The sequence below is a fragment of the Companilactobacillus mindensis DSM 14500 genome, from assembly GCF_001434275.1.
GTDB lineage: Bacteria > Bacillota > Bacilli > Lactobacillales > Lactobacillaceae > Companilactobacillus > Companilactobacillus mindensis.
In genome coordinates this window covers 457-106,943 of record NZ_AZEZ01000092.1, presented here as the reverse complement: position 1 = coordinate 106,943, position 106,487 = coordinate 457, and the positions used below count along the sequence as shown (strand labels likewise).

Annotated in this window: 94 protein-coding genes and 1 tRNA gene; 21 read left to right on the top strand and 74 right to left on the bottom strand. The window is 38.9% G+C overall.

Annotated elements, in window-relative coordinates:
* Window positions 1-168: 168 nt before the first annotated feature.
* The gene (locus FD29_RS08825) at window positions 169-813 is read right to left on the bottom strand and encodes a deoxynucleoside kinase (RefSeq protein ID WP_057888578.1); all 645 of its coding nucleotides are present in this window, start codon (window positions 811-813) and stop codon (window positions 169-171) included.
* A 265-nt stretch (window positions 814-1,078) separates the two neighbouring features.
* Between FD29_RS08825 and FD29_RS08820 the strand changes: the two genes are divergently transcribed.
* Both FD29_RS08820 and FD29_RS11840 read left to right on the top strand, forming a co-directional pair.
* The gene (locus FD29_RS08820; RefSeq protein WP_057888573.1) at window positions 1,079-2,743 is read left to right on the top strand and encodes a SpaA isopeptide-forming pilin-related protein; all 1,665 of its coding nucleotides are present in this window, start codon (window positions 1,079-1,081) and stop codon (window positions 2,741-2,743) included.
* Complete coding sequence (locus tag FD29_RS11840; protein WP_083477827.1) at window positions 2,743-2,964, top strand: LPXTG cell wall anchor domain-containing protein; 222 nt, start codon at window positions 2,743-2,745, stop codon at window positions 2,962-2,964. Before FD29_RS08820 ends, FD29_RS11840 begins: the two co-directional genes overlap by 1 nt.
* A 105-nt stretch (window positions 2,965-3,069) precedes the next feature.
* Here FD29_RS11840 and FD29_RS08815 read toward each other — a convergent pair whose 3' ends face one another.
* From FD29_RS08815 to FD29_RS08740, 16 genes are all read right to left on the bottom strand, one after another.
* Window positions 3,070-4,278, bottom strand: a complete 1,209-nt coding sequence (locus FD29_RS08815; RefSeq protein ID WP_057888572.1) for a DUF2207 domain-containing protein — start codon at window positions 4,276-4,278, stop codon at window positions 3,070-3,072.
* Between the two features lie 18 nt (window positions 4,279-4,296).
* Window positions 4,297-4,869, bottom strand: a complete 573-nt coding sequence (locus FD29_RS11790; protein WP_057888571.1) for a DUF2207 domain-containing protein — start codon at window positions 4,867-4,869, stop codon at window positions 4,297-4,299.
* An 83-nt stretch (window positions 4,870-4,952) separates the two neighbouring features.
* On the bottom strand, window positions 4,953-6,761 hold the full coding sequence (locus FD29_RS08805) for a DUF2207 domain-containing protein (protein ID WP_057888570.1): 1,809 nt from the start codon (window positions 6,759-6,761) through the stop codon (window positions 4,953-4,955).
* Between the two features lie 36 nt (window positions 6,762-6,797).
* The gene (locus FD29_RS08800; protein WP_057888569.1) at window positions 6,798-7,760 is read right to left on the bottom strand and encodes a S66 family peptidase; all 963 of its coding nucleotides are present in this window, start codon (window positions 7,758-7,760) and stop codon (window positions 6,798-6,800) included.
* 114 nt (window positions 7,761-7,874) lie between these two features.
* Complete coding sequence (locus FD29_RS08795; protein WP_057888568.1) at window positions 7,875-9,350, bottom strand: DUF6056 family protein; 1,476 nt, start codon at window positions 9,348-9,350, stop codon at window positions 7,875-7,877.
* 75 nt (window positions 9,351-9,425) lie between these two features.
* Window positions 9,426-9,899, bottom strand: coding sequence for an SsrA-binding protein SmpB (gene smpB, locus FD29_RS08790; RefSeq protein ID WP_057888577.1), 474 nt, complete (start codon window positions 9,897-9,899; stop codon window positions 9,426-9,428).
* 2 nt (window positions 9,900-9,901) lie between these two features.
* On the bottom strand, window positions 9,902-12,241 hold the full coding sequence (gene rnr, locus FD29_RS08785; protein WP_057888567.1) for a ribonuclease R: 2,340 nt from the start codon (window positions 12,239-12,241) through the stop codon (window positions 9,902-9,904).
* A gap of 8 nt (window positions 12,242-12,249) precedes the next feature.
* Complete coding sequence (locus tag FD29_RS08780; RefSeq protein ID WP_057888566.1) at window positions 12,250-12,987, bottom strand: alpha/beta hydrolase; 738 nt, start codon at window positions 12,985-12,987, stop codon at window positions 12,250-12,252.
* Window positions 12,988-13,040: 53 nt separating this feature from the next.
* Window positions 13,041-13,280: a preprotein translocase subunit SecG gene (gene secG / locus FD29_RS08775; RefSeq protein ID WP_057888565.1), complete on the bottom strand. Its 240-nt coding sequence runs from the start codon at window positions 13,278-13,280 to the stop codon at window positions 13,041-13,043.
* A 76-nt stretch (window positions 13,281-13,356) separates the two neighbouring features.
* A complete protein-coding gene (locus FD29_RS08770) occupies window positions 13,357-14,898 on the bottom strand; it encodes a ClC family H(+)/Cl(-) exchange transporter (protein WP_057888564.1) in 1,542 nt (513 codons plus the stop codon).
* 13 nt (window positions 14,899-14,911) lie between these two features.
* Entirely contained in the window at window positions 14,912-15,970 is a 1,059-nt protein-coding gene (locus tag FD29_RS08765) for an oxidoreductase (protein ID WP_057888563.1), read from the bottom strand.
* Window positions 15,971-16,065: 95 nt separating this feature from the next.
* Entirely contained in the window at window positions 16,066-17,367 is a 1,302-nt protein-coding gene (eno, locus tag FD29_RS08760) for a phosphopyruvate hydratase (RefSeq protein WP_057888562.1), read from the bottom strand.
* An 81-nt stretch (window positions 17,368-17,448) separates the two neighbouring features.
* Window positions 17,449-18,201, bottom strand: a complete 753-nt coding sequence (gene tpiA, locus FD29_RS08755; RefSeq protein ID WP_057888561.1) for a triose-phosphate isomerase — start codon at window positions 18,199-18,201, stop codon at window positions 17,449-17,451.
* Window positions 18,202-18,230: 29 nt separating this feature from the next.
* Window positions 18,231-19,445 (bottom strand): phosphoglycerate kinase, encoded by a 1,215-nt coding sequence (locus tag FD29_RS08750; protein WP_057888560.1) that lies wholly within the window; start codon window positions 19,443-19,445, stop codon window positions 18,231-18,233.
* 120 nt (window positions 19,446-19,565) lie between these two features.
* On the bottom strand, window positions 19,566-20,594 hold the full coding sequence (gene gap / locus FD29_RS08745) for a type I glyceraldehyde-3-phosphate dehydrogenase (protein ID WP_057888559.1): 1,029 nt from the start codon (window positions 20,592-20,594) through the stop codon (window positions 19,566-19,568).
* Between the two features lie 34 nt (window positions 20,595-20,628).
* Window positions 20,629-21,675, bottom strand: a complete 1,047-nt coding sequence (locus FD29_RS08740; protein WP_057888558.1) for a sugar-binding transcriptional regulator — start codon at window positions 21,673-21,675, stop codon at window positions 20,629-20,631.
* Between the two features lie 213 nt (window positions 21,676-21,888).
* Here FD29_RS08740 and FD29_RS08735 point away from each other — a divergent pair.
* The 6 genes from FD29_RS08735 to FD29_RS08710 all read left to right on the top strand — a co-directional run bounded on the left by FD29_RS08735 (window position 21,889) and on the right by FD29_RS08710 (window position 28,269).
* A tRNA-Arg gene (locus FD29_RS08735) sits at window positions 21,889-21,960 on the top strand.
* Between the two features lie 329 nt (window positions 21,961-22,289).
* Window positions 22,290-23,414, top strand: coding sequence for an acyltransferase (locus tag FD29_RS08730; protein ID WP_057888557.1), 1,125 nt, complete (start codon window positions 22,290-22,292; stop codon window positions 23,412-23,414).
* A gap of 103 nt (window positions 23,415-23,517) precedes the next feature.
* Window positions 23,518-24,105 (top strand): ATP-dependent Clp protease proteolytic subunit, encoded by a 588-nt coding sequence (locus FD29_RS08725; protein ID WP_057888556.1) that lies wholly within the window; start codon window positions 23,518-23,520, stop codon window positions 24,103-24,105.
* A 103-nt stretch (window positions 24,106-24,208) separates the two neighbouring features.
* Entirely contained in the window at window positions 24,209-24,856 is a 648-nt protein-coding gene (locus tag FD29_RS08720; protein ID WP_057888555.1) for a DNA-3-methyladenine glycosylase family protein, read from the top strand.
* Window positions 24,857-25,036: 180 nt separating this feature from the next.
* Complete coding sequence (locus tag FD29_RS08715) at window positions 25,037-26,428, top strand: DHA2 family efflux MFS transporter permease subunit (RefSeq protein WP_057888554.1); 1,392 nt, start codon at window positions 25,037-25,039, stop codon at window positions 26,426-26,428.
* A 119-nt stretch (window positions 26,429-26,547) separates the two neighbouring features.
* On the top strand, window positions 26,548-28,269 hold the full coding sequence (locus FD29_RS08710; RefSeq protein ID WP_057888553.1) for a glycosyltransferase family protein: 1,722 nt from the start codon (window positions 26,548-26,550) through the stop codon (window positions 28,267-28,269).
* Window positions 28,270-28,323: 54 nt separating this feature from the next.
* Here the strand turns inward: FD29_RS08710 and whiA are convergent, their stop codons facing one another.
* From whiA to rapZ, 3 genes are read right to left on the bottom strand one after another with little or no spacing between them, the layout of a single operon-like run.
* A complete protein-coding gene (whiA, locus tag FD29_RS08705; RefSeq protein ID WP_057888552.1) occupies window positions 28,324-29,259 on the bottom strand; it encodes a DNA-binding protein WhiA in 936 nt (311 codons plus the stop codon).
* On the bottom strand, window positions 29,259-30,293 hold the full coding sequence (locus tag FD29_RS08700) for a gluconeogenesis factor YvcK family protein (RefSeq protein WP_057888551.1): 1,035 nt from the start codon (window positions 30,291-30,293) through the stop codon (window positions 29,259-29,261). Before FD29_RS08700 ends, whiA begins: the two co-directional genes overlap by 1 nt.
* On the bottom strand, window positions 30,280-31,197 hold the full coding sequence (rapZ, locus tag FD29_RS08695; protein ID WP_057888550.1) for an RNase adapter RapZ: 918 nt from the start codon (window positions 31,195-31,197) through the stop codon (window positions 30,280-30,282). The genes FD29_RS08700 and rapZ overlap by 14 nt, the downstream gene beginning before the upstream one ends.
* A 130-nt stretch (window positions 31,198-31,327) precedes the next feature.
* Between rapZ and FD29_RS08690 the strand changes: the two genes are divergently transcribed.
* Window positions 31,328-33,352: a cation:proton antiporter gene (locus tag FD29_RS08690; protein ID WP_057888549.1), complete on the top strand. Its 2,025-nt coding sequence runs from the start codon at window positions 31,328-31,330 to the stop codon at window positions 33,350-33,352.
* 268 nt (window positions 33,353-33,620) lie between these two features.
* Here the strand turns inward: FD29_RS08690 and uvrA are convergent, their stop codons facing one another.
* The 24 genes from uvrA to FD29_RS11430 all read right to left on the bottom strand — a co-directional run bounded on the left by uvrA (window position 33,621) and on the right by FD29_RS11430 (window position 60,812).
* Complete coding sequence (gene uvrA, locus FD29_RS08685; RefSeq protein WP_057888548.1) at window positions 33,621-36,473, bottom strand: excinuclease ABC subunit UvrA; 2,853 nt, start codon at window positions 36,471-36,473, stop codon at window positions 33,621-33,623.
* A gap of 2 nt (window positions 36,474-36,475) precedes the next feature.
* Window positions 36,476-38,485 carry an excinuclease ABC subunit UvrB gene (gene uvrB, locus FD29_RS08680; protein WP_057888547.1) on the bottom strand — a complete coding sequence of 670 codons (2,010 nt, stop codon included), beginning with the start codon at window positions 38,483-38,485 and terminating at the stop codon, window positions 36,476-36,478.
* Between the two features lie 124 nt (window positions 38,486-38,609).
* Window positions 38,610-39,854 carry an MFS transporter gene (locus FD29_RS08675; RefSeq protein ID WP_057888546.1) on the bottom strand — a complete coding sequence of 415 codons (1,245 nt, stop codon included), beginning with the start codon at window positions 39,852-39,854 and terminating at the stop codon, window positions 38,610-38,612.
* 14 nt (window positions 39,855-39,868) lie between these two features.
* Window positions 39,869-41,161, bottom strand: a complete 1,293-nt coding sequence (locus FD29_RS08670) for an alkaline phosphatase family protein (RefSeq protein WP_057888545.1) — start codon at window positions 41,159-41,161, stop codon at window positions 39,869-39,871.
* Window positions 41,162-41,286: 125 nt separating this feature from the next.
* Window positions 41,287-43,005, bottom strand: coding sequence for a phospho-sugar mutase (locus FD29_RS08665; protein ID WP_057888544.1), 1,719 nt, complete (start codon window positions 43,003-43,005; stop codon window positions 41,287-41,289).
* A 133-nt stretch (window positions 43,006-43,138) separates the two neighbouring features.
* Window positions 43,139-43,393 (bottom strand): helix-turn-helix domain-containing protein, encoded by a 255-nt coding sequence (locus tag FD29_RS08660; RefSeq protein ID WP_057888543.1) that lies wholly within the window; start codon window positions 43,391-43,393, stop codon window positions 43,139-43,141.
* 185 nt (window positions 43,394-43,578) lie between these two features.
* Window positions 43,579-44,520 (bottom strand): thioredoxin-disulfide reductase, encoded by a 942-nt coding sequence (gene trxB / locus FD29_RS08655; protein ID WP_057888542.1) that lies wholly within the window; start codon window positions 44,518-44,520, stop codon window positions 43,579-43,581.
* A 64-nt stretch (window positions 44,521-44,584) separates the two neighbouring features.
* Window positions 44,585-45,400 (bottom strand): prolipoprotein diacylglyceryl transferase, encoded by an 816-nt coding sequence (gene lgt / locus FD29_RS08650; protein WP_057888541.1) that lies wholly within the window; start codon window positions 45,398-45,400, stop codon window positions 44,585-44,587.
* The gene (gene hprK / locus FD29_RS08645) at window positions 45,400-46,359 is read right to left on the bottom strand and encodes an HPr(Ser) kinase/phosphatase (protein WP_057888540.1); all 960 of its coding nucleotides are present in this window, start codon (window positions 46,357-46,359) and stop codon (window positions 45,400-45,402) included. Before hprK ends, lgt begins: the two co-directional genes overlap by 1 nt.
* Before the next feature lie 64 nt (window positions 46,360-46,423).
* Window positions 46,424-46,792 carry a phage holin family protein gene (locus FD29_RS08640; protein WP_057888539.1) on the bottom strand — a complete coding sequence of 123 codons (369 nt, stop codon included), beginning with the start codon at window positions 46,790-46,792 and terminating at the stop codon, window positions 46,424-46,426.
* A 29-nt stretch (window positions 46,793-46,821) separates the two neighbouring features.
* On the bottom strand, window positions 46,822-47,073 hold the full coding sequence (locus FD29_RS08635; RefSeq protein WP_057888538.1) for a PspC domain-containing protein: 252 nt from the start codon (window positions 47,071-47,073) through the stop codon (window positions 46,822-46,824).
* A gap of 56 nt (window positions 47,074-47,129) precedes the next feature.
* Window positions 47,130-47,819 (bottom strand): phosphate signaling complex protein PhoU, encoded by a 690-nt coding sequence (phoU, locus tag FD29_RS08630; protein ID WP_057888537.1) that lies wholly within the window; start codon window positions 47,817-47,819, stop codon window positions 47,130-47,132.
* A 10-nt stretch (window positions 47,820-47,829) separates the two neighbouring features.
* A complete protein-coding gene (pstB, locus tag FD29_RS08625) occupies window positions 47,830-48,588 on the bottom strand; it encodes a phosphate ABC transporter ATP-binding protein PstB (protein WP_057888536.1) in 759 nt (252 codons plus the stop codon).
* Between the two features lie 11 nt (window positions 48,589-48,599).
* Window positions 48,600-49,406, bottom strand: a complete 807-nt coding sequence (gene pstB / locus FD29_RS08620) for a phosphate ABC transporter ATP-binding protein PstB (RefSeq protein ID WP_057888535.1) — start codon at window positions 49,404-49,406, stop codon at window positions 48,600-48,602.
* A gap of 4 nt (window positions 49,407-49,410) precedes the next feature.
* A complete protein-coding gene (gene pstA / locus FD29_RS08615) occupies window positions 49,411-50,298 on the bottom strand; it encodes a phosphate ABC transporter permease PstA (protein WP_083477826.1) in 888 nt (295 codons plus the stop codon).
* Window positions 50,298-51,218, bottom strand: a complete 921-nt coding sequence (gene pstC, locus FD29_RS08610; protein WP_057888534.1) for a phosphate ABC transporter permease subunit PstC — start codon at window positions 51,216-51,218, stop codon at window positions 50,298-50,300. Before pstC ends, pstA begins: the two co-directional genes overlap by 1 nt.
* A gap of 1 nt (window position 51,219) precedes the next feature.
* Window positions 51,220-52,062, bottom strand: coding sequence for a phosphate ABC transporter substrate-binding protein PstS family protein (locus tag FD29_RS08605; protein ID WP_169787460.1), 843 nt, complete (start codon window positions 52,060-52,062; stop codon window positions 51,220-51,222).
* Window positions 52,063-52,194: 132 nt separating this feature from the next.
* Complete coding sequence (locus FD29_RS08600; protein WP_057888532.1) at window positions 52,195-53,844, bottom strand: sensor histidine kinase; 1,650 nt, start codon at window positions 53,842-53,844, stop codon at window positions 52,195-52,197.
* Between the two features lie 2 nt (window positions 53,845-53,846).
* Window positions 53,847-54,512, bottom strand: coding sequence for a response regulator transcription factor (locus FD29_RS08595; RefSeq protein WP_057888531.1), 666 nt, complete (start codon window positions 54,510-54,512; stop codon window positions 53,847-53,849).
* Window positions 54,509-55,622, bottom strand: a protein-coding gene (gene prfB / locus FD29_RS08590) for a peptide chain release factor 2 (protein ID WP_147007898.1) whose coding sequence is annotated in 2 segments (ribosomal slippage) — window positions 54,509-55,549 and window positions 55,551-55,622 — 1,113 coding nt in all. Because the reading frame shifts where the segments join, the coding sequence is not laid out codon by codon here. The genes FD29_RS08595 and prfB overlap by 4 nt, the downstream gene beginning before the upstream one ends.
* A 41-nt stretch (window positions 55,623-55,663) precedes the next feature.
* Window positions 55,664-58,024, bottom strand: coding sequence for a preprotein translocase subunit SecA (gene secA, locus FD29_RS08585; protein WP_057888529.1), 2,361 nt, complete (start codon window positions 58,022-58,024; stop codon window positions 55,664-55,666).
* Window positions 58,025-58,221: 197 nt separating this feature from the next.
* The gene (gene hpf, locus FD29_RS08580; RefSeq protein ID WP_057888528.1) at window positions 58,222-58,770 is read right to left on the bottom strand and encodes a ribosome hibernation-promoting factor, HPF/YfiA family; all 549 of its coding nucleotides are present in this window, start codon (window positions 58,768-58,770) and stop codon (window positions 58,222-58,224) included.
* 96 nt (window positions 58,771-58,866) lie between these two features.
* Window positions 58,867-59,547, bottom strand: coding sequence for a ComF family protein (locus FD29_RS08575; protein ID WP_057888527.1), 681 nt, complete (start codon window positions 59,545-59,547; stop codon window positions 58,867-58,869).
* Window positions 59,544-60,812: a DEAD/DEAH box helicase family protein gene (locus FD29_RS11430; RefSeq protein WP_057888526.1), complete on the bottom strand. Its 1,269-nt coding sequence runs from the start codon at window positions 60,810-60,812 to the stop codon at window positions 59,544-59,546. Before FD29_RS11430 ends, FD29_RS08575 begins: the two co-directional genes overlap by 4 nt.
* Window positions 60,813-60,884: 72 nt before the next feature.
* On the opposite strand from FD29_RS11430, the gene FD29_RS08565 reads away from it, so the two are divergent.
* Window positions 60,885-61,523: a YigZ family protein gene (locus FD29_RS08565; RefSeq protein ID WP_057888525.1), complete on the top strand. Its 639-nt coding sequence runs from the start codon at window positions 60,885-60,887 to the stop codon at window positions 61,521-61,523.
* A 427-nt stretch (window positions 61,524-61,950) separates the two neighbouring features.
* Here the strand turns inward: FD29_RS08565 and FD29_RS08560 are convergent, their stop codons facing one another.
* From FD29_RS08560 to FD29_RS08495, 14 genes are all read right to left on the bottom strand, one after another.
* Complete coding sequence (locus FD29_RS08560) at window positions 61,951-62,724, bottom strand: helix-turn-helix transcriptional regulator (protein WP_083477824.1); 774 nt, start codon at window positions 62,722-62,724, stop codon at window positions 61,951-61,953.
* 142 nt (window positions 62,725-62,866) lie between these two features.
* Complete coding sequence (locus tag FD29_RS08555; protein WP_057888575.1) at window positions 62,867-63,952, bottom strand: glycosyltransferase family 4 protein; 1,086 nt, start codon at window positions 63,950-63,952, stop codon at window positions 62,867-62,869.
* Window positions 63,953-64,069: 117 nt separating this feature from the next.
* Complete coding sequence (gene rny, locus FD29_RS08550; protein WP_057888524.1) at window positions 64,070-65,635, bottom strand: ribonuclease Y; 1,566 nt, start codon at window positions 65,633-65,635, stop codon at window positions 64,070-64,072.
* Between the two features lie 131 nt (window positions 65,636-65,766).
* Window positions 65,767-66,885: a recombinase RecA gene (gene recA / locus FD29_RS08545; protein ID WP_057888523.1), complete on the bottom strand. Its 1,119-nt coding sequence runs from the start codon at window positions 66,883-66,885 to the stop codon at window positions 65,767-65,769.
* Between the two features lie 88 nt (window positions 66,886-66,973).
* Window positions 66,974-67,516 carry a CinA family protein gene (locus FD29_RS08540; RefSeq protein WP_057888522.1) on the bottom strand — a complete coding sequence of 181 codons (543 nt, stop codon included), beginning with the start codon at window positions 67,514-67,516 and terminating at the stop codon, window positions 66,974-66,976.
* Between the two features lie 24 nt (window positions 67,517-67,540).
* On the bottom strand, window positions 67,541-68,125 hold the full coding sequence (pgsA, locus tag FD29_RS08535) for a CDP-diacylglycerol--glycerol-3-phosphate 3-phosphatidyltransferase (protein WP_057888521.1): 585 nt from the start codon (window positions 68,123-68,125) through the stop codon (window positions 67,541-67,543).
* Between the two features lie 76 nt (window positions 68,126-68,201).
* Complete coding sequence (locus FD29_RS08530) at window positions 68,202-69,044, bottom strand: helix-turn-helix domain-containing protein (RefSeq protein ID WP_057888520.1); 843 nt, start codon at window positions 69,042-69,044, stop codon at window positions 68,202-68,204.
* A 66-nt stretch (window positions 69,045-69,110) separates the two neighbouring features.
* Complete coding sequence (gene ymfI / locus FD29_RS08525) at window positions 69,111-69,833, bottom strand: elongation factor P 5-aminopentanone reductase (RefSeq protein WP_057888519.1); 723 nt, start codon at window positions 69,831-69,833, stop codon at window positions 69,111-69,113.
* Window positions 69,834-69,836: 3 nt separating this feature from the next.
* A complete protein-coding gene (gene yfmH, locus FD29_RS08520; protein ID WP_057888518.1) occupies window positions 69,837-71,075 on the bottom strand; it encodes an EF-P 5-aminopentanol modification-associated protein YfmH in 1,239 nt (412 codons plus the stop codon).
* 1 nt (window position 71,076) lies between these two features.
* Window positions 71,077-72,351 (bottom strand): EF-P 5-aminopentanol modification-associated protein YfmF, encoded by a 1,275-nt coding sequence (gene yfmF / locus FD29_RS08515; RefSeq protein ID WP_057888517.1) that lies wholly within the window; start codon window positions 72,349-72,351, stop codon window positions 71,077-71,079.
* Window positions 72,348-74,756 (bottom strand): DNA translocase FtsK, encoded by a 2,409-nt coding sequence (locus tag FD29_RS08510; RefSeq protein ID WP_057888516.1) that lies wholly within the window; start codon window positions 74,754-74,756, stop codon window positions 72,348-72,350. Before FD29_RS08510 ends, yfmF begins: the two co-directional genes overlap by 4 nt.
* 83 nt (window positions 74,757-74,839) lie before the next feature.
* The gene (locus FD29_RS08505) at window positions 74,840-75,307 is read right to left on the bottom strand and encodes a DUF1149 family protein (protein ID WP_057888515.1); all 468 of its coding nucleotides are present in this window, start codon (window positions 75,305-75,307) and stop codon (window positions 74,840-74,842) included.
* An 11-nt stretch (window positions 75,308-75,318) separates the two neighbouring features.
* Entirely contained in the window at window positions 75,319-75,828 is a 510-nt protein-coding gene (gene trmL, locus FD29_RS08500; protein ID WP_057888514.1) for a tRNA (uridine(34)/cytosine(34)/5-carboxymethylaminomethyluridine(34)-2'-O)-methyltransferase TrmL, read from the bottom strand.
* A 186-nt stretch (window positions 75,829-76,014) separates the two neighbouring features.
* Complete coding sequence (locus FD29_RS08495; protein ID WP_057888513.1) at window positions 76,015-77,226, bottom strand: AI-2E family transporter; 1,212 nt, start codon at window positions 77,224-77,226, stop codon at window positions 76,015-76,017.
* 76 nt (window positions 77,227-77,302) lie between these two features.
* Here FD29_RS08495 and FD29_RS08490 point away from each other — a divergent pair, with 76 nt between their 5' ends.
* The 3 genes from FD29_RS08490 (at window position 77,303) to FD29_RS08480 (ending at window position 79,924) form a co-directional block, all read left to right on the top strand.
* Window positions 77,303-78,322 carry a lactonase family protein gene (locus FD29_RS08490; RefSeq protein WP_057888512.1) on the top strand — a complete coding sequence of 340 codons (1,020 nt, stop codon included), beginning with the start codon at window positions 77,303-77,305 and terminating at the stop codon, window positions 78,320-78,322.
* Between the two features lie 34 nt (window positions 78,323-78,356).
* Complete coding sequence (locus FD29_RS08485; protein ID WP_057888511.1) at window positions 78,357-79,193, top strand: undecaprenyl-diphosphate phosphatase; 837 nt, start codon at window positions 78,357-78,359, stop codon at window positions 79,191-79,193.
* Window positions 79,194-79,279: 86 nt separating this feature from the next.
* Window positions 79,280-79,924 carry a copper homeostasis protein CutC gene (locus FD29_RS08480; protein WP_057888510.1) on the top strand — a complete coding sequence of 215 codons (645 nt, stop codon included), beginning with the start codon at window positions 79,280-79,282 and terminating at the stop codon, window positions 79,922-79,924.
* An 84-nt stretch (window positions 79,925-80,008) separates the two neighbouring features.
* Here FD29_RS08480 and mgtE read toward each other — a convergent pair whose 3' ends face one another.
* The 4 genes from mgtE to yjbM are packed head-to-tail and all read right to left on the bottom strand — an operon-like array spanning window position 80,009 to window position 83,747.
* The gene (gene mgtE / locus FD29_RS08475) at window positions 80,009-81,382 is read right to left on the bottom strand and encodes a magnesium transporter (protein ID WP_057888509.1); all 1,374 of its coding nucleotides are present in this window, start codon (window positions 81,380-81,382) and stop codon (window positions 80,009-80,011) included.
* Window positions 81,375-82,295 carry an RluA family pseudouridine synthase gene (locus tag FD29_RS08470; protein ID WP_057888508.1) on the bottom strand — a complete coding sequence of 307 codons (921 nt, stop codon included), beginning with the start codon at window positions 82,293-82,295 and terminating at the stop codon, window positions 81,375-81,377. The genes mgtE and FD29_RS08470 overlap by 8 nt, the downstream gene beginning before the upstream one ends.
* Entirely contained in the window at window positions 82,282-83,094 is an 813-nt protein-coding gene (locus tag FD29_RS08465; protein ID WP_057888507.1) for an NAD kinase, read from the bottom strand. The genes FD29_RS08470 and FD29_RS08465 overlap by 14 nt, the downstream gene beginning before the upstream one ends.
* Complete coding sequence (yjbM, locus tag FD29_RS08460) at window positions 83,094-83,747, bottom strand: GTP diphosphokinase (protein WP_057888506.1); 654 nt, start codon at window positions 83,745-83,747, stop codon at window positions 83,094-83,096. Before yjbM ends, FD29_RS08465 begins: the two co-directional genes overlap by 1 nt.
* A 147-nt stretch (window positions 83,748-83,894) precedes the next feature.
* Here yjbM and FD29_RS08455 point away from each other — a divergent pair, with 147 nt between their 5' ends.
* On the top strand, window positions 83,895-84,542 hold the full coding sequence (locus FD29_RS08455) for a DsbA family protein (RefSeq protein ID WP_057888505.1): 648 nt from the start codon (window positions 83,895-83,897) through the stop codon (window positions 84,540-84,542).
* A gap of 28 nt (window positions 84,543-84,570) precedes the next feature.
* On the opposite strand, the gene FD29_RS08450 is transcribed toward FD29_RS08455, so the two are convergent.
* From FD29_RS08450 to FD29_RS08430, 5 genes are all read right to left on the bottom strand, one after another.
* On the bottom strand, window positions 84,571-85,449 hold the full coding sequence (locus tag FD29_RS08450) for a competence protein CoiA (RefSeq protein WP_057888504.1): 879 nt from the start codon (window positions 85,447-85,449) through the stop codon (window positions 84,571-84,573).
* Window positions 85,450-85,506: 57 nt separating this feature from the next.
* Window positions 85,507-86,184: an adaptor protein MecA gene (locus FD29_RS08445; protein ID WP_057888503.1), complete on the bottom strand. Its 678-nt coding sequence runs from the start codon at window positions 86,182-86,184 to the stop codon at window positions 85,507-85,509.
* Between the two features lie 129 nt (window positions 86,185-86,313).
* A complete protein-coding gene (locus tag FD29_RS08440) occupies window positions 86,314-88,947 on the bottom strand; it encodes a BspA family leucine-rich repeat surface protein (RefSeq protein WP_057888502.1) in 2,634 nt (877 codons plus the stop codon).
* A 245-nt stretch (window positions 88,948-89,192) separates the two neighbouring features.
* Window positions 89,193-89,591: a transcriptional regulator SpxA gene (gene spxA / locus FD29_RS08435; protein WP_057888501.1), complete on the bottom strand. Its 399-nt coding sequence runs from the start codon at window positions 89,589-89,591 to the stop codon at window positions 89,193-89,195.
* A gap of 258 nt (window positions 89,592-89,849) precedes the next feature.
* Complete coding sequence (locus tag FD29_RS08430; protein ID WP_057888500.1) at window positions 89,850-90,575, bottom strand: MBL fold metallo-hydrolase; 726 nt, start codon at window positions 90,573-90,575, stop codon at window positions 89,850-89,852.
* 44 nt (window positions 90,576-90,619) lie between these two features.
* Here FD29_RS08430 and FD29_RS08425 point away from each other — a divergent pair, with 44 nt between their 5' ends.
* Entirely contained in the window at window positions 90,620-91,072 is a 453-nt protein-coding gene (locus tag FD29_RS08425) for a hypothetical protein (protein ID WP_057888499.1), read from the top strand.
* Here FD29_RS08425 and FD29_RS08420 read toward each other — a convergent pair.
* Together FD29_RS08420 and FD29_RS08415 are read right to left on the bottom strand one after the other, a co-directional pair.
* Entirely contained in the window at window positions 91,062-93,062 is a 2,001-nt protein-coding gene (locus tag FD29_RS08420; protein ID WP_057888498.1) for an ABC transporter permease, read from the bottom strand. The genes FD29_RS08425 and FD29_RS08420 overlap by 11 nt on opposite strands.
* Window positions 93,043-93,813: an ABC transporter ATP-binding protein gene (locus tag FD29_RS08415; protein WP_083477823.1), complete on the bottom strand. Its 771-nt coding sequence runs from the start codon at window positions 93,811-93,813 to the stop codon at window positions 93,043-93,045. The genes FD29_RS08420 and FD29_RS08415 overlap by 20 nt, the downstream gene beginning before the upstream one ends.
* Window positions 93,814-93,891: 78 nt before the next feature.
* On the opposite strand from FD29_RS08415, the gene FD29_RS08410 reads away from it, so the two are divergent.
* Entirely contained in the window at window positions 93,892-94,566 is a 675-nt protein-coding gene (locus FD29_RS08410; RefSeq protein ID WP_057888496.1) for a response regulator transcription factor, read from the top strand.
* A gap of 11 nt (window positions 94,567-94,577) precedes the next feature.
* A complete protein-coding gene (locus FD29_RS08405) occupies window positions 94,578-95,570 on the top strand; it encodes a sensor histidine kinase (RefSeq protein ID WP_057888495.1) in 993 nt (330 codons plus the stop codon).
* 60 nt (window positions 95,571-95,630) lie between these two features.
* Here the strand turns inward: FD29_RS08405 and relB are convergent, their stop codons facing one another.
* The 3 genes from relB to FD29_RS08390 form a co-directional block, all read right to left on the bottom strand.
* The gene (relB, locus tag FD29_RS08400) at window positions 95,631-95,861 is read right to left on the bottom strand and encodes a type II toxin-antitoxin system RelB family antitoxin (RefSeq protein ID WP_057888494.1); all 231 of its coding nucleotides are present in this window, start codon (window positions 95,859-95,861) and stop codon (window positions 95,631-95,633) included.
* A gap of 351 nt (window positions 95,862-96,212) precedes the next feature.
* Window positions 96,213-98,255 (bottom strand): heavy metal translocating P-type ATPase, encoded by a 2,043-nt coding sequence (locus tag FD29_RS08395; protein ID WP_057888493.1) that lies wholly within the window; start codon window positions 98,253-98,255, stop codon window positions 96,213-96,215.
* Window positions 98,252-98,674: a CopY/TcrY family copper transport repressor gene (locus FD29_RS08390; protein WP_057888492.1), complete on the bottom strand. Its 423-nt coding sequence runs from the start codon at window positions 98,672-98,674 to the stop codon at window positions 98,252-98,254. Before FD29_RS08390 ends, FD29_RS08395 begins: the two co-directional genes overlap by 4 nt.
* 165 nt (window positions 98,675-98,839) lie before the next feature.
* Between FD29_RS08390 and FD29_RS08385 the strand changes: the two genes are divergently transcribed.
* Together FD29_RS08385 and FD29_RS08380 are read left to right on the top strand one after the other, a co-directional pair.
* The gene (locus FD29_RS08385; RefSeq protein WP_057888491.1) at window positions 98,840-99,232 is read left to right on the top strand and encodes a hypothetical protein; all 393 of its coding nucleotides are present in this window, start codon (window positions 98,840-98,842) and stop codon (window positions 99,230-99,232) included.
* Window positions 99,233-99,271: 39 nt separating this feature from the next.
* Window positions 99,272-99,889, top strand: a complete 618-nt coding sequence (locus tag FD29_RS08380; RefSeq protein ID WP_057888490.1) for a hypothetical protein — start codon at window positions 99,272-99,274, stop codon at window positions 99,887-99,889.
* Window positions 99,890-100,104: 215 nt separating this feature from the next.
* Here FD29_RS08380 and nrdJ read toward each other — a convergent pair whose 3' ends face one another.
* Complete coding sequence (nrdJ, locus tag FD29_RS08375) at window positions 100,105-102,345, bottom strand: ribonucleoside-triphosphate reductase, adenosylcobalamin-dependent (protein ID WP_057888489.1); 2,241 nt, start codon at window positions 102,343-102,345, stop codon at window positions 100,105-100,107.
* A gap of 449 nt (window positions 102,346-102,794) precedes the next feature.
* Window positions 102,795-103,091 (bottom strand): hypothetical protein, encoded by a 297-nt coding sequence (locus FD29_RS08370; protein WP_057888488.1) that lies wholly within the window; start codon window positions 103,089-103,091, stop codon window positions 102,795-102,797.
* A 392-nt stretch (window positions 103,092-103,483) separates the two neighbouring features.
* Between FD29_RS08370 and FD29_RS08365 the strand changes: the two genes are divergently transcribed.
* Complete coding sequence (locus FD29_RS08365; RefSeq protein WP_235804289.1) at window positions 103,484-104,854, top strand: glycosyltransferase family 39 protein; 1,371 nt, start codon at window positions 103,484-103,486, stop codon at window positions 104,852-104,854.
* 211 nt (window positions 104,855-105,065) lie between these two features.
* Complete coding sequence (locus FD29_RS08360) at window positions 105,066-106,007, top strand: peptidoglycan recognition protein family protein (protein ID WP_083477822.1); 942 nt, start codon at window positions 105,066-105,068, stop codon at window positions 106,005-106,007.
* Window positions 106,008-106,487: the final 480 nt, after the last annotated feature.

Here is a 106,487-nt window from a genome sequence, read left to right as displayed (position 1 = left end):
CTCACAGTGGACTTTCGCCACCAAGTTAGCGCCCATGCCGGGCGCACTACAAAAAATAGGTCATCCGGCTGATTTTGGGATGGCCTATTAGTATATCTAAATAATTGTATATAACCAAAGTTGAAAAAGTACCCATATCGAATCAGAGGGTATTTTTATAAATGGGTTTTATTTAAGTGTTCCACGAGCACGTAATTGTTCGTCGATCAAATCCAAAACTTTTTGACGATCTTCTGGATTTTCAACAAAGTCATACTTGTCGCCATCGATCTTCATCTTAGGACTGTAATCATAGTCATCATACCAACCATCGTAACGAGCCAATAATTGTTGGTAGTATTCTGGAAGTGATGGATCTTGTTCTGGTTGTTCGTATGAACGGCCACGTTTTTCGATTCGGTGAAGCATAGTATCGTATGAAATATCCAAGTGAACCAATAGGTCTGGAGCTTTTTTAGCAGCGGCATATGGTAATTCTTGCATCATATTTGCTAATAATTCATCGTAAACCTTAACTTCTTGGGGAGTAGCTCTACCCATATCAGCATTCATGTGGAAGAATAATGAATCTTCATAGATTGAACGGTCCAAAACGTTGTTATCTTGTACCATAGCTTTCTTAATTGATTCAAAACGTTTGTTCAAGAAGTAGATTTGTAGCAAGAAAGCATACTTCTTAGGATCCTTATAAAATAGTGGCAATACGGGGTTATTATCAACCTGTTCATAGAAAGCTTCTGTCCCTAGGTGTTCTGATAAAATTGTTGCCAATGAACTTTTACCGGCTCCGATTGCGCCGCTCAATACGATCATCATTATTCTCCTCCAATATATATATGTGCTTTTAATTCTTTTCATGTGCGAAAAAACAACATTAATTATGATATCACTTCTACCATATATATGGTAGAAAATTCCCAATTTTCACAAGATATAGTATTCACAAAGCCGTGAAACTTCCTATTAATAGGCTTTCTTTCAAAAAATAAATTTATTCTAAATTAGTGGCCGACCCCTTTTTTCTCTATTTCAATAATCTTATAATTATATTTGTATCAAATATACAGGGGGTCCAGAAATGGGGAAAAAATTACGCAAATTTCTAACTGCCTTTGTAGCTGCTCTTGGCTTGGTCATTTTAATCTGTTCAAGTCAATTCACTTCTGCAAAAGCGGCGACGAACTACACGACAGATGATTTGTTGTGTGGAATGTCAATTGCACAAAAGAATTACGGTACGGGTTCTAATATCAATTTGACGCTCGATTGGAATACCGAAAATTTAGCTAATGACTTGCAAAATGGCGATACTTGGACAATCCAATTGCCTGAGATCTTAAAAGTCACTAAACCCGGCACTTCTATTCCACTAACCGACAAGGATACCGGTGAAACAATTGGTACAGCTGTTGTCAATGCTGACAACACTATAACGGTTACTTTTACTAATGTTGATGGCAAAACAGATTACAGTGGTCAATTACAAATCGGTAATGCTATCGGAGTCGGTAAGGGCTATATTATCGGCGACAACGATGTTCAAATCGGTAACCAAAACGATAATATGACGATTGTTAATCCTGAGTTAGACTTCTCTAAAAAAGGTGTCCTTGGCGAGGATGAAAATGGCGACGCTATTATTACTTGGTCAGTTCTTTTGAACCGAAACAGCGTCAATATGGCTAACTTAGTTGCCAATGAAACAATCAACCCTGACCAAACATTCATCCCTGACTCAATCAATGTTTATACAGCTCGCTGGTCCGAATCGCGACCAGGTATTTACTATAAACAAGATCCAGTCACTGGCTACACAGTTACACCTAACGAAGAAGACATTACTGATCACTTCTCGATCACCGACTTTCCTAAGGATGATCAATTCTATGTGGTCACTTTCCAAACACGGATCAATGATCAAGACAATGTCAACAGCAACTCGGTTTACAAAAACAACGCTACGTTCAACTGGGGAAATGGTGGAACCGGCAACAACAGTTCCTCAAATGACGACAAAGCTTCAGCTAGTGTCAGACCTGGTTCCAACTCTGGTAGCGGTAGTGGTAATAACATCACCGGCTCTGTCATCTTGACTAAGAAAAATACTGGCGATGAAAATATGTTTATTGAAGGAGCAACTTACAACTTATACAAAGCCGGTTCTACTACTCCTATCAACGACCAACCGCTAGTAACTGACGAAAATGGTATTGCTAATGTATATAACTTGCCAGTCGGTAAATACTCAATGAAGGAAGTAAAAGCTCCTAATGATGAATATTTGCTTTCAGACAAGATCTACGACTTTGAGATCACCAACGACAAATTAGCCATCATGATCCCAGTCGATAACTACAAGTCCGAAGTCTTAGACGACAGTTTCTTAGTTGAATTGCAAAAATTCGACAGTTCTAATATGACCAAAGTAGTGCCTAATGCTGAATATACGCTTTATGATGCTAATGGTACCGAGATCGAAACTAACGTTACTGACGAAAATGGTATGATCAGTATCGAAGGTTTGAAACCTGGCAAATACTACTTTAAAGAAACTAAAGCTCCTAATGGTTACGAATTAAATAACGAACCAATCGAATTTACGATCACCGATTCCGATGCCTCCGTCAATTACATTAAAACTTCCGAAACAACGGTAATGAAGGCAATACTTCCGAACCTGGCGATAACAACAATGGCAACGAAGGCAACACTTCTGAACCTGGCGACAATAACGGTGGCGTAATTGTTGATCCAGAAAATCCTGGCTCAAATAACAATAACAACAACACTACTGGTGGTGTAATTACTAACCCAACTAATACTAACAATACAAGTAATTCCAACAATGGTAATAACAGTACCAACACACTTCCACAAACCGGCGAAAAATCTGGTTTAGTTGCAAGTCTACTTGGCCTAGTATTACTTTCCAGCGTACTTTACATCAAACGTCGCAACGCTTAATCATTCAAATATATTAAAAGGTCATCCAAAAATTGGATGACCTTTTTTATATAACCTTTAAAAATCTCAAGTTCGACAATATAAAACAAAATAAATATTTTCGATTTAAAATGCTCCACCGCCAGAACCGCCACCAAAGCCACCAGACGATCCGCCACTGAAACCGCCCGATCCACCAGAAGTACTGCTGACTGCTCCACCGGCACTGATTGCTCCAACAAAGGCTGTTTGAAACCCTGCCGGACTCGTCCCTAAGAAACTAGCCGATCCCATATAGTATGGCAAAAATTCTGACTGTTTGATCGCTTCTTTACCAAAATTAACTTTCAGCGCCTTGATGACTTTATCCGAAACGCCAAAAGCAACTGCATATGGTAAAAATTGTTCCCAGAGAATTATATCGCCCACTTGAGCCAGCTTGATGTCGTCAATATCTTGCAACATGCTCTTGAAAGCTTTGATGCGATTGATTTCTTCTGCACCCTCATCAGTGTAGAGAACGATTTTTCTCTTGGCTATGAAGTAAAAACTCCAGATCAAGAGTCCCAGCATCAATGCGACAATACCTGTCAGTAAAATACTTTTGCCAAATATCACTGAAATGACAAACATAATTGCCAAAATAATATCCGTCGCAACTGCCGAAAACTTAAAATCATCGACGATACTAATATTATGTAGATCTAAATATTTGGCTCGGTTTTTGGCTGCAGCCTTTGACCAATCTGTAAAATGACGATTGACCTTCCGCCGTGTGTACATTGAAGTTGCTGCCTGCTTGATCTGTTTGACGGTGACTTTTTGACCATCCCCAATTTCTTCAATCAAATATTTAAAGAATTTATTCGTCGGTGGCACCAAAGCGGTGATCAAATAAGTTCTACCAGACGATTCGATTTTCATGCGACGTTTGTTGACCTCATAAAGTAGATCTGCCGTCAGCGACAAGCCATCAGCCTTAGTTAAACGATCCAAAAGTACCTTTGTAAAACTAGGCACAAATTTAGGTTCTTCAAATAAATGATACAGCGGTGTCGGTACAATATGCTGATTGATATTGTCCTTTCTAATCGCCACAATTCTAAATAAATGGATCACGCTAACCACCAAAAAGCCGACAGCCATCAAAACTCGATAAATATACTCTTTATTTCGTCGCTTGATATTAGCCTCAATTGCCAACTGTTTTTCAGCTGCCAAAATTTTACTCTTCATTTTTTTATTAACTACGTTTTGATTATTTGGCGTTACCGAGATTGGAAAGATGATATGACTCTCCACTGCTGTGTTAGCGGGATTATGTTTCAAGGTCATAATAACTCGACCATTCTTTCAATCGACTTTTGTATATCCCGTTGAAAAACCATGCGACCAAGCTTGTAATTGTGACACGTTATTTTTTGGCAACTGAACTGTCAGTTTGACGTTATTCAATTCCTTTTCCCAACCATTGCCAATGATCTTCCAATTCATTTCAGCCGTGTCCAAATAATTAGTGATGGCACCGTCGAGCCGATATTTATAAATAAAAGTTGCCGTTTCGTTTTGGACCGCATGATAAACTTTGATATCCATTCGATCATTGGTCTCATTAACTTTAAACGTATTGTCTTGTTCAGTCGTATTGTTTGTTAATGGTGTAGTTTTCTGACCAGTTTTGACCCAAACTTGTGGAGTCTCTGCACCCTTGATGCCTTTAAGATCTTGATTATAGTAAACCCCATGGGATTTTCCGTGGAAATGATATTCGATCTGCTGCGTCAAATCGATATCACCATTTTTTTGAATCTGTGCATTGACGTGATATTTTTCAATTTGAAAGCTTTTGGCTTGAACCGTTGTGGTTGTCTGAAAAGCCAAAAATATCCCTAGAAAAACAAATAACGCACCCCATAATTTTCTCATGCATACCCCCAAGATAATTTTTGCAATATGCCTATTTTACCATACAAAAAAAGCCATCCAGATTTCCTAGATGACCTATCTGTCTAAAATACTCCACCACCGGAGCCGCCGCCAAAACCACCTGACGAACCGCCCGAAAAGCCTCCGGAACCACCGGAAATGCTTGACGACCCACCAGCACTCAAAGCACCGATGAATGAAGTTTGGAATCCACCCTTAGTGGTATTAAAGAAACTATTGGCACCAATAAAGTAAGGAATGATAAAACTATCATTCAACTGCTCAGGTGTGAAATTGACCCGCAAAGCTTTGATGACTTTATCAGAGATACCAAAAACCATCGCGTAAGGAATGAATTTCTCCCACAAAATAATGTCGCCAACTTCAGCTAATTTGATATCGTCAATATCTTCCAACATTCTTCTAAAGGCTCTGATCTGATTAACTTCTTGTTCGCCCAAATCAGTATATGGCGTTACTCTTTTGCTAATCAAATACCAGATGACCCAAGCTAAAATTGCCACAGTGATCCAAATAATTGCTACCAACAATAAGCTTTTCGCAAAGAGCATCGTGATCACGATCATAATAAACGAAATAACATCAGTCGTAATTGCCGCTACTTTAAATTTGAAAACAATGGCCATATTGCTAAGGTCCAAATACCTTTCACGTCCACTAGCAGCTGATTCGGCCCAGTCGTCAAAATGATCATTCAAATTATCTTCATCACTATAATCAGCTGCCTGTGAGGCCCTTCTAATTTCCTTCAAGCTAACTGTTTGACCGTCACCTATGTCATTGATCAAATATTGGAAAAATGGATTTGTCGGTGGCGTTAAGGCCGTAATTTCATATGACGAACCGATCCAATCAATTTTCATATGTCTTTGACCAACTTCATTCATCAAATCGGCCATCAATGACTGACTGTCAGCTTTATCCAGCCGTTCCAAGATCACCTTCGTAAAACTAGGTAAAAACTTTGGTTCATCGAAGACGTGATAAAGTGGCGTGGGAATTTTGTGCTTCTGTCCAGAGTTTCGTTGAAACTCTCTAAAACGAATCAAATACAAAATTGCAATGACCAAACCACCAAGCACCATCAGTGATAAATAGATCCAGTCTTGATGTTGCCGCTGTCTGTTAGCTGCCAAAACTTTTTGTTTCTCAGCTTGCATAATTCGAGTTTTAGCATTCTTTTGGACGACATTTGGATTAGTTGCTGTAACTGATGTTGGAAAAATCAGATGACTCTCCACTGCCGTATTAGCCGGTACCCTTCTAACTGTCAAAATTACCCGACCATTTTTACGATCGACTTTTGTGTGGCCTTGCATAGGACCATGAGTCCAAGCCTTTAATTGGGGAACCTTCTTCTGTGGCAAACTAATAGTCAATTTGACATTGTTTAAATCATTATCCCAACCATTACCGATAATCTGCCAATTCATTTCGGCCGTATCTCGATAATTAGTAATGGCCCCGAGCAAGCGATATTTATAGATAAAGGTTTGGTTATCGTCTTCATCGATATTGTGATAAACCTTGAGACTGAATTTTTTTTTCGTCTTAGTGACTTTGAAGGTATTATTTTCCCCCGATTGACTCTGTTTCAAGTTCAGTTTCCGATAGCCCTCATCAACGCTGACCTCTGGCTGAGTCGCACCCTTAATACCAGTTAAATCCTGATTATAATAAACTCCATGTAAATCGGTATTAAATTGATAATTTACTCGTTGAGTCAATTCAATATCGCCATTCTTTTGAATCTGCGCCTCAACTTGATAATTTTGAACTTGCGCTTTATCCGCTGCTTTAACTATCGTCGGCGTTTGAAAGATCAGTAAGATCAAAAAAAATATTCCGAGTATACTCCAAAATTTTTTCATCCCGCACCCCTGTAAGCACTTTCTAGCCTTATTTTATCACATTCGAGACTGTGAAAAACTCACGCGCATAGACTTGGCATCCAAAGCTGCCAAAGGGCCAAGTGGCGTCGTTATCATTGGCACCGTATGAGCTGAATCGTAGTCATAAATGATCGGTACTTTTAAATCTCCCAAGACTTCCAAGAGAATATCGATTGGTTGCCGGTTTGTACCCAAATCATCAAAGAGAGCATGTTTACCTAAAATAATCCCCTTAACTTTATTAAAGGTTCCCAGGTTTTTGAGCATGGCAAAGTTCTTTTCGACGATAGCGGCATCTTTTTCAGCATCCTCAATCAGTAACAAATTTTCCTTAGTAAAAGTTGGAAAATATTTGGAGCCAATAATTCCTGACATCGTATCCAAGTTTCCACCCAATATTTTTCCCGACAAAACCGGCGTATCCGTATAATGCCATTGGTTGGGTACCATTTTCTTAGCATGTTCAAATTTCTGCCAATTAATTGACTCATCAGTCCAAGTTGTTGGTGCCGTTATAGTTACGTCTTTTTGTTTGAAAACTTCTTCAAAAACTTGCCACGTATAATCGACGATCGGTGCAAATTCCCCCAACGAAGCTACCAACGCTGGTCCATAAAATACTCGACAATTAGGTGCTTGAGTCGTTACCGCCAATAAAAAAGCTGTCGTATCGGAGTAACCGACTACTACCTTAGGATGTTGGTCGAGATACTCAAAATCCAAATATTCCAAAATAGCATTAGTATTCAATCCCCCAATAGTTGCCATCAAAACATCGATTGAATCATCGTGTATCAGTTGATTGATCTCCTCGGCTCTTTGCTTAATATTGCCGGCTCGATAAAAATCACTTTGACCTGTCAAATTTCCAGCAACTAATTCCACTCCTTTAGCCAATAAGAAGTTTTTGGCACGTTGAAATCGTTGTGGCGATATTTGTGTGATCGGTGTCGAACTTGAAAAGAAACCTATTTTCATCCTGTCATCCCCTGTGTTTGTATAGATGTAATTATACGCTTTATTAAGAAGATGACGCTGGACATACAAAAAACCGATACTCTTATGCTAAGCATCGGTTTACTATCTAAGTTATTACATTCTTTCCCACCAAGTCTTAGTGAGATAATCCTTCCAATAGACGCCTGACTGTTGCAACAAAGCATCATTTGACAAGACATATTTTCTAAACGGAACGTGAGTCTTCAAACTAGTTTTGCTATCCAAAAATCTTTCATCTTGAACTCGTGCCATATTGGCCTGATAATTCATTGTCATCTTAACGCCAACGTTGATTGCACAGAGTAACAAAACAGCTGCCAAAATAACTTTGACACTTCTCCGCGTCTTGAATGCATAAAAACTCAAAGCTTTTCTAACAAAGAGGATCATTGCTAGATACAAGAAAATATAAGCTGTGAAAAATTCTCGGGAATTGATTGGCGAAACAATCAGCAAGAATGGTGAAATCAAAGCAAAGTATGAGAACATACTAAAGTAAGTCACATAGTCTGTCTTGAAACGGAAAAACGACAAAGTCGCATAGATCAAGAAGATCCAAAATAAAACGGTAATCCCCCCATCTAACAAGGCTGCTTTTGAACCAGCTAATTGCTTGAACATGAAGAACTGGTCGTAAGTTTTGGTCTGAAGCCACAAATTGATAGCTATATAGTAGACTGCAAACAAACTTGCAATTATATTAGTCAGCCACTTACGCAGTGGATTTTTAAACATCTTAGAACTCAAAAGAACAATCGTTACACAAAGCACCACATTGACGACTACATTCAAAGTATTGAACCAAAAATGCGTAACGTTGAAGTAATTCTGGATCAATGCGGGAATATCCAAACTCGTATTGCGATAAGTCGAGTGTTCCCGATAAGCTGGATGGCTGAACATAATTGCCGCCGACATAACGGCTCCGATCAAGTAGCCACTCTCATACAGAGCGATACCTTTTTTGAAGATAAAGTGCCCTACGATCATGACTGCCAATCCGATAAAAATCTGATACAACGTCAAATGCTCAACGAACAGACCGCCGACTAAACTCATCAGAAACATTGCCCCTGTCAAAAACCAATTGCTATTCTTGAGTTGTCCTTGCCAATCTTTTTGAACAACGACCAAATACAACAAAATCAAAGACAATGGTGGCACGTAATTGATAAAACCAGCATTCCAAGCCAACACCGTACTCAAATAGCCATCTTGAAAGGTGAAAACGAACAGGCTGCTCAACAACAAACTGAGCTTAGTTTTGCCGGTCAAGCGCCACATACACCAGATCAACAAGGTCCAAAAGATACCGTACATCAACATTGCTGGCAGTAAATGATGGATCGTAAAAATTTCTAAAAAATTTCCGACATAGCGGCCATTGCTGCTACCGCCGTATATTGCCTGGGGACCGTAGAAACCGTGTTGCAATAAATACTTTCCTTGGGAACCGCCCCAAAAGAAATCATCCCCTGATGGAATAACCAAAAATCTCATAATAAAGAAATAAAGAAACACAATGGCAAAGTAAATCTTGGGCCATTTGCTTTTAACATTCTGATTCATGACGTTCCTCCTATAAATAGAACGTTTATATTATATCTTATATTTTGGGCAAAAAAAAAGCGATCAATCGAAAGATTAATACGCACTCTTTAAAGCACGTTGAATCTCTCGTTCTTGATCACGCTTTTTAATTGTCTCACGCTTGTCATATTGTTTCTTACCTTCGGCAACACCGATCAATACTTTGGCAAAACCATGCTTCAAGTAAACCTTCAAAGGTACTACAGTAATACCTTTTTCCTGAATACTAGCAGTGATTTTACGAATTTCTTTTTTATGTAAGAGCAATTTACGATTACGCAATGGATCGTGGTTAAAAATGTTTCCTTGGTCGTAAATGCTGATATTCACATTTTCCAACCAAAGTTCGCCATTTCTAGCTTGCACGAAACCATCTTTAATATTCATTTTACTGGCCCGAACTGATTTGATCTCAGTTCCAGTCAAGGAAATACCCGCCTCATACGTATCTAAGATATTGTAATCATGACGAGCTTTACGATTGTTAGCTACTTCATTAGCAGCCTTTGTATGATGTTTCTTCAACAGAATCACCGTCTTTCGTATTTACCACGTCTCTTATTATTATGGCTATTCTTATTGTTTCCATGGCCATTTTTACTATCATTGTGGCGGCCATGACCACCACGTCCGCGTCCATGTTGCATTGAACGTTTCTTCTTGAATTCAGCTTCACTTTTGTCAGCTTGTTCTTGTTCTTCTGGAGTCAATACTCGTTCGAAATCGATTTGACGATGTTCAACATCAGCTCTGATCAATTTAACTTGGATCGGTTGACCAACTTTGAAAATCTTACCAGTGCCACGTCCGTGCATGGACATGCTCTTTTCGTCAAATTCATAGTAGTCATCCTTCATATTCGAAATATGGATCAAACCTTCAACCGTATTGTCCAATTGAATGAACATTCCAAAACTCGTAACTGAACTGACAACGGCATCGAAAGTATTGCCTACTTGATCAGCCATGTATTCAGTCTTCTTGAGATCGTCGACAGCACGTTCAGCGTTGATAGAAATTCTTTCGCGACTTGAAGTGTGTTGAGCGATATCATCAAGTTTGTTAGCCCATTTCTTTTGTTCATCTTCAGTAAAGCCATTTTCAGCATAACTGTGGATCATACGGTGAACAGTAAGATCAGGGTAACGTCTGATTGGTGAAGTGAAGTGTGTGTAGTATTTAGCAGCTAAACCAAAGTGACCTAGTGGTTCGTCAGAATATCTAGCTTGTTGCAAACTTCTCAACAACATGATCGTAACAACTTGTTCCTCAGGTGTACCGACAACACTTTGTAAAACATTTTGGAACATCTTAGGAGTGATTTCTTTCAAATTACCCTTAACTTGCACACCCATAGCGGCTGCAAATTCGAAGAAGTTCTTGACCTTTTCTTCATCAGGTTTTTCGTGGACACGATAAAGGAATGGCACATGTTTAACATTGTAGTGTTCGGCAACTGTTTCGTTAGCAGCCAACATGAATGATTCGATCATCTTTTCGGATGTTCCACGTTCACGAAGTTTGATGTCGATTGGCTTACCGTTTTCGTCAACGATGATTTGTGCTTCAGTTTCTTCAAAGTCGATAGCACCACGTTCATGACGCTTGTTGAAGAGAATTTCGTGAAGCTCTGCCATTTGCTTGAGCATTGGCACTACTGGAGAATATTCTTCAGTTAATTCTTCATCGCCATCCAAAATTTGGTTAACGTTGTTATAAGTCATGCGATATTTAGATTGGATCACACTAGGATAAATTTCATGTTTAATAACATTACCTTGGTGATCAATTTCCATCTCACATGTCAAAGCTAAACGGTCTTCACCAGGGTTCAATGAACAGATACCATTTGATAATCTGAATGGCAACATTGGAATAACACGATCAACTAAATAAGTACTTGTCCCACGAGCGTAAGCTTCTTGGTCTAATGGTGAACCTTCTTTAACGTAGTGAGTTACATCGGCGATGTCGACTTCAAGATGGAAGTTACCATTTGGCAACATATCTAGTCCAACGGCATCATCGAAATCCTTTGAGTCATCCCCATCGATAGTAATGACCATATTCTTAGTCAAATCATGACGACCGACACGGTCTGATTCAAGTACGTGATCAGGAATGCTTTCGGCTTCTTTCAAAACTTCACTAGGGAACTCAGGATTGATATCATTATCGACCACGATCGACATAATATCGACACCAGGGTCATTTTTGTTACCGATGATCTCTAAAGCTGTACCTTCCATACTTTGTGGATGCTTAACGTTAGGGTATTCATCGATCGATACTTGAACCATATCGCCAATTTGGGGGTGAAGTCCCTTGTCAGAAATGAAGATCATATATGAAGCAATCTTCTTTTCATGACTTTGAACATAGCCATAGTGGCCGGTCTTTTCTACTTGAGCATCACTGTAAGCGTGGAATTCACCAACGGCCTTTGTCAAAGCTCTTTCAACGATTTTAACGATCTCGCCTTCTGGCCCTTTGTCGATCCAAGGGTTAGATGGCTTAGTGATCTTCACTTCAACTGTATCGCCATTAACGGCATACATAGTATTGCTCTTGGCAATGAAAGCATCAGGGTCGACTTCATCATATCTAACGAAGCCAAAGCCCTTGTCATTACCCTTAAAGACCCCTTCAACCACTGTTTCTGGTGAGGCCATCTTAAATTCATTTTTGTTGGTCAAAGTAATTTTACTTTCACCTTCAAGAACGGCTAGGGCTTGAACAACTCGTTTAAAAGCTGAAGCTCCGTGCATTCTTAAAATATCTTCAATTTGTTCAGATTTATAGCGGCGGTCAGGACTGTTTCTAAAGACCTCCAATATATCTGCAATTAATTTATTATCTTTATCTGGCATTTCTATCCTCAATTATTTTCTAAAAAATTCAACACATCGCTCTGAAGTTGTTCATGAGCTCCGTTGATAGTTAAAACATGCCCCGCATTATATAAATGTAGCTGTGATGTTTTAACGTCCAAAGCTACCTCTTGGGCAGATTTTGGATTGACTAATTTATCACTCGTACCTTGACCAATAAAATATGGTCTTTTTATTTCAGCTAAATTCTCAGTCACACCTAATGAAGTCTTGCGAATCTCGGTCAACATCAAATCTATTTTAGAACTGACAACTCTAACTCTTTGATCGATCTCAACTTCAGTCAGGTCCTGTTGAATAGAATACACCTTTTTAGCATAAGGCAGAAAGGCATTTCTAATTCCGGAAAAATTCTGATTGTACAACGGCGAACCGAAAACTCCACCGGCAATAACGTCTGATGATTCTTCCAAGGCTTTTGTGGCAAAGATTGCTCCCAATGATAAGCCAAAAATATATATTTTGTCTTTTTGTTGAGCCTTCAAAAATTCAATTGCTTTCAGACATTGTTGCCACCAGATTTCAGGCGAGCCCGCTTGTAAAATATCCAAAGGTTCGTTAGTTCCATGTCCTGCAAACATCGGAGCATAAACTGAATAACCATGTCTTTCTAAGAACCGTCCTAACAAGCGCATGTCGTTAGCGGTCCCCGAAAAGGAATGCAACAGTAAAACTGCACTGGATCCACTATCAAAATAGAATGGTTTAGGCGTTAAAATTTTCATCTATTTTGCTCCTTATATAAAAAAACCCCCTGAGTCAACTTCAGGAGGATAATTTACTTGTGAGATGATAAGTATACTAATACGATTGAACATACGAAAAATAATACTAGCAATACGTAGGTAACCTTAACCATGAAGGCTTCAAAACCACGCTTCTTCTGGTTGCTGAATAGGTCGCCACCACCACCGGACAATGCGTTCAAAGCATCTTGTTGCTTTGTTGGTTGCATTAGTACGGCAATGATTATCAATATAGAAACGATTATCAACACAGTTTCAATAATGTTATACACCTGTAAAACCTCCGTTCATGGTGTTAAAAAAAGCTGAAATCACTCCTAAAACAATAACATAAAAGTGGTCTAATTTCTAGTCTAATCCGTTAATCATATCCTTTAACTTCTTGGAAATCTTCGCTCTCTGACCAGCATTGACCATAAAGACGATCCGGTCGCCAGCTTTGATCAAAGTATCGCCACGTGGTATCAATTGACGTTCGCCACGATAGACCGCTACCACTAAAATTTCTTTGGGAAAAGGAATGTCTCGGATATATTTTCCATCGATCGAACTTCCTTCATAAATAGGTAATTCCAACCGGTCGTTGAATTTGCTGACTCGATTTAAGAAATCACTGTTGAGATTGAGTCGTTCTTTCATAGCTTCATAAATTGGTGCCCCATTCAACATGTCGACCACGATATAAGCTACCAATGACAAAACAGCCAGTGGCATCAAATGCTTGAGTGAACCGACCATCTCCGTTACCAAGATGATAGCTGTAAACGGCGCCTTACTGATACAGGCAAAGTATCCAGCCATCGCAAAGATGATCAAGTTACTTTCAAAATACAGTGGCAACAAACCTAATTGGTTCATAAAAACCGCATAGATAGCTCCAATAATGGCTCCCAAATTCAAGATAGGTAAGAAAATTCCACCAGGAACTCCAGAACCATAGGAGATCATTGAGAACACGAATCTCAACACCAACAATCCAAGTAAGAAAGCTAAACTAGGACCATATTTCGTCAAATCGAGAATAACTTCATTTCCGCCACCGATCAACTGGGGAACCATCATTCCTAATGGCACGATCATGATCAAAGGAATGATGCCTTGAATGTATCTTGGCAACCGCGTCTTTGCATAAAACGCCGGCATCGACAAAGTTAACACTTGGTACAAACGTCCCATTAAACCTAAGATGATGCCCAAAACTACCAGATGCCAATAATATTTTATCGGCAAACTGAATCGATAAGGTACTTGCAACACTGGCTGCAAACCAAAGACATACAGTGCAATCACATTGGCTGAAACAGCACTAGCCAAAGATGTGATCCACACTAATGGCGAAAAGTTATGATAAACCTCTTCCAAAACAAACATGGCCCCAGCGATCGGTGCACTAAATGCCGCTGCCAATCCAGCTGCCGCACCACTAGCAATCAAGACCCGCTGATTGACGCCATGATCGTCATGCGTTAGATCCCCTACACCTTGACCAATAGTAGCTCCTAATTGAATCGATGGACCTTCACGTCCTAAAAACAATCCTGGTCCGATACTCAAAATACCCCCGACAAACTTGCGCCACAAGACTGACCACCATTTGATCTGCATCTCGCCACCCAATTGAGCCTCAACTTGAGGGATACCTGAACCAGAAATATTAGGTTCTTGTTTAATCAAAATGCCAACGATGATTGCGACAATGACCATCAAAGCAACTAATCCTATTGTCAAAGCCACATTCGTTCTTGCAGCAACATAAAGTCCTTGGAATAATTTCAAAGAATGGGCGATAGTCCAGCGAAACATACTGACAACTACTCCGGAGATGATTCCTACTAATATCCCTTCTAGCGTCAGTCGTAATTTATCATTGTCTTTCAGTGCTATCTTCATTCTTTTTCCCCTATTAAATTTCTAATTTTGGTACATTGTAAATTGATGGTGATGGTTGATAGAAACCGGCTTCGAGTAATTCCATATCGGTCAAGATCTCTTCATCAGTCACCAATCTCTTTTGATGGTTGACGATAGTCTGGTATACAGAATCATAGTATAGACCATAATCACCCAATGGCGTTTTGATTTGCTTTTCGATCCAATCCCCATTGGCATTCTTATACTTGGCTAAACCATAATACATCGGACTGTCTTCACCAAAACCAGCTGTTCCCGGCACGATGCCGGCTTTGAGATCATTTTCCTGTTGATCAGCACCGTACTTAATAAAAGATCCGTTCATGCCGTGGACGATAAACCGGGGATACTCTTTAGCAACATCCGTACTTACTTTGACCTTAACTTTCATCTTGGTACCATAATGTAGGTCAACATCAAAATAATTATCCACTGCATCACTGACTTCGGTATTACGAATATCGTAAACAACTTGATCCGGACGACCAAACAAAGCTACCATTCGATCCATCAAGTGAATCCCTAAACCGTAAAACTCCCCTTGTTCTTTAGTGCCTGGTTGATTGACAGTATTAGGACGGTAATAATCAATGTGCGACTCAACTTCAACGATGTCACCGAGAAATCCTTGATCGATAACTTGTTTAGCCGCTAAGTAATCTCCATCGAAACGACGATTTTGGTAAGGCATAACTAAAACATGATTGTCCTTACCTAATTGAATCAACTCTTTAGCATGATCCAACGTGTCAACGAACGGTTTTTCTACGATAACTGACTTGTGTGCCTTAATAACACTCTTAGCCAATTCAAAATGGGTTTGCGCCGGCGTACAAATAGTTACTAAATCAATTTCTGGATCGTTTAAAATGTCATTCAGATCGTTGGTGAAATTGACGCCTTTAGCTCTATATGGTGCAGCTAATTTTTCATCAACAGCTTTTCTAGTATAAATTGTTTTAACTTGGAAATCTTTTCTGATATTAAGATATGGCAAATGATAGCGATTGGCTGATTTACCAAAACCGATAAATGCAATTTTTAATGTCATGTTTAGTTTCCTCCAATAGTTGATACTATTATTGTACAAAAAAAGTGCACAAAAAAAACAGCCCGAGGGCTGTTTTATTTAATTACATGTAGTAATTATTTGTTCAAGTTGTAGAAACTGTGAACACCTTTGTATTCAGCTTGGTCGCCAAGTTGATCTTCAATTCTCATCAATTGGTTGTACTTAGCAATACGGTCTGTACGGCTCATTGAACCAGTCTTGATTTGACCTGCGTTTGTAGCAACAACAAGGTCAGCAATTGTAGTGTCTTCTGTTTCACCTGAACGGTGAGAAACAACGGCTGTGAAGCCTGCTTCTTTAGCCATTTCGATAGCTTCGAATGTTTCTGTAAGTGTACCGATTTGGTTAAGCTTGATAAGGATTGAGTTTGAAACTCCCATTTCAATACCCTTCTTCAAGTAGTCTGTGTTTGTAACGAACAAGTCATCACCAACAAGTTGTACTTTCTTACCAAGTTTAGCAGTAACTTTTTGCCAGTCTTCCCATTCATTTTCATCGATAGGATCTTCGATTGTAATAACTGGGTACTTTTCAACGATATTGTCAAGTAAGTCGATAAATTCGTCTGTTGAAAGAACAGCACCATTTTCGCCTTCACCCTTCAATTCGTACTTGTGAGTGTCTTTGTTGTAGAATTCTGATGAGGCACAGTCAAAACCAATAGCAACGTCTTCGCCAGGTTTGTAACCAGCTTTTTCGATAGCTTCAACAAGGATCTTGAATGGTGCTTCGTTGTTTTCAAGGTCAGGAGCGAAACCACCTTCATCACCAACGGCTGTGTTCAAGCCACGGCCTTCAAGAACAGCTTTTAGTGAGTGGAATGTTTCTGCACCCATACGAACAGCTTCACGCATTGACTTTGCGCCAACAGGAACTATCATGAATTCTTGGAAGTCAACGTTGTTATCAGCATGCTTACCACCATTGATAACGTTCATCATAGGTGTTGGCAATACGTGAGCGTTAGGACCACCAAGGTATTCGTACAATGGAAGACCTAATTCGTCAGCAGCAGCACGAGCAGCAGCAAGTGAAACACCAAGAATAGCGTTAGCACCTAAAGTACCCTTGTTTGGTGTACCATCAAGGTCGATCATAGCTTGGTCAATGGCACGTTGGTCAGTAACGTCCATGCCGATAACCTTTTTAGCAATCTTGTCGTTTACGTTAGCAACGGCTTTAAGAACACCTTTACCACCGAAACGTGATTTGTCGCCATCACGCAATTCAACAGCTTCGTGTTCACCAGTTGAAGCACCTGAAGGAACAAGTGCGCGGCCAAAGCCACCTAGTTCAGTATATAGTTCAACTTCAACAGTTGGGTTACCACGTGAATCAAGAACTTCACGGCCTAAAATATCAGTAATTACAGACATATTTTAAAAATCTCCTTTTCGATTTTAATACAAACTAATTTTAACCTTTTTGACGCTTAAAATAAATAACTTATATATAAATTATTTGTTGAATGTTGCTAAGGCGATAAATGATTCTGGATCCATTGATGCACCACCAACAAGTCCACCATCAATATCTTCTTTAGCCATCAATTCTTTAACGTTAGCAGGTTTTACAGAACCACCATAAAGGATACGTACTTTATCAGCAGTATCAGCATCGTACAATGAAGCAATCTTTTCACGGATTACGTGAACCATTTCTTGTGCTTGGTCAGCAGTAGCAGTCTTACCAGTACCGATAGCCCAGATTGGTTCGTAAGCGATAACTGATTTAGCTAAGTCAGCTGCAGAAATGCCTTTAACAGCATTTTCGATTTGACCTGTAACCCAGTCTTCAGCCTTGCCAGCTTCACGTTGTTCTAGTGTTTCACCACAGCAGATGATTGGTAGCATGTTGTTCTTCAAGATAGCGTGAGCTTTCTTGTTGATGTCTTCATCAGTTTCACCGAAGTATTGTCTTCTTTCTGAGTGACCAATGATTACATAGTCGATGCCCATTTCATCAAGAGCTTTAGGTGAAGTTTCACCAGTAAATGCACCAGCATCTTCAAAGTATGAGTTTTCAGCAGCAGTCTTTAAAGGTGTACCTTCGGCACCAGCAACAAGAGTTGTTAGGTCAATGGCAGGAGCACCGATAATAGTTTCTACGCCAGATTCTGGCAATTTGCCTTTGATTCCGTCTAAGAATTCTTGGGTTTCCTTAGGATTTTTGTTCATCTTCCAGTTACCCGCAATAATAGGTGTACGCATAAAGTTAATTCTCCTCTAATGAAAAATCATTATTTGTTTGAAATTGAATCGATACCAGGTAATGTCTTACCTTCTAGATATTCAAGTGAAGCACCACCACCAGTTGAGATGTGTGTTAGCTTATCAGCAATACCAAGACTCTTAGCAGCAGCAGTTGAGTCACCACCACCAACGATAGTAATAGCATCTGTCAAGTTACCCATAGCACGTCCAACTTCTAGTGTACCTTCAGCAAACTTGCTCATTTCGAATGCACCCATTGGTCCATTCCATACAACAGTCTTTGCACCCTTTAGAGTATCTTGGAACAATTTAACTGTCTTAGGTCCGATATCAAGAGCCATTTCGTCATCAGGAATATCAACACCATCAGTAGTTGTAGCTTCGGCATCATTTGAGAATTCCTTAGCAACGATGTGGTCTACAGGAAGCACGATCTTGTCGCCAGCTTTTTGAAGGAGGTCTTTAGCTAATTCAACTTTGTCAGCTTCGAATAGTGACTTACCAATCTTGTGGCCTTGAGCAGCTAAGAATGTATAAGCCATACCACCACCGATTAAGATGTGGTCTGATTTTGGAATTAAGTTTTCAATAACACCGATCTTATCTGAAACCTTTGCACCACCAAGGATTGTTACGAATGGGTGTACAGGATTGTCAACAGCGTTACCTAAGAACTTGATTTCCTTTTCCATTAAGAAACCAGCAGCAACGGGTTTGCCAGCAGCCTTCATAGCTGTTGAGATACCAACGTTTGAAGCGTGGCTTCTGTGGGCTGTACCGAAAGCATCGTTGATAAATACGTCACCAAGTGATGCCCAGTATTCGCCAAGTTTAGGATCGTTCTTGCTTTCACGTTTGCCGAAGTCGTTATCGATATCTTGGAAACGAGTGTTTTCCATCAATAGGATTTGACCGTCTTTAAGATCGTTGATAGCATCTTCAAGTTCTTTACCTTCGTTTGTAGGTACGAACTCTACAGGCATACCGCTTAATTCTTGAAGTTTAGCAGCAACTGGCTTCAATGACAAAGCTTTCTTGTCTTCATCACTCTTAATACGACCCAAGTGAGATAGCAAGATAACCTTTCCACCATGTTCTGAAACATATTTGATTGTTGGGATAGCACCAACGATACGGTTAGTATCGCCGACAACACCATCTTTAATAGGAACGTTGAAATCAACACGCATCAAGACTTTTTTGCCTTTTACGTCAACGTCAGAAACAATAAGTTTAGCCATTGTAAATAAATCCTCCAATATTTTCTAAAAAAAAAGGGGAAGGAGTTATCCTCCCTCCGCCAATTTAAATCACACTAAATTAGGTTTTATCTTAAATTAGATCCTAGATAAACTAATAAATTAGTCTAAGCTAGCAAATTTTTCAAGTGTACGAACCATTTGTGCAGTAAATCCTGATTCGTTGTCATACCAAGCAACAGTCTTTACAACTTGGGCGTCACCTGAACCAACGATTTGTGTTTGTGTTGGGTCAAAGATTGAACCGAATGATGTACCGATAACGTCTGAAGATACGATTTCATCATCGTTGTAACCGAATGAAGGGTTGTTTTCTGTATACTTCTTAACAGCAGCATTTACTTCGTCAACTGTAACTTCTTTACCAAGAGTTGCAACTAATTCTGTAACTGAACCTGTGATAACTGGTACACGTTGTGCGTGGCCATCAAGCTTACCCTTCAATGCAGGAACAACTAGACCTAGGGCCTTAGCAGCACCAGTTGAGTGAGGGATGATGTTTGCAGCAGCAGCACGTGCAGCACGAACATTACCTTTACGTTCTGGACCATCTTGAAGTTTTTGAGTAGCTGTGTAAGCGTGGATAGTTGTCATTGTACCAGCTTTGATACCGAATTCTTCGTTTACGGCATTTGCTAGAGGTGCAAGACAGTTAGTTGTACATGAACCAGCTGAAGCAATCTTAACGTCGTTTGTTAGGATGTCATCGTTAACACCATAAACAACTGTAGGCATGTCACCTGATGGAGCTGAGATCAATACACGTTTTGCACCAGCATCGATGTGAGCTTGTGCTTTGTCTTGTGATGTGTAGAAACCAGTACATTCAAGAACGATATCAACACCGTCGTTAGCAACCCATTTAAGGTCTGCAGCGTTCATTTCAGCATATACAGGGATCTTCTTACCATCAACAACGATAGCTGAATCTTCAGCAGTGATCTTGTCGATTTCGAAGTTACCATGAGCAGTATCATACTTCAATAGGTGTGCAAGCATAGCAGGTGAAGTTAAATCGTTAATTGCAACAACTTCCAAATCTGTCTTGCCAGCTGCTTGAAGTGCAGCGATACGGCGGAATGCCAAACGACCGATACGGCCAAATCCATTAATACCAACTTTTGTAGTCATACAAAAATTCCTCCTTCAGGAAATCAAAAAAATATTATTTTAAAGGGTTATCCCTTAAAATCAGCTTTGAGGCACCTTCATCAGTAATCAATGCTGTATGATGCGGTGCATTTTTCATATATGACTGAATCGCTTGAGCCTTACTTTGACCTCCAGCAATCGCAATCACATGTTTCATTTTAACAAGGTCCCGGACATGAAGTCCAATCCTAGGTACCTTATATACAAGTTTACCACTTTGGTCAAAGAAATCACCGAAAGCTTCGGAAACTGCCTCGCCTTCATCGACGATCTTTTGTTCCTCAACTGACAAGTTTCTTCGATCAGCCATAATACTTGCTGTACCGATGCTGTGAATCACAACATCACTCCTATATATTAAATCAAGAACCGATTTAATTGAAGTCTCTTTTTGCAAAGATTCGAAACTTTTTTCACTTATATCTTCAGGAAGATACAAAGCCCGGTACTGACTTTGCGTTCTTAAAGCCATCTCTGCACAGACACTGTTAGCTTGAATCGTTACTGACTCACCCACTCCACCGCGAGCTGGTAAGAAAACCAGCTGACGATTTTTGGATAAATCTGGTGAAAGATTTCTCGCTACCCGTGCCAACGTACTACCACCAGTGACAGAAATCATTGCCCGTCCTGTTGGTAATATTGAACCTAATAACTGATTGAGTCTTCTACCGAATGAATCGATCACCCGATATTGCCGATCGGCATTACCAGGTAAAATGATACAACGACTAATACCAAGTTTTTTACTCAATTTTTTCTCTAAAAGAGCTGTTCCTTGATAATCAGCTAACACATCGGTCAACTTGACCACCGTGTCGCTACCAGTTTGGGTCAATGACATCCCCGACTTAGAAGAAACAAGTAAGCCTTGCTTCTTCAATAAATCAGTTTCAGTTCTCAGACCACGTTCGGTGATATTCAGATCATCAGCTAATACTCTGCGCCCAATCGGCTCCATTAATGAGATACTCTGAAGTATTTTAAATCGCTTTTCCAGAGTTTTAATGAAGTCTGGGGCAACCAAATCCAGCAATTCTAAATCTTCATTATTAGTCATTTGATATACTCCGTGGGGCAAATACTGTCCCTGTATGTCTGTTTACGACCCATGTACTCAAAAAATAAAAGCCCGGATGACTTTTCGTCATCTCTCAAGCACAGTTATTAGTATAAACTCTCTTGTGAAAATATCAAGGGATATGTTTACAAAACGACCATTTTTTTTGATAATTTACAATAATTGTAAAGTGCGCTAAAATTGAATGATAAGGCGCTGTTAGTGTAATGGATCGCACGCAGGATTCCGGTTCCTGAAATGCGGGTTCGACTCCCGCATGGCGCATAATGTTGTTATACCAGTCTTTTTCTAGCAACGCTTGATTCACATTAAGTCAGTTTTCTACTATCAATATACTTTGAACAATATTAATTCTTTTGTATAAGCTGTTTATAGATAGTAGTTATTACCTTTATCGCTGCAAAAATACTTACACCGATCAAACTTGGTCGGTGTTTTTTTATTTCACAAACTTTCCAAACAAAATCTGGGATTTAATGATTTAATGTACGTAGATAGAATCAATCTATACCTCTAAAAGGTTCTTTTTATGTTTCACAACGGATAAATCCTATTTAAACTTAAAACCATTTAATTTTAAGAGGAGAATATGAATGAATCGAAAAAGAAATTCTGCAAGTTTTACCGATATAGGCGACTACATGAAAGTTTTCGCCTGTACTGCCGTAATGATGCAGACTGTACTCAGTTTAGTTTTATCAACCAACCCCAGTTTTAATTATCAAACTCCCATCGGAATCATTTATAATCTAGTCAAATTCACTGCCCCGGCCTTTATTTTCGGTATTCTATACACGACAACGAGGACAACTAATCAAAATACATGGGGTAATTATGGTGGATATATGCGTAAACAGTGGTCTGCGCTTTTTGTTCCCACAATTTGGTGGACGTTAGCTTACCTTTTGATTTTTCCAAATATTCAACAAGTTAAACCTTTTAATAGTATCGGTACGTTCTGTTGGAATTTCATCAATGGTAATGCCGCCCCACACCTGTGGTACAACACGATGATGCTGCAATTCATCATTCTAATGCCATTCTTCTGGGCTTTAGCTCATTGGGTCAAAGACAGCACTAAACGCGGACTTTTAGCAATCATAATCACAGTTATTTTCTTTGCTGCTTGGATTTACTTCTACGATATGCAAGTCTTCCACGGTCCCCATGAACAAAGTTGGTACCTACTCGATCGAATCTTCATTAGTTTTGTTATTTATGGCATCTTTGGTGTCTTAGCCTGGATGTTTCGTGATAAATTTGAAACTCTCATTAAAAAAGCAGTTCCATTCCTAATTGTTATTTTTCTAGCTGTCTATTATTGGACTAATCGGGAGCTTTTCAATTTTGGTTATCCCGTCAAACTGGCCAATGCTCCGTACTACAAACCTTCAATGGCGCTTTATGCATTGACCGTAATTGGTTTAGTCGCTGCTTTAGCAATTCATCATATCAATACCAATTCCAAGGTTTTACCTATTTTCCACTTTTTGGCAACCTACGCTTATCGGGCCTATCTTTCTAACGTTTTCTGGTTACAGATCATTTGGCATCTAGGTGGAATAAATTTATCTAAGATCAATCCGCTTCTAAACATTATCATTTGCTATATTTTAACTTGGGGATTATCATTTACTTCCGCATATGGATTCCATATTGCCTGGTCAAAAATCAAATCTTCTATTAATAAGACAAATTCTGAAAAATCCTTAGAATAATTATTTTTATTTATTGAGCTTAGTTTGTTGACCCGATATTAATATTATGCTAAATTAGCACTGTGCTATTAAGAGTGCTAATTAAAAACATGGAGGCATTTTAATGTTAGTTCCTACAGTTATTGAACAAAGTTCTCGTGGCGAACGTGCCTACGATATTTACTCAAGATTATTAAAAGATAGAATCATCATGGTTTCTGGTGAAGTTAACAGTCAAATGGCTAACACAGTTATGGCTGAATTACTATTCCTTGACGCCCAAGATTCAGACAAAGATATTTCAATGTACATCAACTCACCCGGTGGTTCTGTTACCGACGGATTAGCTATCATGGATACAATGAACTTCGTTAAATCTGACGTTCAAACAATCGCAACAGGTATGGCTGCATCAATGGCCAGCATCCTTTTGTCATCAGGTACAAAGGGCAAACGTTTTGCTCTACCTAATTCAACTGTCCTCATTCACCAACCATTAGGTGGTGCTCAAGGTCAACAAACTGAAATTGAAATTGCTGCCCGCGAGATCTTGAAGACAAGAGAAAGATTGAATCACATTTTGGCTGACAACTCAGGTCAAACCTTTGAAAAACTTCAAAAGGATACTGATCGTGATAACTACATGACAGCCCAAGAAGCTAAGGATTATGGTTTAATTGACGACATCATGACAAACAAAGCTGGAGACTAATCAGCTACTTTAAACTAGGACAATAGTCCTAGTTTTTTTTATGGCCAGATTGTCTAGTTCCTATGATTAGCCAGGTGTATATACTGGCGATAGGAGAAAAATCATGCTAGAAACTAAACATTTTGACGAAGAATCGCCTGAAATAAAATACTTATGTCAAAAAGATAAACATCTAGCCAAGGCTATCAAAATGATTGGTCCCCTTGACTACCAAGTCAATCGCGATGGCTACGCTTTTTTAGTCAGTCAGATCATCGGGCAAATGCTGTCCAACAAAGTAGCGGATGTCCTTACTCAGAGATTGACCAATGATTGTCAAGGGCACATCTCGATTACTTCGATTAATTCTTTAAGTGACGAAGATATTAGAGCTATCGGTATTTCCCATTCAAAGGTAAACTACATCAGAAATTTGACTGAAGCCATTGTAAAAAAAGATATCGACTTTGCCCAATATCAAACGATGAACGATGTCGATATTATTAAGGATCTGACTACCGTCAAAGGAATCGGCAATTGGTCGGCTAAAATGTATCTGCTTTTCGTCTTAGATCGGCCTGATATTTTGCCTTTTGAAGATGTGGCTTTCTTGCAAGGATACGGTTGGATCTACAAAACCACTGATTATAAGGTCGAGTTGGTCAAAAAGAAATGTAAAAAATGGCATCCCTATTCATCCTTAGCTGCTCGCTATATGTATAAAGTCTTGGACAGTGGTTTGACCAAGGAAGAATTCCATTTATTTAAATGACTAGGTTCAGACGAATTGTCTGCAAAAATAATGATAATCAATTATCATCACTTATTTTTTTAAATATTTTTTAATCAATAACGTTTGTAAGCGTTGTCTCTCAAGCACTCTGCTAGACAGCTTTTTTATATTAGACTATCCTTAAATTGTTGTTAGACTAAACAAAGAAGGGATATATTTATGAATAAGGGTGAAATTCAAAATAGCCTTGCTCGAAAATTATTCATAATCACGTTGTTGTCCGGAACCTTCACAATGTCGATCAGTCAGTCGTCGCTTTCAACTGCTTACCCAACATTGATGAAATTCTTCGGCGTCACTGCGCCAACGATTCAATGGCTGACGACCGGTTTTATGTTAATAATGTGTATTATGATGCCTATTAGTCCATGGCTATTGAACAACTTTTCGTTTAAAAAAATCTTTTTGAGCGTTGTGGCAATTTTTGCCATTGGTACTTTCGTTATTATTATTGCCCCTAACTTTCCGATGGCTATGCTAGGCCGTGGTTTGGAAGCTATCGGTGTCGGGATATTGTTCCCATCGTTTCAATCTGTTTTGATGACCATCACACCTGAGTCCAAACGTGGCGCCACTATGGGTTACGCTGGATTGGTCATGGGATCAGCTTTGGCCAGTGGTCCAATTATCTCAGGAATCGTTTTGAACTTTTTACAATGGCAAGGATTATTCGTGATTTTTCTACTGATCATGATTGTTATCTTTATCAGTGGTTTGATCAATATCAAGGATGTCATGCCTCGTCACAAAGCCAGTCTCGATCTGATCTCCACAGTTTATTTACTTGGTCTGATCGGCTTGCTATACGTCGTCAATCAAGCCGGAGCTACTAAGAGTTTTGGTACTAATCTGATAATTCTCTTAGTTATCAGTTTGATTTTGACATTTTTATTCATTCATCGTCAGCTCACCAAACAAGAACCACTACTTGATCTCAAAGTTATGAAGAATTTCAATTTTGATCTGGCCGTTCTTTTGACTGGCTTTTCTTACATATCTTTGATCGTGGTGACAATTATTTATCCACTTTACTATCAAAATATTTTACATACTTCAGTTTTGATGTCCGGTTTAGCCCTAGTTCCACCAGCCATCGTGTTGAGTATTCTCAATCCGTTGACTGGACGTTTGGCTGATCGGATCGGTTTCAAATCAACCTTGATCACTGGTATGTCGATGATCGTAGTCGGTTGGTTCTTGCTATTCGTTATTCAGGCTAAGCTCAGTATCTGGCCTATGATCTTGATTGCTACTTTGATCGAAGGCGGCAATGCGTTCGTAATGATGCCGGCAACTACACTCGGTGGCAATGCGTTACCTGAAGATTTAATTCCCCACGGCACCGCAATCATTACGACAGTTAGACAGTTACTCGGTTCACTCGGCGTCAGCTTGGCAACTTTGATTCTAGTTACTACTAATCAAAATCACCACTTGCCAGCTAACAATGGTTTGATCGGTTACCAAAGAGTCTTTGCCTTCTTCTTCGGCATGTCAATTATCGGTTTCATTTTTGCATTATTGATCAAAAACAATAAAAAAACTAATTAATTACTAACATTAAAAAAATTTAGTTCACAGCCATAATCGACCGTGAGCTATTTTTTTGTCTTAGTCAAATGAAGTATAATTAAAGCCTGGATTATTTATTTTTTATAGGAGTGTATGTTTTGAATTTTAAAAATAAACCCGCATTACGCACTATTTCAGTCGCTCTACTTTTCTTCTTGGCCTTATTCGTTTGGACTCTTTGGCAGTTTCACTTCAATTACATGATTGCTTCCAACGATACTTTCTTCCATTCTGAAAGGATTGCCGAAATTCGCTTGGCTTTTTTGAACCATTCACTGCCTAGCTGGGTCAACTTTAATTCCTTTTTTTATACTGGCCAAGCTATCAATGGCATGTATCCCGATTTCACTTTGTGGCCTTTGGTGTTAGTTACGAACTTTTTAACGCCGATCCACCAGATTATTGCTATTAAATCACTGATTTTTGGTTTGACTTTTATCGTTTCATTCTTGTCCTTAAACAAACGCTTTGACAGTCAAAATGCCATTTTAGCGGCGTCAGTTTTTACATTATCTGGTTCAGCTTTAAGAGATTTAGTCACTGAAATGCAAACGGGCTCTGCCATCGTAATGATCTTTGCCTTTCCAATTATTTTCACGCTCAAAGAAGCCGTCGAAAGCAAACAAATAAACCCACGGCTCATCATTAAAACCGCTCTATTGATGACGATCGTGATCAATTCCCACCTCCTGAGTGCCGTCGCCATTACTTTGATTGCTGGTATTTTCTTAGTCATTGAATCAATTATCAAAAAAACTTACATCCCTTGGATCAATTTGACAGTTGCAGCTCTTTTGACAGTCATTTTATGTTTACCGATAATTTATCGATTAGTGACTATTTCCAAAACTGGTTTGCTGTCACCCTTTGGTAAAGGCCATATTCTAAGCGACCCCATCTGGACTCTGTTCATAAAGTCACGTTGGAACTCCAAATCAGCTATTTCACTAGCATCGATTTTGCTGTTGGTGGCAACTTTTATCGGTATCAAAAAAGATAAACTCAAGCAGCTGTTGCCTTGGTTGTATATCGAATTGGCGTTGATACTATTTTCAACTAATATTATTCCTTGGGGATTTTTGGGACACGTTCCCATCATTAATAATTTTCAAGTTGCTAACTGGCGCTTTGCTCCATTCTTAGGCATGGTACCGATCATCTTCGTTCTAATCAATTTTAGTCAAAAAACGGCTCGCATCATAATGTTGGCAATGACTGTCATCGCTTATCCCTTCGCCTTAAAAGTTGCTTTGACCAGTCAATATCACAAAAAAGCTAATCTTCCCATCGTTACCGAAAACACTCAAAAGTTTGTCCCTCAAAATACCGATGCTAAACTGACTTCAACTGGTATCACTAGCGACAAACTGATTCGAACTTTAATTCCGGACTACTCACCTGACACGACTAAACTTCAAAAAGATAGTGGCGGTCTGAACCTTGATCCACAACTAGTTTACTTATTGGCTGATCACTTGGGTACGATCAAAGGACGTGATGTTCTTTTGCAACATACCAGTACCGTCAACAGCCTTACTTTAACTGGCGAAAATGTACCTAAAGGTAAAATCACTTTGCCAGTCTTCGGTTATTCCTCGTTAAATTATCGAATCACTCTCAATAATAAACCAGCCGACTGGTCGATAAATAACAGTTTTATCACGGTTAACTCGCCTAAAAATTTAAAAACGGCTACTTACTCGATCACTCAAATCCAACCACGTTTCTATCCTTCGATTATTTGGATGTCGTTTGTTTTATTCATCGCTTTACTAGGAATTTTGATTACTCCAACAGTTAAGAAAATTTGGGCAAAATAAAAAAGTTTGAGAAATTAATTTTCTCAAGCTTTTTTGATTGGTTTGTTCCGTTTTCTAGACTTTCGCTGTTTCAGCCAGTTCATTCAATTTTCTTAAACGGTGATTGATACCTGATTTAGAAATTGGACCACTAGGGACCATATCTCCTAGTTCCTTCAATGAAACTTCAGGGTTCTCTAATCGTAAAACAGCGATCTCTTGTAATTTATCTGGCAACGAATCCAAACCTACAGTCGCTTGCAGATGCTTGATATTTTCGATCTGGCGTTCTGCGGCAGCTACTGTCTTGTTGATATTAGCATTTTCACAGTTGACCAAACGGTTAACTGAGTTTCGCATATCGCGGACGATCCGGATATCTTCAAACTGCAACATTGAATTAGTTGCACCGATCAACTGCAAGAAATCAGCAATTTTTTCTGCTTCTTTCAAATAGACGATATAACCATTGCGACGCTTGGTTGTTCTGGCGTTTAAATGAAAATAATTCATCATTTGGGCAATACCTTCATTATGATCTTCGTATAATGAGTAGATCTCCAAATGGTATCTGGAAGTCTCAGGGTTATTGACACTACCAGTTGCTAAAAAAGCTCCTCTTAAATACGAGCGCATCCGTTGATCTTCATTGAGAACTTCTTCAGGTACATCAGTGTTGATCGATAGACCTGATTCATCCAAAATATCCAAATCAGTTAAAACTTCATTCGTATGACGTTTTAAACGAACTAGATATTGATTATTCTTCTTCAATTTCATCTTCTTACGCACGAGTAATTCTGATTCCATACCATACTTTTGCTTTATCAAAGAAAAAATTCTTCTGGCAATTGCAGCGTTCTCAGTCTGTGCGGTTAAGACAAAGTGATGATTTTGTAAACTTAATGAGCCATTCATCCGCATCAAAGCTGACAATTCAACTCGAGCGTGCTCTGGATGAACGACTAATTTTGTGAGTTCTTGTTTAACCTCACTTGCATAAGAAACCACTAACGTCTCACCTCATTTTTTCTATTTCCCGATTGCAAAGACAGATTCAAAATCTCATTTGCAACCTTTTTACCATCATGGTAAGCTCCGTTATCGTGCAATGATAAGAAGTCATCTTGGATAACTTTGCAGCCCATTTCTCTTAAACCTTTAAAGTCGGTTTTAACTTGATTGACATATTCGTCGTATTTCTTCTTATCGACATAGCCATCCGGAATTTTACGCGTGTTGACTAGGACTGTATCAATATAGTTGCCACCTAAGTGACGGTTCAGAACTCGAACGTGATCCGCATCCGTAAAGCCTTCTGTTTCACCGATCTGAGTCATAATATTACAAATATAAACCACTTCAGCTGAAGTCTGTCTAAGAGCTTCACCGATATCGCTGACCATTAAATTAGGCAAGATACTGGTGAATAAACTACCAGGGCCCAAAACAACTACGTCAGCCTGCATAATTGAAGCAATAACGGAAATCACTGACTTAGGTTCCTTTTCAGGTTCATCCGAATTAGTGACCCAAACTCGTTTGACATGTTTACCTGAGTGGGTAATTTCGTGTTCCCCAGCTAATTTGGTCCCATCAGTAAATTCAGCGTGCAAAGTCAACTTAGTATTGCTAGCTGGATAAACGTGGCCATCAACGTGCATCATCTTAGAAAGCACTTGAACGGCATCAAAAATATTAGGTGACATTTCCGTCAAAGCCGCAATGATCAAATTACCGATCGCATGACCGGAGAAGAAATCATCGTTAGTTTTGAATCGATATTGAAACACATCCAAATCAACTTGTGGCAAGTCAGATAGTGAAGCCAAAACGTTTCTGATATCCCCAGGAGGGACAACGTTGATATAATCACGAATGATACCTGATGATCCCCCATCATCGGCAACCGTTACAATAGCCGTAATATTGGCATCCATGTTTCTTAAACTATTTAATACAACTGGTAAACCAGTACCCCCACCTATAACAACAACTCTTGGGCGACGTCCTTTGACGACCCGAACTATTCTATTTGTTGCCATGTTCGATTACCTTCTTTTGAGATTTTTCCATGTCACGATGAGTAATGTCTACGTAATAGTCCAACTTTTTCAAGTCAGTCCCTAAACGCTGGGCAATTGCCACTGAACGGTGTTGACCACCAGTACAGCCGATAGCAATTGTTAAACTTGTCTTACCTTCTTTTTCATATCCAGGAATAATACTCTTCAATAAATCGTACAGTTTTTTATAAAAGTCTTGAGTTTCGGTATCGTCCATTACATAATCGTAAACAGGCTTATCGACCCCAGTCTTTGTCTTTAATTCTTTAACATAGAAAGGATTTCTTAAAAATCTGACATCCATAACAATATCAGCATCAATTGGCAAACCATACTTAAAGCCAAATGACATCACTTCAATGTGAAAGGTTGGTACTTCCGAGCTCTCTTGGAAATTAGCAAAAATTTCTTCACGGAGTTGGCGTGGCGTCAAATCAGTCGTATCGATCTCAACTGATGCTCGACCTTTGATTTCATTGAGAAGTTCTCGTTCTTTATGAATTCCGTCCAACAGACGGCCTTCCATAGCTAGCGGATGGCTGCGACGAGTTTCCTTGTAGCGGGAAACCAACTCAGCATCGGAAGCATTCAAGAAGAGAATCTTCATGTCAACTTTTTGGTGTTTCTCTTGTTCATCTTCGTCCATTTTAGAGAGCATTGAGAAAATCTCATCGTAAAATGACCGCGATCTAATATCTACAACTAAAGCTACCTTGTTGATTTTGCCAGATTCATGAACCAACTCCCAAAATTTTGGAAGCAAGTTTGGTGGCATGTTATCAATACAGAAATATCCTAAATCTTCAAACGACTGCATGGCAACAGTTTTACCTGCACCACTCATTCCGGTAACGATAACTAAACTAAGCATATCTTCTGCCATATTGCACCTCACATTCGGATATAAGCATAACACAACGACCCGGGCGTGTCACTTTACGTGAATGATTGCTAGACATATTTTTTAGAGTGTTTTTGCGATAAAATTAAACTAATCAAGGGGGGGACCTTTTATGGACACCGTATTCTTAGTGCTCTTATTGATTGCGGCAGTCGTAGCTGCCAATGTCATCTCATGGGAGTTCAAAAAAATTCCCGTAGCGTTCATTCAAATCGCTGTCGGGCTAATCTTTTCATTCTTTCCGATCTACAAACATTTCGAACTAGAACCAGAAATTTTTCTACTGGTCATTATTTCCGTTCTGATGTTCAATGATGGTCAAAATACCAGCCTATCTCGTTTGACCCATCAGTTCGGAACGACCTTTTCACTGGCCGTGGAACTGGCTATCATTTCAATCTTAATTGTTGGTTTCGTAACGCATCTGATCATCCCTAGCATGCCGTTAGCCTTGGCCTTTGCGTTAGGAGCCATCATTACGCCAACGGACGCAGTTGCCGTCAGTTCGATAACCAACAATATGTTAGTACCCACTAACGTCATGGGTACGCTGGAAAACGAATCCTTATTCAACGATGCTTCCGGTATTGTAGCTTTAAACTTGGCTATTGCTGCTGCAATTACCGGAAAATTTTCACTGTTGAACGGTATCGGCAACTTCTTTTATGTCTTCTTTGGTGGAATCATTTTGGGTGCCATTTTAGGAGCCTTTATCGTGGCGATCCGTTTGCGTTTGATCAATATGCACGTTGATGCCCCTTCAGTTATCGTACCTTTTACCTTATTGACACCTTTTGCCGTCTACTTAATCGCTGAAGCTGTCGGCGTCTCCGGTATCTTGGCTGTCGTTGTCACTGGTTTGATCCACGGTATTCAACAAAACCGGTTACGTTTGACCAGTTCACGGTTACAGATCGTTATGACCAGTACTTGGTCAATTTTTTCCAGTATTCTAAATGGTATCGTCTTTGTCCTTTTGGGACTATCATTGCCAAGCGTTATTATCAACTTGCGCAAGCATGACGCCAGTTCCGTCTATATTCTCGTCGGCGTCGGTATCTTGCTCTACATTATTATGACGGTCATGCGCTACTTCTGGACTAATTGGGACTTTGCTAGAATTCGAGCTTGGGATAAACATGAAAAACATGCCAACAGTATCGTTATGGCTTACAGTGGCGTTCATAGAACAATCACCTTAGCAATGGCCTTCTCATTGCCACTAACTTTAAATGGTCAGCCGTTCCCATACCGAAATGACATTATCTTTATAGCGACCGTAGTTATTTTGACCAGTTTATTAGTGCCAACTTTGATCTTGCCATTATTGTTGCCACAACAAGTTTCCAAATACAGTGAAGCCGAATTGGCCGATGCTAAAACTAAAATGGTCGACAACGCCATCGTCTCACTGCAAACCCGTCACGGTGACTCTATTAGTATCAGTCAAGTCGTTAATATTTTGGACGGTCAAAGAACCGTTGAAGGTCACATCGATAAGTCAAAACTAACGATTGTTTTTGACAACTGTTTTGAACTTGAACAACAGACTATTGAAGATATGCTACGCAACAAGGAGATCTCCAGTCTCAACGCTGACCTTTACATGCGGGTCGCTAAGCGAACTATCTTGCAATATCAGCAGAGTAATTTTCAAAGATTAAATCTCTTCTTAAAGTTCAATCTCGTCGACCGTTTATCCCTGTCTTCCAAAGCTCGCAAGCGTCGCAAATTATTCCACAATATGAAACATCATCAACACGTCAATCGAGCTGAAATGATCGAACGCAACCGTAAATTATGGCAACAAATGGCTGTGGTTGAAAAAAAGCCTTACGAAAAAATCGTTAGCTATCTCAATCAAAGTTTGGTGAATGATTCTTCCAGCCACCGAGAAATAAATATTGCCCGCAAAGCTTATGACGAAAGACACCGCCGCCTAACAGCTAACTTTGCTAGTCACGAAGAATTTGAACAAAATCAAAACGAATTATTGATTGAAGCCTTTCAACAAGAAAATACTTATATTCAAACTAAAGTCAGTTCTAAAGAATTTACTCCAGAACTCGGGGGTGCCTTATATGAACAAATTTCTACCGATCAGTTAGTTTATCTACAATCCATTAATGAAGAATAATTATTTAAAGCAGCTGTCCTAATTGGGCAGCTGCTTTTTTTCTAAAAAAGGTCTTTGATTCAAAAATTGATTATTCACTGCCGTCTTCCATGAAATCCCGGTAGATTCTAATGATTCAACATTTTATTTAAAACAATACTAAAAAGGTCATCCAGTTTTGGATGGCCTATTAGAATATCTAAATAATTGTGTGTAACCAAAGTTGAAAAAGAACTAAAAATTTGAATCAAAAGTCTTTTTGAATTAATGTTCAAAAATTAAATAGATCTTATTTTTCAGCATCTTTCGTACGTTTAGTATCACGTTCTAAAACTGGTTTCAAATATTGACCAGTGTAACTCTTCTTGATTTTACTGATGTCTTCAGGGGTACCAGTACCAACGATCGTACCGCCACCTTCGCCACCTTCTGGACCAAGGTCGATCAACCAATCAGCTGATTTGACCACATCCAAATTGTGTTCGATAACAAGGACCGTATTGCCCTCATCGACTAAGCGTTGCAATACTTCCAAAAGCCGTTTGATATCATCCGTATGCAAACCAGTTGTAGGTTCATCTAGGATGTAGAAGTTCTTGCCGTTAGACTTCTTATAAAGTTCTGAGGCTAGCTTCATCCGTTGCGCTTCACCACCAGATAATTGTGTAGCGGATTGACCCAACGAAACGTACCCTAGACCAACGTCAACGATCGTTTGTAACTTCCGTTTGATCTTAGGAATGTTGCTAAAGAATTCAAGGGCCTCTTTAACTTTCATATCAAGCACTTGGGCAATGTTCTTACCCTTATAAGTTACTTCCAAAGTCTCGGAATTGTAACGCGTACCATGACAAACTTCACACGGAACGTAAACGTCGGGCAAGAAATTCATCTCAATTTTGATGATCCCGTCACCACGACAATTTTCACAGCGACCGCCTTTAACGTTGAAGGAGAATCTGCCCTTCTTGTAGCCACGCAATTTAGCCTCATTCGTCTGCGCAAATAAATCCCGTACGTCATCAAAAACTCCAGTATATGTAGCTGGATTACTTCTGGGCGTCCGTCCGATTGGACTTTGATCAATGGCAATCATTTTTTCAAGGTTCTCGTAGCCAGTAATTTTCTTGTATTTACCAGGCTTTTCTGAATTGTGATTCATCTTCTGAGCTAAAGCTCGCTTCAAGATCATATTGACCAAAGTTGATTTACCAGAACCAGAAACCCCAGTTACAACAATGAATTCGCCTAAAGGAAACTTCACGTTCAACTTTTTGAGATTATTTTCAGCTGCGCCGTAAACTTCAACGAATTCTCCATTGCCTGGACGGCGTTTGAGTGGCACTGGTACAAATTTCTTACCGGATAAATATTGACCCGTCAATGACTTGGGATTCTTTTCAACTTCTTCAGGCGTCCCTGCAGCCACGATCTGACCACCTGCTTCACCAGCACCCGGACCAACATCGATCAAATAGTCAGCCGCACGCATAGTATCTTCATCGTGCTCAACTACGATCAACGTATTGCCTAGGTCACGCATCTTCTTCAAGGAACTGATCAAGCGATCATTATCACGCTGATGCAAACCGATCGATGGCTCATCAAGAATGTACATCACCCCCGACAAATTAGAACCGATCTGCGTAGCCAAACGAATTCGTTGTGCTTCGCCACCAGAGAGCGTTCCCGCTGATCTAGATAGTGACAAGTATTCCAAACCAACATTGATCAAGAAACTCAAGCGATCCTTGACCTCTTTCAAAATCGGTTTAGCAATCACCGTATCTTGTTCGCCAAAAGTAACTTGCTTGAAGAATGGAAGTTCATCTTTGATCGACATGTCAGATACTTCAGCGATATCATGGCCACTGATTTTCACAGCCAAGGCTTGACGATTCAAGCGTTTACCGTGACAAACTGGACATTTCAATTCAGTCATATATTTACGCATGACTTCCCGAGTAAAGTCACTGTTAGTTTCCTTGTAGCGGCGATTGATGTTAGGAATGACACCTTCAAATGGCACATCAACATCACGCACGCCACCAAAATCATTCTCATAGTGGAAGTGGAAATTCTTGCCATCAGAACCGTTCAGAATAATCTCTTGATCCTTAGCTGGCAATTTCTCAAATGGTGTATTCATGTCGATGCCAAATTCTTTACAAGCTTGCGCCAACATCTCCGGATAATACTGTGAACTGATAGGGTTCCAAGGTTGGATAGCTCCTTGGGCCAAAGTTTTACTTGGATCAGGAATAACCAGATCCATATCGACTTCTAGCTTGACGCCCAAACCATCACAGTTCTCACAGGCACCAAAGGGTGCATTGAATGAGAACAAACGAGGTTCTAGTTCGCCAACAGTGAAGCCACAGAGCGGACAAGCATTCTTTTCAGAGAAAACCATCATGTCAGATCCAATGACGTCAACGTTCATATAGCCATCCGACAAGCGCAAAGCCGCTTCAACTGAATCGAACAAACGTGACTTGATATGGTCGTTGATCACGATACGGTCAACGACAACATCGATATCATGTTTTTTATTCTTATCCAATTCAATATCTTCACTGATATCACGAGTTTCGCCATCAACTCTGATTCTGACGTAACCTTGTTTCTTGATTTGATTCAAGGCTTTTTTGTGTTGGCCACGTTTAGCTCTGATGACAGGTGACAAAATTTGTAATTTTGTACCATCTTCCAAGGCCAAAATAGCATCAACCATTTGTTGCGCTGATTGGCTAGTGATCTTGGTTCCGTCATTAGGACAAATTGAAGTCCCAACACGTGCCCATAACAGACGCAAATAGTCATTGATCTCCGTAACGGTTCCGACAGTTGAACGTGGGTTCTTGGAAGTCGTCTTTTGGTCGATCGAGATGGCTGGACTCAATCCATCGATCGAATCGACATCTGGCTTATCCATCTGCCCTAAAAATTGTCGAGCGTACGAAGATAGACTTTCAACGTAACGTCTTTGGCCTTCAGCATACAGCGTATCAAAAGCTAATGAACTCTTACCAGAGCCTGACAGACCAGTCATGACGACTAATTTGTCACGTGGTATCGTTACATCAATATTTTTTAAATTATGTGCCCGCGCACCATGAATAACAATCTTATCATTTAACATATTTATTTCATTTCCGCCTTTAATTCCAAAATCGTATCACGCAGATTGGCTGCAGCTTCGAAGTCTAACTTCTTAGCAGCTGATTCCATCTGTTCATTCAGATTGGCAAGTAACTCTTCACGTTCTTTCTTGCTCATATCCTTAAAGTCGATATCGTCGTCGATCTTTTCAGTCTCAGATGAGGTGTTGTCGACCTTCTGGAACATAGAAATGGCATCTCGAATCGGTTTAACGATCGTCTTTGGTGTCACGCCGTGTTCCTCATTGAATTTTTCTTGTAGCTTACGTCGACGTGCAGTCGCATCTATTGCGCCCCGCATTGAATCAGTAATCTCGTCGGCATACATGATAACTTTACCATGTTCATTCCGAGATGCACGTCCAATGATCTGTACGAGTGAACGTTCTGAACGCAAAAAGCCTTCCTTGTCAGCATCCAAAATTGCAATCAGTGAAACTTCTGGCACATCGATACCTTCACGTAGCAAATTGATACCGATCAAGACGTCGAATTTGCCCAAACGTAAGTCACGAATGATCTTCGTTCTTTCCAAAGTTTTAATATCACTGTGCAAATAACGTACCTTAATACCTAAATCTTTGAAATAATCGGTCAGATCTTCGGCCATCTTCTTAGTCAAAGTCGTTACGAAGACACGCTCGTGCTTTTCAACTCGGTCGTTGATCTCAGCTACTAAGTCGTCGATCTGTCCCATAATTGGACGGACTTCGATCTTTGGATCCAATAAACCAGTAGGACGGATGATCTGTTCGGCCAAGTGATCCGTGCGGTTCATTTCGTAAGGACCCGGCGTAGCTGAAACATAAAGGATCCGATTGACGTGTTTTTCAAACTCATCCAACTTCAAAGGACGGTTGTCCAATGCACTAGGTAAACGAAAACCATAATCGACCAATTGCTGCTTTCTAGCACGATCTCCATTATACATACCTCGAATCTGTGGCATTGTTACGTGAGATTCATCGATCATAATGTTGAAATCTTTGGGGAAGAAATCAAGCAAGGTAAATGGTGGTTCCCCTTCAGCTCTTCCTTCCATGTGACGTGAATAGTTCTCGATACCTGAGGTGTAGCCCATTTCACGCATCATTTCAATATCGTATTCGGTCCGTTGCTTGATTCGTTGTGCTTCTAGCAACTTACCTTCTTTAGTAAATTTATCGATTTGCACATCCATTTCATTTTTGATGCGGTCCAAAGCTTGTTCCATCTTGGAATCGCTGATCATAAAGTGAGTGGCTGGGAAAATGCCAATGTGGTCCATCGCACCCTTAACCTCACCAGTCAAAGCATCCATTTCGATAATTCGATCGATCTCATCACCGAAAAATTCAACTCGGATAGCATTGTCGTCACGTGAAGCTGGGAAAATATCCACAACATCCCCACGAACTCTAAAACGACCACGTTGGAAATCGATGTCGTTTCTTTCGAATTGATTGTCGACTAATTCTTCCAATAATTTGTCACGAGCAATCGTTTGGCCGACCCGCAAAGAAATTATACTGTCAGCGTATTCTCTTGGATCACCTAAACCGAAGATACATGACACTGAAGCTACGACGATCACATCATTACGCTCCAAAAGTGAGCTGGTTGCCGAGTGACGCAATTTATCGATTTCATCATTGATACTGGAATCTTTTTCGATATAAGTATCACTAGAAGGCACATAGGCTTCTGGTTGGTAATAATCATAATAACTGACAAAATACTCCACGGCATTATTAGGGAAAAATTCTTTGAATTCACCGTAAAGTTGACCAGCTAAAGTCTTATTGTGAGAAATAATCAACGTTGGTTTGTTGAGATTCTTGATGACATTAGCCATGGTGAATGTTTTACCAGTACCAGTTGCCCCTTCGAGCACGACTTCCTTGTCGCCAGCTTGAAAATCTTTAGTTATTTTATCGATGGCTTGGGCTTGATCTCCAGCAGGAGAATATTTTGAAACTAGATCAAATTTATTATCATTTACTCTATCTATCACGGACTCATTTACCCCCTCATGAGCTAAAAAATACACCTAACTCTTGCATGAATTAGATGTAATCTTTGTTAGTCTGATTTCGCTGTTTCAATAATAACATAGCGAACATATTTTCGCCATCTATTTACTTATCAGTTGTTAAGCGTGGCAACATTAAGAAAATCACCAAACCAATCAAGAACAAAATACTCAATGATGCGGCCCCAATCGTTGATTTACCAGTCATTTGTGTCACTATTCCTACTAAGACTGGACCCATTACAGCGGAAAATTTACCTAAAATATTATAAAATCCGAAGAATTCACTACCAGATTTTTTAGGGATCAATTTACCAAAGTAAGACCGACTCAAGGCTTGAATTCCACCTTGGCTAGTTCCAACCAATACGGCTAAGATCCAGAAATCCGTTGTGGTGTGTAGTTTCAAAGCATAAAGACAAATACCAAAGTAAAGTACGATGGCTAATAAAATACCCTTGCGAGTTGAAATTTGATTGGCAATCCAACCGTACAAAATGGAAAATGGAAAAGCTACTAATTGAACAACTAATAAAACTAGCATCAAAGTCGTAGTAGTAATTCCCATGTCCATACCGATCGAAGTCGCCATCGTAAAGATCGTATCGACCCCATCGATGTAAAAGAAGTACGCTACTAAAAACCAAGCGGCCACTTTATATTGGCGCAAGTGCGTAATAGTTTCCCAAACTCGCTTGAAACTGGACGTGACTGGGTGAGGATTTTCTGGCAACGAATAAACTTGTTTAACATTTTTCAAAAGTGGAATAAAGAAGATGATCCACCAAATTGCTGCCAACAAGAAACTCCAACGAGCCACGCCATAGCTCGACAACAATCCAAAGCCACTAGTCAACTGTAAGACTAAGAACAAAATAAAAGCGATGACGCCACCTAAATATCCGTACGCATAGCCGTTAGACGACAAAGCATCCATTTGCGCATTGTCAGCCACATCGGTCAGAAAACTGTCATAAAATAAATTTCCCGCCGAATAGCCGATGATCGATAGTATATAAACGCCCAGTAACAGTTGCCATTGATTTGACGGCACGATGGCTAATCCAAACGTCATAATGATACCTAAAAAAGAAAAGAAACTTAACAAGCGTTTCTTATGGTGCGGATAATCCGCTAAAGCACCCAATACTGGCGCCAAAATTGAAACTATTAAAGTCCCAAAACTATTGGCATAACCCCAAAAAGCCGTGGCATTAGCTTGTGTGACCCCAGAGTTTTGCGCTACTGATTTGAAGTAGACTGGCAAAACGGCTGTGGTAACAATGATGCCATAGCCTGAGTTGGCCCAATCGTAAAAGATCCAACTCCATTGTTTTTTATTAAATCTCATAAATTCCCTCTATTCTAATCGCGAAATACATCCTCGAGCACAGTTCCAGCCAATGGTTCAGGGAACTTTAAGCCTAATAATTTAGCGAAAGTTGGTGCCTCATCAACTAAATTAGCTTGATCGATAGTTTGATTCTCTTTGACCATTGGGCCATTGAAAATTAGCGTAGTTTTGTAGCCTGGCTTATCAGGGGCGTAACCGTGGACGCCTTGATAGCGATCAGCATCCCCCATCATCTCCGGCATGACCTTTTCAACAACTTGCGCACGTTCGCTTTCGTCAGTGAAATAATACCCCGCCTTAGCTTCTACCATCAGCGTACATTCGGGGTCTGCACCACGGGCGATAGCTTCTTGTTGCGAATAGATGCGTTCGATTCCTTCGACTCCACTCAACAAATCTCGCAAACGTTCCAATTGATCAAAGTTTCTCGTATAAATGTACGTGCAGCCGTCACAAGTCTTAGCCATCACGCGCCAATCATTTTTGAATGTCTGGTCCGGTCTAGGCGTTACCCAACCACGTTTGGCAAACAAAGTATTCAGATGGATCATCTTATCGACGTTGATCTGATAATGATCGCCTAAGATCACAAAATTAGTATCTTCAAAAGTACCTGCTGCTTTAGTAGCCGCAATTACTTTTGCCACATGGTTATCAAGTCGATGCAAAGCCTCCATGGCCTCATCGGAACGTACGCCATAACGGTGACGCATACTGTCCATATCTACTAAGTGCAACAACGTTAAATTAGGCTTCTTATTCTTGATCGTATCGACTGCGCAAGTGGTAATAAATTCGTCCAACTGTGGTTGATGAATTCCATTGCGTAATTTGCCGTACTTTTGGTTCATTTCCAAAATAAACAGTGGTGAACTAGCTTTCAAGGATACTAAAACTTGATTAGTCCAAATCCTGTTAGGAAAAATCTCCGCCAAATTATAGTTGATTTTGCTTCCGGCTGTGACTGGCCACAAAAAAGCTGCCGTCTTCAAGTTTTGTTTACGTGCTAAATCATATAATGTCGGTACTTTAACATCTTTTTGATACCAGAACCAATCTGGCGACCGGCGTTGCGTTTGAATTTTGGTATTATTCACAATTCCGTGAACATTGGGATATTGTCCCGTAATAATCGTGGTATGCGATGGATAGGTCAAAGTCGGATAAATTCCCTTAACTTCTTTGACCCAAGTTCCACCATTGACCAATTTATTTAAAGTTGGCAATTCGGATCGATGCTCGTTGATATCTCTAAATCCTAAAGAATCAAGCGAAATAATAACTAAATGTTGATTTGTAGACAATATGTTCTCCCCTTTTCACAAACTACATGAAAATATTATATCGCAGTTGTGAAAGGCTTGTAACGTACAAAAAAAGGATAGAAACAAATTTGAACTTTTGTTTCTATCCTTTAGTCTTTAAATTTTTATTCCCAGCCTTCGACTTCTTTACTGAAATCGGCTAATTTTTGAGCGGCACCAGCTTCGGTATCGCTCTTAACACCAATGTAGAATTTCATCTTTGGTTCTGTACCAGAAGGTCTAGCAGCGACCCAAGTGTCATCAGCTAAGACGTACTTCAAAACGTTAGCTTTTGGCAAGCCAGTTTCTTTAGTACCGTCCGCAGTAACATCAGTATCGTTTAAATAATCGATTGTTTCAACGACTTTAACGCCATTGATCTGTTCGATTCCTTCTGTACGTAGTGTCTTCATGATCTTAGCCATCTTATCCTTACCTGAGATTCCGGCAAAAGTCTTTGAGACAGTCTTTTCACGATAATAGCCAAATTCTGAATAAAGATCTTCTAAGGCATCGTAAATAGTTTTATTCTTTGATTCATAATAAGCAGCGGCTTCAGCAAGCAACAAGGTCGATTGCATAGCATCCTTATCACGAACAAATGGCTTTACAAGATAACCATAACTTTCTTCGAATCCGAAGAGGAATTCGTTGCTACCTGTTTCTTCAAATTGTTCGATCTTTTCAGCAATATACTTGAATCCTGTTAAAACATCGAACATCTTAATATCATATTTGTTAGCAATCGCCGTAGCCAATTCAGAAGAAACGATCGACTTAACGACTGCACCGTTAGCTGGCAAAGTATTCAAGTTCTTTTTGGCTTGCAACAAGTAATTCAAAAGAACTGAAGCAATTTGATTACCAGTCATTAATTTATACGAGCCATCTGGTTGTCTAACCGCAGCCCCTAATCTATCAGCATCAGGATCAGTTGCAATCAAGATGTTGGCACCGATCTTTTGACCACGCTTAATTGCAAGGTCAAAGGTTTGGGCAAATTCAGGGTTAGGGAAAGGCGTTGTAGCAAATTCGGGATCTAAGATGGCTTGTTCAGTTACCATGTCAAAATTCTTGAATCCTAATTTTTGGAAGATTCTTGGAGCAATCATCTTCCCGGTACCATGTAATGGCGAATAAACGAATTTCATCGTATCGCCGATATCGTGGATCAACTTAGGATTAACGATAACTGTCTCTAGATTTTTCATGTAATCTAAATCGACGTCTTCACCGATTAATGTCAATAATTTTTGTTCGCGTAACTTCATTACTGACATGACTTTAATACTGAAGAGGTCGCTAGCCTTTCTAGCAAAGCTAGTAATATTGTCTGATTCCTTAGGTGGCATTTGTCCACCATCGGGACCATAGATTTTGAAACCATTGTATTGTTTAGGATTATGACTAGCTGTAATCATGATTCCGGCATACGTGTGCAGGCTTCTTACAGCAAAAGATAATTCTGGCGTTGGTCTCAAACTGTCGAATACATAACTGTGAATTCCGTGAACACCTAGAACTTTAGCTGATTCATAGGCAAAGTCTTGTGAATAGTAACGTGAGTCGTAACTTATCGCTACACCTTGCTCTTTGACCTTGTCGTCCAAAGTATCCATAAATGAAGCCAAACCTTCAGTAGCTTGACGAACAGTATATATATTCATCCGATTGATACCAGGTCCAATCAACCCACGCATACCAGCTGTACCAAACTCCATAGGTTCATAAAATGCTTCTTCGGCTACTTTATCATCCTGTTTCATTTCGTCCAGTTGTTCTTTCATATCTGGATCTAAATCTTTATAGTCGAGCCATTGTTGCATGTTATCTTGCCAAGACATTAACGTTGTCCTCCTAATTTGTAAGTACTTACAGTCATTATATCAATCCTTCAGTACTATTAAAATTTGATTTACACAACTTTAACAATAAATCTTTAAAATATACTTAAAATTGTGCGCTCAAATTTTCAAATTAGTGGAATTCGCTACTAATAATGCGGTTGATATCCGTATCATAGTATCTTGCTAGAGCAATCAAAGTATCGATATCAGGCATTCTGATACCTGTTTCATAGTGAGATAAAGTTGTGACGTCGATATTAAGATTTTGAGCAACTTCTTTTTGAGTTACATTCTTTTCTCTTCTGAGTAATTTCAAATTCTTGGCAATGTTAAAACCTGATTCGTGCATTAATCTATTCAAGTTTTTGTCTACTACTTCACGCATAAAAATCACTTCCTGTCTTTTTATTTAATTATATGTTTAAACATGTACGAAGTGGAATCAATTTTAGATAATTTAATTTTCAATATTTAAACAATTACTATTAAATTAAGACATGAAAAAAGGACCATGAAAATGGATAATTTACCCACTTTCATAATCCTCAAGTTAAATTTTATTAATTATGTTTATTTAGCAGCAACTTTGTCATCAGAAAGTTCTTGGATGTAATTGTATGCTTGTTGACCGGCAATACCACCCTCACCAACAGCTGTAGCAATTTGACGCAAGTCTTTCTTTCTAACATCACCAACCGCAAAGATTCCGGGAACTTTAGTTTCCATGTGGTCGTTGGTATCGATCCAACCGTCTTCATCAAGTACGCCTAAGCCCTTGAATGAAGCAGTCATTGGTTTGATACCAACATAGATGAAGGCCCCTTTAGAAGGAACAACGTGTTCTTCGCCAGTCTTCTTATCTACATATTTAACGCCCGCAACTTTGTCATCTTCACTCATGATCTCTTTAACATCAGCGTTCCAGACGAACTTGATCTTGTCATTCTTGAAAGCACGATCTTGTAAAATCTTTTGAGCACGTAGTTGATCACGACGGTGAATAATAGTTACCGATTTAGCTAATTGTGTTAAATAAATACCTTCTTCAACGGCAGAATCGCCACCACCAATAACGGCAACGTCCATTCCTTTAAAGAATGCTCCATCACAGACAGCACAGTAAGAAACCCCACGGCCTGATAATTCTTCCTCACCAGGTACGCCAATCTTCTTATATTGTGAACCAGTCGCAATGATCAAAGCTTTAGTTTCGTAGTCGCCATCATCAGTATGGATGATTTTAACATTTCCCTTATCCTCCACTGATTCAACGGCACCATAGCCAAAGTCAGCTCCAAATTGAGTTGATGATTTATACATCTTCTCACTCAAGTCTGGTCCCAAGATTGAATCAAATCCGGGATAATTCTCGATTGCGGCGGTGTTATTCATTTGTCCACCATAGATACCACGATCAAGGATCATTACTGATAAGTTAGCTCTTGAAGCATACAAAGCTGCGGTTAAGCCACCAGGTCCCGCTCCAATAACTACTACATCATATGTTTTCATCGTCGATTACCTCCTATTACTCAACAAATATTACCATTTATTTTCAACTTAGCAATTAAATTGCTCACAATTCATTATACCAAGGTTCTTTTAAATTCCGTCGACGATAAATGAACAAACCAATCGCAACGACGAATAAGACCAACGATAACACTTGTGAAACTCTAATACCAGGCATGATGTACAAACTATCCGTCCGCATCCCTTCAACAAAGAATCTGACTGCTGGATACCAGATCAGATAAGTCAAGAATACTTCGCCTCGTTTAAAGAGATGGGTCTTATTACGTAAAACTAAAATTAAAATCAAGCCGATCAAATTACCAACTGATTCATATAAGAATGTTGGTTGCCGATAAGCTCCGTTGATGTACATCTGTTCGATGATAAAATGTGGCAAATGTAGTGACTGCAAGAAGTCTAAACTAGTTTTAGCTCCAAAAGCCTCTTGGTTCATAAAATTGCCCCAGCGACCGACGATCTGACCTAACAGAACTGAAGGTGCAGCAATATCTAGCATCAACCAAGGAGAAATCTTACGTTTGTGACACAAGACCAGCAAAACGACAAAAGCGGCAATCAACCCACCATAAATAGCGATCCCACCATGCCAGATCTTGATGATCTCACCCGGATTAGCTAGATAGAATGGTAATTCAAAGATCACGTAGTAAAGTCTCGCTCCAACTAAGGCAATCGGCACGCCGTATAAAACTAAATCCAAAATATTGTCTGGATCCATGTGTCTTCTTTTGGCCTCACGCATCGCCATAACGACCCCAACTAAGGCACCCATTGCAATAATAATACCGTACCAGTGGATCTCTAATCCAAACAAATTAAACGCTATTGGATTCAATGCTAATAAATCAAAACTCATTACTTGCCCTCTTTATCGTCGTTAGTTTTTGTCTCATTTTCCTTGATCAATTCGCCTAGATTTTCTTCAAACTTCTTTGTGGCGTCATAACCCATATTTTTAGCCCGATAATTCATCGCTGCAACTTCAATGATAATAGAAATATTACGACCAACTTTAACTGGCACTGTAATTTGAGGAACATCCACATCGAAGAAGGTTCTTTTATCTTCCAAAGTTCCGATTCGATCGTAGTTCTTATCAGCAGACCAATTTTCCAAATTAATGATCAATTGGATCTCACTGTTTGAACGCACGGCTCCAGCACCAAAGAGATTCATTACGTCAATAATACCGATACCACGAATTTCCAACAAGTGATTCAAGATCTTAGGTGCTTCACCGACGATAGTCTTTTCATCACGTTGATAGACATCCACACGATCGTCCGCAATCAAACGGTGACCACGCTTAACAAGTTCCAAAGCTGTTTCACTTTTACCAATTCCAGAGTGACCAGTCAAAAGGATTCCAATACCATAGACATCCACCAAGACACCGTGGATCGACTCTCTAGGAGCGAGCTTTTCGTCCAAATACTCAGTAATCATACTTGAGAGACGTGTCGTTGGCAATTCCGAACCGATTACAGGCACATTGTGTTCACTGGCGGCCTTGAGCAATTCTTTACTAGGCTGAATGTTGCGAGAAATAAGCAGTGCTGGGGTATCTTCTCGACATAATTCCAACATGACCTTGTAACGGTTGTTAGCAGTCATTGAACGTGAATATGCTGATTCAGTCTGTCCAAATAATTGAATTCGTTCACTTGGGTAATAATCAAAATAGCCTGTCAATTCGATTCCTGGACGTGAGATATCACTCGTTGTAACTTTCTTGTCGCCTAAGAGATCTTCACCGTTATAAACTTTTAATTCATTATCTTTTACCATTTGTGATACAGTAACAAAATTTGTCATAACCAACCCTCTAATTCTATTTTTATAACAATTTTATCATTAATGAGACAAAAAAAACGCGTTCTTAAACGCGTCTTTGAAAATTATCCATTGTATAGTTGTCGATGATCGAGTTGCAGATTGCCAAAATGACGGCAACTAACAGTGCTGCACCAAAACTACTAAAACCAAAATACTTTGATCCAACCAATGTTGAAGTTAATTCCAAGGTAATTGCATTTATTACGAAGGAGAACAGACCAAAGGTAATAAAAGTAATCGGTAGTGAAATGATATGCAATATTGGCTTGATGGTCCAATTCAAGATCACCAAAACGAAACTAGCTAAAATAGCTGTCACTAGACTATCAATATAGAACATACCAGATGGTAAAACTCGCGCTATCGCTAAAAACAATAACGTTTGTACAACCAATTTGATTAATAACTTCATTTTATACCCTCATTTAACTCTCTTTTGAATCAGTAATATTTCTTTGATCCTCTAGGAAGATGACGCTTTTTCCTAAAATCAGTCTCTTGAATATTACGTTTCTCAGGAAATGAGAACACGCAAATTATATAAACTAAGATCGTCAAAAAGTATGTCAATGGCGTTAAAAAGATAAACGCCAAGCGGATCCAAGTCGAGTCAATCCCAAAGTACTCACCTAATCCTCCGCAAACACCTGCAAGTAGACGATCAGTACTAGATCTAGTAATTTTATTTTTCATAAAATTTCACCTCAACTTGTTCAAAAAAATATACTACACATTAACAGATTTATCAATTATGACTTAGGATAATTCTCGTCTGCAATATGCTTCTGATTCAGTTCTACCACATGTCCGGTATTCAAGTAAACAACCCATTCACAAATATTGGTTGCATAATCGCCGGCACGTTCCAAATAACTGTCGACCAACATGTACGATGTACCGCTCAAGACGTTTTCGGAAGTTTTTTCCATATCTTCGATACATGACTTATTGATCTTTTCACTGATGTAGTGCACTTTAACATCGCGGCTCGCTACTTCTTCAGCCATCTTACTGTCTCGTTTGAGATAAGCTTCCAAAGAATCTTCAACGATACTTGTAGTCATATCACCCATTTCGGCAATTAATTTTTCGATTTCGGGGATTCTTGTTTCTCCTTTTAATCTAATTGTCTCTTGCGCAATACTGACCGCGTGATCGCCCATTCTTTCCAAATCAGAACTTGCTTTCAAAACTGTTACGATCATTCTAAGATCGGAAGTCACTGGTTGTTGCAAAGCAATCATTTCAAATGATTCTTTTTCCAAATCGACTTCACGCTTGTTGATAATGTGATCGTTATTGATGACCTCTTTAGCCAAAGCTTTGTCGTGTTCAACGTAAGCTTTAACTGATTTCATAATGGCTTCGCTAGCCATCATACCCATTTCTGAGAACCGCAAATGTAAACTATTTAGTTGTTCTTCAAATGTAGTACGCATCTTTTCTCTCCTAACCGAATTTTCCTGAAATATAATCTTCAGTTTGTTTTTCTTTTGGATTTAAGAAAATGTTTTTCGTCTTATCTGCTTCAATTAGCTCCCCATTGAGGAAGAAGGCGGTTTGATCAGATATTCTTGATGCTTGTTGCATATTATGTGTGACTGTAATGATGGTGTAATCCTCACGCAGAGCCAACATAGTATCTTCAACCTTGGCCGATGAAATTGGATCCAAAGCAGAAGTTGGTTCGTCTAATAAAATAATATCAGGTTTCACCGCTAAAACTCTAGCAATACATACTCTTTGTTGTTGGCCACCAGATAATGACAATGCACTTTGATGCAATTTGTCCTTCACGTCGTCCCAAACGGCAGCATTTTGCAAACTCGTTTCAACTGCTTCATCAAGCGTCGCCTTATCTTTAACGCCAGCTAATCTTAATCCATATACTACATTATCATAAATCGAAAAAGGAAATGGGTTAGGTTGTTGAAAAACCATCCCAACTTGTTTTCGCAATTCAACCGTATCAATATTGGGTGCATAGATATTCTTGCCATTCAAAGAGATGGTTCCTGTTATCGTTACATTCGGAATCAAGTCGTTCATCCGATTCAAACATCTGAGATAAGTTGATTTCCCACATCCAGAAGGTCCGATCAATGCGGTAATCTCATTCTTATTGAAATCCAGATTGATACCTTTCAATGCTTCTTTTTTTCCGTAAAATAAATGTACATCTGAAGATGTTAAAATTTTTTCTGCCAAGTTTAGCGCTCCTATCCAAAGTGTCCAGAAACATAATCTTCAGTCGTCTTGATATGTGGACGTGTGAAGATCTTTCTAGTTTCGTTAAATTCAACAGCATGTCCCATATGGAAAAATGCTGTGTAATCACTGATTCTGGCTGCTTGCTGCATGTTATGCGTCACGATAATGATGGTAAATTTATCCTTCAAACTTAACATTGTTTCTTCAACATTAGACGTTGAGATTGGATCCAAAGCACTCGCAGGTTCATCCATCAAAAGAATATCCGGTTTCATTGCGATTGCTCGGGCAATACATAAACGTTGTTGTTGACCCCCAGAGAGCGCTAATGCACTTTTGCCAAGATTGTCTTTGACTTGGTCCCAAAGTGAGGCCTGTTTCAAAGTCGTCTCGACAATTTCATCTAATTGTTTCTTATCATGTAAACCATGACGTTTTAAAGCAAAAGTAATATTGTCATAAATTGATTTAGAAAATGGATTTGGTCTTTGAAAAACCATTCCGATATGCTTTCTAACTTCATAAATATCAACATTATCCTTATTGATATCCAAGCCACGATACATTATTTGACCTTTGACCGTAGCTCCTGGAACATTGTCGTTCATTCGATTCAAAGAACGTAAGTACGTTGATTTACCTGAACCAGATGCTCCAATCAAAGATGTGATCTTATATCTTTCAAATTGCAACGATGCCTTATGCATGGCTTCTTTTTCACCATAGAAAACTTGTAGATCTTTTGTTTCCATAGCAATTTCATGTTCATCCTCATTTAAATGAAGGATGTATTGTTGGTTTGCTTGTTCATCCATAATATTACTCACCCGTCATCTTTTTATAAACTAAATTGCCAATATATCTAGAAAGCAAGTTGAACAGCAACACAGCGATGATCAAAACTGCTGAAGCCCCAGCTGAAACTTGGACTGCATCAGGGATCAATCCTTCTGAGTTAACTTTCCAAATATGAACTGCCAAAGTTTCCGCAGGTCGCATCAAATTCAAAGGACTGGTAATACTGAAGACATTGAAATTAGTAAAGTCCAATGGTGGTGCACTCTGACCGGCTGTATAGATCAAGGCAGCTGCTTCACCGAACACTCTACCAGCACCGATGATCATTCCGGTAATAATACCAGGCAAACCATCAGGAATAATAACGTGGATAACTGTTTCCCACTTGGACAAACCCAAAGCAAGCCCAGCTTCACGTTGTGATTGTGAGACTGATCGAAGTGAATCTTCAACATTCCTTGTCAAAATTGGTAAGTTGAATACCGTCAAAGTCAAAGCTCCCGAAAGAATCGAGAAACCAAACTTGAAACTAATCACGAAGATCAAGAATCCGAATAGACCAACAACGATTGAAGGCAACGAACTCAAAACTTCGATTGAAACTCGGATCAATTCAACGAATTTATTTTTACCAGCGTATTCTGACAAATAGATTCCCGCACAAATCGAAATAGGAATCGAAATCAACATTGAAAGAATCAACAGGAAGAACGAATTGAACAATTGGATTCCTACACCACTGCCGGCTTGGAAAGCTTTTGAACCTGAAGTTAAGAAGTGCCAGTTTACGTAGCGCAAACCACTTCCTAAAATGTAAACTAATAATCCTGCTAGGATCAACACGATGATACCAGACATTAAATAAATAATAGCGGTGGCAATCTTGTCTTTAACTTTTTCATTAAACACTAGAATTCACCTCGCTTAGCAATTTTTCTGATAACAAAGTTGAACAACAGCGACATTAACAATAGTAGTAAAGCTAATGACCACAAGGCATTGTTAGCAGTCGATCCCATAATAGTGTTACCCATGTTCATTGTTAGAACACTGGTCAAAGTTGATGATGGTGAGACTAAATTCTGTGGCAACAACATTGCGTTACCAATAACCATTTGTACCGCTAAAGCTTCACCGAAGGCTCTGGCCATTCCAAAGACCACTGCCGTCAATAAACCAGGCGTTGCAGCTCTTAAAATGACTTTGGAAATAGTTTGCCATCTCGTAGCCCCCAAAGCTAAAGAAGCTTCACGATAATAACGAGGAACGGCTCTCAAAGCATCGACTGACATTGACGTAATAGTTGGCAAGATCATAACGAAAAGCACGAATGAACCAGCCAAAATACCAAAACCACTGCCGCCAGCGATCTTTCTCACGAATGGTACAACGATCGTTAAGCCGATGAATCCATAAACAACTGAAGGAATACCAACCAATAATTCAATAACTGGTTGTAAAATCTTTCGACCCCATTTAGGCGATATTTCGGTCATGAAAATAGCCGCCGCAATCGCAAATGGCGTACCAATCAAAGCCGCAATCAAGGTAACAGCAAATGAACCAACGATCATTGGTGCTGCTCCAACAATTGGATGCCCTGCACTATCTAATTTATTAGGTGACCAAACTGAATGCGTCAAAAAGTCGATAGGGTTAACTCCATCTTTGATAAAAATTATCAACCCACGTGATGCGATAAAACCAATAATTGTGACCACTAACAGCACAATAATAGCCGTAAAACTAAAGGAAATAATTTTACCGCGAGTTTCACGTTTGGCTGAGACGGATTTCTTGGTTAAACTTTCTCTAATTGGATCTTTCAAATTAGTTTACCCCCTTCGATACGGGCGTAACATTGCCCTTATAATCTTTTTGATACTTCATTTCTTTAATTGGCACATAATTCATTTTTCTGACGACGTTAGTTTGAACTTTGTCAGTCATAATAAAGTCGAGAAATTTTTTAGTCATGCCGGTTGGTTGACCATTAGTATATAAATGCTCATATGACCAAATTTCCCACTTATTGTTTTCAATATTTTCGATAGTTGGCTTGACGCCATTAACATTGACCGTCTTAACCGTATCGTTCAAATAAGGCATCGCCAAGTAACTAATAGCACCTTGAGTGTTATAAACAATTTGGCGAACCATCCCACTAGAATCTTGTTCTTGCGCACGAACAAACGGCGTGCCATTCATAACATCACTCTCAAACGATGCACGAGTACCACTACCGTCAGCACGATTAATGATCGTTATTGGCAAATCTTGACCACCAACTTGTTTCCAATTCGTTACTTGACCCGAAAAAATCTGTCTCAATTGCTTAATAGTCAAAGATTTTACTTTAACATCTTTATTGACGACGGGAATCATTCCAACTGCAGCGATACGATGATCGACAAGTTTGCTAGCGTTGATATCTTTTTTCTGTTCAGCGTACAAATCAGAATTACCGATATTAACGGCACCTTGTTGGATCTGGCTGAGTCCTGTACCGGTTCCGCCCCCTTGGACGTTGACGTATTCATTCGGATTATCCTTAGTAAATTCTTCCCCGGCAAGTTCTACTAAGGGTTGAGCAGCTGACGATCCAACTGCTGTAATAGTTTCTTGGCTCCCGCTGCCTTTGCAACCACTCAAAACAAAGATCATGGGAATCATAATTGCAAACAATGCGACAAGTCTTTTTTTCAATGTTCTCACCTCTATCCACCTAGGATATTACAACATTGTATATTTTTTGTATAAAAAAAAGCCGCAACAAAATTAAATATTTTTGTTGCAGCAATTTTTTTATAATGGTATGTCAACGATAAATTTCGTTCCTAGTCCCATGTGTGATTCGACCCTGATGTCACCGTCTAAAGTATCCAAAGTTTCCTTAACAATGGCCAGTCCTAAACCAGTTCCACCAGTTTCTAAACTTCTGGAACGATCGACACGATAAAATCTTTCAAAGACTCGACTCTGATCAGTTTCTGAAATACCGATACCGGTATCTTTGATAATGAACTTGATCCGGTTTTCGATCTCATCATGATGAACTTCAATATCAATCTCACCATTTTCTTTATTATATGAAATAGCATTCTTTATCAAGTTACGGAAAATCAAGTTGACCTTCTCTTTATTGACAGTTACTTCAGAATTACCAGTATATTCCTGTTTAACGGTTAAATTATGTTTCTTGATTGCCAATTCTTGATGGTCCAAAATGTGACCGATGTCTTCTTTCAAATTGATCATATCGGTCTTTGCATTTTCCTTCTTAACTTTCGACAAGGATAAAATATCTTGAATCAATTCAGACAAGCGAACACTCTCGCTGTGAATGATATCTAAGAAGTGATCCAGTTTCTTAGGATCATCTTTGGCACCATTCAACAGTGTCTCTGAGAACCCTTCGATCGACGTTACTGGCGTCTTCAACTCGTGGCTGACATTATTGACGAAGTCGACTTGAACTTGTTCGAATTGCCGACTCTCCGTTAGATCGTACAAGATCACCAAGACTTGTTGATCAAAGTCTTCTTGTGAATGGATCAAACGAATCACATTAGCGTCGACGTACTTCTGTGAATTACCGACCAACTGAACTTCACGATGATGGTTCTTGTTCTTACGCAAAGTATGTTCGATCATTCGACTCAAACTATAAGTTTTAATATCTTCAATAAATGGATGAATATCATTGGAAATATTTACGTCCAAGAGACTTGCCATCGCTTGGTTGTGCATCAAGACATCCCCTTGTGAATTCAAGAGCATGACCCCGATTGGCAAATGTCCGACCAACCCTTTGAAACGTCTCTCACGTAATCTGACGTCGTCTCGCAATTCGTTGATATCCATACTGATCTTGTTAGTTTGTTCTACTAGGCCATACAATTCATCGTCTGGTGCCAAAATCAATGAAGCAATTTCCTTATTCTTACGTACTCGACGCAAGTTCTCAGTTACGCTTTGAATGTCTTTGCTCAAAAGTTGGCGCTTGCGATAGTAAAATAAAATCACTGAATCAGTAATAATAAAGTACACTAAAGCAATCAAAATGAACGTCATTGGCGCTTGACTCCAAAGACGGTTGTAACGTTTAGCAACAATGTTACGATTGGAACCTGACATATAATACATGATCCGCGTATTGAATGTCGTGTCAGTTACATAGTTTTTGCCCGGTGTACTGCGGCCACGATGAAACATATCGTAGGCCTTTTTTTGCATAGCCGTGTTTTCCTTGCGACTGTCGACATAACTCAAACCTGCAATTTTGGCTGCTTCAGCAGGTTCGTGATTTTTCTTTAATTCTTGATAAGAAATAGTTTCTTCGGTAAACATATCATTTTGTGAATCTCCCAAAATGCTATCTGAGAAAAATGCAAAAACGACAAAGATAATTATCGAAATCAAAATAGCAATGATAGGTCCTAATTTTCTTTTCATTATCATACCTCTAAAATATAACCGAAACCGTGCACGGTCTTTATTATTTGTGGATTCTTTGTATCTTTTTCAATTTTATCACGGAGATGACTAATTTGGATATCGACCATACGCATTTGTGAATTGGAATTTATTCCCCAAACGTTATCAAATATCTGTTCTCTAGAAACCACGATTCCTTTGTTTCTAATCAAAAACTCCAGTAATTCGTATTCCTTTTTGGTTAAACTTATTTCTTTATCATTAATAATTAAACTTTTAATATCGGTATTGAGCTGAAATTGGTTCTCTCGCTCCTGTTTAGAAGTCCGACGCAAAACTACCTTGATTCTAGCTAAAAGCTCCTTGATACTGAATGGCTTAGTAATATAATCATCCGCCCCGCTGATCAAGCCTTCAATCTTGTTATCCTCAGAATCTACTGCCGTCAAGAATATAACTGGCGTTAAATTGCCTGATTTTCGCATCTTTTTAAGTACTTCGATACCACTCAATTTAGGCAACATTTGGTCCAAAAGCATCAGATCAAATACGTCGGAATTTACTTTGTCAAAAGCCATCTGACCATCAGTAGCCGTTGTTACTTGATAGTCATTGCTTTCCAAATTATATTCAATCAACTCTAAAATCGTAGGTTCATCATCAACAACTAAGATTTTCTTTTTCATTGTTTGACTCCTTGTAATTTCCATTGGAGATAAGCATAAATAAATGGATCCAAATCGCCATCCATTACTCCTTGACCATTACTTGTCGAGTAATTTGAGCGATGATCTTTGACCATTGTGTATGGATGGAAGACGTACGAACGGATTTGTGAGCCCCAGCCAATATCCAACTGTTCCCCTTGAATTTCGGCATGTTTCTTGGCTTGTTCATCTTGTTCACGTTGGTAGAGTTTAGCTTTCAACATGTTCATTGCGGTTTCACGGTTTTGCAACTGTGAACGTTGGGCTTGAGAACTAACGACGATACCAGTTGGTAAATGTGTGATTCTGACCGCTGATGAGGTCTTGTTGATATGTTGACCACCAGCACCAGATGAACGGAAGACATCAACCCGCAAATCATCATCATTAATTTTGATGTTGATACTGTCATCAAGTTCAGGCATCACATCAATCGACGCAAATGACGTGTGGCGACGGCCGGCAGAATCAAATGGTGAAATTCTAACCAACCGATGAACTCCACGCTCCGAGCGCAAAAGTCCATAAGCGTTTTTACCCCGGATCATCATTGAAACACTCTTGATACCAGCTTCTTCACCTGGTTGATAATCTTCAATTTCTACGGTGAAGTTGTGTTGGTCGGCCCAACGTTGATACATTCTAAGCAGCATCGAACCCCAGTCCTGAGATTCAGTCCCACCGGCTCCTGGATGAATTTCTAGAATGGCATTGTGTGAATCGTAAGGTTCCGACAATAACATCATCAATTCATACGAACGCAATTTTTCAGCCAATGACTCAGCATCATCTTCCAATTGTTGCATCAATTCATCTTCAGGGTCTTCTTGATAAAGTTCTGCTAGTACTTTCAGATCTTCCAAACCATCACTGAGTTTTTTGAAATTATCATATTTATCTTTGAGACTATTTGTTTCATCGATCAACTTTTGGGCTTTTTCATGATCATCCCAAAAGCCATCCTCAGTCATTCTAGCTTCATTTTCGGCGATACTCTCTTCAAGGTTTTCTAAGTCAAAGAGACCCCCTAAATTGAGTTATTTTGTTTTCCATGTCAGAAATCTTGTTCTTGATCTCTCCGAATTCCATGTAATCACCCTTATAAAAAAAGCAGGCTCTAGGCCCGCTTTTTATCTTTCCATATTTTGTCTAATTTCGGCCTTCATGAATAATCTTGTAACATCATATTCAATATCAGAAATCATTTCTTCAAACATACGATATCCTTCTTCTTGGTACTCAACCAAAGGATTCAATTGTCCATAACCACGGAGACCAATTGATTGACGTAATTGATCCATTGCATCAATGTGATCAGTCCAGTGTTCATCTACAACTCTTAGTATAACAACCTTTTCAAATTCTAGCATTTGTGAAGGGTCGCCAAGTTGATCTTTCTTTTGATCGTAATTCTTCTTAACGAAGTCCATCAAGAACTTAACGATTTCATCAGCACTCTTGAGTTGAAGGTCAACAACTGTCATTTGATCTTCACTGACCAAGGCAGCTTTGGCAAAGTCAGCAATAGCATCTAATTCCCAATCCTCTTGCTTGCCTTGCGTGTGAACGGCAACTTGGGCCTTGATAGTACGTTCGATCATTGGAAGCAAGACACGGTCAAGATCCTTGTCTTCATTAATAACTTCCATTCTTTCTTTATAGATAACTTCACGTTGTTCACGCATAACATCATCATATTGAAGAGTATTCTTACGAGTATCGTAGTTATTACCTTCAACACGTTTTTGAGCGGATTCAACTTGACGAGTCATCATACGACTTTGGATAACAGCATCGTCATCTTCGATCTTCAAGGCCTTGAGAACACGCTTGATACGATCTGAACCAAAACGCTTCATCAAGTCATCTTCTAGTGACATGTAGAATTGAGTCACACCAGGATCACCTTGACGACCTGAACGTCCACGAAGTTGGTTATCGATACGACGTGATTCGTGACGTTCTGTACCTAGAACACACAAACCACCAAGTTCTCTAACACCAGGTCCAAGCTTGATATCAGTACCACGACCAGCCATATTAGTAGCGATAGTTACGGCGCCACGTTGACCGGCGTTCATAACGATTTCAGCTTCCTTAGCATGGTTCTTAGCGTTCAAGACAGCGTGAGGAATACCTTCTTTATCAAGTAATTTAGATAGGTATTCTGAAGATTCAACCGCAACAGTACCGACCAATAGAGGTTGACCCTTGGCATGACGGCGTTTGATATCTTCAACAACTGCCGCAAACTTACTCTTCAATGTTGGGTAAAGAACATCTTCTTTATCAACACGAATAACTGGCTTGTTAGTAGGAATTGAGATAACTTCCATGTTGTAGATTTCTCTAAATTCTTCAGCTTCAGTCTTGGCAGTACCTGTCATACCTGAAAGCTTGTCATACATACGGAAGAAGTTTTGGTAAGTGATGTTAGCCATAGTCTTAGTTTCGTCTTGGATCTCTACACCTTCCTTAGCTTCAATAGCTTGGTGTAGTCCATCAGAATAACGACGACCATCCATAACACGACCAGTAAATTGATCAACGATCTTAACTTCGCCTTCTTGTACCACATAATCAATATTCAAACTCATGATGTAGTTAGCACGTAAAGCTTGATCCAAATGGTGGTTCAAAACTGTGTTGTCAATATCGTAAAGGTTATCAAGGCCAAAGTAATCTTCAGCCTTTCTGATACCAGTTTCAGTTAAACTGATTGATTTTGTAGGCCAATCGATCTTGTAGTCATCTTTTTCAAGCGTCTTAGCAAAACGGTCAGCACGGACATACATAGCAGTTGACTTTTCAGCCGCTCCAGAAATGATCAAAGGCGTTCTAGCCTCATCGATCAAAATGGAGTCAACTTCATCGACAATTGCATAGTGCAATGGACGTTGAACCATTTGTTCTTTGTAAACAACCATGTTGTCACGCAAATAATCAAAGCCAAGTTCACTATTAGTTGAATATGTAATGTCACAGTTGTAGGCTGCACGTTTTTCTTCGGCATCCATACTGTTGACGTTCAAGCCAACTGTAAGACCTAACCAGTTATATAGTTCACCCATTTGCTTAGCATCACGGCCAGATAGATATTCGTTAACGGTAACAACGTGAACACCCTTGCCGGCCAAAGCATTTAGATAAACTGGTAATGTAGCTGTCAAAGTTTTACCTTCACCAGTTTTCATTTCCGCAATATTACCTTCATGCAAAGTAATACCACCGATCAATTGCACTCTAAATGGGTATAGTCCTAGAACTCTTTTAGCACCCTCACGGGCTGTAGCGAATGCTTCAGGCAAAATATCATCTAATGTTTCGCCTTTTGCTAGTCTTTCTTTAAATTCAGGAGTCTTAGCTTGAAGTTCTTCGTCAGAAAGTTTGCTGTAACTATCAGCATAGCTTTCAATCTTATCGGCAATCTTGCCCATACGTTTAACTTCTCTTTTATCGCTTTCGACCCATCTTCTTAGTGGATTTGCCATATTAATATATCTCTCCTAAGTGTTATAAACATACTCTTAATAGTAGCATTTTTTTTTATACTTTTAAACTTAATATCAATTAAACAGACTTTCAGAGTTACAATGATACACCATTTTTCATTTCTTTGTGTTAAGAATGCTTTACAAAGGCACAAAAAAAGCTGAGACCTAAAGTCTCAGCTTAGTTTAATTATTTTTTATTCGTTTGTTTCGATCAAGCCATATCTGCCATCATTACGTTTATAAACGATGCTTGCGCCATTTGTTTCTGAATCTTCAAAGATAAAGAATTCGTGGCCGAGCATTTCCATTTGTAGAACAGCTTCTTGGGCATCCATTGGTTTCAATGAAAGGCGTTTTGTTCTAACAATTTCTGATTTGTCTTCCTCAGTGTCTTTAGGTGTTACGTCATCCAAAGGAATATCCTTTAGACTGCCACCTTCACGGCTCTTACGGTTTACACGTGTCTTGAATTTCTTAACTTGTCTTTCAAGCTTATCAACTACAAGATCAATTCCGGCATACAAGTCATCGTTGACCTCTTCAGCTCTAAGTGTGATATATGGCAATGGAATTGTTACTTCAACCTTTGTACCTTTTGAAGGGTATGTTTTCAAGTTTACATGGGCAATTGGATTGCTTTCTTCACTAAAGTATTTCTCCATTTTAGAAAGTCTTTTTTCGACATATTCGCGAATTGATGAAGTTACCTCGATATTTTCACCACGTACATTAATAGTTAACATAATAATCTCTCCTTCCGACGATAGGAAATTAAAGAGCGTTCTCGCATCTCTTTAATGCAATTATAATATTTTTATGCCAATATGACAGCGTTTCCATTACCTAGATAATGAAAACGTAGTTATTTTTTTAAAGTTTGCCTTAAAAAATATATCATGAGCATGCATCAACGTTCGTCCAGTTGTGTAAATATCATCTAATATCAAAATACTTTGATTTTTTTGAATTTGAGCCATTGCCGGCAGCGGTGAAAATGTCTGGGGCGTACGTAATCTTTCCAAACGATTCTTCTGCGCCTGTGGTTTATCTGAATCCACCTTCGTTAACAGTGGCTGCAAATCAAAAATATCAGCATATAATTCATACACTGGATCAAAACCCCGAATTTGCAAGTGACTCTGACTGGCAGGAATATACGTAACTACATCAAAGTGATTCTTCAAAGACCAGTTCTTTATGTCTTGATAAAACAGCTTGGCTAACAAGACATCTCCATATCTCTTATACAACTTGAAGTAGTTGTGTATGAACTGATTATACTCAAACAAAGCCTGATGACAATTAATAATCTGATATTTTTGCTCCCACATCTTACAATCGTCACAGATACCATTAATCTCGGGCTTGAAACAACGCGGACAATTATTGCGATTAGCCAGTGGTGCCAGCTGACTGCGGCATAAATTGCAAATATAATTTTCGGGGATCTCATTAAATAAAAATATTTCTTTCACTTGCAAATTATTCGCTATGTCGTTGCCACAATTAAGACATTTCATTTGCGTGCCTGCCGATTCAATTCATGTATCTCAGCACAAGCTTGCTTGATCTGTCGATTGTAATATTGATAATAAAAATGAACTTCATCATCAAAAGAATCCTTGCCCCGTCCGGCTCTTCCGGCAATTTGTATCAAGGACGTCTTCGAAAACTCAACTGCGTCGGCGTTCAAAACAATTACCGTAATTTTTTTAAATGTCACGCCCCGTTCCAAAATGGTCGTAGTTAAAATAGCTTGGACTTTCTTTTCACGAAATCGTTGGACCTTTGCTAAACGCTGTTCATCCTTAGAACTGACATCGACGAACGTTAATGTCGGATATAATTTTGTTAATTGTTTAGCGAATGATTTCATTGTTGGAATTTGTGGAAAAAAGAGCATAAATCGTTGCTTGTGTCTGATCATCTGATTGATTTTTAACCGTAATCGCGGATTGATACCGAAAAAATTCAAATTTTTGAACAACAGATGGCACTGTGGTTCCGGTAACGGATGACCGTGAAATCTCTGGTACAATTTAGTCAGGGTCAATTCCCCTTTTTTGACCGCCGTCAGTAATTCTTGTGGCGGTGTCGCTGATAAATAGACTGTCATTCCTTTAGTCTTAGGAGCCTTTTTTATTGCCTTATGCAGCATTTCGTTACCTGCTAAGGGATAAGAGTCCACCTCATCGATTATCAAGACGTCAAAAGCCTTCTCAAAGCGGATCAATTGATGGACCGTTGCCAAAACAATCTGCGTCTGATGATATGATTCTTCACTTTTTCCGTGAAACAATCCTACCGTCGTATTAGGAAATACATCTTGGATCCGCGGGAAAAGTTCGATGCAGACATCGACTCTTGGCGAACAAATCGCTACACGTTGATGATCTTCTAATGCCGCTTCAATTAATGGAAAGATCATTTCCGTTTTACCAGCACCAGTTACGGCCCAGATCAAATGATCTTGGTGTTTCTTAAAAGCCATTAAAAGCTCTCTGACGCCATTAGCTTGATTGGTAGTCAGTTGACCCTGCCATTGTAAATATTGGTCCTGAGTTGGATATTTGATGTCTGTCGGGGTAATTATCAACTGATTGTTAACGCTTATCTTGCCTAGATTGATACAGTTGCGACAATATTGATAGGGAATTGGCAATTTAGTGATTTCCATTAGGCAACGCCGACAAAATAGTTTATTATTTTTCTTAACCGTTGCCTCTAACAAACGACTACCATTTTTAATCAAATAGTTTAATTGTGAAGGAGTAAAATCTTTCACGTTAAAAATACGTCCACCATATAATTCATTTATTTTTTCCATACTAAAAAATACGTAAAGGAGCTTCGCTTTTTGCAAAATTATAAAACTATTGCCGAAACTGGCAGTCATGAAAAAATCATCAAAAAATCTCGTTTTATCGCCCACGTTGCACAAACCTTTTCCGAAGATGAGGCTAAGGCCTTTATTCAACAGATCCGTGAACAAGAATCCGGTGCAACCCACAATTGTACTGCCTTTATCGTTATGGAAAACGTCTTGATCGAACGTATGTCTGATGACGGCGAACCCAGTGGTACAGCTGGTTCACCGATTTTAAATGTCTTACAGCAACAAGAGATGCAAAACGTGACTGTTGTCGTCACTAGATACTTCGGTGGCATCAAACTCGGTGCTGGTGGCTTGATCAGAGCTTATTCGTCCACTACCGCTGAAGCCATCAAGGAAATCGGTCTCGTTGAAAATCGGATCCAACAAGGGTTTGAATTGACGATTCCTTATCATCTTTTCGATAAATTCGAGAATTATGCCCAAAATGAAAAAATTATTTTGGAAGACAAACAATTTGCCGCCGATATTAAATGTCAGATCTATTTGGACCTCGATATTGTTGACGAAGCAGTCCAAAATATCCGTGACCTCTTTCAAAATCAAATTACGTTAAAAGAGACTAAAAAGTTATACAAACAAGTTCCTATTGCCGCCAATTAAAATAGCAATCAGAAAAGCCAACTTCAAAATGGCTCTTTTTCAAGTTTGGTTATATACAATTATTTAGATACATTAATAGGTCATCCAAAAATCAGCTGGATGACCTATTTTAGTATTGTTTTAAATAAAATATCGAATCATTAGATTTAAAGTTTTAATACTACTAATGTAAAACAAATAAAAAACCGTTTAGTCTGGAATGGAATCCCGGCGGATGCTCAGCCGTGGTAGTCTCTTGGCTGGCGTACCTTGCCAGGTTAGAGACAGACAAGCTTGGAGACAATTTGAACCATAATTGGCTCTAAGTTGCTCTCACAGCGTTCCAGCAATCCGCCGGGATTTCATGGAAGACGGCAGTGAACAACCAAACTTGAAAAAAGAACCCAAAGATTGGATTTCTGATTGCTATTTTTTATTACCCTAATTATTAATATTTGCCAGTTCGCATCATGAAACCATCTCTGATATCAGGATGATAACTGCCCTTTAATTTTTTATTGGCTTCAGCAGTATCCTGATACATTCCTCGATAATCAGAATAATTTTTAAACATATTATTTCGGATCGACTTTGGAATGGTCTCCCAAGAAACAAAGTTGATGCGGGAAACATAGCCACCTTTATGTTCGACCATCGCATACGGTTTATCTTCTGGTGGCAGTCCCCCATAAAAACTCAAAAAATGTGAATTACCCCAAGCATCGTCGGTAACCACCATATGTTTAAATGGTGATCCCAATAACTTGGTTGCTTTACCTTTATTATCGGCTTTTATCGTCGTATAATCTGCTGCCACCGCCGTTTTTTCAGTTGGCAAGGCAGCATAGCCTATTTTGGTTGGCAACAACGGATTGAAGCGGTCTACCAAATCATTACGATATTGATACGTATGCAAAAATACCGTGCTCCCACCGATAGCCACTAACACTATTAGTAGCGCTATCAACCAATACTTGTAAACTTTCTTCAACTTCAAATCTTTGTCAATTTTTTCCACCGTTTTGATATCTCCTCTTAAAAATTCATCTAAGGAAACTTTCAAAACAGAACTGAGATTCAATAATAACGAAATATCCGGATAAGTCCGTCCCGTCTCCCAACTCGAAATAGTTTTATCAGAGACATTTAATTTCATTGCTAATTCTTTTTGCGTCAAACGTTCTTGTTTACGATACTTCTTTAATTGTTCACTCAGTTCCATCTTGTTGCTCCTTGGATTTAATTTAAAAGGGGTTGCTTATTTTATACTACCTACGAACCAAAGAGCTCAAGAGATTCTTTGTCTAGGTATTGTGGAATCGACTCTAGAGACAAAAAAACAGGCGTCATAACGGCGTCTGCTTCTAATCTTTCTTTTCTAATCGTTTAACGAATTTTTGAATTGCTTTGAGTAGTGGCTGGCGATCATCACCTAACAAACCGATCGATTCGATAAAGAGTTCCAAACCGATCAATACGCCAATCGTCAACAACATGCTGCCCCAAAGAGTTGACAGTGGATAGAGCATGGCGATAAAAGCGAAGACCAATGACAATCCATAAATAACCAAAACTGTTTGTCGATGCGATAAGCCAAGTTGCATCAATCTGTGGTGCAAGTGATGCTTATCTGCTTGCATGATTGGCTTTTTGTTCAAAAGTCGACGCAAAATCGCATAGACAGTATCAGTAATTGGCACACCCATAATCACAACTGGCATGATCATAGTAATAAAAGTAACGTTTTTCAAACCTTTCAATGAGAAAACCGCCATCATAAACCCGATGAACAGTGATCCGGTATCCCCTAAGAATATACTGGCCGGATGGAAGTTATGTGGCAAGAAACCAATCAAAGCCGCTACCAATGTAAAGATCCAGATAGTAACGTAAACGTTAGTCATGTTCAAGAAGAAGTAGGCCATGACTCCCATGGTAAATAAGGCAATGATCGAAACACCGGTTGCCAAGCCATCCAACCCATCGATCAAGTTGACCGCGTTAGTAATGGCAATGATCCAAATGATCGTGATCGGCAAACTCCACCAGCCCAAATGAAATGAACCAATAAAAGGCAAGGTGACTTCATTCATTCTGATTCCTGCCAAAAAGTAAACAACCAAAGCAGCTGCCAAAATACCAGCTAATTTGGATTTGGGCGATAATTCTCGAATATCATCAATAATACCAGTAAGAATGATAATACATTCCGCTAAGAACACACTGAATAACTCATGTGTAGGGAATTGTTCACGTAATAACACAAACGTTGAGAAATTAAACGCTAAAAAAATGGCCAATCCACCCATTGTAGGCATCGGCTTAACATTAACCCGTCGAGCATTGGGTTTATCAACCGCCCCGAGAATATAAGCTAACTTCACTACAAAAGGAGTCACTGCAGCCGACAAGATCATCGTTAAAAATAATTTTACTATTACACTAAACATACCCGACATTTTAGAAAAACTCACTTTCCATTAATAGAATAATTATACAATAATAAGTGGCCATTCCAAAAAGAAATTAAAAAAGAGTGCATCCATAGACGCACCCCTCAATAATTATTATTTTGCTAATTCAACTTTTCTAATTTCACGAACCACCGTGACTTTAATATGACCAGGATATTCAAGATTCTCTTCGATCTCGCCTTTGATATCACGAGCCAAAATTGCAGCTTGATCGTCAGAGACCTCTTCTGGCTTAACCATGACACGAATTTCGTGCCCTGCTTGAATTGCATAACAATGATCAACACCCTCATGCTTGTTGGCAATCTCTTCTAGCTTTTCAAGACGATGGATATAATTCTCCATTGACTCTGATCTAGCGCCTGGACGTGATGCTGAAATTGCATCCGCTGCAGCAACGATTGTAGCAATTAATGATGTTGGTTCTACATCCCCATGATGTGAAGCAATCGTGTTAATGACTACTTCTGGTTCTTTATACTTAGTGGCGATATCAACACCTATTTCTACGTGTGATCCGTCAACTTCACGATCGATAGCTTTACCGATATCGTGCAATAAACCTGCTCGTTTTGCTAACATAACATTTTCACCCATCTCAGAAGCCATTACTGCGGATAATTTAGCTACTTCAATCGAGTGATCTAAAACATTTTGACCGTAACTCGTACGATATTCCATGCGTCCAATGATCTTGATCAAATCAGGATTCATCGAACTGATGCCTAAGCTATAGACAGTCTGTTCGCCGACTTCACGAATATGATCGTCCATTTCTTTTCTGGCCTTATCAACCATCTCTTCAATACGTGCTGGATGGATACGACCATCCTCAATTAATTTCTCCAAAGCCATCCGAGCGATTTCTCTTCTGACTGGATCATAAGCACTCAAAGCGACCGCTTCTGGTGTATCATCAATAATCAAATCAACGCCTGTAAGCGCTTCAATCGTACGAATATTTCTACCCTCACGACCAATGATACGACCTTTCATGTCTTCATTAGGTAAAGTAACAGTTGTGACAGTTGATTCTGAAACAGTATCAGCTGCACTTCTTTGAATAGCTGCAACAATCAAAGCTTTAGCATCTTTTTCGGCACTTTGTCTAGCTTGTTCGTCACTTTCTTTGATCATCTTGGCACGTTCATGAACTAATTCCCCGTTCAATTTATCAAGAATGATCTTTCTACCTTGTTCACGAGTTAAGTTACTTACTCTTACCAGCTCCGCTTGCTGTTCATTAAGAGTATCAGTCAATTGTTTATTCTTTTCATCAAGTTTATGTTGTTGTGCCGAAATGTTGTTCTCGTTATTTTCGATATTTTCCTCACGTTTTTCAAGCGATTGGTCCTTTTTATCCAAAATATCTTGTCGTTCGAGAACTCGATTTTCTTGTTTCTGGATATCTTTACGACGTTCCTTTAATTCATCCTCTTGTTTTTCACGATAACGATGAACCTCATCTTTAGCCTCAAGTAGTGTTTCCTTTTTCAAGGATTTAGCGGCCTTTTTAGCGTCTGAAACAATATCTTCAGCAGTTTGTTTAGCTTGTGAAAGTTTTTTCTCATAAGCATCCTTACAGAGAGCATATCCGAAGAGGATACCTACGATTAATGTTACTAGAGCGAAAGAGAAGGTTATGATAGCAGGATACATGCCATCACCTCCATATTTGCTTTTTAAAAAGTTTGTTTGTAAAAAATTCATATGTTACAGGTTATTTACATACAACTTAATATTATAGAATAAATACGCCCTGTCAACCAACTAAAAAGAAAAAAAGAGACCTATTTAGTCTCTTTTTCGTCTGAATCAGGAATTAAATCGATACTTCCATCATCTTTTTTGTCTGTTTTTTCGGATTTGTCTTTTTGGTCAGTTGCAGAATCATCTGTCTGATCCTCTTCAGGCTTGCCATCCATTCCGTAAGCGTCACGGACTTTTTGTCTGATCTCAGCCATTTTGTCAGGATTTGCAGCTAAGTATGCCTTAGCGTTCTCACGACCTTGACCGATTCGTTCATCGCCATATGAGTACCATGAACCAGACTTGTCGATAATGTCCTTTTCGACTGCCATATCAACTAATTCACCAGTTTGTGAAATGCCATGACCATACATGATATCAACCAAAGCAACCTTAAATGGTGGAGCAACTTTGTTCTTAACAACTTTGATCTTAGTACGGTTACCGATAACGTCAGAACCGTCTTTGATCTGTTCAGCACGACGTACTTCAAGTCTGATCGTTGAATAGAACTTCAAAGCACGGCCACCAGGAGTTGTTTCAGGGTTACCAAACATGATACCAACTTTTTCACGAATTTGATTAATAAACAAAGCAATCGTCTTAGTCTTGTTGATCGAGCCAGAAAGCTTACGTAAAGCTTGTGACATCAATCGGGCTTGCAAACCAACGTGAGCATCGCCCATTTCGCCTTCGATTTCGGCACGTGGTACTAAGGCAGCAACAGAATCGACAACAACGATGTCGACCGCACCACTAGATACCAAGGCATCAGCAATTTCTAGACCTTGTTCACCAGTATCAGGCTGTGATAACAGCAAGTCGTCAATATTTACACCTAAGGCTGTGGCATATGCAGGATCCATGGCATTTTCGGCATCGATATATGCAGCCGTACCGCCTTCTTTTTGAACTTCAGCAACAGCATGTAAAGCTACAGTAGTTTTACCAGATGATTCAGGTCCATAAATTTCAACGATTCTTCCACGTGGAAAGCCACCGACGCCCAAAGCGTTGTCGAGAGCTAATGAACCAGTAGATACGGTTGAAATTTGGGTGTTGAGATCATCGCCCATTCTCATAATGGCACCCTTACCAAAGTCCTTTTCAATCTTTTTTAAGGCTACATCCAAAGCCTTTTGTCGTTCATCTTTAGCCAAATTGCTTTCCTCCTAATGCATTCATCACTAGATATATTATTAGTAATTTACCAAAAAAGCAAGAAAAAAGCGAACAAATGTTTGTTCGTTATATTATTTCTTGAACAAGAGCAAATCCACAAAGCACTGATTTATTTCGGATAGCTTGACGTGAACCTGTAAAGTGAAATTCTTTGACGATCTCCTGGTTGTTCTTACGGTTAGCTGTGCCAATGAAGACTGTTCCAACAGGGTTTCCCTCCAGTGGATCTGGACCAGCGACACCAGTAAAACCGACTCCGATATCAGCTGAAAGTTTTTGAGCTGACAATTTGGCCATTGACTGAGCGACTGGTGCACTGACGACTGTGAATTGTTTTATCAATTGAGGATCCATACCTAATAGTTGGACCTTAACTTCGTCAGCATAAGTAACAAAGCCACCGTCAAAAACATTCGAGGCACCGGGAACTTGGGCAATCGTCGACTGAAACATCCCTGCCGTCAAACTTTCAGCCGCAGTGATCTTCAACTGATCTTTTTTCAAATAATTTACTATTTGAAGTGGATAATCGACAAATTCATTAGGCCAACCTTTTTCAAAATCAGCTTGTTCGACTATTTTAAAAATTTCAGCTACTTTCTCTTTCATTGCTCTACCTTTCAAAATACGTATTTATGATTTAAAAACATCTCTACTTTGAATAAAGTAATCTGCACCAGAGTAAATTGTGAAGATCAAACAAATGTACAAGAAGATCTCACCAATAGGAATACCAATAGCAGAGAAGAAAATATTGTGCATCAACAAGAAAATAATGGCCAACATCTGAGTAGTAGTTTTGATTTTACCAGGCATTTGGGCAGCCATAACTTTACCACCAAATTCCAAGACGATCGTTCTCAATCCAGTAACTGCTAACTCACGACAAACGATAATAGCAACGACCCATGCTGGGGCCATTTTGAAACTAACGAGAAAAATGAAGGCCGTCATAACGAGCATTTTGTCAGCCAACGTGTCAGCAAATTTACCAAAGTTAGACACTAGATGATATTTGCGGGCAATTTTACCATCAAGTAAATCTGTCAACGAAGCAATGATGAAGACGACGGTTGCCAAAACATGATTCATTGGGATCAAGTCGTTAGCAACATAAATATCGCCTAAGCCACTCCAATTAAATGCCAATAAAATAATAAATACAGGAATCAAGATAATACGAAACATGGTTAATTTGTTCGGTACATTCCAAACCATTAAAATATCCTCCAAAATAAATAATTAATTTAACAAAATAATGGTGCCTACCTTTAAAAGATTAGACACCATTATGTTATTTTTCAATATTAAATGTCAAAGTCTTGACGATTGTATCGCCGCTTTGTGATTTTGATAAGTCAACTGCTTTACCGTCGATCGTGATGGTTGTGTTGTTAACATTACCAGTTTGAACCGTAAAGGTTGTTGTATCGCTTGGTACAGTTGTTGACTTCTTTTCACCAGACGCCAAAGCTTGTTGCCAAGTAGTGTTGTCGCCTTCGCTAAATTGAATCCAAGCTTGACCACCCTTACCAGCGACTTCGACTTTTAGACCATCTGAAGGAACGTTTGTAACGGTGTAAGTACCAGTTGTATCGCTTTCTTTAACTGTGGCACCAGTTGCTTCAGTTGTCTTCTTAGTCGTTTTTTTAGCGGCCTTTTTAGTCTTAGTAGCTGATTTCTTGGTTGTTTGCGTTGTATTGTCTTTAGGGATCGTAACGCTTGAAGCGCTTTGATTACGGTGAACCATACCAAAGGCAATTACCCCGATAATAACTAAAATTACGATACCAACGACAATTTGAGGAATATAGTTACCCAAATTGGAGAAGAATGAATTTGATTCTTCTTTAATGGTCCGAGTTTTAGTTTCTTCAGGTGCTGACTCTTGTGTTGGTTGAGAATTAGGGATCTCTGCCTTATACTCTTCCAACAATTCATCGCTAGAGATACCGACAGCATCGGAATATTGCTTGATAAAGGCTCTAACATAAAAATCGCCCGGAAGATGGTCGAATTGACCTTCTTCGATTGCAATTAAATATCTCTTTTGAATTTTTGTGATTTGTTGTAAATCATCAATTGTGTATCCTTTTTTGATACGTGCATTTCTTAACTTTTGGCCAATTTCGTCCATTATTTACCACCGATTAACTAATTTTTCTAAGTATAACATACATTTTTATACAACTACTAACGTAGCTTATAGTAACCATCCACCAGCAAAATAAATCGTTTGGCCGGTCAAATAGTTGGATTTGATATTAACAAGATAACTGACTAAATCGGCTATCTCATCTGGATTTGCCAGTCTGTCAGCAGGTATCTCGTCACGGACACTTTCGAGATCCTCACTGGAGAACTCTTGAGTGTTCATTTTGGTATTCACAGCTCCTGGAGCTACGACGTTGACCGAAATACCTAAGGAAGCTACTTCTTTAGCATAAGCGTCTGCAAATGAAGACATGGCCCCTTTGACAGTACTGTAAACCACTTCCATTGCCGAACCAATTTTGCCATAGATCGAACCAATGAAGACTACTCGACCGTGATGCGTATTGGCTAATTTATCTTGTAATTGCTTCAAGATCAAAATCGGCAATTTAACGTGAATATTCCACAACGAATCGATTTCTTTTTCAGAAATATCGACTAGCAACTTATAATAAGTATTCCCTTGTGCAAAGACGATTGCATCCAAGGCAAAGATCTGTTTGGTCAAATCTTCCACATTGTCATTTTCCATATCAAATTTAATTGGTATGAAGTCTTGTTTGGGATATTTTTCTACAAGTTCCGTACGCAATTCTTCAATTCGATCCCGATTGCGATTGTAATGTAAGTAAAGCGACCATCCTTTGGCAGCTAGATTTTTGGCTGTACTTGTTCCGATATCGCCGGAACTACCCATAACTAATGCATACATATCTTACTTCCTATTTGGTAAAAGATTGTAGTAGGTGCAATTATCACCCTTTAAAAATTTCTGAGCAATATTTAAAACGTCATCTTGCTTGATCGAGTCGATCATGTGAATCAACTGCAAATAGTCGACATCGTAGAAATACAATTCAGCCATCTGATTGGCAATTGCTTCAGGTGAATTTTGAGCAAACAGATACGAGCCAATAGCATCGCGCTTGATTCGTTCAAATTTAGCATCGGTCAAGACATTTTTCAATGATTTATAAGAAAGATGATTACGTAAATATTCTTGAAATTGTTTTGGATTATTAGTTGACCCACTAATAATGATAAAACAATAGTTGTTTTCTGCAACAACATTATAAGAAAAACTATCATCAATCAAATTTAATTTACTCATTTCTTGATAATTAGTAGACGATTCGCCAATCAGAGTTTCCATGATCATATTCAATTCGAACTGTTTCTTAACGAGATCATAGCCTGTCATATCAGTATCGATTCGAATTCCGTACGCTGAACGAGCTTGACTGATATCCATCTCTTCAGAGCCACCAGCTCCGATCGGTGCAAATTGATTGAAAACTTTTTTCAGCGGTTTCTCAACTGTATGGAAATTAGAATTCTCAACAATACTTACAACTTTTTCAAAATCGACGTCACCAACTAGAACAAGGTCCATATTATCAGGACGGTAGTTTTGGCGATACGTTTCTAAAAGATTCTCGTGATTTATCTCTTGAAGCGATTTACTCGACCCTGCGATGTCTTCAGCAATTGGGTCATTAGGATACAACTGTCCGAGAATTCTTTGTTCTAAGACCCATTCAGGCATATCTAAGTACATTTGGATCTCTTGATCAATGATGCCTCGTTCGGAAGCAACGTTTTCAGCTGTGAAATTAGGATTCTGCACTAGATCCAATAGAATTCTCAAATTATCGTAAGGATTTTCTAAAGTTTGGAAGAGATAGGCCGTCTTAGTGTAACTTGTATAAGCATTAGAGTTAGCACCGTATTCTGCAAATTTTTCTGAGACATCATACCCTGGTTTAGCAAACAATTTATGTTCGATGAAGTGAGCTATCCCTGATGGTAAAGTTCCCTTTTCAGTTTTGGTATCGACTGAGCCAAAGTTTGCCATCGCCAAACCATAGACTTGATTGAAGCCGCTCATTGGTACGACGCTGACTTGTAAGCCATTGGCTAGTCTTTTTGTCTGTTTTTCTAAGTTTTCTGTCATACTAATCTCCAATCAATTGATACTGAGCGATTGCGTGCATGTGATCCGCTACGCTGGCAATGTGTTTTCTGTCTAAACTCTGCAATTCTGCTTCAAATTGTTGGTCAGTCAGCAGCGTTTTAGGATAAACTGTCTGCCAAATACTGCGCATAATATAATACTGAATCGAATCGGTGGCAATTTTACGACGTGTCAGCATAACTTTTTGGGCGTGTTGAATTTGACTGTCAGTAAATTTACCATCACGGATAAATTCGATCTGTTGCTGAATCAAATTCAAAGCTTTATCGACGGAGTCAGCATCTAACCCAGCCTGGATCGTTACTAAATGACTGAGCGGCTGATAAGTGCTTGAAACTGAATAGGCCAAGCTGTTCTTCTCTCTGACTTGTTGGAACAACTGTGACTGATCGTCGCCACCCAAAATTAAGTTCATAATTTGCGGAGCCATGCGGTTGAAGTCCTTTGACACACCTTCAGTTGCATAGGCCAAAGCAATGCGACTCTGGTTCAAATGTTTGTGTTCGATTTGAACTGCCGGTTTTTCGATCAATTTATCAAACTTATCGAATTCAATCTTCAAAGCGTTATGACGGTCATTCAATTGAGTATAAAAATCACTAGCAAGCAATTGTTGAAGAAATTCATCTTCATCCAAATTTCCAACCACGTTGATCACAACCGTATCGTTTTTGATAACGTCACGATATGTTTCCATCAATTTCTCATTTGTCAGTTCGTTCAACTGGTCGATATTTCCAAAAATAGGCATTTGCCGATCAGGGTTATTTTGATAGATCAGCTTAGCTAATCCCAATGAACTCACGAGATCTTGATTGTCTTGAATTGAAACTAAATTGGACATCAAATTGCGTTTTTCAGTCTCATAGGCCGTCTGATTGAATTGCCCCTTCTCCAAATTAGGTTTAAAGATGATCTCACCTAGTAGGTCAAGATTGTCTTTGATCTGAGTTTGCCCATCGATCAAAAACTTAGGATCAGCGAATTCAACACTGAAGGCTAAGTCGTTAAAATTCAACAGATTGCGAGTAAAGACATTTATTTCCGAACCATAAAGTTCCATCTCTCGGTCATTTATCGCTTGAAAACTGGGATAATCTTCAGTTGAATTTGACATCACATTTGCCAACAAGCGTCGACTAGTCGTTTCTTCCTTTGCCAATGGTCTTAAAAAATCCATTTGAATTTTGATGGTGCGGAATTTTTTGATTGGATTAATATTTAAGAAAATATTTTTTGCTAATGTTTTTCTCAATTTTTCACCTGATTTTTTTTGATTATTTCTAATTGTTCTGGCGTTATCAGAACCTTTCGAGGTTTGCTACCCTCTGAAGCTCCTACGATTCCTTTATTTTCCATTTCATCGACCATTCTAGCAGCACGGTTGTAACCAATACTGAAACGGCGTTGTAGCATTGAGACACTGGCGGACTGTTTTTCAACGATCATTTCGACCGCGTCATCCCAATACTCATCATCTGGCTTGTCATCACTGGAACCACCTTCATCCACATCTGTTGGAATCATATCTTCATCATAGTCAGCCTCTTGCTGGTTGCTTACAAATTTGACGACATTTTCAACTTCAGACTCCGAAATATAAGCCCCTTGCAAACGAACCGGCTTACTCTTACCGATTGGTTGGAACAACATATCACCACGTCCCAATAGTTTTTCAGCTCCGACCGCATCCAAAATGGTTCTGGAATCGACCCCACTGGAAACTGCGAAGGCAATTCGAGATGGAATATTGGCTTTGATCAAACCAGTAATAACATCGACTGATGGACGCTGAGTGGCAATGATAATATGCAATCCAGCGGCACGTGCCATCTGAGCTAAACGGACGATTGCCGCTTCAACTTCATGTCCGGCAACCATCATTAAATCAGACAACTCATCAACGATAACAACGATATAAGGTAAACGTTCCATCTTTTGGTCATCTTCAGCGGTCTCATTGAACTTATCGACATCGGCATTGTACTCGCCAATATTACGATGACTCGTTTCAGCAAACAATTTGTAACGGCGTTCCATTTCCTTAACAGCTTTTTGTAAAGCCCCAGCAGCTCGACGTGCATCGGTAACAACTGGAATCAATAGCTGCGGTATACCGTTATAAACATTCAATTCAACCATCTTAGGATCGATCAAGATCAACTTGACTTCACTTGGTTTAGCTTTCATCAAAATACCTGTAATGATCGTATTGATAGCGACTGACTTACCACTACCTGTTGAACCGGCAATCAATAAATGCGGCATCTTCGTGATATCTGCTTCGATAATATTACCCGAAACATCTTTTCCCAAAGGCACGATCAGAGGATGCGTCTTATCTTTTTGATTCTCAGTAATATCTCTAAATGAAACGGTTGAGATCGTCTTATTAGGAACTTCTATCCCAACGAAAGGCTTACCGGGAATCGGTGCTTCGATACGGATGTCTTTAGCAGCTAACGCCAAAGCCAAATCATCAGCCAAATTGACGATTTTACTTACTTTGACCCCGACAGCTGGTTGTACTTCATACTTGGTGATTGTTGGCCCTAAGCTGGCCTTTTTAACTTCCACATCGACTCCAAAACTTTTGAAAGTCTGACGCAGTTTGTCCTTATTCTCATCGATCAACTTAACTTCTGAAGTTTGGTCAGTCTGAGGAACTTGTTTCAAAAGATCAGACGATGGCAACTGATAGTCACTGTCGTCGGTTGCTTCACTCTGCTTGTAACTGACTGGATCTGGCAAGTCTTTATCTTCCGTACCATCAATTCCATAGGGCTTTGAAACGATTTTCCCATCGCCAGATTCTGGTTCTGATTTTTCGGTTGGCGTAGAAGATTGGGGTAGATCGATATGAAATTCAGAATCCTCCGGTTGCTCTTTGGGCGCTGGTTCTTCCTTATGGGCAAAAGGATTGATATCTTTGAATTCTCGTTCGATCGCCGGTTCTGTTTTTTTCTTTTCGACTGTCGGCTGAGTTTGAGCAGCTTGCTTCTTGTCAGCGGCTCTTTGATCGACATAATTACTATAGTGACCGGAAATAATTTCCTTCAGCTTGAGTCCAGCGTGTTTGATTTTTACTAAAATATTGGTCGTTACGATTGAAACTTGTTTCATAGTGACATTGAATAACATTAGTATTCCAATAAAAATCATCAGCGCCGTAACAAAATAAGTTCCCGTACTAGAAAACATTGGCATGAAGAAGCTGTACAAGTACGAGCCAATCATTCCTCCACCAACTGATCCATCGACAGAAACTTGAGTCATATCGGCAGCTAAAGTATTCCATGTAACGAGGTTATAATTGTGATATAACGACATGCTCGAGAAAAATATCCCGTGTAAAATAATTAATGTTCCTAAGTATACGAAGAGAAATCCGAAGTTTCTCTTTGGCGTCATGACGGGTATCCGCCCGGTCGCAATAATAAAGGCGCCAACAAAAATACTGATGATCAATAAAACTGGATAACTATCCCCGACAAAGATTCGATAAATATTGTCGAAAGTCTTACCCACAATACCGAATTTGAACAATCCCAGAATGGATAAAATAATCCAAACTAAACTGACCAAAGAACGAATCAAACGTGAATTATTGACTGTATTTTTTCTCTTTCTAGGCGTAGAACTAGCCCTTTTTTTTACCATAAGTACCTCACATGAATTTAAAAAGTAATCATCTAAAATTATACCTTTTTTGATGGGTAAAAAAAACAGCCCCAAGGGACTGTTTATTTATCTTCTTTGTTATCTTCTTTGTTATTTTCTTCAGCTCTTAATTTTTTGACTTCTTCATTAGGTGTAAATTGGGGATTATCGTTAAAGTTTAACGAAACGCCGTGGTTCAACGTAACGCTAGTTACTTGATAGGTCAATGTTTCGATGTATTCGATCACTGGACGTGATAACTGTTGTACTTGTTTAGCATCCAAGTCTTGAATTTCACCGTGAAAACCGACCGGTTGAACTACTTGACCAATCAAACCAGAAACTTTGAAGGGGGCATTTTCCATATGAATGTCGAATGGAACGACCACTTGTAAAATTTTTCCCTTTTCTTCGTTGAGCGGTTGGCCATCTTCACCCTTTAAATCAGGATGCTCAATACTGATATTCAAATTAGTTTTGGCATCAGCTTTGGGTGATTCAACGTCGTAATGGAATGCTTGAACTGAAACTTCACCTTTAATAATCTTCATAATATCTTCTCCTAATCTAGTTTGTCATGTTCATAATGATGACTTAATTCTAATCCAGCAAAATTTTGTTGACGGACGGCTTCATAAATTACCAAAGCAGCACTATTGGACAAATTCAAAGCTCGAATATTATCACTCATTGGAATTCGAAGACATTTTTCAGGATTCTCACGCATGAAATCTTCGGGTAATCCGGTCGTTTCCTTACCAAATAAGAAATAGTGATCAACTGAAGTATCGCTGAAATCTTGATCACTGTAAACCTTATCGGAGAATTTAGTAATTAAATATAAATACTTTTGGTCAGGAATTGATTCCAAAAAAGCATTCAAATCATCGTGATAAGTAATATCTACTTTGTTCCAATAGTCGAGTCCCGCACGTTTCATGTGAGCGTCGTCAGTACTAAAACCTAGTGGACGGATCAAATGCAACTTAGTGTTAGTACCCGCACAAGTTCTAGCAATATTTCCAGTATTAGCTGGCATCAATGGTTCATAGAGTGCAATGTGATTTGTCATTATATAAAATTTCTCCTTCTTACAAAAAAAGCGCATCTCCTCGGTGAAAACCACGGCAAGGACATGCGCTAGTATAGCCTCTCGTTTACTTGCTTTTGTCAAAATCACTTCTGAGAAAAACAAATAATACCCAAAACTCAATAGATATTATATACGATATGTCCGGTCTATACAATCATTTTTGAATTATTTATGAATTTTCTTCGAATTATCTGTGTCCTTAAGTACATCTGGTTTAGGGGAATTCTCTATCAATTCCTCAGTACTATACCAATTTGAATTCCGTTTGAACCAGTTGAAGAAACGCGTGAAGATTATCTTTAGAATGGCAAAGATTGGAATTCCGGCGATCATTCCGACTAAGCCATACATTCCCGCTGAAACTAATAAGACCAAAATAGTTGTAACTGGATGCATCTGCATTTTGTTTCCCACAATGATTGGTGAAATAACACGCGTCTCGACGGTCTGTTCAACTGCAAAGACGATCAATACTTTCAAGACCATGCCTGGGGCAATAAAGGCCGCAATAACTAACGATGGAATCAACGCTAAGGTTGAACCGATATAAGGAATCAAATTCAAGATACCCGCTACGATACCCAAAACGAGCGCATAACGCTGCCCGATGATCAAATAGCCGATGAAAAACATCACCGCTACCCAGAACGCCACGGTCAACTGCCCAGTGATGTAAGAACTCAAGGCTTGACTGATCTCTGATAGCATATCGCCAACTGATTGCTTGATACGATCAGGCATGAACTTGATAACCGATTCTTTGAACTTCTTATCGTCCTTTAGCATAAAGAACAAAATAAACGGTGCCGTCAATAAAATCACAAGCACGTTAGTCAATATGCTGACGGCTGAGCTAAGATTGTTCATTGTCTGTGGCAAGATCTGATCCATCGACTTTTCAAAGCTCTTCGTCACGCTAGTATTAGTAGCTGCCAAACGTTCTTTGGCTAAATGCAATCGTGGATCTGAAAACATATTTTGCAGACTTTTATTCAATGAATTCCAATACTGTGGCCAATTCTTGATCAAAGAATCCAATTGGCTTTGGACAAATGGAATTAGGGACATAACGCCCCAGATCAATAATGCCAAAATAATAATAAAAACAAAGATAATTGAAATAATCCGATTAACGTGAAACTTACTTTCTAAGACATTGATCAACGGATTGATCAGATAATACAATACCAACGCTAAAATCACTGGTGGCATCGTAATTCCCAAAATCTGGCCGATTGGTTGAAAGACGAAACTGACTTTTGAAAACAAGTAGATGATCAAAAATACTAAGAAAACATTGATCAAAATCACCGTCAATTGGTTGTTCAAAAACCATTTATAAAACCAACTGTTCTTTCTTTCCGGTGTTTCTTTCATAGATTGCTCCCCAAAAATTTTCTACAAAGATTATACTGTATATTATAATACTATACATTGTTTGGAGGAATTAGTAATGCTCGAAAAGGTTCTCTTTAGTGGTTACACAAAAAAGGCTGGCAAAGGCGTCTATGCTGCACAATTTAACTCAGATAACGGCGAATTGTCGACCCCAGAAGTATTGGTTGAATTAAATGGCCCTACTTATATTGACGTTACAAACGACCTAAAATTGATTGCTTTAGCTAAAAGCGGCGACAAAGGCGGCATCGTTGTTTATGATATCAGCGGTGATAAACCAAAGATGTTGGATGAAGATTTTTCCGAAGAAACTTCACCTTCATACGTCAAATTCGATGCCAGTCGCAATTTGATCTTCAGTGCTTACTTCCACTTGAGTAAAGTTAAGATCGATCATTTAACTGACGATGGCAAGATCGAACACTATTCAGAAGTTAAATTTGAAGGTCACGGTCCCCGTACGGAACAAGATCAATCCAAGCCCCACTTCAGTGCTTTAACACCTGATGGCAAACTTATCATCTGTGATTACGGTGCTGACCGTATTTATATTTACGATATTGAAGATCCAAAACAACCAAGATTGATGAACAATTACATCGCCCCAGCCGGCTATGCTCCTAGACACTTGGTTTTCCACCCTACTAAGCCTTACGTTTATGTAGCTTGTGAATTATCTTCTAAGATCTTAGTAATGGAATACGACGCTCAAACAGCTGGTTTGACATTGGTTGACGAAGTTTCCGCTGCTAAAGACGAACAGAAGAACACTACTGCTGCTATTCGTATCAGTAAAGACGGCAAGTTCCTATACGCTTCAACTCGTGGTGCTGATACGATTGCTGCCTTCACAGTTGACCCCAACGGCGACCGTTTAAAGAAACTCGACACCGTTTCAACTAAAGGTAACGGACCTCGGGATTTCGATTTGGATCCATCTGACAAATATGTCATCGCTGCTAACCAAGATTCAGATGACCTTGCCATTTTCAAACGCAACGTTAACAAAGGCATGTTGTCAAAATTGGGAAATAATATTTCCATTCCTGAGTGTACTTGTGTACACTTTATCTAGTTTCAAATTTAATTCAGGAGAATAATTATTTATTATGTTCATTGAAATTATTAAAACCATCATCTTAGGTATCATTGAAGGTTTTACTGAATTTCTACCTATCAGTTCTACTGGACACTTGTATTTGGCCGATGAATTCGTCAAGTTAAACGAACCTACGGCTTTTATCAATATGTTCATGGTAGTTATTCAATTCGGGGCGATCTTAGCCGTTATCCTAATTTACTTTCACAAGTTGAATCCTTTCTCACCTAAAAAGACTCACATTGAGAAACGTCAAACTTGGAGTATTTGGTTCAAGGTTATCTTGGCTATCATTCCTTCAGTAGTTATCGGTCTTCCTTTAAGCGACTGGATGGATGCTCATCTCACTAGCTGGCAAGTTATCTCAGCTACCCTATTGATCTATGGTATCTTGTTCATCGTTGTTGAAAATTGGCTCAAGAACAAGCAGCCACAAACAGCTGATCTGGACAGTCTTTCTTATAAGACAGCTTTCCAAATTGGACTCTTCCAAGTGCTTTCATTGGTTCCTGGTACTTCACGTTCCGGTGCTACGATCCTTGGTGGTATGACTGTTGGTACATCTAGATTCGTTGCCACTGAATTTTCATTCTTCTTGGCTATCCCAACCATGTTTGGTGCCAGTCTTTTGAAGATCGGTAAGTATTTTGCTCATGGCAATACTTTTACTGGTGATCAAACAATCATTCTTCTCGTAGGTACTTTGGTATCATTCATCGTCGCCTACGCCTCAATCAAGTTCTTGTTGAATTACATCAAACGTAATGACTTCAAGGCCTTTGGTTGGTATCGTATTATTTTAGCAATCATCGTTATTGCTTACTTTGGTTTCAAATCATTTGCATAATTAAGTTAAAGAGCGTCGTTTGACGTTCTTTTTTTTGTCATAATTGTTAGAATATAAATACATTATATAAAGAGAGGCTGATCATTATTTATAAAGAAGTTGCTTTAGAAAACTTTACTAAGATCCCCACTGCTGTCTTAAAGGGTGCCAACCGTATCGAATTGAACGACAATCTAGCTGTTGGTGGCACAACTCCTAGTCACGGAGTGCTTCAAGAAGCCACTAAGTACTTACAAGAGAAATCGATTCCCCTCGTTGAAATGATTCGTCCCCGGAGTGGAAATTTCGTCTACAACGACCTTGAGATCAAAATGATGGAAGCTGACTTGTTTGAAGCCCAAAAAATGGGTGTCGACGGCGTGGCTTTCGGTGCTTTGACTGAAGATGGCGATTTGGACACTGATACGATGGAACAATTGATTGCTGCATCCTCTGGAATGCAAGTCGTTTTCCACATGGCTTTCGATGCTTTGGCTGATGACAACAAGAAATCAGCTATCGATTGGCTAGTCGATCATGAAGTCGACCGCATCTTGACTCATGGTGGTCCACTCACAACGCCGATCGATCAAACTCTTGATAATATCAAAGAATATATCGACTATGCTGATGGCCGAATCACTATTTTACCTGGTGGCGGTGTCAACTTCAAAAATGCCGATACGATTGCTGAAAAACTTGGCGTTAAAGAATTGCACGGTACTAAGATCATCGATGGAGTCAACAACTAATCATCTTTAGCAACACAAAAATAGCGTCAGTTTTACTAGGAAAACTCTTAGTAAAACTGGCGCTATTTTATTTTTATTATTTCGTCAAGCGTGAACAAAGTATTGCATGAACATTCCAGCAATACTGAAGTAGATCAAGACTGAGGTCAAATCACTCAAGGTAGAAATAAATGGTCCTGACGCCACCGCTGGATCGAATCCAAAACTAGACATCAGCATTGGAATCAAACTACCAGCCAAGTTAGCTACCGTTATAGCGGCACACATAGCCAAGCCAATAACCATTCCTAAAACGAAGTTGTGTTTCCAAATCCCGACCAATAAGAAAACTGATACACCGGTAACTAAGCCGGTAACAAAACCAGTCACCAATTCTTTACCAATCAGTTTCAAAAATTCATGACGATTGATCTCTTCAACCGCCAACCGTCTGACCGCCACGGCCAAACTTTGAGTTCCGGCATTACCAGCCGTACCAGTAATGGTCGAGATAAAGACGGCTAAAATACTAGCTTCAGCCAATAACCCTTCAAAGTGATTGATCAAAGTCGCTGTGATCATCGAAAGCAGTAGCAAAGTGATCAACCAAGGCAACCGCTTTGAAGCTGACTTGAAAGGTCCATCGTTGTTAGTTTCGTCCATACTAACACCGGCCAAACCAGAGTAATCTTGTTGAGCTTCGTCATCAATAACTTCAATAACATCATCAACTGTAACGATTCCGACCATTTGATTAGAATGGTCGACCACCGGAACGGCTAAGAATTCATAATCTCTGAAGACTTGAGCAACTTCAGCTTGTTCGGCATCAACGTTGACAGTAATAATATCGCTATTCATTTTTTCACTTAAAGTATCATTGTCATCTAACATGATCAAGTCACGCAAAGACATTACCCCGACAAGGTCATCGTGGCTATCTAAGACGTACAAGTAATAAATCGTTTCGGCAGTCTTGGCAAACTGTTTCAAAGCTCTGATAGCCTCAGAAGCAGTCTCCTCCTCATGAAATCTGACATAGTCAGTCGTCATGATACCACCGGCGGTCTCGGTATCGTAGTGCAACAAGCCCCGCAAATTATTGGCATCGGACTTTGGCATCTGCCCTAACAGGCGCTCAACGTCAACTTTATCCAAGTGCTCCAAAACATCGGCCGCATTATCATCGTACATATCGTTCAGCATTTGTGCAGCGTATTTTAGATCCATTTCTCTCAAAAGATCAGGAATTTCAGGTGTTTCATCCTCGATCGTATCGAACATGTCACCCATTTCGTCTGGTTCCAAGATCGAATACAAAGTCATCCGTTCGGACTTATTTAACGTAAGGTAGAAAGTACTTTGATCATAAAAATGCATATCCAAATATGTTTTTCGGAAACGCTTCTTATCATCGTTATCAAGATATTCTTTCAGTTGCGTGAATTTATCCTGTAGCCTCTTCTCATTTTCATCCATTGCTCTCACCCCTCAACACACTTTTTAACAGTACCATATCTGGTGGCAAAGGTGCTTCTAAATTCAATAATTCTTTTGTAACTGGGTGGACGATGTTCAATCTAAAGCAATGCAATGCCTGGCGCTTCATTCGTGGATCGATTTTTTTACTATACATATCGTCTCCAATGATTGGATGGCCGATAGCTGTCAAATGGACCCGGATCTGATGTGTCCGCCCTGTCAATAATTTTAATTTCAATAAACTAGCATTTTTAAAAGTTTCGATTGTTTCATAAATTGTTCGTGAAGGCTTACCTTTTTGGTGGTCGATATTGCGCATATAAAATGCCATTGGATCAATGCCAATTGGCAAATCGATCAGTCCTGATTTTGGTTCAACCTGACCATAGACCATCGCCAAATAAAACTTCTGAAAATCTTCCGTATGCAAAATTTGGTCCAATAAGGAATGGGCATAGGAAGTTTTAGCAAAGACCATCAATCCCGAAGTATTGCGATCCAAGCGCGTCACCAAGTGGATCGAACTATTCTCATTATGCTCTAACAAGTAGTTCTTGACTAAATTAGCCATCGTCTTCCCATCACGGGCTTTGGCTGGCAAACTAGCTATCCCTGGTGGCTTATTGACGACTAAGAGATATTCATCCTCAAAAATAACATCGATAGCTCCCTTCATTGGTGCTATCAAATCGGACGGCTCCTCGGTATTCAAAACCACTAACATCTGGTCGCCGGTTTTCATTGCGTAATCAAAATGACGTTGTTTGTGATTGACGAAGATTAGGCCGCCCTTATTTTTTAGATTGTGCAATTGACTAGAAGAAAATTTGTGCTGGACTAAAAATTTACGAATCTTCTTCTTGTCGTCTTTGCCAATCGTGAATTTTAAAAAGCGATTAGTTTTGGTCATCTTGGGCTAAAAAGGCCGTTTCTACTCTAGTCCAGAAGTGACGGTGACGGTATTGGGCGAATTGCGCACGTTGATAATTCAATTTAATGGTAATTTTACGAACATTTTTTAGTTTGGTCGTGATCCCATCGCAACTGATAACATAATCGTCAGCTGTTTGAGGATAAAGGTCGACTTGTTGATTGTGCGGAATGATAATTGGTGATGAAATGGTTCGGTAGACACGGTTGTTGATCGAAGCAATCTCAATCATTTGGAAAACACTGATCTTAGGATGGATCAAAGCCCCACCGACTGATTTCGAGTAAGCTGTCGATCCAGTTGGCGTTGAAAAACAGAGTCCATCCCCACGGAAACTTTCAAAAAACTCTTTATCCAAGTCAACCCGCGTTTTCATTGTCAATGACGACAATCGCCGAACAACGGTTTCGTTGATAGCAATTCCGTGGAACAATGAACCTTCCTTGTTTTCGACCATGACATCCAACAAAGGATAACTGGTTGAAGGGATGTTATCTTTACATTCGATGATTCGTTTGGCCAAGTCATCGATCTCTTCATCGGTCCAATCAGAATAAAAGCCTAAGTGACCAGTGTGCAAGGCTAAGAATTTAACTTTATCCAAGTGGGCAGCGTAAGCGTGAAAAGTACTCAAAAGCGTTCCATCGCCACCGACACTGATTACTAATTGGGGATCACGTCGATCCAATATCAAACCAGCATCCAACAACATGCTGCGTAATTTATTCGCTGCTGCAACTGATTTTTCTTTACTATTATTATTAATCCATAATTTCATTATTTATTGTGCTCCGTTGGGTTATTTAAGTCACGTTTTCGATCAGTAAAATACTTCTGGGCATCCTGAATTTCTTCCCGGATCTTTGACATCTCTTCATCTAGCATGAATGAAGCCTCCGCCGCACGTTTTAGACGCTCGTTGATTTCTTCCGGGAAATCGCCTTGATATTTGTAGTTAAGAGAGTGTTCGATCGTTGACCAAAAGTTCATGGCTAAAGTCCGAATCTGGATTTCGGCGAGAATATTTATTTGACCGTGAGCTGTTTGAATGGGATACTCTATCACAACATGATAAGAACGATAACCGCTGGGCTTACTGTTAGCGATATAATCGCGTTCCTCAATAACTCGCATATCTTCACGGATATGCAGCAATTTGGCAACTTCGTAAATGTCTTCCACGAATTGACATTGGATTCTGATACCAGCAATATCCTGCATATCTTGTTCCAATAAATCAGTGGTAATAAAGCGTCGGCGCATCTTCTCCTTGATACTATCGACTGTCTTGACCCGGCCAGTCACAAATTCAATTGGCGAGTGTTCGTTCTTTTCTAAAAATTCTTTACGTAAGTTTCTAAATTTGATTTTTAATTCATCAACCGCTTGGGAATATGGTATCAAAAATTCGTTCCATTTAATTTCTGCCATAGTAACCTCTCTTTACTTATTTAATATATCGTATATTTATGAAAGATTCATCCAATTAAGGATATTATGTCCGCGAGTTTATAATTTTACCTTTTTGATGAAAGTTGGTAGAATGACAATGCAATATAGAGATGGAGGGAAAACATAATGTGGGAAATATTCTTATATATTAATCCCTTATGTTCGTATTGTTTAAAAGTGGAGCAAGCAATGATCGATTTCACTAGAAAACATGACATTGATACACAGTATCATTTCGTAACGAACTATAATATGGCGACAATTAATGATTATATGCATTTAAAAGGTTTCAAGATCACCGATATTGAGGGACGTACTAAGACTTCTCAGGATATAGTTGAAGCGGCCAAGCTTTACAAAGCAGCATCGTGTCAAGGTAACAAAAAGGCTCGTAACTTTTTAATGAATCTTCAAGAACAGATCAACGTTCTGAACAATCCCTTTGATGATACCACTATCAAACGTACTATTAACAACAGTGGGCTCGACTATAAGTCAATTATGGCCGACAAAGATAGTGAATGCGTCGTTCAAGGTCTCAAACGTGATCAACAACTTTCAATGGAGATGCACGTTCAAAAAGCACCTGCTGCCGTAGTCTTCGACTGTGAAGATGAGACAAAGCCCGGTGTAATGATCAGCGACTTTGGCCCTTCAGAAACTCAAGAAAGTATCAACAGTACTGTCAATGCCTTGCTAGAACAAGAACTTCCTCAAGCTGCCAACTATAACGATCCGTGTACCGTTATCAGCTTAGACAAGTTCAGAAGATAACATTTTAATAGAACATAAGAAAAAGCCTTCACATTTGTGGGGGCTTTTTGTGTGGCTTGTTTTTCAACAAGGGCTGATTCAAATAGATTTTTTCACCCGATGCGTACATTTTCCATGCGGGATAGCGATAAATCGGTGGCTGGGATCTGAATGAACGTCCTTTTAGTTCTTCCTCGATCGTCAGTTGATGTTTTTGAAAAAAATCCATTTTGATTTTTTGTGAACGGTCATCGTTTTTACTTCGTAATTTTCTGAGCAATCTATAATTAATTCGGCTGAGTTTATCTGCTTTAACAATTGGTTTAAAATCAAAAATCTTAATCAAATTATATCTAGTAAAGACCTTTTTCTGAGCTGTAAGTTTGCTAAAGGGACCTACAAATTTGATATGATGAAAAATAATCAGCCGGATCCTTTGCGAATCAAATAATAACAAGTAATATTTCCATTCAGCATTGTATGCCAAAAATTTTAGATGTTCTGAAGTAAGTTTTTCACTCAAATAATTGCCCCCAAGGATCCAAATGTTGGCGAGCTGTTTATTATCATAGCCCCGAACTCTTTGGGCCAACTCTTTCACATCGATTTTGGCACACTGATACTCAAACACTATTTTATTATCAACTAAAATATCGGGACGCTGCTGAATATCAGCTAAAAAGACTTCCAATTCCACCGGTACTTGCCAGCGACTTTGTAAAACTTGAGCAATTATTGCTTTGCCCTGTTGATGGATCAAACGTTCATGAACCGAATTATGCTTGAGATTTTCGTGTCGAAAAAACGGTTTGGCCGACCCCACGATCAATTTGACCGGCTTGAGACACTGACTACAAAAATAAACGTCAGTTGGAATGGCATTGCAAGCATTAGTTAGAGTTCCTTGTTTGTTCAGTGCTGCATACATGAACCTCACCTCCAACTAAAAATACGCAAAAAAAAGACCAACCCAAAGGTTGATCAATTATTTTCCAAAATAATATCTTGTTAATTCCAATGCCGTCTTAGTCATGATCTGTTTACCATATTCTGATAAAACAGCTGCCGTAACTTTAGTCTTAAAACTATATTCACTAAGCAGTGCTTGAACATCACTGTAAGACATTTCGTGCATCTCATCTGTGAACAAAATGAGTTGTAAATAATACTTATCATTGTATTCCCAAAGATTCGAGATGCCACTTTCTAAGTGTAACAAATTAGCCAATTGGACATAATCTTCAAAGTCTTTAAATTCAACAATAATTGTCTTCGTAGGTGTATCTGGATCATTCAAATATGGTGCTGTATCGCTATCATATTCGGCAGTTCCAATCTTAGATTCATCCAAATTATTATTTTCATCATCGTTACCGACTGAATTTTGTAGCCCATTTAATGGCAATGAACCTGTACCCTCAGAATCATCACTCTTACTGATCAGTAATTCCAAACCTTGTTTGTTTGGCATTATTTGGAAAGTAACAGGTTCATTATTCGTAAAGACATGATCCTTATCAACTTCATCCAAAATACTATAGAAGAACGATTCAATCTGTTTCTTATTGCCAAGCAAATCCAAAACAGTAACCCCTCGCTCTTGTAAATCTTCTGTACTAAGAATGACTCTGATTGTATTCTCATTAAGTCGATCCATTTCCATCATAGTCACCTCAATTCTGTATCTACATTTTAACAGTCTCAAAAACTATTTCAACTATCTCATATCGATATTTAAAGTCATTCAAATAATATACTAGACGTGGCAAAAGTAGTCAAAAATAACGACTTTTTAAACGCTGTTTGTCATCGTCCACTTGAGAGTCGTGGAATAGTGGCCACTTGTTGCAAATTTATCATTATTCATATTCAGCAATAATCCATGATCATCATCCCAAGATAAGGTATTAGACCCATTGGCTATATCTCCTGAATAAATTGTTGTATCGGTTGCAGACAAAATTTGTTCTTGATTGTCATTGCCTTTAAAAATCAAAACGTCATTCAAAGTTTTTGAGCTATCTGACGAATCGGTTAACGGCTGATTCATTGAAACTGTAATTGTAGACGGTATTGGAGTAGTTGGATAATTCTTGTTGATGACCGTGATGTCAAAGTTATTTTTACGTTTAACCAATCCCGAAACATTCGTCGTCGTTCCAAAATCCACATCAGGGACTGTCAAACTCATATCAATTTTATACTGTTGCTGCCAAACATACGTCGTCACTGGGTTACCAGTAACTGAAAATTTATCCATAATTTCATCGGCAGAGATCAAATCACCGACTGGATTATGGTCAGTTCCACCACTACTTGCGGCGACTTCTTGCCACTTATCACTGATAGCCTTATAAGTTTGATCTGATGAATCATCTGAAATAACTGTTCCTGCAACTGGATCTAGTAACCTAGCATTCATCGGATTGGTACCCCCTTTTAGATTGGTCAGCACCGATTTGGGGCCCAAAGTGATTTTCCAAAGCTTTTTATCTCCACCGAACATATATTGAACGTCAGTCGCATTCGTCGTATCAAAATTTGATATATCCAGTCTCTCCAAACTATCCATTGAATTAAAAATGGCATAAAAACTCGTGACTTGTGAAGTATCCCACTTATTGATATCTAATGTCTTCATCGATGATGTTTTGAAAAACATCCCATTCATATCCGTTGCCTTAGAAACGTTCCAATTTGCTAAAGGCAAACTAGTAAATCCTGAAGCATTATAAAAAGTTTGATAAAAACTAGTTACATTGGAGACATCCCAATTTTCTACTGGTACAGTCTTAGCGACGGTCATACCTGCAAAAGTATTCTTCATGCTCGTTACGCTGGAAACGTCCCAATTTTTAATGAAATCATAATTGGTCCCTTTGGCAGAAGCAAAAGTGGAATTTAACGTTTCAACTTTGGAAGTATCCCAGTTAGCAACATTAGAACCACTTGCATCATCAAAAGTTGAACTACTGAACATATTACTCATATTAATTACTTGACTAGTATCAAGCGAGCCGATAAATTTTTTTAATTTAGAAGTTCCACTAAACGCATATGACATATCAGTAACATTTGAAGTATCAGCTTTTGAGAAATCTATCTCGGTAAAACCTGTACTAGCAAACATCCAACTTATTGAAGTTACTCTATTAGTTATTAAGGTTTGATAACCCTTTAAATTGTCTTCATTTAATAATTTATCTAAATTAAACATTTTAGTAAGCCAAACCAAGCTCTTAGTATTCCAATTGGACAAATCTAATGATTCCAAGTTTACGCAATTTTCAAACATTGAAGTCATATTCGTAACGTTAGAAACATCCCAATTTTCAACCACAGATAAACTGCTATCCTTTACGCCTGAAAACATCGATTGCATGTCGGTTACGTTGCTAACATCCCAATCAGCAATGTTTTTGACTTGATCAATATTTTCATCGGATGCAAACATCGAAGTCATAGTCGTGACACTTTTTAGATTCCATTTGCTCAAATCAAGACTCGAAAATTTACAGTTTTGAAATAGACTCGACATAGTCGTGACATTCGAAACATCCCAATCCTTAATGTCATCTGGATTAGTTTTAGTAAAGTCAGTTCCATTAAAGGTGCCACTCAAAGTCGTTACCTTGCTAGTATCAAAGTCGTTTAAACCAATTATTTTCCCTGATACATTAACAAACATCTGTCCCATATTGGTTAAATTCGAAGTATCAAAGTTAGAGACATCCAGTTGCTCCAATGAACTACAATATTCAAACATCTCTCTAGCGTTCTTTAAATTCGCAGTATTAAAATTAGTCAAATCCAAGCTAGTTAATGCCGTATTCGATTTGAACATATCTTCTGTCGTCTCGCACTTAGAAGTATCCCACTTATCCAGTCCAATTATTTGCGTCAATTTGCGATCTTCCTCAAAAAATGATGATAGAACTCTAACTTTAGAAACATCCAAATTAGTTACATCAATCGTTACAACATTAGGGAGATTCGAAAAAACTCCATTACTTTCCTTTGCTGAAAAATATTCAGAATACGGCGCCACTCCTGGTTCAACATAGACGCTGGTAATCGAATCAGCATATGGACTCCAATTACCCTGTCCATAATTCAAAACCCCAGCATGGATAGTCAATTTGCCATTACTGTCAATATCCCAATCGGCTGTTCCATCAGTCCCACTGTGCGTGATTGAAGAATTTGACACTGCTAAAGGCATGATTGTATTAGAGTTGGCAGTCAAACTACTTTTCATAGTATTAACTGCGTTTTGATTCAGCATCTGTTGAGCATCATCGACTATTTCTGCTTTGACGGTTGTCGTCTTTAATGATGCGAGCACGTTGACCGTAAAAATCAGACTTAGGATCAAACAGATTAATTTTTTATTCTTACTACTCGGGCCACTTCTAGTAGATGTCATATGTAAGCCTCTTCAAAGAAATATTATGAAAAAAATTATAATATATAATTCCAATATGCTTATTTCTATTTAGATAAAAATATTTTAAAAAAAGTGAACCATTGATCAAGCAATTTTCACTTACTATACAAAATCACTAAATATGCCTATTAAGCGACAAAAAGTACCTACCGTCCTAAAAAACGATAGATACTTTCCTGTATACAAAAAAAGACCACTTTCGTGAGAAAGTGATCTGGTAAATTTTATAAGCCAGCCATTAATTGAGCCTTTTGAAGTTCCATAGTTCTGACACTTCTTGGCAAGAATCTTCTGATTTCGTCTTCGTTGAAGCCAACTTGAAGACGTTTGTCATCCATGATAATAGGACGTTTTAACAAGCCTGGGTTTGTTTGAACCAAATCTAGCAATTGATCGATTGTCAAATCATCAAGATCAACTTTAAGATTTTGGAATGCCTTTGAACGAGTAGAGATAATTTCCTCTGTACCGTTTTCAGTCATTTGAAGTACTTGTTTGATTTCTTGCTTATTTAAAGGTTCTGAGTAAATGTTTCTTTCTTTGTAAGGAATGTCATGATCTTCGAGCCAAGCCTTGGCCTTACGACATGATGTGCAACTTGGAGATGTATAAATGGTTACCATATATAATCTCTCCTTTCCTGTGTAGTATCAAACTCTTTAAACACATTAGTATTGTAACTTACTATAAATATAAAATCCATAGTTTTTCAATAAAAAGTTACGAATACTTGTTCTACTTTTGATAAATTGTGAAAACATGTACCCAATAAATAGCCACCTATGTAATTTTTTCACAAATTGCATAAATATTAGTTTATTTATTGTATTAGTTATAATTAATGCTATTTTTATTGTAAATAAATGGTTGGCCCACTCTATTTACACGTTGATCTCAAGTCCTTGGAAAGCATGAACGACTGGAATATCGCCGGCATACTTTTGTGATTGACTTAACATAGTTTCAGCATCGACTGTCTGTGGCAAATGACTGATCATTAATCGTTTGACATTAGCATCCTTAGCTAAAGTCCCGGCTTCCTTAGTATTTAAGTGAGCCTTTCTGCCAGTTACATCTTCGGGGAAATTAGTATCAGCAATCAATAGATCAGCATCTTTAGCAAAATCGACTAAACCATCAAAGTAAGTTGTATCAGCAGTATAGACGATAACTTTGCCATTTTTGTCCGTGATCCGCATTGCATAAGCTGGAACTGGGTGAACGGTACGTAAGAATTCAAACTTCATTCCATCGATTTCACTAGGTTCGTAGTCATTGTAGGCAATACCCTTAGTTGCATTATCAACTGACAATTGCGCAAAGTTGACAAAATCCTGAGTATGACCATAAATAGGAAGTAGTTTTTCTTTCTTAGCTGCAAGCCATTCATACTGTAAAACACCAATATCTGCTGTATGATCGTGGTGATAGTGAGATAATATAACTGCATCCAAATCAGTTGGGTTCATGTAGTTAGCCAAGGCATTCAAAACGCCACTTCCACAATCTACCAACATCTTCTTACCATCATTTTGCAACAGATAACCGGACGTTCCAATTCCGTTGTGTGGATAACCACCATAAAAACCTAAAACTGTAACTAACATAGAAAACCTCCAAAAATTTTTAAGTTGAAAGGATTTCAATAATTATGAACATAACATTAAAGCTAGGCACATATCTTTTTTTAAAGGACCAGCAAACATCTGCTGATACCTTATTAAAACCCTTATTTCATGCTAATGCGGACCATCTTTTAATAAAAAATTTGTCGACATTTGCACAATATCGCAGTATTACAGGTATCTACGAGCCTAAAAACACCTTTTATTCTTTAACTTATTTAAAACTAAACGCTGATCAAGCTAAATTATTCGAAGATAAATTGTTCAGTACTCGTTCATACTCTTTTAATTCTAACGCAACTGCTGTTCTGCAAAAAAGGGAAAGTCCACGAGAATATTTAATTATTAAAACTTTCCCTGAAGTAACCCAAATTAAAGCTTGGCAAAAACTATTGCAAGAAGAGATTCAACAACAGATCCAAGGAACAACTGAAGAAGACTTCGGTTTCTTCTCAAAGGCTTATTCGGTCATAGACTAAATTTCTGCTTAACGCCTCGCCAAGAGATTTTGAAACTGATTAGTCCAAACAAACCGTAAAGGATCACGTAGCCGCCGTAGATCAGAATGATATTTTTGGATATGTGATGCCCAAAATCAAACATTGCAATGGCCGCATAAGCTTGTAAGGATGCAAAGACGATCGGTATCAAGAAGGTCAAGGTATTTTCTCTTCTGATGATGCCTTTGATTTCACTTTCTTCCACGCCGATTTTTTGCAGCGTTCGTAATTGCCGTGATTGATAGTCGTCTCTTAAAAGAATCCGCAAGGTTAAAACACTGCCTAAAGCTACTAAAAGAGCCACACTGAACAAAGCTACAATAAAGAGGTAAAAACCTCCACCCTGCTTCAAACGTTTTTTAATACTGCCTTGACGCAAGAACCCTGACTGAGTATAGATTGCCGCTTCATACTTGTTGGGTTCTTTTTTCATGACTTCAATATTAGATTTCTCCAGTGAAGACTTGAAATTGACCTTCATATAGTAAGCGTCACGATAGCTATTCAATTTCTGCAACTGCTTGCGACTCAAGCGGTCACCTTTTTTAAAGTCCCAACCATAGAACGTATCGGTCACTTCAGCGGGCATCTTTTGATAATACTTATCTGGTACGATCATCATCGGTCCAAAGTGCATCGAACTTCCGTATGGGAAAGAATAGCCCCACTTGGCAGTTTGGATCATCGGCGCATTTTTTACTTCAATATCATGCTCATTAGTATGGTTACTGTACATGAGTGATGAATTATAGTCGATCTTCAAAAATTGATGCGAATTAATTTTGCTATTTCCCTTGCGCATCCGTTTTGGCAAAGATTTGTACGCTGAATAAGACATAAATGTCATCGGTTGCCGAGTGTAAGTCTGATTCGACTTGCTATAATAAGAAACTAAATTGATCTTAACTTCTGTTTTATAGCTGCCTTTTACTTTAGCTTTATTCTTATGCAATTCATCACGAATGACCTTAACGGTATCTTTATTGGCCGCCAATTCAAACGGATATGCACTGTTATAGTTTTGGTGCACCGCTTGGTAGCCGAAGTAACAAAACGTCAACAGTGCTAAAGCTAACGCTGATAATTCGGTTACGAACCATAAAATCGAAATATTTTGAAATAACCGTTCTTTCATGTATTTGAACGAAAAAATATTGACGCCCGAATAAGCCACCGAATGGATTCGTTCCATGATATCTAAAATCGAAGGCAAAAATCCATAATAAACCAAATAGGTCCCGACAATATCATCCATCATAATGTAGAAAATTTCAGCCAACGGTTTACCCGAATACGAAATCATTCGCATATCTTTAAAAAGATAAGCCGTACATATCTGTGCCGACAATAACAAAATAATTCCAAATGCTCCGGCTGGAATTCTAAGCCACCAACGAGTCTTAACTAATGGCTTAGTTTTCTTCTTTTGCAAGATCCGCATTGTCTTGATGGCGTTGATCAAACTCAATATCAACGTTGAAACCGCAAAAACTTCTAACAGTATGTATAGATTATCCCAGCCAAGATACATCTCAAAATTGAAACGAACTTGCATCAAGAAGAATAATAGCATCCCCATGAATTTCTGAAAGATCAGCAACAAGCTCAAACCAATGATCCAGGCCACAGCTTGAACGATAGCGGTTTGAAAGAAACTCAATGTGACGATGATCCAACGCTGCATGCCTAATTTTTCAAAGGTCAAAAATTCATTGCGCTGCTGTTTGATAAAGAACCCATCAACATAGGCCATATATATAAAGGCAAAGAAGGCAAACAGGCCACTCATGATCGACGAAATATCGTAAATAAAGTTATCCCACCAATGCAAAGCCAAGTGCACCGAGGGATTGTCTCCCATGGAAAGCAAGATTCCAAAAATACCAATAGCAAAACTACAAGCCAAAATATAGATCACATAGCTGTCCCGCATATTGGAAAGACTGCGTTTAATAATTTTGCGATACATTGAAATAGTCACCCCCACCAATAGTCCGTTGCATGTTGATGATCTGTTCAAAGAACTTGTCTCGATTGCCCGGATTGACGATTTCTGAGAAGACTACGCCATCTTTGATGAAGATGACCCGACTGCAATAGCTAGCCGTAAAAGCATCGTGAGTGGCCATCAGAATAGTCGTCTGTTCCTTTTTGTTGATCATCTGCATATAATTGAGCAAGATCGTCGCCGACTTAGAATCCAAACTGCCAGTTGGTTCGTCAGCAAATAAGATTTCTGGACGATTGATCATTGCTCTAGCAGCAGCGACGATTTGGCGTTGTCCCAAAGACAATTCATCGATAGCTCGGGCTGATAAGTTTTCAATGTTCAACAGCTGCATCATGTAATTGAAGCGTTCCTCAATCAATTTTTTATTGGACCGGTTCAAAGCTAATGGCAAAATAACATTTTCTTTAACATTCAAGGAATCTAGCAATTCAAAGCTTTGGTAAATAAAGCCCATCTTGTTGCGACGATATTTAGCCTGGTCACGGTCATGTAGCTGTGTCAAATCCAAGCCGTCGATAATTATTTGACCGTGGTCAGGCCGGTCGTTAGTCGAGATCATATTCAAAAGCGTTGTTTTTCCTGCTCCCGATGGACCCATGATTCCTAAAAATTCGCCATGTTCCACTTCGAGACTGATGTCTTTGATGGCATGGACCGCCGTTTTATTTTTTCCAAAATCTTTCGAAATATTCTTTACAGCAATTTGCACAGTAATTTCTCCATAATTAATTAATTATTGTTATCATATTGTATAGTGTCTTTATTCTAGCACGGAGGGAATTTTATCATGACTAAAATTATGATTATTGAGGACGATTTATCAATCTCCAAATTGATCAGTGAAAATCTTGAAAAGTGGCAAATGAATTCTTACATTACTAAAGATTTCAATAACATCATCGAACAGTTCAACGACTACCAACCTGACTTAGTCTTACTTGATATCAACTTGCCTGTTTATGATGGTTATTATTGGAACCAAGAGATCCGCAAAATTTCTAAAACGCCGATCATTATTATTTCTTCACGTAATTCTAATATGGATCAGATCATGTCGATGAACATGGGGGCTGACGATTTTGTCGAAAAACCCTTCTCAATCGATATTTTGATTGCTAAAATCAATGCTTTATTGCGCCGAACTTATGATTTCACTAAGAGTACCAGTGACGTAATCGAACACAACGGTTTGAAGCTAAATCTTTCCAGCGGTACGGTTGAGATCGACGACAACAAGATCGACCTTTCCAAAAATGAATATAAATTGCTGCAACGCTTACTCAAAGACCAAGGCAAGATCGTCACTCGCGAACAATTACTCAATTTCATGTGGGATGACGAACGTTTCGTCGATGACAATACTTTGACTGTCAATATCAACCGTTTGCGTGGCAAGATCGAGAAATTTGGTCTCAAGAATTATATTGTAACCAAAGTCGGCCAAGGATACATTATTCCTTAATGAGGTAAATTATGACATTCTTAAAATATTTACGAGACCACATATATTCGATTTTAATCGTGCTCTTCGGGATGACTTTCGTAGAATTGGTACTCTTCTTGGACCCTCGCGTCAATTTTCACATGGGAACGTTGATCTACACTTGGATCTTAGCAATGATCTTTTTGATCGTTAATCTGATTGTTTCTTACACCCACCAAAAAAATTGGTACCATCAACTCGAAAACTATCAAGAAGATCTCTCCAAGGAACTCTTCGGTGCCCGCAACAATGAACAACGATTCATTCAAGAAAAGATCAATAATATATCCTTAGAATACCGCAATGAGTTGACTGAATTATATCAAAATCAAAAAGATCAGCGCGAATACACTGAATCTTGGGTCCATGATATCAAAGTTCCTTTAGCCGCCTTAAAACTATCACAAGATGATGATCTAGACCCTTACTTAATTGCTGAAGAATTGGATCAGATTGACTATTTAGTTGACCAAGCGCTCTACTTTGCCCGTCTGAACAATTTCTCCAACGATTATCTGATCCAAGAACAAGACCTCAACGACATCGTCAAAGCTTGCATCCGAACTAATAAGCGTCTGTTCATCAGCAAACGGATCGGTATCAGCCTTGATGTGACTGATAAAAAAGTTTTGACTGACGAAAAATGGCTCAGTTTCATTATCAATCAAATCATTTCTAATAGTTTGAAATACACCGACCAAGGTGGCAAGATCGATATCTTCACTACAACGGCCGATAACAATATTGAATTGCACATCAAAGACAATGGTATCGGTATTTCTAATCAAGATATCAGTCGAATATTCAACAAAGGCTTCACCGGTACTAATGGCCGCAAGTCTGGCAGCAAATCTACCGGTATGGGCTTGTATTTGGTCAAGAAGATGTCTGACAAATTAGGCCATGTCGTCAACGTCAAGTCCAAACCAGATCAAGGAACGGAAACTATCATCACCTTCCTAGATCTACCATATTATAAGTAAAACAATACCCGTAAGCTTAAAAGCTTACGGGTATTTATCTTTTATCATCATCGCGTTTACTTAATAGCAATAGTTGTTCAACTCTTTTCGCATTTCATCCAATGAGACATCTTGCGGATTGCATTTAAATTCACGCTCTGCCTTCTCACAAAGCCGGTCATCAATTTCGTCTTCAATTCGATCCATAACTGCTGAATGTAGAAAAGACGAGACACTCATGTGCTTTGATTTGGCATAATTTCTGATGAGTTTTTCATCGTGGTCGCTCACATAAATTGAAATCGTTGTCATTGCTCGTCGCCTACCTTATTTAGCTACATTTTATTCTGTTAAGGAATAATTATCAATAGTTAGGCCCTTCACAATATCAAATTATATAAATATTATTCTATAATTTGATTATTTTTTATTTATAATAAAATTCAAAATTCATATATTCCTTATCTACCATGTGATAGACCAACTGATTAAAAAAACATTGACAAATAAACGTTTTATTTAGTCGTACAAAAAAGGCCACCCAGTTTTCCTAGATGACCCATGTATTTAAATAATTAGATATGACCAAAGTTAAGAAAGGACTGATGCTTGATTTTTCGTTCTTTCAAGTCAAAATATACTAAATTGTATTTCTAATTTTTACTACATTTTCAACGTCAAAGCATTCAAAGCTACAACGACTGTTGAAAGTGACATCACAATAGCTCCGACAGCAGGACTGAGAATAAAACCAATTCCAGCTAAGATACCAGCAGCTAATGGAATGGCAATGATATTGTATCCAGCACCCCACCAGAGGTTTTCAACGGTCTTTTTATAAGTATTGTGCGATAACTTCAAGAACTTGATAATATCTTCAGGATCACTGTTGTAGAGCACTACGTCAGCTGAATCGATAGCTACATCAGTTCCGGCACCAATAGCAACACCAATAGTAGCTGCAGCTAAACTTGGTGCATCGTTGATCCCATCACCGACCATCAAAACATGGTGGCCTTCTAATTCAAGTTGTTTGATGACTTCATGCTTATCTTCTGGCAACAATTCAGCCCGATATTCATCGATACCCATCTGTTTAGCCATAATGGCTGCGGCTTCCTTGTTATCACCAGTCAACATGATCGGCGTGATATTTCTAGCTTTCAATTCTTTGATAAATTCAATCGTATTGGCCTTGATCCGGTCACCTAGAGCAATGAATCCTAATACCTTTTTATCAACGACTAAATAACTTATCGTATTGCCTTGATCTAGATATGTCTGTATCTGTTGTTTATCAAGTGAAATTTTGTGCTCATTCAAATATTTCATATTAACTAAATAATATGTTTTATCGGCTTGGGTAGCACTCATTCCGTAGCCCTTGATAGCTTGAATATTTTCCATTGCTTCAGGAGCCACTTTTTGGTCCTTAGCATATGAAACAATACTGCTGGCGATTGGGTGACTGGAACCATTTTCGATGCCAGCAACAATAGCTAATAATTTTTTACTGTCAAACGCTTTGTCAGTGCTCTTTAATCCATTGACAGTGAACTTGCCTTCAGTCAACGTACCTGTTTTATCCATGGCAATGTAGTCGATCTTGCGGCTGTTTTCCATAGCTTGGTTGTCACGGATGATCAAGCCATTCGTCGCCGCAATTGAGGTGCTACGTGACATAACAAGTGGAATTGCCAAACCTAAAGCATGGGGACAAGCGATTACCAAAACGGTGACCAATCTATTCAAAGCCGTATTCATGTCACCAAAGATCAACCAGTAAATAAAGGCAATGATTCCAACCGTCATAGCAGCGTAGAACAACCAACCCGAAACACGGTCAGCTAGCATTTGAGTTTTGGAACGATTATTTTGGGCATCGGAAACTAACTTACTGATCTGTGACAAATAGCCTTCATCAGTAGTCTTATCGACTTGAACTCTGATAGTTCCTTCACCATTGATCGAACCACCAACGACTTTGTCGCCCAAAGTTTTTTTAACTGATTTTGATTCACCAGTGATCAATGATTCGTTGATATAGCTTTCGCCACTAATGACATGTCCATCAAGCGGTACTGATTCACCAGCACGTACCTCAACTACATCATTTTGTTTGACCATGGAAATATCATGATCCATTAATTTGTTATCGTGAACCATGTGGACTTTATTAGGAACGAGTGAAGCAATCTTTTGCAAAGCATTGCCGGCACTCATCGTCGATTTCATTTCGATCCAGTGACCTAAAAGCATAATGACAATCAAGGATGCCAATTCCCAGAAGAAGTCCATGATGTGATTGTTGGAGTGCAACAGATCATTCATGACAAAGGCGTAGAGACTATATACATAAGCGACGCTGATACCCATTGTGATCAAAGTCATCATGGCCGGTTTTCTCTCAGCTAATTCACCGCGGGCTCCAGTCAGAAATGGTCTCCCACCGTAGAAATAAAGTGCCGTAGACAAAATTAAAACAATCCAATCAGAACCAGGAAATTGAAACTGGAATGGCAAATGCAAACCCATGAATGGCGAAAGAATGAAGACTGGAATCGCCATAACTAAAGAGATCCAAAACTTCTGCTTCAAGTCCCCCATATCCATCATGTGACCACCGTGCATCATCATGTCATGTCCACTCGACATATTCATTTTCATATCATCGTGGTTCATATTTTTCATATCCATATCTTTCATTTCAAATCGGCCTCCAAACAGTTACAGTCAACCATCTCTGGTGCGGTCAATTGCTTTTTAGTTAATGTAGCAATCATTTGCGAAATATCGCTTTGAGAAATCTCGGAATTCTCGATCAAATCATTGATTGCTTGACCCTTTTTCATACAACAGAGATCATCGAACAAGTTGTTGACGCTTTGGTGAATCGCTTGGTCTTCGGCAATCAGTGGCTGATAAATATAGGGACGTGTGGCTTCGTCCGCTTTTAAGAAATGTTTCTTCTGCAACCGAATGATCAGCGTTTTAATCGTGGCAGCTTTCCAATCGGTCTTTTTAACTAAAATATCAATAACTTGTTTGCTAGTAGCTTCGCCCAAAGTCCAAATAATTCTCATCACTTGCCATTCAGCTTTACTCATTGTTTCTACTTCAGTCATGGTAGTTCCTCCTTCTCAGTTTACAACTGTAATCTTCTATTCGAATATAGTTTACGTCTGTAAACTTGATATGTAAAGTATAATATTTGCGAAATTATTATAATCTTTACAGAAACTAAATATTCAAGTGTTATATTTTTATCAAAATGCTTGGGAGACTTATTAATGTCACGTACTAAAAATAATTTTATTAGAGATTTTTTAGGTCCACTGGGAATGATATTTTTTCCTTTCTTGGTGCTTTTCATTTTCTTGGTGCTCCCCGAAATCGTTGCTACCAATCAAACCAAGCATCAGACTCAATGGCTTCTGAATACTCACCAAGCCTACAAGTTGGGTTACGATGCTTTCAGCGTAAAGTATCTAAAACAACATCCTACCCTCAAATTGACTGATGTTTCTGACAATCAAGGCAGTTACGACAACTGGGAGTATCATTTAGGACAAACCGCTAATGACCAAAAATTAGGACTCATTATTATCAAAAAATACCCTGGCGTACCTTATTCAAAAATCACTATTCACAGTATCCGAGTTTGGCATAATCATCCTTTATAATTATGATATTCTGTGATTGTTATTTAAGGAGAGGATATTATGATTCCACCATTTGTTACAGCACTTATTTTGATTTATTTTATTTACGATCAATTCGAATTCAGTTCGATCAGTCGAATCAGTTTTTGGATAATCCCAATTTTGACCATGTATCAATTTTTCAATACCGTCAAATGGTCAAAAGTTAATCTAGTGATCATCCTAATCCTAATTTTATTTGCTATCGCCGTTGGTTATTATCAAGCCGATCACACTAAAATCAGATTGGAAGAAACTTCGAGCACCTTTTTCCGTGATCAAAACGGTCAAGAAGTTCCCATCTATCGAAAAGTTGTTACTGCCCAAGGTGGCCGCCATTATTTGTACGGTTGGTTGATCATCTTAATAGTTCAAATCCTACTGGAAGTTGTTTACTTGCACGAAAAATTTATACCGCTGAAAATTTGGGATGTCTTCGTCGAAGAAGTCATTGCCGATATTTTTAGTTTCACTCGTTTCGTCGGCAGTGAGCACACTAGCTGGATCATCTGGGCTTTGATTTCTTTCACCAGTTTCAGTTATACCTTGTGGATTGCCCAAATGTCACCGATTGCCCGCCGTAAATTATTCAAACAGGATAAATTCGTTCGTGTGGCTGAAGAAGATAAGCGTAAATAACTCATAAAAAAGAAGAGACTGTGACACAACTATGTTTTTCATTAAATATGCAGCATAAACGTGCAACAGAACTCAACTTCTTCCACATAATAGCAAAAGCCTCAATATTCATAATGCGAATATTGAGGCTTTTCAATTATTGCTCGGAAGTTAACCGAGTTCTGTCATACTCTGAAACAAACTACACAAACCGGTTTGCTCCGCTTTCTAGTTTATTATCTAATTGGACATGCACCACTGGCACAGTCGGATTGATCGACTAATTCGATATCTTTCTTATCGTGGTTATCATTTTGCTTGGCGAATACGGCGGCAACATTTTCGTTGACCTCTGATTCACGTTCTTGATAAACCTTTTTGTCGATTGGTTCCTTAGGTGCTTGTTTAAAGTCGGCTCCACTGTATGGTAGAAGTGAAGTTGATTTAGTAATGTGTCTGTATTGATACATCAACGGTGCAATTTGATCAGCTTCCTTAGGTTGGAAAGTGATCGTACAACTGACCGCATTATCTGACCAGTATGTTTGTAAGAAGGCTTGCGTAGCAAATTGTTCAGCGATTGAAACTGAACCAGCTGAGGCAAAGTTAGGATTGTCAGCGTTAGCAGCCTTTACAGGGAACTCAACGCACATCGTGTGCTTTGTATAAACGTCTGGTTCGATCTTGTAGCCACAAGCTTTCAAAGCAGGCAACAGTGGATCAGAATCTTGGAATCTGATTCTTTGGATCAAATAACCGGCATAGTGGAAGTGCATCCCTTCAGAAACCCCAGCTAATTTAGCTACAGTACCTGATGGTTTAACAGTTGTATGCTTGATTGAAGGCTTGCAACCAAGAGCCTTAGAGTACTCCTTGTCAGCTTTTACAACGGCGTGATAAAGGTTATCAAATTCCTTAACTACACGCTGATCGTAGATAGGTTTTTGAATAGTCTCGCCGGTCTCTTTATCTGTGGTAGGTTCAAAGCCAGTTACTACACGGTTTCCAAAAGTCGTCAAGATCCAGTCTTGAATTCCTGACATGGAAACTCCAATACGACGGTTCTTTTGAATAACATCACGCGAAACTTCCCAGTCATAATTACTGAAAGTAACTCGTTTTGTATAACGGGCAGCCAAACTAAAGGCTTCTTCCAAAGTCCAGCCTTGATCAGTGGCAATCAATGGGAAGACTTCAAACAAGTTACATGGTTCACCGTTACTCAAAGAAATTTCCCCACAAGGGTTAGTTCCTTCAACGCCATCGTCGATACCAGGTTGATATCCATCGATGCCACGGCCATAATTGCGTGATAGTTCCAAATTAACAATACCAGGTTCACCATTGTGAGTGATCGAATCAGCAATCGGTGCATAACGGTTGAACTCTGAATCGACAGCTACACTATTATTTGAAGCCCAACGGTGGTGGTAAAGTTTCTTTTGATCTTGCTTCATAGTGATAAAGTCATCATCAGTTGAACCGCCCAAAGCCAATTCAGCTGAACGACGAACGTTACCAGCAACGACAGTTTTACCGATCAAGTTACCCATATCAGTACAGTCGACAGAAGTTAGTTTACGACCAACGGCGTTATTCAAAACTTCGTTGATATCAAAGAACATTTCGATCAAAGGAACAGGACCAGAAGCAGTACCACCAAAGCCCTTGATTTTTTCACCCTTGGCACGGATGGCAGTGATATCAAGAACAACATCTTGGAAACCACTGTTAGTATCGTTGAAGTGAGTGTCGATCATTTCGGCATTACCAACGACCCAGCCTTCACGTGTATCTGGGATTTCATAGTGACGAGTCTTAGTTAAATCATTTTGAGTCAACCATTCGTCACGGTCGATAGCTCCAGCAGCGATGGAATCTTTATATGATGCACTTTCTTTGCCGATCAAAACGGTTAAGTTTACTTTGTTGTCGACAACTGGCATCAACTTCATATTGCTTGGCACAACGGAGAAACCAACCCCGCCACCCTTCATTAATTGATCAAACATGAAGGAAAATGGCATTGAAACAGCTAATTGATCTTTTTGAAGATAGTCTGGCAAAATGTGACTGTCTCCGTATTTTTGTGGTCTAACGGCGATAAACCAACAATTGTTCAAAGCATCACCATTGCGATGTTGATATTCAGTTCCCGAGATCCACAAGTTACGTCCTGAAGGAGTTGCTGCTAATCCGTAGATCAACTTGTACAATGATTGAGCTTCTTTAACTAATCCGGCATATTGATCATCAGTCAAAGTTTCACTCTTCAAACGAGGGTCCAGATTGATGTTTCCTTCAACCACTCGTTTGACCGTCTCAGACCAGTTTTCAGTCCGGCCTAATTCTGGGATCCAGCGAGCATAAGTCCGTTTATATGTGACCCAGCCTAATTCACCCCAGTGAGGTTTAATTGTTTTTTTAACTTCATCTACAAAGTCATTTGATAAAATGATTTTATTAATAACGTCCATTAATAATCACTCCACACTTTTTAAATAACACAGTATATAGTACCCTCAAATAAAAATAATAACAATATCTAGTGTTCAACTATTACTATTGACATTTGAAAATGATATTTGCGTATTGTCGTTTAGGCAATTCAAAATTAAAAAAATATTCAATTTGTCTGGACTTGAATTTGGCTGATCCAAGTCGCTAATTTTAAAGCCGCAAATACTATTCTAATATCGCATCTGGAAAGTTAGCAATGATTATTTTAATTTAAATTTGCATGTGAAATTCAAGTAGTTAGCTCGAAATTTTGGGCTTGACACGAACATATGGTTGTCATATCAGTTGTTTTATCGATAAATTTATTTACCTTATAAATCAACTATTCCGAATAACCTTTTTAATTCAGCAAAAAAGTTCTTCCAATTCACAAACCGAATTAGAAGAACTTTTAAATCAGACTTAGTTAAGCCTGTGGATTATAAACCTGATTCCCTGAAGACTTGTATTGCGACAAAAGATTGATGCCATGATCTTTGCGATATCGATTCCAGTCCATGTTTCTGACCCAAAGCTTCGTATCCTTATCCCCAATATCAGACACCAAAACTTTGGAGTGGCTGAATGGATAAACAACGATCAATAACGCTGAAAGGAACACTCCTTCTTTGAAGAATAGCAATCCTATGATCATGAAAAGTACGATGATATCCAGTTTGGTGATTCTCCGATAATATGATCTGGTCGTATCTAATGTTTGCATCTTAAAGTCCCCTTTTTGATGAATATCTTTATACACCATCACTATAAAACCAAAAATCCATTTTGAATCACGATTATAAAATTCGTAAACAATTGTTTGAGATTCCTTATAAAATTAATTTCTTGATTAATTTAAATAATATCAGCGTTTAATTTATTATTCATATATTCATCCTTAATATCTACAACTTGTCTCTTGGTTTTGTCCGTATTTAATTACAAAAAATATTATGATACTATGAAGTCTAGTGTTTCCCTATTAAATTATGGAAACCAATTTTTAATTAAATCATCAGTAGTATAAAGGGGAAAATTATCGATAAACTGCAATCTTTTATAAGTAAAGCTATTTTAGTTTGCGTTGCTATTTTCACCACCGCAGCGTTTTTATTAATGCTCTTGTATTATTACAATAACATTCTCTTTCAAAGTCCACTTTGCAACACGATTCTTCTATTAATATTCTTAGCTTTTGTTACGCTCATGGGAATCGTCTTGACGCGGATCCGAACTGACAGTCAAAAAATCAATTGGATCGTCTTGGGGACGATGATCGGATTGTTTATGATTGTTGCTACGGTCTGGATTTTGAACGTTCCTAACAATCAGATCAGTGACTTTGGGAATTTCTGGACTCGTGTACCAGGATTTTTAGTCGGCGACAAATTATACGAAACTGACAATGATTACTTTTCCAAATATGCTTATCAAACTGGCTTCATGATTTACGTTACTAGCGTAGTGCGCATCTTTGGCTACAAGATCTTTGCCATTCAATTCTTAAACGTGATTTATCAAGGTTTGATTTTACTTTTCACTTATCTTTTAGTTATGAAAATTTTCAACAACGTTAAAATTGCCCGCCTATCAGTTTTCTTGTTGCTCATCGATCTCGATTGGTTTGCACTCAACAGTCAGGCCAGCAACCAGTACTTAGGCTCATTATTATACCTGATAACCTTCTATCTTTTAATGAGTAACAAATTAAGCCACTATATCCTAGCAGGAATAACTTTGACAGCTGGCTGTTTGATTCGACCTATTGGACCAGTTATTATCGCTGGTATCGTTGTTTTTGCGCTCTGCTACGTCTTATTAAAGGACTTGGATTATCACCGGGCTTTGAAGATCTTGTTGTCACTGGCCATTTACTTTGTGCTCTTCAGTCTCGCTGGCTGGGGTATCAAAGCATCGGGAATGAATGCTTATGGCCTTTCAAACAATGACCCTGAGTGGAAATTTGTCACTGGTCTCAATTACAAGGCTAGTGGAACATATTCACCTGACATGGACAAATTGATTGATGCTACTAAGACTCGTGCTCAGATGCGTCCGGTCGAAACCAAACGCCTTCACGAGGAGATCAACCATCTCAACCGTACTCACAGCTGGCTCAAGTTGTTCATTGATAAAACGCAAGTTCTCTGGTCTTCACGAACTATGGCGACTGACTTCACCAGTTACGGCTTGAATCATTCGGCCAAAACCGTGGCAATCATCAACTTTTTAGCCTATGTTGGTTCAATCTTTTTGATCGTCTTTTCTTGGATCGGTTCGTTGCATTTGTTCAAAACGAAATTCAATAATAACTTCTATTTACTGATCCTGCCACTGATGGCCTTTGCGGTCGTGCAGCTGATCATCGAAGTTCAAGGACGCTATCGCATCGAATTTTTGCCAGTTATCGCTATGATGGCTGGATTGGGACTTTATAAAGTTTTGGAATTTTTCAAGGGAAAACAGAGATTGAAACAAGCTGGGTAACTTATTTCAATCAGAAAATAGGACAAAACATATTCAATTTTGAAACATTAACGTAAAGTCACCTTTGATTCCTATATTTGGAATCAAAGGTGACTTTTTCATATTCGAATTAATAAAATCCTATAACTTTTTCCTTACCTTCATAAATATTCTTATGTCATTAAACTGTCACTCAACTGACGGTCCTCCGTAAAATCATTGGTCTATACACATGGTATATTTAACCAATAATATTAAGGGGGAATCTATTATCAAAAAGAAAAATATCTTTGCATTAGTATCTTTAATAATTTTAACGACTATTTCCAGCTTACAGACACAAACTGTCAAAGCTGATTCACAGATCAATAACTACATCATTCAAAATAAATTTCAACCAGCTTCGATCGAATATCACGCTGGGACTTTCAATGTTTGGCAAGGATATCGCAACGGAGTCGGCAAACCAGAAGGTGTCATCGTTCACGAAACAGCTACACCCAACGTCAATGCTGCTCAATTCGTCAAAAGTTTCGACAACAATTGGCCCAGACTTCAAACCTATGTCCACGCCTTTGTCGATGATCAACGTGCCATCAACATTCACAGCACTGACTACTTAGTTTGGGGTGCCGGTCCTTCAGCCAATTCTCGTTATATTCAAGTCGAATTATGCCGCGTAAATAACCGTGATGCCTTCGCCCGTTCACTGGCAAATGATGCCAACTATGTAGCCAGAAAACTGATCCAATACAACTTGCCTGACATTCCACACAAGACCGTCTTATCCCACAAAGAGACTTGGCCAATGTTTTGGGAAACTAACCACCAAGATCCCGACAGTTACTTTGCCGCTTGGGGTTATGACATGAACCAGTTCCACGCACTGATCTCAATGTATTACAACAACTTAAAAAACAGTGGCAACGTCTACGGTACAAAACCAACTCCAGCTCCACAACCTAACAACGACCACGTGATCACCGTCAACAATCCGAAGGCTACATACGTTCCTTTAGTAACTTTTAAAGCTGACGGTACACTTGAACAAGTCGGAAACCGAGCTCTAGCGAATAATACCCCTTGGTTCACCGATCAAAGCAAGACCGTCAATGGCGTTGTTTATCATCGTGTAGCAACTAATGAATGGGTCGCTGAAACTTACAAGGTATAGAGAGTGAAACAAGCTGGGTAACTCGTTTCAATCGAAATAAGTTAACTAGATTTACCATATACATTTATTAAGGCAAAACAGGTCATCCAAAAGAATGGATGGCCTATTTCAATGCAGTCCTTAATGTTATCAATACAAAAGTAAATAAAAAGTTCATTAGTCTGGAATGAAATTTCGATAGATGCTCAGCCGTGGCAGTCTCTTAGCTGGCGGCTCTTTGCCAGGTTAGAGAACAGACAAGCTTAGAGACAATTTGAACTGTAATTGGCTCTAAGTTGCTCTCACAGCGTTCCAGCATCTACCGAAATTTCATGGGAGACGAGAATAAAGAATACCCCCGCCGTCAACTACCATGGACTAAAGTCCATGGCTTGTAAGTAATAAACACACTAACTGTTTATTAGTCACAATTTGCATAGATATAGCACTGCATACCATCCGAAGATGCTATGTCTTACACGCTAATTACCAATGCCTTTC

Coding starts and splice junctions, on each gene's coding strand:
- FD29_RS08725 (WP_057888556.1), top strand. CDS start 23,518: ATGTTAGTTCCTACAGTTATTGAACAAAGTTCTCGTGGCGAACGTGCC.
- relB (WP_057888494.1), bottom strand. CDS start 95,861: ATGACAACGATTTCAATTTATGTGAGCGACCACGATGAAAAACTCATC.
- FD29_RS08455 (WP_057888505.1), top strand. CDS start 83,895: ATGTGGGAAATATTCTTATATATTAATCCCTTATGTTCGTATTGTTTA.
- uvrA (WP_057888548.1), bottom strand. CDS start 36,473: ATGTTAAATGATAAGATTGTTATTCATGGTGCGCGGGCACATAATTTA.
- FD29_RS08795 (WP_057888568.1), bottom strand. CDS start 9,350: ATGAATCAGAATGTTAAAAGCAAATGGCCCAAGATTTACTTTGCCATT.
- FD29_RS08640 (WP_057888539.1), bottom strand. CDS start 46,792: ATGAAGTTATTAATCAAATTGGTTGTACAAACGTTATTGTTTTTAGCG.
- FD29_RS08505 (WP_057888515.1), bottom strand. CDS start 75,307: ATGAAGATTATTAAAGGTGAAGTTTCAGTTCAAGCATTCCATTACGAC.
- FD29_RS08395 (WP_057888493.1), bottom strand. CDS start 98,255: ATGAAAGATATGGATATGAAAAATATGAACCACGATGATATGAAAATG.
- FD29_RS08430 (WP_057888500.1), bottom strand. CDS start 90,575: ATGTTAGTTACAGTTTTAGGTTTTTATGGTGGTTATCCACACAACGGA.
- FD29_RS08560 (WP_083477824.1), bottom strand. CDS start 62,724: ATGGAACTGAGTGAACAATTAAAGAAGTATCGTAAACAAGAACGTTTG.
- yfmH (WP_057888518.1), bottom strand. CDS start 71,075: ATGACAGAAAACTTAGAAAAACAGACAAAAAGACTAGCCAATGGCTTA.
- FD29_RS08720 (WP_057888555.1), top strand. CDS start 24,209: ATGCTAGAAACTAAACATTTTGACGAAGAATCGCCTGAAATAAAATAC.
- FD29_RS08360 (WP_083477822.1), top strand. CDS start 105,066: ATGGTATATTTAACCAATAATATTAAGGGGGAATCTATTATCAAAAAG.
- FD29_RS08820 (WP_057888573.1), top strand. CDS start 1,079: ATGGGGAAAAAATTACGCAAATTTCTAACTGCCTTTGTAGCTGCTCTT.
- FD29_RS08715 (WP_057888554.1), top strand. CDS start 25,037: ATGAATAAGGGTGAAATTCAAAATAGCCTTGCTCGAAAATTATTCATA.
- tpiA (WP_057888561.1), bottom strand. CDS start 18,201: ATGCGTACACCTATTATTGCGGGTAACTGGAAGATGAACAAAAATCCT.
- FD29_RS08740 (WP_057888558.1), bottom strand. CDS start 21,675: ATGACTAATAATGAAGATTTAGAATTGCTGGATTTGGTTGCCCCAGAC.
- FD29_RS08605 (WP_169787460.1), bottom strand. CDS start 52,062: ATGATTCCCATGATCTTTGTTTTGAGTGGTTGCAAAGGCAGCGGGAGC.
- FD29_RS08510 (WP_057888516.1), bottom strand. CDS start 74,756: ATGGTAAAAAAAAGGGCTAGTTCTACGCCTAGAAAGAGAAAAAATACA.
- FD29_RS08410 (WP_057888496.1), top strand. CDS start 93,892: ATGACTAAAATTATGATTATTGAGGACGATTTATCAATCTCCAAATTG.
- FD29_RS08635 (WP_057888538.1), bottom strand. CDS start 47,073: ATGAAAAATAAAATTACTAGATCTAGTACTGATCGTCTACTTGCAGGT.
- FD29_RS08770 (WP_057888564.1), bottom strand. CDS start 14,898: ATGAAGATAGCACTGAAAGACAATGATAAATTACGACTGACGCTAGAA.
- FD29_RS08805 (WP_057888570.1), bottom strand. CDS start 6,761: ATGAAAAAATTTTGGAGTATACTCGGAATATTTTTTTTGATCTTACTG.
- FD29_RS08675 (WP_057888546.1), bottom strand. CDS start 39,854: ATGAGATTTAATAAAAAACAATGGAGTTGGATCTTTTACGATTGGGCC.
- FD29_RS08600 (WP_057888532.1), bottom strand. CDS start 53,844: ATGAAAAGAAAATTAGGACCTATCATTGCTATTTTGATTTCGATAATT.
- trmL (WP_057888514.1), bottom strand. CDS start 75,828: ATGACAAATCACATTGCACTCTATGAACCATTGATGCCAGCTAATACT.
- FD29_RS08405 (WP_057888495.1), top strand. CDS start 94,578: ATGACATTCTTAAAATATTTACGAGACCACATATATTCGATTTTAATC.
- pstB (WP_057888535.1), bottom strand. CDS start 49,406: ATGGATGAACAAGCAAACCAACAATACATCCTTCATTTAAATGAGGAT.
- FD29_RS08445 (WP_057888503.1), bottom strand. CDS start 86,184: ATGGAAATGGATCGACTTAATGAGAATACAATCAGAGTCATTCTTAGT.
- FD29_RS08540 (WP_057888522.1), bottom strand. CDS start 67,516: ATGAAAGAGAAAGTAGCTGAAATTTTTAAAATAGTCGAACAAGCTGAT.
- FD29_RS08385 (WP_057888491.1), top strand. CDS start 98,840: ATGTCACGTACTAAAAATAATTTTATTAGAGATTTTTTAGGTCCACTG.
- spxA (WP_057888501.1), bottom strand. CDS start 89,591: ATGGTAACCATTTATACATCTCCAAGTTGCACATCATGTCGTAAGGCC.
- nrdJ (WP_057888489.1), bottom strand. CDS start 102,345: ATGGACGTTATTAATAAAATCATTTTATCAAATGACTTTGTAGATGAA.
- yjbM (WP_057888506.1), bottom strand. CDS start 83,747: ATGGCAGAAATTAAATGGAACGAATTTTTGATACCATATTCCCAAGCG.
- FD29_RS08380 (WP_057888490.1), top strand. CDS start 99,272: ATGATTCCACCATTTGTTACAGCACTTATTTTGATTTATTTTATTTAC.
- FD29_RS08815 (WP_057888572.1), bottom strand. CDS start 4,278: ATGACCTTGAAACATAATCCCGCTAACACAGCAGTGGAGAGTCATATC.
- gap (WP_057888559.1), bottom strand. CDS start 20,594: ATGACTACAAAAGTTGGTATTAATGGATTTGGCCGTATCGGTCGTTTG.
- FD29_RS08440 (WP_057888502.1), bottom strand. CDS start 88,947: ATGACATCTACTAGAAGTGGCCCGAGTAGTAAGAATAAAAAATTAATC.
- FD29_RS08665 (WP_057888544.1), bottom strand. CDS start 43,005: ATGTCTTGGCAAGATAACATGCAACAATGGCTCGACTATAAAGATTTA.
- pgsA (WP_057888521.1), bottom strand. CDS start 68,125: ATGGTTTGGAATGTACCGAACAAATTAACCATGTTTCGTATTATCTTG.
- FD29_RS08800 (WP_057888569.1), bottom strand. CDS start 7,760: ATGAAAATAGGTTTCTTTTCAAGTTCGACACCGATCACACAAATATCG.
- FD29_RS08750 (WP_057888560.1), bottom strand. CDS start 19,445: ATGGCTAAACTTATTGTTTCTGACGTTGACGTAAAAGGCAAAAAAGTC.
- FD29_RS08390 (WP_057888492.1), bottom strand. CDS start 98,674: ATGACTGAAGTAGAAACAATGAGTAAAGCTGAATGGCAAGTGATGAGA.
- FD29_RS08700 (WP_057888551.1), bottom strand. CDS start 30,293: ATGGCAACAAATAGAATAGTTCGGGTCGTCAAAGGACGTCGCCCAAGA.
- FD29_RS08490 (WP_057888512.1), top strand. CDS start 77,303: ATGCTCGAAAAGGTTCTCTTTAGTGGTTACACAAAAAAGGCTGGCAAA.
- hpf (WP_057888528.1), bottom strand. CDS start 58,770: ATGTTAACTATTAATGTACGTGGTGAAAATATCGAGGTAACTTCATCA.
- FD29_RS08470 (WP_057888508.1), bottom strand. CDS start 82,295: ATGACCAAAACTAATCGCTTTTTAAAATTCACGATTGGCAAAGACGAC.
- FD29_RS08730 (WP_057888557.1), top strand. CDS start 22,290: ATGAATCGAAAAAGAAATTCTGCAAGTTTTACCGATATAGGCGACTAC.
- rny (WP_057888524.1), bottom strand. CDS start 65,635: ATGTATCCTGCTATCATAACCTTCTCTTTCGCTCTAGTAACATTAATC.
- FD29_RS08450 (WP_057888504.1), bottom strand. CDS start 85,449: ATGTATGCAGCACTGAACAAACAAGGAACTCTAACTAATGCTTGCAAT.
- phoU (WP_057888537.1), bottom strand. CDS start 47,819: ATGCGTACTACATTTGAAGAACAACTAAATAGTTTACATTTGCGGTTC.
- FD29_RS08595 (WP_057888531.1), bottom strand. CDS start 54,512: ATGAAAAAGAAAATCTTAGTTGTTGATGATGAACCTACGATTTTAGAG.
- FD29_RS08780 (WP_057888566.1), bottom strand. CDS start 12,987: ATGAAAATTTTAACGCCTAAACCATTCTATTTTGATAGTGGATCCAGT.
- FD29_RS08365 (WP_235804289.1), top strand. CDS start 103,484: ATGCTCTTGTATTATTACAATAACATTCTCTTTCAAAGTCCACTTTGC.
- lgt (WP_057888541.1), bottom strand. CDS start 45,400: ATGAGTTTTGATTTATTAGCATTGAATCCAATAGCGTTTAATTTGTTT.
- secA (WP_057888529.1), bottom strand. CDS start 58,024: ATGGCAAATCCACTAAGAAGATGGGTCGAAAGCGATAAAAGAGAAGTT.
- hprK (WP_057888540.1), bottom strand. CDS start 46,359: ATGACAAATTTTGTTACTGTATCACAAATGGTAAAAGATAATGAATTA.
- eno (WP_057888562.1), bottom strand. CDS start 17,367: ATGTCTGTAATTACTGATATTTTAGGCCGTGAAGTTCTTGATTCACGT.
- FD29_RS08530 (WP_057888520.1), bottom strand. CDS start 69,044: ATGGACGAAATTGGCCAAAAGTTAAGAAATGCACGTATCAAAAAAGGA.
- FD29_RS08420 (WP_057888498.1), bottom strand. CDS start 93,062: ATGTATCGCAAAATTATTAAACGCAGTCTTTCCAATATGCGGGACAGC.
- rapZ (WP_057888550.1), bottom strand. CDS start 31,197: ATGGCAGAAGATATGCTTAGTTTAGTTATCGTTACCGGAATGAGTGGT.
- mgtE (WP_057888509.1), bottom strand. CDS start 81,382: ATGGATGAAAATGAGAAGAGGCTACAGGATAAATTCACGCAACTGAAA.
- FD29_RS11790 (WP_057888571.1), bottom strand. CDS start 4,869: ATGAGAAAATTATGGGGTGCGTTATTTGTTTTTCTAGGGATATTTTTG.
- FD29_RS08555 (WP_057888575.1), bottom strand. CDS start 63,952: ATGTTTAGTGTAATAGTAAAATTATTTTTAACGATGATCTTGTCGGCT.
- FD29_RS08765 (WP_057888563.1), bottom strand. CDS start 15,970: ATGACATTAAAAATTGCATTTATCGGTTTTGGTAAATCAGCCAATCGC.
- FD29_RS08575 (WP_057888527.1), bottom strand. CDS start 59,547: ATGAAATGTCTTAATTGTGGCAACGACATAGCGAATAATTTGCAAGTG.
- FD29_RS08825 (WP_057888578.1), bottom strand. CDS start 813: ATGATCGTATTGAGCGGCGCAATCGGAGCCGGTAAAAGTTCATTGGCA.
- FD29_RS08370 (WP_057888488.1), bottom strand. CDS start 103,091: ATGCAAACATTAGATACGACCAGATCATATTATCGGAGAATCACCAAA.
- FD29_RS08660 (WP_057888543.1), bottom strand. CDS start 43,393: ATGCGTGAAGTAGTAGACAAAAACTTGAATAGATTAATGCACGAATCA.
- ymfI (WP_057888519.1), bottom strand. CDS start 69,833: ATGTATGCATTAGTTATGGGTAGTTCCGGCGATATCGGAACAAGTACA.
- FD29_RS08485 (WP_057888511.1), top strand. CDS start 78,357: ATGTTCATTGAAATTATTAAAACCATCATCTTAGGTATCATTGAAGGT.
- FD29_RS08495 (WP_057888513.1), bottom strand. CDS start 77,226: ATGAAAGAAACACCGGAAAGAAAGAACAGTTGGTTTTATAAATGGTTT.
- FD29_RS08425 (WP_057888499.1), top strand. CDS start 90,620: ATGAACATAACATTAAAGCTAGGCACATATCTTTTTTTAAAGGACCAG.
- rnr (WP_057888567.1), bottom strand. CDS start 12,241: ATGCCAGATAAAGATAATAAATTAATTGCAGATATATTGGAGGTCTTT.
- FD29_RS08465 (WP_057888507.1), bottom strand. CDS start 83,094: ATGAAATTATGGATTAATAATAATAGTAAAGAAAAATCAGTTGCAGCA.
- FD29_RS08690 (WP_057888549.1), top strand. CDS start 31,328: ATGGACACCGTATTCTTAGTGCTCTTATTGATTGCGGCAGTCGTAGCT.
- trxB (WP_057888542.1), bottom strand. CDS start 44,520: ATGAAAACATATGATGTAGTAGTTATTGGAGCGGGACCTGGTGGCTTA.